Annotated in this window: 104 protein-coding genes (1 of these 104 cut by a window edge); 32 read left to right on the top strand and 72 right to left on the bottom strand. The window is 71.5% G+C overall.

Annotated elements, in window-relative coordinates; translation table 11 throughout:
* From prcA to dop, 4 genes are all read right to left on the bottom strand, one after another.
* Nucleotides 1–745, bottom strand: partial view of a proteasome subunit alpha gene (gene prcA, locus IEY17_RS18075; RefSeq protein ID WP_188989276.1) — the 5' portion only. It extends 11 nt beyond the left edge of the window; 745 of the gene's 756 nt are visible here — the first part of the coding sequence; the start codon lies at nt 743–745; its stop codon lies off the left edge, out of view.
* 60 nt (nt 746–805) lie between these two features.
* Nucleotides 806–1,651, bottom strand: coding sequence for a proteasome subunit beta (gene prcB, locus IEY17_RS18070; protein ID WP_188989274.1), 846 nt, complete (start codon nt 1,649–1,651; stop codon nt 806–808).
* 169 nt (nt 1,652–1,820) lie between these two features.
* Nucleotides 1,821–2,012, bottom strand: coding sequence for a ubiquitin-like protein Pup (locus IEY17_RS18065; protein ID WP_188989272.1), 192 nt, complete (start codon nt 2,010–2,012; stop codon nt 1,821–1,823).
* A gap of 155 nt (nt 2,013–2,167) precedes the next feature.
* Complete coding sequence (dop, locus tag IEY17_RS18060; RefSeq protein ID WP_188989269.1) at nt 2,168–3,667, bottom strand: depupylase/deamidase Dop; 1,500 nt, start codon at nt 3,665–3,667, stop codon at nt 2,168–2,170.
* 128 nt (nt 3,668–3,795) lie between these two features.
* On the opposite strand from dop, the gene IEY17_RS18055 reads away from it, so the two are divergent.
* Entirely contained in the window at nt 3,796–4,308 is a 513-nt protein-coding gene (locus tag IEY17_RS18055; protein WP_229680275.1) for an NUDIX hydrolase, read from the top strand.
* A 14-nt stretch (nt 4,309–4,322) separates the two neighbouring features.
* On the opposite strand, the gene IEY17_RS18050 is transcribed toward IEY17_RS18055, so the two are convergent.
* Nucleotides 4,323–5,273 (bottom strand): aldo/keto reductase, encoded by a 951-nt coding sequence (locus IEY17_RS18050; RefSeq protein WP_188989267.1) that lies wholly within the window; start codon nt 5,271–5,273, stop codon nt 4,323–4,325.
* An 82-nt stretch (nt 5,274–5,355) separates the two neighbouring features.
* Complete coding sequence (gene arc / locus IEY17_RS18045) at nt 5,356–7,146, bottom strand: proteasome ATPase (protein ID WP_188989265.1); 1,791 nt, start codon at nt 7,144–7,146, stop codon at nt 5,356–5,358.
* A gap of 522 nt (nt 7,147–7,668) precedes the next feature.
* Here arc and IEY17_RS18040 point away from each other — a divergent pair.
* The gene (locus tag IEY17_RS18040) at nt 7,669–8,319 is read left to right on the top strand and encodes an Rv0361 family membrane protein (protein WP_188989263.1); all 651 of its coding nucleotides are present in this window, start codon (nt 7,669–7,671) and stop codon (nt 8,317–8,319) included.
* 86 nt (nt 8,320–8,405) lie between these two features.
* Here the strand turns inward: IEY17_RS18040 and IEY17_RS18035 are convergent, their stop codons facing one another.
* Together IEY17_RS18035 and IEY17_RS18030 are read right to left on the bottom strand one after the other, a co-directional pair.
* Nucleotides 8,406–9,239 carry a tRNA (adenine-N1)-methyltransferase gene (locus IEY17_RS18035; protein WP_188989261.1) on the bottom strand — a complete coding sequence of 278 codons (834 nt, stop codon included), beginning with the start codon at nt 9,237–9,239 and terminating at the stop codon, nt 8,406–8,408.
* 50 nt (nt 9,240–9,289) lie between these two features.
* Nucleotides 9,290–10,429, bottom strand: coding sequence for a site-2 protease family protein (locus IEY17_RS18030; RefSeq protein WP_188989259.1), 1,140 nt, complete (start codon nt 10,427–10,429; stop codon nt 9,290–9,292).
* Nucleotides 10,430–10,517: 88 nt separating this feature from the next.
* Between IEY17_RS18030 and IEY17_RS18025 the strand changes: the two genes are divergently transcribed.
* A complete protein-coding gene (locus IEY17_RS18025) occupies nt 10,518–11,408 on the top strand; it encodes a RecB family exonuclease (protein ID WP_188989257.1) in 891 nt (296 codons plus the stop codon).
* 312 nt (nt 11,409–11,720) lie between these two features.
* Here the strand turns inward: IEY17_RS18025 and IEY17_RS18020 are convergent, their stop codons facing one another.
* The 6 genes from IEY17_RS18020 to IEY17_RS17995 form a co-directional block, all read right to left on the bottom strand.
* Nucleotides 11,721–12,566: a VOC family protein gene (locus IEY17_RS18020; RefSeq protein WP_188989255.1), complete on the bottom strand. Its 846-nt coding sequence runs from the start codon at nt 12,564–12,566 to the stop codon at nt 11,721–11,723.
* A gap of 214 nt (nt 12,567–12,780) precedes the next feature.
* Nucleotides 12,781–13,629: an ATP phosphoribosyltransferase gene (gene hisG / locus IEY17_RS18015; protein ID WP_188989253.1), complete on the bottom strand. Its 849-nt coding sequence runs from the start codon at nt 13,627–13,629 to the stop codon at nt 12,781–12,783.
* A gap of 36 nt (nt 13,630–13,665) precedes the next feature.
* On the bottom strand, nt 13,666–13,929 hold the full coding sequence (locus tag IEY17_RS18010; RefSeq protein ID WP_188989251.1) for a phosphoribosyl-ATP diphosphatase: 264 nt from the start codon (nt 13,927–13,929) through the stop codon (nt 13,666–13,668).
* A gap of 100 nt (nt 13,930–14,029) precedes the next feature.
* Entirely contained in the window at nt 14,030–14,719 is a 690-nt protein-coding gene (locus IEY17_RS18005; RefSeq protein WP_188989249.1) for an HAD family hydrolase, read from the bottom strand.
* Nucleotides 14,720–14,858: 139 nt separating this feature from the next.
* Nucleotides 14,859–18,395 (bottom strand): methionine synthase, encoded by a 3,537-nt coding sequence (gene metH, locus IEY17_RS18000; RefSeq protein WP_188989247.1) that lies wholly within the window; start codon nt 18,393–18,395, stop codon nt 14,859–14,861.
* Between the two features lie 109 nt (nt 18,396–18,504).
* Complete coding sequence (locus IEY17_RS17995; protein ID WP_188989245.1) at nt 18,505–20,874, bottom strand: lysylphosphatidylglycerol synthase domain-containing protein; 2,370 nt, start codon at nt 20,872–20,874, stop codon at nt 18,505–18,507.
* 191 nt (nt 20,875–21,065) lie between these two features.
* Here IEY17_RS17995 and IEY17_RS17990 point away from each other — a divergent pair, with 191 nt between their 5' ends.
* Nucleotides 21,066–21,971, top strand: coding sequence for a PAC2 family protein (locus IEY17_RS17990; RefSeq protein WP_308424003.1), 906 nt, complete (start codon nt 21,066–21,068; stop codon nt 21,969–21,971).
* Nucleotides 21,972–22,080: 109 nt separating this feature from the next.
* Here IEY17_RS17990 and IEY17_RS17985 read toward each other — a convergent pair whose 3' ends face one another.
* Together IEY17_RS17985 and mshC are read right to left on the bottom strand one after the other, a co-directional pair.
* On the bottom strand, nt 22,081–23,313 hold the full coding sequence (locus IEY17_RS17985) for a styrene monooxygenase/indole monooxygenase family protein (RefSeq protein WP_188989243.1): 1,233 nt from the start codon (nt 23,311–23,313) through the stop codon (nt 22,081–22,083).
* 270 nt (nt 23,314–23,583) lie between these two features.
* Nucleotides 23,584–24,819 (bottom strand): cysteine--1-D-myo-inosityl 2-amino-2-deoxy-alpha-D-glucopyranoside ligase, encoded by a 1,236-nt coding sequence (gene mshC, locus IEY17_RS17980; RefSeq protein ID WP_188989241.1) that lies wholly within the window; start codon nt 24,817–24,819, stop codon nt 23,584–23,586.
* Nucleotides 24,820–25,298: 479 nt separating this feature from the next.
* On the opposite strand from mshC, the gene IEY17_RS17975 reads away from it, so the two are divergent.
* Genes IEY17_RS17975 through IEY17_RS17965 form a run of 3 tightly spaced genes read left to right on the top strand, consistent with a single transcriptional unit; the run spans nt 25,299 to nt 28,338 of the window.
* Nucleotides 25,299–26,507, top strand: a complete 1,209-nt coding sequence (locus IEY17_RS17975) for a quaternary amine ABC transporter ATP-binding protein (protein ID WP_229680274.1) — start codon at nt 25,299–25,301, stop codon at nt 26,505–26,507.
* On the top strand, nt 26,500–27,396 hold the full coding sequence (locus tag IEY17_RS17970) for an ABC transporter permease (RefSeq protein ID WP_188989239.1): 897 nt from the start codon (nt 26,500–26,502) through the stop codon (nt 27,394–27,396). The genes IEY17_RS17975 and IEY17_RS17970 overlap by 8 nt, the downstream gene beginning before the upstream one ends.
* A gap of 42 nt (nt 27,397–27,438) precedes the next feature.
* Nucleotides 27,439–28,338 (top strand): glycine betaine ABC transporter substrate-binding protein, encoded by a 900-nt coding sequence (locus IEY17_RS17965; RefSeq protein ID WP_188989237.1) that lies wholly within the window; start codon nt 27,439–27,441, stop codon nt 28,336–28,338.
* Nucleotides 28,339–28,439: 101 nt separating this feature from the next.
* Here the strand turns inward: IEY17_RS17965 and IEY17_RS17960 are convergent, their stop codons facing one another.
* Nucleotides 28,440–30,392 carry a vWA domain-containing protein gene (locus IEY17_RS17960; protein ID WP_188989235.1) on the bottom strand — a complete coding sequence of 651 codons (1,953 nt, stop codon included), beginning with the start codon at nt 30,390–30,392 and terminating at the stop codon, nt 28,440–28,442.
* Nucleotides 30,392–31,792, bottom strand: a complete 1,401-nt coding sequence (locus tag IEY17_RS17955; protein ID WP_188989233.1) for an ATP-binding protein — start codon at nt 31,790–31,792, stop codon at nt 30,392–30,394. The genes IEY17_RS17960 and IEY17_RS17955 overlap by 1 nt, the downstream gene beginning before the upstream one ends.
* 86 nt (nt 31,793–31,878) lie before the next feature.
* Here IEY17_RS17955 and IEY17_RS17950 point away from each other — a divergent pair, with 86 nt between their 5' ends.
* The gene (locus IEY17_RS17950) at nt 31,879–33,144 is read left to right on the top strand and encodes a serine hydrolase domain-containing protein (RefSeq protein ID WP_229680273.1); all 1,266 of its coding nucleotides are present in this window, start codon (nt 31,879–31,881) and stop codon (nt 33,142–33,144) included.
* Nucleotides 33,145–33,330: 186 nt separating this feature from the next.
* Here IEY17_RS17950 and IEY17_RS17945 read toward each other — a convergent pair whose 3' ends face one another.
* The 3 genes from IEY17_RS17945 to IEY17_RS17935 form a co-directional block, all read right to left on the bottom strand.
* Nucleotides 33,331–34,251, bottom strand: coding sequence for an MBL fold metallo-hydrolase (locus tag IEY17_RS17945; RefSeq protein ID WP_229680272.1), 921 nt, complete (start codon nt 34,249–34,251; stop codon nt 33,331–33,333).
* A gap of 100 nt (nt 34,252–34,351) precedes the next feature.
* Nucleotides 34,352–35,146: an SCO1664 family protein gene (locus tag IEY17_RS17940; RefSeq protein ID WP_229680271.1), complete on the bottom strand. Its 795-nt coding sequence runs from the start codon at nt 35,144–35,146 to the stop codon at nt 34,352–34,354.
* A gap of 5 nt (nt 35,147–35,151) precedes the next feature.
* Nucleotides 35,152–35,718 (bottom strand): DUF3090 domain-containing protein, encoded by a 567-nt coding sequence (locus tag IEY17_RS17935; protein ID WP_188989229.1) that lies wholly within the window; start codon nt 35,716–35,718, stop codon nt 35,152–35,154.
* Between the two features lie 234 nt (nt 35,719–35,952).
* Between IEY17_RS17935 and IEY17_RS17930 the strand changes: the two genes are divergently transcribed.
* On the top strand, nt 35,953–36,882 hold the full coding sequence (locus tag IEY17_RS17930) for a S66 peptidase family protein (RefSeq protein ID WP_229680270.1): 930 nt from the start codon (nt 35,953–35,955) through the stop codon (nt 36,880–36,882).
* Between the two features lie 64 nt (nt 36,883–36,946).
* On the opposite strand, the gene IEY17_RS17925 is transcribed toward IEY17_RS17930, so the two are convergent.
* The gene (locus IEY17_RS17925; RefSeq protein ID WP_188989225.1) at nt 36,947–37,516 is read right to left on the bottom strand and encodes a CGNR zinc finger domain-containing protein; all 570 of its coding nucleotides are present in this window, start codon (nt 37,514–37,516) and stop codon (nt 36,947–36,949) included.
* Nucleotides 37,517–37,609: 93 nt separating this feature from the next.
* Here IEY17_RS17925 and IEY17_RS17920 point away from each other — a divergent pair, with 93 nt between their 5' ends.
* Nucleotides 37,610–38,461, top strand: a complete 852-nt coding sequence (locus IEY17_RS17920) for an alpha/beta fold hydrolase (RefSeq protein ID WP_229680269.1) — start codon at nt 37,610–37,612, stop codon at nt 38,459–38,461.
* Nucleotides 38,462–38,471: 10 nt separating this feature from the next.
* Nucleotides 38,472–39,101 (top strand): nucleoside/nucleotide kinase family protein, encoded by a 630-nt coding sequence (locus IEY17_RS17915; RefSeq protein WP_188989223.1) that lies wholly within the window; start codon nt 38,472–38,474, stop codon nt 39,099–39,101.
* 16 nt (nt 39,102–39,117) lie between these two features.
* Here the strand turns inward: IEY17_RS17915 and IEY17_RS17910 are convergent, their stop codons facing one another.
* Genes IEY17_RS17910 through IEY17_RS17895 form a run of 4 tightly spaced genes read right to left on the bottom strand, consistent with a single transcriptional unit; the run spans nt 39,118 to nt 44,416 of the window.
* Nucleotides 39,118–40,698 carry a dipeptide ABC transporter ATP-binding protein gene (locus tag IEY17_RS17910; protein WP_188989221.1) on the bottom strand — a complete coding sequence of 527 codons (1,581 nt, stop codon included), beginning with the start codon at nt 40,696–40,698 and terminating at the stop codon, nt 39,118–39,120.
* Nucleotides 40,695–41,591, bottom strand: a complete 897-nt coding sequence (locus tag IEY17_RS17905) for an ABC transporter permease (RefSeq protein ID WP_188989219.1) — start codon at nt 41,589–41,591, stop codon at nt 40,695–40,697. The genes IEY17_RS17910 and IEY17_RS17905 overlap by 4 nt, the downstream gene beginning before the upstream one ends.
* The gene (locus IEY17_RS17900) at nt 41,588–42,619 is read right to left on the bottom strand and encodes an ABC transporter permease (protein ID WP_188989217.1); all 1,032 of its coding nucleotides are present in this window, start codon (nt 42,617–42,619) and stop codon (nt 41,588–41,590) included. The genes IEY17_RS17905 and IEY17_RS17900 overlap by 4 nt, the downstream gene beginning before the upstream one ends.
* Nucleotides 42,620–42,622: 3 nt before the next feature.
* Entirely contained in the window at nt 42,623–44,416 is a 1,794-nt protein-coding gene (locus IEY17_RS17895) for an ABC transporter substrate-binding protein (protein ID WP_188989215.1), read from the bottom strand.
* Between the two features lie 171 nt (nt 44,417–44,587).
* Between IEY17_RS17895 and IEY17_RS17890 the strand changes: the two genes are divergently transcribed.
* Nucleotides 44,588–45,415 (top strand): M55 family metallopeptidase, encoded by an 828-nt coding sequence (locus IEY17_RS17890; protein ID WP_188989213.1) that lies wholly within the window; start codon nt 44,588–44,590, stop codon nt 45,413–45,415.
* 85 nt (nt 45,416–45,500) lie between these two features.
* Here IEY17_RS17890 and IEY17_RS17885 read toward each other — a convergent pair whose 3' ends face one another.
* Both IEY17_RS17885 and IEY17_RS17880 read right to left on the bottom strand, forming a co-directional pair.
* Nucleotides 45,501–46,226, bottom strand: a complete 726-nt coding sequence (locus IEY17_RS17885; protein ID WP_229680268.1) for an Imm1 family immunity protein — start codon at nt 46,224–46,226, stop codon at nt 45,501–45,503.
* A gap of 100 nt (nt 46,227–46,326) precedes the next feature.
* On the bottom strand, nt 46,327–46,953 hold the full coding sequence (locus IEY17_RS17880) for a TetR/AcrR family transcriptional regulator (protein WP_188989211.1): 627 nt from the start codon (nt 46,951–46,953) through the stop codon (nt 46,327–46,329).
* Between the two features lie 140 nt (nt 46,954–47,093).
* On the opposite strand from IEY17_RS17880, the gene IEY17_RS17875 reads away from it, so the two are divergent.
* Complete coding sequence (locus tag IEY17_RS17875; protein ID WP_188989209.1) at nt 47,094–47,828, top strand: SIS domain-containing protein; 735 nt, start codon at nt 47,094–47,096, stop codon at nt 47,826–47,828.
* A gap of 9 nt (nt 47,829–47,837) precedes the next feature.
* Here IEY17_RS17875 and IEY17_RS17870 read toward each other — a convergent pair whose 3' ends face one another.
* From IEY17_RS17870 to IEY17_RS17855, 4 genes are all read right to left on the bottom strand, one after another.
* The gene (locus IEY17_RS17870) at nt 47,838–48,656 is read right to left on the bottom strand and encodes an enoyl-CoA hydratase/isomerase family protein (RefSeq protein WP_188989207.1); all 819 of its coding nucleotides are present in this window, start codon (nt 48,654–48,656) and stop codon (nt 47,838–47,840) included.
* 78 nt (nt 48,657–48,734) lie between these two features.
* The gene (locus IEY17_RS17865; RefSeq protein ID WP_010310662.1) at nt 48,735–48,944 is read right to left on the bottom strand and encodes a helix-turn-helix domain-containing protein; all 210 of its coding nucleotides are present in this window, start codon (nt 48,942–48,944) and stop codon (nt 48,735–48,737) included.
* A 188-nt stretch (nt 48,945–49,132) separates the two neighbouring features.
* Nucleotides 49,133–50,761, bottom strand: coding sequence for an ABC-F family ATP-binding cassette domain-containing protein (locus IEY17_RS17860; RefSeq protein ID WP_188989205.1), 1,629 nt, complete (start codon nt 50,759–50,761; stop codon nt 49,133–49,135).
* Nucleotides 50,762–51,021: 260 nt separating this feature from the next.
* The gene (locus IEY17_RS17855; protein WP_188989203.1) at nt 51,022–52,593 is read right to left on the bottom strand and encodes a deoxyguanosinetriphosphate triphosphohydrolase family protein; all 1,572 of its coding nucleotides are present in this window, start codon (nt 52,591–52,593) and stop codon (nt 51,022–51,024) included.
* Nucleotides 52,594–52,696: 103 nt separating this feature from the next.
* On the opposite strand from IEY17_RS17855, the gene IEY17_RS17850 reads away from it, so the two are divergent.
* Both IEY17_RS17850 and IEY17_RS17845 read left to right on the top strand, forming a co-directional pair.
* Nucleotides 52,697–53,896, top strand: coding sequence for a lycopene cyclase family protein (locus tag IEY17_RS17850; RefSeq protein WP_188989201.1), 1,200 nt, complete (start codon nt 52,697–52,699; stop codon nt 53,894–53,896).
* A gap of 228 nt (nt 53,897–54,124) precedes the next feature.
* Entirely contained in the window at nt 54,125–55,900 is a 1,776-nt protein-coding gene (locus tag IEY17_RS17845; RefSeq protein ID WP_188989199.1) for a GGDEF domain-containing protein, read from the top strand.
* A 115-nt stretch (nt 55,901–56,015) separates the two neighbouring features.
* On the opposite strand, the gene IEY17_RS17840 is transcribed toward IEY17_RS17845, so the two are convergent.
* Complete coding sequence (locus IEY17_RS17840) at nt 56,016–56,306, bottom strand: hypothetical protein (protein WP_188989197.1); 291 nt, start codon at nt 56,304–56,306, stop codon at nt 56,016–56,018.
* 186 nt (nt 56,307–56,492) lie between these two features.
* On the opposite strand from IEY17_RS17840, the gene IEY17_RS17835 reads away from it, so the two are divergent.
* The gene (locus tag IEY17_RS17835) at nt 56,493–57,968 is read left to right on the top strand and encodes a helix-turn-helix transcriptional regulator (protein WP_229680267.1); all 1,476 of its coding nucleotides are present in this window, start codon (nt 56,493–56,495) and stop codon (nt 57,966–57,968) included.
* Nucleotides 57,969–58,098: 130 nt separating this feature from the next.
* On the opposite strand, the gene IEY17_RS17830 is transcribed toward IEY17_RS17835, so the two are convergent.
* The 7 genes from IEY17_RS17830 to IEY17_RS17800 are packed head-to-tail and all read right to left on the bottom strand — an operon-like array spanning nt 58,099 to nt 64,582.
* Nucleotides 58,099–58,506: a metal-sulfur cluster assembly factor gene (locus tag IEY17_RS17830; protein WP_188989195.1), complete on the bottom strand. Its 408-nt coding sequence runs from the start codon at nt 58,504–58,506 to the stop codon at nt 58,099–58,101.
* A gap of 35 nt (nt 58,507–58,541) precedes the next feature.
* Nucleotides 58,542–58,988 carry a Fe-S cluster assembly sulfur transfer protein SufU gene (gene sufU / locus IEY17_RS17825; protein WP_188989193.1) on the bottom strand — a complete coding sequence of 149 codons (447 nt, stop codon included), beginning with the start codon at nt 58,986–58,988 and terminating at the stop codon, nt 58,542–58,544.
* Between the two features lie 21 nt (nt 58,989–59,009).
* Nucleotides 59,010–60,308, bottom strand: a complete 1,299-nt coding sequence (locus tag IEY17_RS17820) for a cysteine desulfurase (RefSeq protein ID WP_188989191.1) — start codon at nt 60,306–60,308, stop codon at nt 59,010–59,012.
* Nucleotides 60,305–61,078: a Fe-S cluster assembly ATPase SufC gene (gene sufC, locus IEY17_RS17815; protein ID WP_188989188.1), complete on the bottom strand. Its 774-nt coding sequence runs from the start codon at nt 61,076–61,078 to the stop codon at nt 60,305–60,307. Before sufC ends, IEY17_RS17820 begins: the two co-directional genes overlap by 4 nt.
* 39 nt (nt 61,079–61,117) lie before the next feature.
* Entirely contained in the window at nt 61,118–62,296 is a 1,179-nt protein-coding gene (gene sufD / locus IEY17_RS17810) for a Fe-S cluster assembly protein SufD (protein WP_188989186.1), read from the bottom strand.
* A 1-nt stretch (nt 62,297) separates the two neighbouring features.
* Nucleotides 62,298–63,761 (bottom strand): Fe-S cluster assembly protein SufB, encoded by a 1,464-nt coding sequence (gene sufB, locus IEY17_RS17805; protein WP_188989183.1) that lies wholly within the window; start codon nt 63,759–63,761, stop codon nt 62,298–62,300.
* The gene (locus tag IEY17_RS17800) at nt 63,758–64,582 is read right to left on the bottom strand and encodes a helix-turn-helix transcriptional regulator (protein ID WP_188989181.1); all 825 of its coding nucleotides are present in this window, start codon (nt 64,580–64,582) and stop codon (nt 63,758–63,760) included. Before IEY17_RS17800 ends, sufB begins: the two co-directional genes overlap by 4 nt.
* 84 nt (nt 64,583–64,666) lie before the next feature.
* Here IEY17_RS17800 and mptB point away from each other — a divergent pair, with 84 nt between their 5' ends.
* The 4 genes from mptB (at nt 64,667) to IEY17_RS17780 (ending at nt 69,166) form a co-directional block, all read left to right on the top strand.
* Nucleotides 64,667–66,220, top strand: a complete 1,554-nt coding sequence (mptB, locus tag IEY17_RS17795; RefSeq protein ID WP_188989179.1) for a polyprenol phosphomannose-dependent alpha 1,6 mannosyltransferase MptB — start codon at nt 64,667–64,669, stop codon at nt 66,218–66,220.
* Nucleotides 66,221–66,231: 11 nt separating this feature from the next.
* Nucleotides 66,232–67,167 carry an ABC transporter ATP-binding protein gene (locus IEY17_RS17790; protein WP_188989177.1) on the top strand — a complete coding sequence of 312 codons (936 nt, stop codon included), beginning with the start codon at nt 66,232–66,234 and terminating at the stop codon, nt 67,165–67,167.
* Nucleotides 67,164–67,973 (top strand): ABC transporter permease, encoded by an 810-nt coding sequence (locus IEY17_RS17785; RefSeq protein ID WP_188989175.1) that lies wholly within the window; start codon nt 67,164–67,166, stop codon nt 67,971–67,973. Before IEY17_RS17790 ends, IEY17_RS17785 begins: the two co-directional genes overlap by 4 nt.
* Before the next feature lie 242 nt (nt 67,974–68,215).
* Nucleotides 68,216–69,166, top strand: a complete 951-nt coding sequence (locus IEY17_RS17780; protein ID WP_188989173.1) for a COX15/CtaA family protein — start codon at nt 68,216–68,218, stop codon at nt 69,164–69,166.
* 28 nt (nt 69,167–69,194) lie between these two features.
* Here IEY17_RS17780 and IEY17_RS17775 read toward each other — a convergent pair whose 3' ends face one another.
* A complete protein-coding gene (locus tag IEY17_RS17775) occupies nt 69,195–69,704 on the bottom strand; it encodes a GbsR/MarR family transcriptional regulator (protein ID WP_229680266.1) in 510 nt (169 codons plus the stop codon).
* A gap of 78 nt (nt 69,705–69,782) precedes the next feature.
* Nucleotides 69,783–70,091, bottom strand: a complete 309-nt coding sequence (locus IEY17_RS17770) for a hypothetical protein (protein ID WP_188989171.1) — start codon at nt 70,089–70,091, stop codon at nt 69,783–69,785.
* A gap of 128 nt (nt 70,092–70,219) precedes the next feature.
* Between IEY17_RS17770 and IEY17_RS17765 the strand changes: the two genes are divergently transcribed.
* A complete protein-coding gene (locus tag IEY17_RS17765; protein WP_188989169.1) occupies nt 70,220–71,188 on the top strand; it encodes a quinone oxidoreductase family protein in 969 nt (322 codons plus the stop codon).
* Between the two features lie 64 nt (nt 71,189–71,252).
* Here IEY17_RS17765 and IEY17_RS17760 read toward each other — a convergent pair whose 3' ends face one another.
* The gene (locus IEY17_RS17760) at nt 71,253–72,185 is read right to left on the bottom strand and encodes a heme o synthase (protein WP_188989167.1); all 933 of its coding nucleotides are present in this window, start codon (nt 72,183–72,185) and stop codon (nt 71,253–71,255) included.
* A gap of 535 nt (nt 72,186–72,720) precedes the next feature.
* Here IEY17_RS17760 and tkt point away from each other — a divergent pair.
* From tkt to pgl, 6 genes are all read left to right on the top strand, one after another.
* Nucleotides 72,721–74,790 (top strand): transketolase, encoded by a 2,070-nt coding sequence (tkt, locus tag IEY17_RS17755; RefSeq protein ID WP_188989165.1) that lies wholly within the window; start codon nt 72,721–72,723, stop codon nt 74,788–74,790.
* A 14-nt stretch (nt 74,791–74,804) separates the two neighbouring features.
* Nucleotides 74,805–75,911, top strand: coding sequence for a transaldolase (tal, locus tag IEY17_RS17750; RefSeq protein WP_188989163.1), 1,107 nt, complete (start codon nt 74,805–74,807; stop codon nt 75,909–75,911).
* A 110-nt stretch (nt 75,912–76,021) separates the two neighbouring features.
* Nucleotides 76,022–77,653, top strand: a complete 1,632-nt coding sequence (locus IEY17_RS17745; protein ID WP_188989161.1) for a glucose-6-phosphate isomerase — start codon at nt 76,022–76,024, stop codon at nt 77,651–77,653.
* Complete coding sequence (gene zwf / locus IEY17_RS17740; RefSeq protein WP_188989158.1) at nt 77,650–79,188, top strand: glucose-6-phosphate dehydrogenase; 1,539 nt, start codon at nt 77,650–77,652, stop codon at nt 79,186–79,188. The genes IEY17_RS17745 and zwf overlap by 4 nt, the downstream gene beginning before the upstream one ends.
* Nucleotides 79,185–80,147: a glucose-6-phosphate dehydrogenase assembly protein OpcA gene (opcA, locus tag IEY17_RS17735; protein ID WP_188989156.1), complete on the top strand. Its 963-nt coding sequence runs from the start codon at nt 79,185–79,187 to the stop codon at nt 80,145–80,147. Before zwf ends, opcA begins: the two co-directional genes overlap by 4 nt.
* Nucleotides 80,144–80,908, top strand: coding sequence for a 6-phosphogluconolactonase (gene pgl / locus IEY17_RS17730; RefSeq protein ID WP_188989154.1), 765 nt, complete (start codon nt 80,144–80,146; stop codon nt 80,906–80,908). Before opcA ends, pgl begins: the two co-directional genes overlap by 4 nt.
* A gap of 76 nt (nt 80,909–80,984) precedes the next feature.
* Here pgl and rraA read toward each other — a convergent pair whose 3' ends face one another.
* The 10 genes from rraA to uvrC all read right to left on the bottom strand — a co-directional run bounded on the left by rraA (nt 80,985) and on the right by uvrC (nt 90,949).
* Entirely contained in the window at nt 80,985–81,458 is a 474-nt protein-coding gene (rraA, locus tag IEY17_RS17725; protein WP_188989152.1) for a ribonuclease E activity regulator RraA, read from the bottom strand.
* A gap of 256 nt (nt 81,459–81,714) precedes the next feature.
* Entirely contained in the window at nt 81,715–82,059 is a 345-nt protein-coding gene (locus IEY17_RS17720; RefSeq protein WP_188989149.1) for an RNA polymerase-binding protein RbpA, read from the bottom strand.
* A gap of 56 nt (nt 82,060–82,115) precedes the next feature.
* Nucleotides 82,116–82,349, bottom strand: coding sequence for a preprotein translocase subunit SecG (gene secG, locus IEY17_RS17715; protein WP_179720452.1), 234 nt, complete (start codon nt 82,347–82,349; stop codon nt 82,116–82,118).
* A 203-nt stretch (nt 82,350–82,552) separates the two neighbouring features.
* Nucleotides 82,553–83,338 carry a triose-phosphate isomerase gene (tpiA, locus tag IEY17_RS17710; RefSeq protein WP_188989147.1) on the bottom strand — a complete coding sequence of 262 codons (786 nt, stop codon included), beginning with the start codon at nt 83,336–83,338 and terminating at the stop codon, nt 82,553–82,555.
* Between the two features lie 2 nt (nt 83,339–83,340).
* Nucleotides 83,341–84,543, bottom strand: a complete 1,203-nt coding sequence (locus IEY17_RS17705) for a phosphoglycerate kinase (protein WP_188989145.1) — start codon at nt 84,541–84,543, stop codon at nt 83,341–83,343.
* 253 nt (nt 84,544–84,796) lie between these two features.
* Complete coding sequence (gap, locus tag IEY17_RS17700; RefSeq protein WP_188989143.1) at nt 84,797–85,807, bottom strand: type I glyceraldehyde-3-phosphate dehydrogenase; 1,011 nt, start codon at nt 85,805–85,807, stop codon at nt 84,797–84,799.
* A 319-nt stretch (nt 85,808–86,126) separates the two neighbouring features.
* A complete protein-coding gene (gene whiA / locus IEY17_RS17695) occupies nt 86,127–87,113 on the bottom strand; it encodes a DNA-binding protein WhiA (RefSeq protein WP_188989141.1) in 987 nt (328 codons plus the stop codon).
* Nucleotides 87,104–88,060: a gluconeogenesis factor YvcK family protein gene (locus tag IEY17_RS17690; protein ID WP_188989385.1), complete on the bottom strand. Its 957-nt coding sequence runs from the start codon at nt 88,058–88,060 to the stop codon at nt 87,104–87,106. Before IEY17_RS17690 ends, whiA begins: the two co-directional genes overlap by 10 nt.
* A gap of 8 nt (nt 88,061–88,068) precedes the next feature.
* Complete coding sequence (gene rapZ / locus IEY17_RS17685) at nt 88,069–88,947, bottom strand: RNase adapter RapZ (protein ID WP_188989139.1); 879 nt, start codon at nt 88,945–88,947, stop codon at nt 88,069–88,071.
* Complete coding sequence (gene uvrC / locus IEY17_RS17680) at nt 88,940–90,949, bottom strand: excinuclease ABC subunit UvrC (RefSeq protein ID WP_188989137.1); 2,010 nt, start codon at nt 90,947–90,949, stop codon at nt 88,940–88,942. The genes rapZ and uvrC overlap by 8 nt, the downstream gene beginning before the upstream one ends.
* 110 nt (nt 90,950–91,059) lie before the next feature.
* Between uvrC and IEY17_RS17675 the strand changes: the two genes are divergently transcribed.
* Nucleotides 91,060–91,998, top strand: a complete 939-nt coding sequence (locus tag IEY17_RS17675) for an MBL fold metallo-hydrolase (RefSeq protein ID WP_188989135.1) — start codon at nt 91,060–91,062, stop codon at nt 91,996–91,998.
* 60 nt (nt 91,999–92,058) lie between these two features.
* On the opposite strand, the gene IEY17_RS17670 is transcribed toward IEY17_RS17675, so the two are convergent.
* From IEY17_RS17670 to def, 15 genes are all read right to left on the bottom strand, one after another.
* Nucleotides 92,059–93,138: a glycoside hydrolase family 172 protein gene (locus IEY17_RS17670; RefSeq protein WP_188989133.1), complete on the bottom strand. Its 1,080-nt coding sequence runs from the start codon at nt 93,136–93,138 to the stop codon at nt 92,059–92,061.
* A 194-nt stretch (nt 93,139–93,332) separates the two neighbouring features.
* On the bottom strand, nt 93,333–94,385 hold the full coding sequence (locus tag IEY17_RS17665; protein ID WP_229680265.1) for a beta/alpha barrel domain-containing protein: 1,053 nt from the start codon (nt 94,383–94,385) through the stop codon (nt 93,333–93,335).
* Between the two features lie 204 nt (nt 94,386–94,589).
* Nucleotides 94,590–95,345 (bottom strand): nucleotidyltransferase domain-containing protein, encoded by a 756-nt coding sequence (locus IEY17_RS17660; protein ID WP_188989381.1) that lies wholly within the window; start codon nt 95,343–95,345, stop codon nt 94,590–94,592.
* 269 nt (nt 95,346–95,614) lie between these two features.
* Nucleotides 95,615–96,067, bottom strand: a complete 453-nt coding sequence (locus IEY17_RS17655) for a PH domain-containing protein (protein WP_188989132.1) — start codon at nt 96,065–96,067, stop codon at nt 95,615–95,617.
* Entirely contained in the window at nt 96,064–96,561 is a 498-nt protein-coding gene (gene ribH, locus IEY17_RS17650; RefSeq protein ID WP_188989130.1) for a 6,7-dimethyl-8-ribityllumazine synthase, read from the bottom strand. The genes IEY17_RS17655 and ribH overlap by 4 nt, the downstream gene beginning before the upstream one ends.
* On the bottom strand, nt 96,558–97,826 hold the full coding sequence (locus IEY17_RS17645) for a bifunctional 3,4-dihydroxy-2-butanone-4-phosphate synthase/GTP cyclohydrolase II (protein WP_229680264.1): 1,269 nt from the start codon (nt 97,824–97,826) through the stop codon (nt 96,558–96,560). Before IEY17_RS17645 ends, ribH begins: the two co-directional genes overlap by 4 nt.
* 41 nt (nt 97,827–97,867) lie before the next feature.
* Nucleotides 97,868–98,515, bottom strand: a complete 648-nt coding sequence (locus tag IEY17_RS17640) for a riboflavin synthase (RefSeq protein ID WP_188989127.1) — start codon at nt 98,513–98,515, stop codon at nt 97,868–97,870.
* A gap of 26 nt (nt 98,516–98,541) precedes the next feature.
* The gene (gene ribD / locus IEY17_RS17635) at nt 98,542–99,567 is read right to left on the bottom strand and encodes a bifunctional diaminohydroxyphosphoribosylaminopyrimidine deaminase/5-amino-6-(5-phosphoribosylamino)uracil reductase RibD (protein WP_188989125.1); all 1,026 of its coding nucleotides are present in this window, start codon (nt 99,565–99,567) and stop codon (nt 98,542–98,544) included.
* Between the two features lie 76 nt (nt 99,568–99,643).
* Nucleotides 99,644–100,324 (bottom strand): ribulose-phosphate 3-epimerase, encoded by a 681-nt coding sequence (gene rpe / locus IEY17_RS17630; protein WP_188989377.1) that lies wholly within the window; start codon nt 100,322–100,324, stop codon nt 99,644–99,646.
* A 133-nt stretch (nt 100,325–100,457) separates the two neighbouring features.
* Nucleotides 100,458–101,858 carry an amino acid permease gene (locus IEY17_RS17625; protein ID WP_188989123.1) on the bottom strand — a complete coding sequence of 467 codons (1,401 nt, stop codon included), beginning with the start codon at nt 101,856–101,858 and terminating at the stop codon, nt 100,458–100,460.
* A 114-nt stretch (nt 101,859–101,972) separates the two neighbouring features.
* Complete coding sequence (locus IEY17_RS17620) at nt 101,973–102,389, bottom strand: OsmC family protein (protein ID WP_188989121.1); 417 nt, start codon at nt 102,387–102,389, stop codon at nt 101,973–101,975.
* A 143-nt stretch (nt 102,390–102,532) separates the two neighbouring features.
* Nucleotides 102,533–102,985 carry a nucleoside deaminase gene (locus IEY17_RS17615; protein ID WP_188989119.1) on the bottom strand — a complete coding sequence of 151 codons (453 nt, stop codon included), beginning with the start codon at nt 102,983–102,985 and terminating at the stop codon, nt 102,533–102,535.
* Nucleotides 102,986–103,027: 42 nt separating this feature from the next.
* The gene (locus tag IEY17_RS17610) at nt 103,028–104,440 is read right to left on the bottom strand and encodes an RsmB/NOP family class I SAM-dependent RNA methyltransferase (protein ID WP_188989117.1); all 1,413 of its coding nucleotides are present in this window, start codon (nt 104,438–104,440) and stop codon (nt 103,028–103,030) included.
* Nucleotides 104,437–105,360: a methionyl-tRNA formyltransferase gene (fmt, locus tag IEY17_RS17605; RefSeq protein ID WP_188989115.1), complete on the bottom strand. Its 924-nt coding sequence runs from the start codon at nt 105,358–105,360 to the stop codon at nt 104,437–104,439. The genes IEY17_RS17610 and fmt overlap by 4 nt, the downstream gene beginning before the upstream one ends.
* A 2-nt stretch (nt 105,361–105,362) precedes the next feature.
* Nucleotides 105,363–105,908: a peptide deformylase gene (gene def / locus IEY17_RS17600; protein ID WP_188989113.1), complete on the bottom strand. Its 546-nt coding sequence runs from the start codon at nt 105,906–105,908 to the stop codon at nt 105,363–105,365.
* A gap of 161 nt (nt 105,909–106,069) precedes the next feature.
* On the opposite strand from def, the gene IEY17_RS17595 reads away from it, so the two are divergent.
* Nucleotides 106,070–106,963, top strand: a complete 894-nt coding sequence (locus IEY17_RS17595) for a DUF4231 domain-containing protein (protein ID WP_188989111.1) — start codon at nt 106,070–106,072, stop codon at nt 106,961–106,963.
* Nucleotides 106,964–107,071: 108 nt separating this feature from the next.
* Here IEY17_RS17595 and ggt read toward each other — a convergent pair whose 3' ends face one another.
* Both ggt and IEY17_RS17585 read right to left on the bottom strand, forming a co-directional pair.
* A complete protein-coding gene (gene ggt, locus IEY17_RS17590; protein ID WP_188989109.1) occupies nt 107,072–108,868 on the bottom strand; it encodes a gamma-glutamyltransferase in 1,797 nt (598 codons plus the stop codon).
* A gap of 121 nt (nt 108,869–108,989) precedes the next feature.
* Nucleotides 108,990–109,538, bottom strand: a complete 549-nt coding sequence (locus IEY17_RS17585) for a GNAT family N-acetyltransferase (protein WP_188989107.1) — start codon at nt 109,536–109,538, stop codon at nt 108,990–108,992.
* 191 nt (nt 109,539–109,729) lie between these two features.
* On the opposite strand from IEY17_RS17585, the gene IEY17_RS17580 reads away from it, so the two are divergent.
* From IEY17_RS17580 to IEY17_RS17570, 3 genes are all read left to right on the top strand, one after another.
* Nucleotides 109,730–111,121, top strand: coding sequence for a DUF6777 domain-containing protein (locus IEY17_RS17580; protein WP_188989106.1), 1,392 nt, complete (start codon nt 109,730–109,732; stop codon nt 111,119–111,121).
* A 207-nt stretch (nt 111,122–111,328) separates the two neighbouring features.
* Nucleotides 111,329–113,359 carry a primosomal protein N' gene (locus IEY17_RS17575; RefSeq protein ID WP_188989104.1) on the top strand — a complete coding sequence of 677 codons (2,031 nt, stop codon included), beginning with the start codon at nt 111,329–111,331 and terminating at the stop codon, nt 113,357–113,359.
* Nucleotides 113,360–113,508: 149 nt separating this feature from the next.
* The gene (locus tag IEY17_RS17570) at nt 113,509–113,964 is read left to right on the top strand and encodes a tRNA (cytidine(34)-2'-O)-methyltransferase (protein WP_188989102.1); all 456 of its coding nucleotides are present in this window, start codon (nt 113,509–113,511) and stop codon (nt 113,962–113,964) included.
* Here IEY17_RS17570 and IEY17_RS17565 read toward each other — a convergent pair.
* Both IEY17_RS17565 and IEY17_RS17560 read right to left on the bottom strand, forming a co-directional pair.
* A complete protein-coding gene (locus tag IEY17_RS17565) occupies nt 113,940–114,650 on the bottom strand; it encodes a YwaF family protein (RefSeq protein ID WP_188989099.1) in 711 nt (236 codons plus the stop codon). The two genes, IEY17_RS17570 and IEY17_RS17565, sit on opposite strands and share 25 nt — an antisense overlap.
* Before the next feature lie 135 nt (nt 114,651–114,785).
* Nucleotides 114,786–115,093 (bottom strand): methionine adenosyltransferase domain-containing protein (locus IEY17_RS17560; RefSeq protein WP_188989098.1); only part of this gene is annotated, 308 nt, incomplete at its 5' end.

Here is a 115,093-nt window from a genome sequence, read left to right as displayed (position 1 = left end):
TTTCGGACCTGTCGTTGGATTTCCCTTCGCCCGCACCGGAGTCCGAAGCCGACTCCGCCTGCGGCAGCAGGGCCTTGAGCGCCGCGCCCTGGATGCGGCGGAACGTCCGGTGCGGGCGGTCGCGGTCGAGCACCGCCACCTCCAGCTGGCCCAGGCCCAGCTCGCGGCTGCTGTCACCACCGGACGACAGCGCCTGCACCGCCACCTTCACCGCGTCGGCCAGCTCCATGCCGTCGCTGAAGGAGTCCTTCAGCGCGCTGGTGATCGCGTCCGCCTGACCGCCCATCACCACGTACTGCGGCTCGTCCACGATGGAACCGTCGTAGGTCAGCCGGTACAGCTGGTCGGTCTCGGCGGTGTACCCGACCTCCGCCACGCAGATCTCCACCTCGAACGGCTTGATCTGCTCGGTGAAGATCGCCCCCAGGTGCTGGGCGTAGGTGTTGGCCAGCGACCGCCCGGTGACGTCGCGCCGGTCGTAGGAATAGCCGCGCACGTCGGCGATGCGCACCCCGGCCACCCGCAGCGCCTCGAACTCGCTGTAGCGGCCCACCGCGGCGAACCCGATGCGGTCGTAGATCTCGGACACCTTGTGCAGTGTCGGCGAGGGGTTCTCGGCCACGAACAGCACGCCACCGGCGTACTTCAGCACCACCACGCTGCGGCCCCGCGCAATGCCCTTGCGGGCCAGCTCGGAACGCTCCCGCATCAACTGCTCGGGAGAGGTGTAGAACGGCATCGTCACGGCTGGGCACTCCTGGTTCGAATCTGCTCGCTCGGGCAGGCGGGGAAGCGGCTCACCGCATCAGCCGCCGGGGTTCTCCATCCGGCTGTTGACCACGTCGCCGGCGATCTCGGCCGCGCGGTCCTCGGGCATCCGCACCGCGCCGTCCGCGGCGGTGATGGTGATGACGGACGGGTAGATGCGCCGCGCCAGGTCCGGGCCGCCGGTGGCGGTGTCGTCGTCGGCCGCGTCGTAGAGCGCCTCGATCGCCACACGCACGGCGGTGTCGCGGTCCGCGTCCGGGTCGAAGCGCTTCTTCAGCGCCGACTTCGCGAACAGCGAACCGGAACCGACGGCGTGGTAGCCGCCGATTTCGTCGTAGCGGCCGCCGACCACGTCGTAGGACACGATGCGGCCCGCCCGGTCCGGGTCGTCGGCCTCGGTGTCGTACCCGGCGAACAGCGGCACGACCGCCAGGCCCTGCATCGCCGCCGGCAGGTTCCCGCGCAGCATGGTGGCCAGCTTGTTGGCCTTGCCGTCCAGCGACAGCGGGACGCCCTCGAGCTTCTCGTAGTGTTCCAGCTCCACCGCGTACAGCCGCACGATCTCCTGCGCGACCCCGGCGGTCCCGGCGATGCCGACCGCGGAGTACGAGTCGGTGACGAACAGCTTCTCCATGTCGCGCTGGGCGATCAGGTTGCCCATGGTGGCGCGGCGGTCACCGGCCAGCAGCACACCGCCGCGGAAGGTGACCGCGACGATCGTCGTGCCGTGCGGGGCCTCCACGGCCCCCTCCGGGACGCTGCGGCCGCCGGGCAGCAGCTCGGGCGCGGTCGCGCGGAGGAAGTCGGTGAATGACGACGACCCCCGGGCGAGGTACGCGGCGGGCAGGGCCTGACCCGGGAACTGGGCCGAGCTCGGTTCCATCAGCGACATCGTCTCCTGATCTCAAGGGGCACGACAGACTGCACTTTAGAGAGTGGGCGCCCGGTCCGCGTCGGCGGTGCCGGTTGGGCATCCGGTGCGCAGGACGACGCCGGGCCGGTTCGGCCGGCCCGGTGCCGGTGGTGTCCGCGCGGGCCGCGCCCGCCCGGGTCTACTGCCCGCCCTTCTGCACGTACGCGCGGACGAAGTCCTCGGCGTTCTCCTCCAGGACGTCGTCGATCTCGTCCAGGATGGCGTCGACGTCCTCGCCGAGCTTTTCGCGACGTTCCTGGCCGGCGGCCTCGGGGCCCTGTTCCTCGTCCTCGCCGCCGCCACCGTGCCGCTGAACCTTTTCCTGGGACATCTTGCCTCCCGGTGGTTGCCCTCTCGGATGTCCCCTGGTCGCGGGGACTTCCTGCTGTGAACACTACCGATCCGACCACCCGTTCGCCCACAGCCAGCCGGGCGTCTTCGCGATCTTTCCGGTGCGCGGGATCCTCACCCGCTGCGACCGCCCGATCACCCCTTCGTCAGCGAGTCGACCAGCTCCTCGGCGCTGGCCGCAGCCTCGAGCAGCTCACCCACGTGGGCGCGCGTGCCGCGCAGCGGTTCCAACGTCGGGATACGCACCAGGGATTCCCGCCCCAGGTCGAAGATCACCGAGTCCCAGGACGCGGCGGCCACCTCCGCCGGGTAGCGCTCCAGGCACCGGCCGCGGAAGTAGGCGCGGGTGTCCTCCGGCGGGGTGGTCACCGCCGCCCGCACCTCCTCCTCGCTGACCAGGCGCTTCATCGAGCCGCGCGCGACCAGCCGGTTGTACAGGCCCTTGTCCAGCCGCACGTCGGAGTACTGCAGGTCGATCATGTGCAGCCGCGGCGACGCCCAGCCCAGGTTGTCGCGGGTCCGGTAGCTCTCCAGCAGCCGCAGCTTGGCGGGCCAGTCCAGCCGGTCGGCGCAGTCCATCGGGTCGTTGCCGAGCAGGTCGAGCACCTCGCCCCAGGTCTGCAGCACCTCGCGGGCGGCGCGCTCGCCGCCGTGCTTGTCGAGGTGCCGGGCGGCGCGCTCGTGGTAGGCGCGCTGCAGGTCCAGCCCGGTGAACCGGCGCCCGTCGGAGAGCTCCACGGTCTGCTTGAGCGTCGGGTCATGGCTGATCAGGTGCACCGCCTGCACCGGATCGGCCAGCTTGAGGTCGTCGAACCGCTGCCCGGACTCGATCATGTCCAGCACCAGTGCCGTGGTGCCGAGCTTGAGGTACGTGGAGGTCTCGGCCAGGTTGGCGTCGCCGATGATGACGTGCAGCCGACGGTACTTGTCGGCGTCGGCGTGCGGTTCGTCGCGGGTGTTGATGATGCCGCGTTTGAGGGTGGTTTCCAGGCCGACCTCGACCTCGATGTAGTCGGAGCGCTGGGCGAGCTGGAAGCCCGCCTTCTCCCCCGCCTGGCCGATCCCGACCCGGCCGGAGCCGCACACCACCTGGCGGGAGGCGAAGAACGGCGTCAGCCCGCCGATCACCGCGGTGAACGGGGTGCTGCGCGCCATCAAGTAGTTCTCGTGGGTGCCGTAGCTGGCGCCCTTGCCGTCAACGTTGTTCTTGTACAGCTGGATCGGCGCGGTGCCGGGCACGCTGGCCGCGCGGATCGCGGCCTCCTCCATGACGCGCTCGCCGGCCTTGTCCCAGATGACGGCGTCACGCGGGTTGGTCACCTCGGGCGCGGAGTACTCGGGGTGCGCGTGGTCGACGTACAGCCGCGCACCGTTGGTGAGGATGACATTGGCCGCCCCGAGGTCGTCGCCGTCCGAACCGTTGGTCTGCTGCGCCGTGGTGCTGAGGTCGAAGCCGCGGGCGTCGCGCAGCGGCGATTCCACCTCGTAGTCCCAGCGCGCGCGCCGCGCCCGCGGGATGTCGGCCGCCGCCGCGTAGGCCAGCACGATGTGCGTGGAGGTCAGCACCGGGTTGGCGCCGGAGTCGCCCGGCACGACGATGCCGTACTCCACCTCGGTTCCCATGATCCGCCGCATACCTGGCAGCGTACGGGGTATCACCGACCAAGCTAAGTGCCGCACGCCACAGGTTCACGATTGTCGGGGTCTTCGGCGGCGGGTGGCGTGACTGCCGTGCCTCGACGGGCGGGTGCGACGATCGGGGCGTGAACGCGAGCGGGGAACTCGTCGCGGTCTACGACGCGGCCGGGCGTGTCGTGGGCAGCGCGACGCGGCAGCGGATGCGCGCCGAGGGGTTGTGGCACGCGGCGGCGTCGGTGCTGGTGCTCTCGCCGGACGGCACCGAGGTCTACGTGCACCGGCGCACCGACTCCAAGGACGTCTACCCGGGCATGCACGACTGCTGGGCCGGCGGTGTGGTGGCCGCCGGGGAGGACCCGGACGCAACCGCGCGCCGCGAACTCGCCGAGGAGTTGGGAGTGCGCGGGGTCCCGGTGCGCTTTGTGTTCCGCACGGTGCACGAACTGGGTAGCGTGCGCTTCCACGGTTTCCTCTACGAGGCCCGCTGGGACGGCCCCATCGTCCACCAGCCGGACGAAGTGGCCGAAGGGTGGTGGATGCCCCTGCCGGAACTCCGCGAACGCCTGCGGGACCCGTCCTGGCCGTTCGTCCCGGACGCCCGCCAGTTCGTCCAGGAGTGGTTCGCCCGGGCGAAGTAGTCCGATCTAGTGACTCAGTGCCAGGGCAGGGTGGCGCGCTCGCCCCAGTACGTCGCCGCGTCCCGCAGCAGGGACCGCAGCGCCTGGTCGTCCCGGTCGGTCAGCTCCACCCGGCAGGCCGCCAGGTTCGACTCCAGCTGCGCTACACTCGCCGGGCCGAGCAGCACCACGTCGGCCCACGGCTGGCGCAGCACGTAGGCGATGGCGACGGCGTCGGGCCCCACCCCGTGCCGGTCGGCAACCTCGGCGAGCTCCCGCGGCGGGTCCACCGCCAGCCGCCCGTTGGCCAGCGTCTCCTTCACCAGAACCCGCCAGCCGCCGGCATGCGCCTCGCTCAGCGCCCGCCCCGCCGACGGCTCCATCGCGTTCCAGGTCGACTGCACCGCCCCGAACAGCTGGCGCCCGCCCACCTCGAGCTCCCAGGCCCGCTCGATGGTGTCGGCCTGCGCCGCGCCGCTGGTGGAGAACCCCAGCCGCACCCCGGCGTCGCGGATACGGGCCAGCTCGTGCTGCAGCGCCAGGTCATCGAACAGCGGGCTGTCCACGGTCAGCGAATGCACCTGGTACAGGTCCACCCGGTCGCCGAGCAGGGTCCGGGTCTCGGCCCACTGGGTGCGAAGCCGCTCCACCGAGTGCTCCTTGACCTCGTGCACCTCGGTTTCGATGCGCCACTCCGCGACGTAGGCGTACCCCCACTTGCTGGAGACCGTGACGTCCTCGTGGCCGCGCTCGCGCAGCCAGTCGGCGAGGAACTGCTCCGCGCTGCCGTAGGAGCGCGCGGCGTCCACCCACCGGATCCCGCTGGCGTACGCGGCGTCGAGCACCGTGCGGGTGCGCTCCCGCATGGCCTGCGCCGTGCGCTGAACGGGCAGCACGTCGACGCGGCCGACGTTGATGTAGGCGGGGCGTCCGAGCGCGGCCAAGCCCAGTCCGAGGCGCTGTACCGGTGTCTGCGCGGGGATCATGCCTGGAAACGTAACCGTTGCCGCGCCCGGGCACAGCTCGGGGCCGCCACCCCGGTGCGGGATGGCGGCCCCGCCGCGGCCGTCACAGGTACTGGCCCGTGTTGGTGGCCGTGTCGATCGCCCGGCCGGACTCCTGGTTCTTCCCGCTGACCAGGGTGCGGATGTAGACGATCCGCTCGCCCTTCTTGCCGGAGATGCGGGCCCAGTCGTCCGGGTTGGTGGTGTTGGGCAGGTCCTCGTTCTCGGCGAACTCGTCGACGATGGCGTCCTGCAGGTGCTGCACCCGCAGGCCCGGCTGGCCGGTCTCCAGCACCGACTTGATCGCCGCCTTCTTTGCCCGGTCGACGATGTTCTGGATCATCGCGCCCGAGTTGAAGTCCTTGAAGTACAGGACCTCCTTGTCCCCGTTGGCGTAGGTGACCTCCAGGAACCGGTTCTCCTCGGTCTCGGCGTACATCCGCTCGACCGTGGCCTGGATCATCGCCTCCACGCACGCGGCCTTGTCGCCGCCGAACTCCTTGAGGTCCTCCTCGTGGATCGGCAGGTCCGGGGTCAGGTACTTGGAGAAGATGTCCTTGGCCGACTCGGCGTCCGGACGCTCGATCTTGATCTTCACGTCCAGCCGGCCCGGCCGCAGGATCGCGGGGTCGATCATGTCCTCGCGGTTGGAGGCACCGATGACGATGACGTTCTCGAGTCCCTCGACGCCGTCGATCTCGCTGAGCAGCTGCGGCACGATGGTGGTCTCCACGTCCGAGGACACGCCGCTGCCGCGGGTCCGGAAGATCGAGTCCATCTCGTCGAAGAACACGATCACCGGCGTGCCCTCGGATGCCTTCTCCCGGGCGCGCTGGAAGATCAACCGGATGTGCCGCTCGGTCTCGCCGACGAACTTGTTCAGCAGCTCGGGGCCCTTGATGTTCAGGAAGTACGACTTGGCCTGACCATCGTCGTCCCCGCGCGCCGCGGCGACCTGCTTGGCCAACGAGTTGGCCACCGCCTTGGCGATGAGCGTCTTGCCGCAGCCCGGAGGGCCGTAGAGCAGGACGCCCTTGGGCGGGCGCAGCTGGTACTCGATGTAGAGGTCGGAGTGCAGGAACGGCAGCTCCACGGCGTCGCGGATCTGCTCGATCTGGCTGGCCAGCCCGCCGATGTCGTGGTACCCGACGTCCGGGACCTCCTCCAGCACGAGGTCCTCGACCTCGGCCTTCGGCACGATGTCGTAGGCGTACCCCGCCTTGCTGTCGACCAGCACCGAGTCGCCGGCCTTGAGCCCGGCGGCGGCCAGCGGTTCGGTCACCCACACCACGCGTTCCTCGTCGGTGTGGCCCAGCACGAGCGCCCGGGGGCTCTCCCCGGGGCCGCTGGACAGCAGCTCCCGGAAGGTGCAGACCTCACCGGTTTGCTCGAACGCACCAGCCTCCACCACGGTCAGGGCCTCGTTGAGGCGCACTGACTGGCCCAGTCTCAGTTCCTCCGTCTCGACGTTGGGCGACACCGCCACCCGCATCTTGCGACCAGACGTGAACACGTCGACCGTGCCGTCCTCGTAGCGGCGCAGGAACACGCCGTAGCCGCTCGGGGGCTGGGCGAGGCGGTCGACTTCCTCGCGCAGGGCCATCAGCTGGCTCCGCGCTTCCTTCAGGGTCTCGGTGAGTTTGGCGTTCCGTTCGGTGAGCTGACTCACTCTCTCGGATGCCTCGGCCAGCCGCTTTTCCAGCAACCGGACCTGTTGGGGAGACTCGTTGAGCCTGCGGCGCAGCAGCGCAACCTCGTCCTCCAGGAGACGGATCTGGCTGCGGAGTTCTGCAGAGCCACCGCTGTACTGCTCGCCGCCCTCCTCAGGCCGGCTGCCGGGACGGTCGTGCTGCATGTCGGCACCCTCCTCCCGTGCTCGTACCACCACGGTACCGGCGATCACCGACGACGGCGGCGTCGTTAATGCCCGCCGGATCGCCCAGCGTGCCACAAAAACCCGCGAATCCCCATGATGTAGTCCAGGTTGGTACCAGCGGGCCGCCGCCCGGGCCGGCGGGGCCGAACACGGTGCGTTGACGATCATGGTCCGTTCGATACGTTCCGCACCGGGCGGCCGGGCCCTCGGCAGCCCTCACCAGCACCGATTTTCCATTGCGCCACAGTGGTGGTGGCCAGGACGCGGCATCCGGGTTAACCGCTCCGGCATCCGGGTGGCGTTGCGGTGGCGGCATCGCGTCCACCCACTGGACTTCTCCCATCATTTGGAACAACTCCGGCTGACGGGCGACCGCGCGGCCCGTGACGATTCGGTCCCGAATGGTCCACTCCGTGCACGTCGCGTCGCGCCCTCTGATCTACTTACGGCCGCCGCGCGAAAGCCGGCACCCGAAAGCCGCACACCTCCGGGGAGGAGTTCATGACCTATCCGCCGCAGCAACCTGGACCGGGCGGGTGGGGCCAGCAACCCACGGGCAACGGTTTCCCCGCAGCGGGACCGTCGGAAACCCCGCAGCAGCAGCCGGCCTGGTACGGCAACCAGCACACCGGCTGGCCGCAGCCGGGCCAGGAGCAGCCGCAGCAGGCGCCCGCACCCCCGCAGTGGGGCAGCGAGTTCGGCCCCGGGTCCTGGCTTCAGGAGCCGAACGGCTTCGCGGAGGTTGAGCCGCCGCAGCCGAAGAAGTCGAAGCTGCCGCTCATCCTGGGCCTGGTCGCGGCCGTCGTCGTGCTCGCCGGTGCCGGGGTGGGGCTGTTCTTCTGGCTGAACAGCGGCCCGGGTGAGGCGCGACCCGTCGCCCAGCAGGTCGTCAACAAGGTCAACGCCGGCGACTTCGCCGGGGTGAGCAGCCTGTTCTGCCAGGCCAACAGGGCCGAGCTGAACGAGGCGCTGGACCAGCTCAAGGAGTGGAAGTTCAACGTCAAGCTCGGCGAGGTCACCGAGCGTGGCGACACGGCCACCGCAAAGTTGTCGGGAACCTACCAGGCCGACGGGAAGACCCACCCCGTGGACCAGACCATGGCGCTCACCGTCGAGAACGGCGAGTGGAAGGTCTGCCAGCTCGACCAGTGAGCCCCCGCTCCAGGTCGAACCTTCGCTGCACGAGCCTTCGCGCACACGGCCCGCCCCGGGAATTCGGGGCGGGCCTGCTCGTGCCTTCAGCCTTTGCTGGGACGGCGTTGCGGGCGGGGCGGGGTTACTCCGTCCGCCAGGCGGCGGGTGGTGAGCAGGAACGCCGTGTGGGCCACCATGCGGTGCTCCGGGCGGACCGCCATACCCACCACGTGCCAGGGGCGCATCAGCGTTTCCCACGCCTGGGGCTCGGTCCAGTTCTGCTGTTCGCGGATCGCCTCGGTGATGCGGGACAGCTGGGTCGTGGTCGCCACGTAGACGACCAGCACGCCGCCCGGGAGCAGCTTCTCGTGGATCTTGTCCAGCACGTCCCAGGGCGCGAGCATGTCCAGCACGACGCGGTCGACAGGCTCGCCGTCGTACTCCCGCACGTCACCCAGGTGCAGGGTCCAGTTGTCGGGCTTGTCGCCGAAGAAGCGCCGGACGTTGCGCTCGGCGTGCTCGGCGTGGTCCTCGCGCACCTCGTACGAGGTCACGCTGCCCTCCGGGCCCACCGCACGCAGCAGGGAGCAGGTCAGCGCGCCGGATCCGGCCCCGGCCTCCAGCACCCGGGCCCCGGGACGGATGTCGCCCCACATCAGGATCTGCGCCGCGTCCTTCGGGTAGATGACCTGCGCGCCACGCGGCATGGACAGCACGTAGTCGGCCAGCAGCGGGCGCAGCGCCAGAAACGACGTGCCGCCGACCGAGGTGACCACCGAGCCCTCGGGCTTGCCGATCAGGTCGTCGTGCGCCAGCGCCCCGCGGTGCGTGTGGTACTCCCCTCCTGGTTCCAGCACGACCGTGTACTTGCGCCCCTTGGGGTCGGTCAACTGGACCCGGTCGCCGGGCCGGAACTCACCGCTGACGGTGCTGCTCAACTGCCTACCTCTTCTTGCCGATCGGTACAGCGCACCATCGTCGCAGGCGGTCACCCGCGGTGGGCGCGCAGGGCGGCGCGCAGGTCCTCGCGGCGCAGCACCCCGCTGGGGCGGCCCTCCTCGTCGAGCACCAGGAACTGCCAGGCCAGCACCGACCGCACCCGCTCCAGGACAGCGTCCGGCGGTTCGCCGTCCAGCAGGATGGTGTCCGGGTCGACCGGTTCCGCGGCCCGCTCCGCGGGCTCGCGCGGGGCGTGCATGGCCAGCCGCTCGGCTGCGGTCTGGTCGAGCAGCCCCACCGCGACGCCGTCGGCCCGCACGAGCACCACGCCCCGCCCGGCCGCGGCCACCAGCGCGTCGCCGACCGGGCTTTCCGCGGGAAGCTGCAGCACCGGGCGCACCAGGTCCGCCAGCGCCAGCCCCTCCGGCCAGCTCCGGCGCTGCTCGGCGGAGTGCTCCGCGCTCGCCCCGGCCACCACGAACCACGCCATCAGCACGGACACGCCCAGCCGCAGCCACTGGTCCTGGGCGTTGGTGATCAGCCCAACCAGCGCCCACCCGATCAGGGCCGCGGCGACGAGCCCGGCGCCGACGACGCCCGCGGTCGTGCCGCTGCCGCGCCTGCCGGTGAGGCGCCAGGTCAGCGCGCGCAGCATCCGGCCGCCGTCCAGCGGCAGGCCCGGCAGCAGGTTGAACACCGCGACCGCGAGATTGGCCACGCAGGTCTGCGCGACCAGCAGCCAGATCGCGCCGCCGGGCACCAGGGCCAGCCAGCCCAGCCCGGTGGCCAGCGCCAGGACCATCGACACCGCGGGCCCGGCCGCGGCGATCACCCCCTCCTGGGCGGGGGTGGGCGGGGTGCGGGAGATCTCGGTCAGGCCGCCGAGCAGGAACAACCGGACACGCCGCACCGGCAATCCCAGCCGCAGCGCCACCAGGCAGTGGCCAAGCTCGTGCAGCAGCACGGACACGGCCAGCAGCACGGTGAACACGGCCGCCAGCACAGCGCACTCCCAGACGCCCGCCCCGGGCAGGATGCGGCCCACCAGCGGGGTGTAGAGCAGCACGATCAGCACCGCACCCAGCCACCACGACGGCGACAGCAGCACCGGCACTCCGGCGACGCGGCACAGCAGCAGGCCACCATCGGAGAGCTTGGGCCGGGCGTGCGGGGATGCGGTCGACGGCATGTGCGCAGGGTAATCCCCCGGTCGTGAGGCAGTTGTGATCCGCACACCCGTGATCCCGTGTCGGGCTGCTCGATTAGGGTTCGGGGCCATGGCGGAACCGGCTCAGGTAGCGGCAGGCGGCGGAGTGCACGACGGCGGGACCAGGCGCCCGGCGCTGTCGCCGTCCCGGGCCAGCGATTTCAAGCAGTGCCCGCTGCTGTACCGGTTCCGGGCGGTCGACCGGCTGCCGGAGACGCCGAGCAGGGCGCAGGTGCGCGGCACGGTGGTGCACTCGGTGCTGGAACGGCTGTTCGGCCTGCCCACCGCGGAGCGCGGGCCGGAGCAGGCGCGGGCCCTGCTGCGCCCGGCCTGGGAGGACCTGCTCGTGCAGCAGCCCGAGCTGGGCGAGCTGTTCGACGGCCCGGACGACCCCGAGCTGGCCGGGTGGCTGGAGTCGGCGAACGCGCTGCTGGACGCGTACTTCGAGCTGGAGGACCCGCGGCGGTTGGAGCCGGAGGCGTGCGAGCTGCGGGTGGAGACCGAGCTGGAATCGGGGGTGCTGCTGCGCGGGTTCATCGACCGCGTCGACGTGGCGCCGACCGGCGAGATCCGGCTGGTGGACTACAAGACCGGGGCCGCGCCGCGGGAGATCGGCGAGGCCAAGGCGCTGTTCCAGATGAAGTTCTACGCCCTGGTGCTGTGGCGCACGCGCGGGCAGGTGCCGCGCCAGCTGCTGCTGATGTACCTGGCGAACAAGCAGTCGCTGGCGTACACGCCGGACGAGACGGAGCTGCGCCGCTTCGAGCGCACGCTGGAGGCGATCTGGCAGGCGATCCTGCGCGCCGGCCGCACGGGTGACTTCCGGCCCAACCCGAGCCGCCTGTGCGACTACTGCGATCACAAACCGCTATGCCCCGCCTTCGGCGGCACGCCGCCGCCCTACCCGGGCTGGCCGGAGCCGGACCCGGGACCCGAGTCGGTCCTGGACCGCACCGACTGATCCCCGACCGCCTCACGCGTGGCGGGCACCTCCGACGTCACAACCGACGCGCGAGGGCCTGAGCCCGGTGCGTGAAGCCAAAACCTATGCGGTGTAAGCGATCCCTTGCGAGGCGAGGGCGTCATGCAGAACGACGAGCACGGCATACATCAACAAACGTGACGAGGTACTGGCGGCCCCCACGGTGACTTCCGGGAACTGACTGGCACTGATCGGCAGGCCGACCGGTGTCGGCATCCGCGTCGATACCCCTCCGCAGTGGACCCCCGGCGCGCGCTTTCTGCGCGGGAGGTCTTGGGTGACCTGCGCCCGTCAGTCCTCGTACGGGTCGTAGTTGGCGGCGGTGCCGAAGTCGCCCGCCTGGCTGGAGTCGATCACCGCGAAGCGGGCGCCGGTGGGGTCCCGGAGGACCGCGACGCGGCCGATGCTGGAGTCATACGGGTCCACGCGAATCCGGCCGCCGAGGCCGATCGCGCGGCGCACCAGCTCGTCGGTGCCGATCTCGGTGTCCACGCCCAGGTACAGCAGCCAGTGCGGGCGGGTGCTCTCCGTGATGAACTCGCGGATCATGCTGACCCGCGCCAGCACCGACTCGTCGCCGAGGTACCAGACCGAGTAGTCCGAGCGGTGCTCGGTGCCGAACTGCTCCGCGGTGTAGCCGAACAGCTCGTGGAAGAAGTGGTCCGCGGTCTGCGCCTTGATCGTGACGAGCTCGGCCCACATCAGCGTGCCCGGCAGGCCGACGTCGAACTGCCAGGACTCCTCCGGTTCCAGCAGGCCGAACTCGGCGTCCGCCGGCCCCACCAGCACCGCCCTGGTGCCCACCCCCGGCACGGTGCTGACCGGCACGGTCACCGCCGCGCCGAGCGCTTCGGCCGCGCGGACGGACGCCGCGCAGTCGGGGGTGGCCAGGTAGAGCCGCCAGGCCGACTGGTCGCCGGAGGCGGCGCGCAGGCTCGCCACCGGGAAGCCCTCGCGCAGGGCGATCACGTGCTCCCCGGAGGCCGGATCGGTGTGGGTCTCGTACTCCCATTCGAACAGGCCCGCGTAGAACTCGCGCGCCCGATCGAGGTTAGTGGTGATCAGCTCGATCCAGCAGGGCATCCCTGCGTAGAGCTCCCACCGCGGCGGGGTCGTCCCCGGTACCACGACGGCCATGCGTCTCACCCCCACCGGCTGCCCAAGATCGCGGCCATCCGCCATTATCCGCAGCGCCTGCGTCGTTGTGGGGGGAATCGGCGCTCACAATCCGATCAAGAATACGGAGTTTTCGGACAATCGTGATCCGGAATCGGCCCGCGCGGTCGAGCGAGGCGGTGACGGACACCCTCGACCCGGTCGGTGCCCGTCAGCACAACCCGAAGCGGTCGCCTTACAGGCGGCAGGCGCGGATGTCGGAGGAGAGAATCGCCTTGGCGCCCGCGGCGGCGAGGCGGTCCATGATCGCCGGGGCCTCCTTGCGGGAGACCATGGCGCGCACCGCCACCCAGCGCTCGTCCGCCAGCGGCGACATCGTCGGCGACTCCAGGCCCGGGGTCATCTTGGTCGCGTCGTCCAGCAGCTCGCGCGGGCAGTTGTAGTCCAGCATCACGTACTGCTGCGCGAACACCACGCCCTGCAGCCGGGCGATCATCTGGTCCTTGGCCTGCTCGGCGTCGGAGCCGCGACGCTCGATCACCACCGCCTCGGACCTGCAGATCGGGTCGCCGAAGGCCACCAGCCCGTGCTGGCGCAGCGTGCGGCCGGAGCCGACCACGTCGGCGATGGCGTCGGCGACGCCGAGCTGGATGGAGATCTCCACCGCGCCGTCGAGGCGGATCACCTCGGCCGACACGCCGTGCCGGGCCAGGTCGTCGGTGACCAGCTTCGGGTAGGAGGTGGCGATCCGCTTACCCTGCAGATCCTCGACCTTCCACTCGTGCGGGCCGGCGGGCGCGGCGTAGCGGAACGTGGAGCCGCCGAAGCCGAGCGCCAGCCGCTCTTCGACGGGGGCGCCGGAGTCCAGCGCCAGGTCTCGCCCGGTCAGGCCCAGGTCGAGTTCACCGGAGCCGACGTAGATCGCGATGTCCTTCGGGCGGAGGAAGAAGAACTCGACGTCGTTGACGGTGTCGAGGACGGTCAGGTCCCGCTGCTCATGCCGCTGCCGGTACCCGGCTTCCGCGAGCATCTCGGATGCGGGACCGGCCAGCGTGCCCTTGTTGGGCACAGCCACACGCAGCATGGGCTCGAACTCCTCGGTTTCAGCAAACGGGGTACTTCACAGGTAGCGGTAGACGTCCTCCAGGGACAAGCCCCGACCCAGCATGATCACCTGGATCCGGTACAGCAGCTGCGAGATCTCCTCGGCCAGCTGCTCGTCCGACTCGTGCTCGGCGGCGATCCACACCTCGCCGGCCTCTTCGAGGACCTTCTTGCCCTGGGCATGCACCCCGGCGTCGAGCGCGGCCACCGTCGACGAGCCCTCCGGTCGGGTGCGGGCTCGTTCCTGCAGTTCGGCGAACAACTCGTCGAAGGTCTTCACAGTGCAGATCCTTGCATCCCGGGTCGTCGGGGTTGACGGCGGACCCGTCGGTTCGGGGCCTCTGTCACGCGGGTGGGCGTCGCCGCGGTCGTGGCGGTCATCACGCGGCCCGGGTGAACAGGGCACCGAGGGTGGCGAAGTCGACGTCGGTCAGCGAGTCGCGCAGCACCCGCCGCGGGCCCGGCTGCAGCGGCACCTCGCACGGGATGGCGATCACCGTGCACCCGGCCGCCTCGGCGGAGGCCACGCCGGTGGGCGAGTCCTCGATGGCGACGCAGGACGCCGGGTCGACGCCGAGCAGCCGCGCGGCCTTCAGGTACGGCTCGGGGTGGGGCTTGTTGCGGCCGCCCACCTCGTCGCCGCAGACGGTGACGTCGAAGTTGTCCCGTCCGAGGGTCTCCAGCGCCATCTCGGTCAGCGACCGGATGGTGGAGGTCACCAGCGCGGCGGGAACGCCCAGGTCGCGGACGGCGCGCAGGGCCTCCGGGGCGCCGGGCCGCCACGGCAGGCCGTTGCGGAACAGCTCCGCCATGCGGTCGGCGACCCACGTCGCGGCCGCGTCGACCTCGGCGTCGGGGTCGGGCACGCCGATGTCGGCCAGCAGCATCATCATGCTGCGGGTCATGTTGGAGCCGACCATGGCCTCCCTGGTGGCGTCGGTGAGCTCGCCCCCACGGTGCCGCGCGTAGTCGGCCAGCGCGATCGTCCACAGCTTCTCGGAGTCGACGAGTGTGCCGTCCATGTCGAACAGCACGGCGGCGGGCGCGTCGGGACCGGCGTCGCGGGTCATCAGGTGGAGGTCTCCGTTCCGGGGATGCGGACCACAGGGCCACCTCCAGTACACCACCGGAGGTCGGACCACTCCCAGCGAAAGTGTCCCATCCCTCGTCCCCGCCTGCACGTCCACACAGGACGGTGCGCCACCGCGGTCAGGTGTTGAAGTACGTGGCCTCGGGGTGGTGGGCGACGAAGGCGTCGGTGGACTGCTCCGGGTGCAGCTGCAGCTCCTCGGAAAGCATGACGCCGATGCGCTCCGGCTGGAGCAGCTCCACCACCTTGGCCCGATCCGCCAGCTCCGGGCAGGCACCGTAGCCCAGCGAGAACCGCGCACCCCGGTAACCCAGCCGGAAGAACTCCTCCACTGTGGACGGATCTTCGGCGGACACCGGAATCCCCGACGGGAAGCGCAGTTCCTGCCGCACGCGGCGGTGCCAGTACTCCGCCAGCGCCTCGGTGAGCTGCACGCCCAACCCGTGGACCTCCAGGTAGTCGCGGTAGGCATTGCGGGCGAACAGCTCGTTGGCGTAGTCGGCGATCGGCTGCCCCATCGTCACCAGCTGCAGCGCCAGCACGTCGACCTGCCCGGACTCCTCGGCGAGTCGCCGCGGCCGGAAGAAGTCCGCCAGGCACAGCCGCCGGTCGCGCGCCTGCCGGGGGAAGGTGAACCGGCAGCGCTCCGGCGCGTCCGGCTCGTCCTTGTCCAGCACCACGAGGTCATCGCCCTCCGACACGCACGGGAAGTAGCCGTAGACCACCGCCGCGTGCCGCAGGACGCCGTCGGTGGTCAGCCGGTCCATCCAGTGCCGCAGCCGCGGCCGTCCCTCCGACTCCACCAGCTCGTCGTAGGAGGGCCCCTGTCTGGCTCCACGCAGCCCCCACTGCCCGAAGAACGTGGCGCGTTCGTCCAGGTATGCGGCGTACTCGGCGACCGGGACGCCGCGCGCGATGCGGGAACCCCAGAACGGCGGGGTCGGCACCGGCACGTCGGTGGCCACGTTCGATCGGCTCACCGGCGCGGGCTCGGCACGGCGCTTTTCGGCGATGCGCAGCGACCGCTCACGGCGGGCCCTGCGCTCGGCCTTCCTGGTCTCCTCGGCCTCGTCCGGGACCACCACGCCGCCCCGCTTGCGGGCCATGATCGAGTCCATCAGCCGCAGTCCCTCGAAGGCGTCCCGCGCGTAACGCACCTCGCCCCGGTAGAGCTCGTCGAGGTCGTTCTCCACGTAGGAGCGGGTCAGCGCCGCGCCGCCGAGCAGCACCGGGTAGCGGTCGGCCACGCCCCTGGAGTTCATCTCCTCCAGGTTCTCCTTCATGACCACCGTGGATTTCACCAGCAGCCCGGACATGCCAATGGCGTCCGCGCCGTGCTGCTCCGCGCTGTCCAGGATCGCGCCGATCGGCTGTTTGATACCCAGGTTGACCACGTTGTAGCCGTTGTTGGACACGATGATGTCGACCAGGTTCTTGCCGATGTCGTGCACGTCGCCCTTGACGGTGGCCAGCACCAGGGTGCCCTTGCCCGCGGCGGACTCCTTCTCCAGGTGCGGCTCCAGGTAGGCCACCGCCGCCTTCATCACCTCGGCGGACTGGAGCACGAACGGCAGCTGCATCTGCCCGGAGCCGAACAGCTCTCCCACGACCTTCATGCCCGCCAGCAGGTTCTCGTTGATGATCTCCAGCGGCGGCTTGTGCTCCATCGCCGCGTCCAGGTCGGCCTCCAGGCCGTTGCGCTCGCCGTCGACGATGCGCCGCTCCAGCCGCTCGAACAGCGGCAGCCGCGCCAGTTCCTCGGCCCGCGACGCCCGCTCGGATGTGGCGGTCTGGCCCTCGAACAGCTCCATCAACCGCTGCAGCGGGTCGTAGCCGGGACGCCGCCGGTCGTGCACCAGGTCGAGCGCGACCTGCCGCGGCTCGTCCGGGATCTTGTGCATCGGCAGGATCTTCGAGGCGTGCACGATCGCGGTGTCCAGCCCGGCTTCCCGGCACTCGTGCAGAAACACCGAGTTGAGCACCTGCCGGGCGGCCGCGTTCAGTCCGAAGGAGACGTTCGAGATGCCCAGCGTGGTGCGGACCCGCGGGTGCGTGCGCCTGAGCTCCCGGATCGCCTCGATGGTCTCGATGGCGTCGCGGCGCACCTCCTCCTGGCCGGTGGAGATCGGGAAGGTCAGGCAGTCGACGATGATGTCGGACTCGGCGATGCCCCAGTTCGTGGTGAGGTCCTCGATCGCCCGGTGCGCGACGCGCAGCTTCCAGTCCCTGGTGCGGGCCTGGCCCTCCTCGTCGATGCACATCACCACGACCGCGGCGCCGTGCTCGCGCACCAGCTCCAGTACCCGTCGGTAGCGGGAGTTCGGGCCGTCGCCGTCCTCGTAGTTGACCGAGTTGACCACGCAGCGCCCGCCGAGCCGCTCCAGCCCGGCGCGCAGCACCGACGGCTCGGTGGAGTCCAGCATCACCGGCAGCGTCGACGCCGTGGCCAGCCGCGACGCCAGCTCGGCCATGTCGGCCACGCCGTCGCGGCCCACGTAGTCCACGCACAGGTCGATCAGGTGTGCCCCGTCGCGGGTCTGGTTCTTGGCGATCTCGACGCACGCGTCGTAGTCCCCGGACAGCATCGCCTCGCGGAACGCCTTGGAGCCGTTGGCGTTCGTGCGCTCGCCGATGACGAGCACCGACGCGTCCTGCTCGAACGGCACCGCCTGGTACAGCGAGCTCACCCCCGGCTCGGGCTGCGGTTCGCGCGCCGGCGGCCGCACGTCACGGACGGCGTCGACGACCTGGCGGATGTGCTCACCGGTGGTGCCGCAGCAGCCGCCGACCAGCCGCGCGCCGAAGTGCGCGACGAACCCGGCGAGCGCCTCGGCCAGATCCTCCGGGGTCAGCGGATACACCGCGCCGTCGGGGCCCAGCACCGGCAGGCCCGCGTTGGGCATCACCGACAGCGGCAGCCGCGACTGCCTCGCCAGCTGCCGCAGGTGCTCGCTCATCTCCGCCGGGCCGGTCGCGCAGTTCATCCCGATCAGGTCGATGCCCAGCGGTTCCAGCGCGGTCAGCGCGGCGGTGATCTCGGTGCCCAGCAGCATCGTGCCGGTGGTCTCCACGGTGACCTGGGTGATGATCGGAACCCGCCGCCCGGCCCGCTGCATCGCCCGCTTGGCGGCCAGCACCGCCGCCTTGGCCTGCAGCAGGTCCTGGGAGGTCTCCACCAGCACCGCGTCGACGCCGCCGTCGAGCATGCCGAGGACCTGCTCCTGGTAGGCGTCCCGGAGGGCCTCGAAGGTGACGTGCCCGAGGGTGGGCAGCCTGGTGCCCGGACCCACCGCTCCCAGCACGAACCGGGGCTGCTCGGCGGTGCTGAACTCGTCGGCGCAGGCGCGGGCCAGCCGGGCGCCGCGCTCGGCGAGGTCGCGGATGCGGTCGGCGATGCCGTACTCGCCGAGGTTGGCGAGGTTCGCGCCGAAGGTGTTGGTCTCGATCGCGTCCGACCCGGCGGCCAGGTAGCCGCGGTGCACGTCCTGCACCACGTCGGGGCGGGTGACGTTGAGGATCTCGTTGCAGCCCTCCAGCCCGGCGAAGTCGTCGAGGGTCAGCGGCACCTGCTGCAGCATGGTGCCCATCGCGCCGTCGGCGACGAGGACCCGGCGCTCAAGCGCCGTCAGCAGAGGTGACCAGGAGGAGTGCGGCATGCGTCCAGCGTACGGGGCATGACCAGCCGAAATCCCAGAATGTGGTCAGCACTGGCGTCCTCAGTGGACGGAACGGGCCGGGCGCCGGTTCGATGTCGGCGCCCCGCCCCTAGATCACGCCGCGGTGCTGGAGGTAGCGGAACATCGCGATGCCGGGCAGCACCGGCAGCCAGTAGGTGAGCAGCCGCGAGGTCAGCACCGCGGTCACCGCGGCCGTCGCCGGGATGCCTATCGCGCCGAGCCCGGCCAGCAGGGCCGCCTCGACCGCGCCGAGACCGCCGGGCGAGGGCACCAGGTGGCCGAGCGTGTTGCCCACGATGAACACGATCGTCACCGCCACCCACGGCACCTGCGGGTGCACCGCCGCGAGCGAGGCCCCCAACCCCACCCCGGACACCACCAGGTAGCCGAACGCACCACCGAACAGCTGAAGCGCGCGGACCGGGTGGCGCAGCGTCTCCAGCAGCTCCCGGCCCACCTCCACCGCGGGCCGCACCAGCCGCCGCCGACCGAACGGCGAGGCGACGACGGCCGCGATGACCACCACCGCGGCGATCAACCCCACCACCACTTGCCAGCCCGTGGGGATCGTCAGGTTACCGAAGGTGCGGGTCAGGCCCACGCCGAAGACTCCGACGACGGCGACCACGAACGCCACGGCACCGGTTCCCGCCTGGTTCAGCAGCGTCACTCCCACCGCCAGCGACCGCCGCAGCCCCAACCGTTCCAGGAACACCACGTTGATCCCGAAGAACCCGGCCCCGCCGGGCGTGGTGCGTCCGGTGAACGCCGCGGCCACCTGCACCGCGAGGGTGCTCCAGAACGGCAGCGGGATGCGGCTGGAGCCCTGCACCGAGATCGACGAGAACACGATCGCCGCAAAACCGGTCGCCGTCGCCACCACCAACCACGTCCAGTCGGCGTGCCGCAACGCCGTCAGCACCTCGCGCATGCTGGCCAGCTCCGGCAGCAGCAGGTAGACGGCAGCGCCCACCAGCAGCAGGCCCACGACGGTCACCGGACGCACCGGGGAGCGGAAACCGGGGATGGGGCACTCCAGCCGGTCGGCCAGCGTCTCACGCAGGTCGACCAGCAGGAATCGCCCGCGCTCGGCCTGCGCGCGGATCCGGCGCGGTAACGCCAGCGGCACAAGGTTGCGCAGCGCGACCTGCAGCTGGTCGCGGGGCAGCGCGCGGATCGCGGAGTCGACGGCGCGGTCGGTGCCGACCACCGTCGCCAGCGACACCAGCGCCTCGGCCAGGTCTCGGGCGCAGCGGCCCGGGTCGGCACCCGCGTGGCCGAACGTGAAGCTCAGCAGCCATGGCCGCCCGTCCGAGTCGACCAGGAAGTTCTTGGCCCGCAGGTCGTGGTGCGCGATGCGGGCGGCCCCCAGCGCGGCCACCTGCTCCCAGATGGCCGCCAGCAGGTCGTCGCCGATCTCGTCGGGCGCCAGTTCCGGCAGCCGGCGTCCGGGGATCTCCCGCACCACCAGCAGCGCGGGCGCGTGCTTGACGTCACAGGCCAGCACCACCTCGGGGGTGCGTACCCCGACCCGCTCGGCCAGCAGCGTCACGTACGCCTCGTGCTCGACCTCGTGGTGCGGGGTGGACAGCCGCGGCTCGTCCTGCACCTCCTGCGCGGCCAGCAGCCGCTTGAGCTTGTACCAGTAGCCGCCGCGCCGGCTCAGCCGCCGCACCACCTTGACCCGCAGCCCACCGTCTGCGGTCTGCACCGCGAACTCGCGCGGCTCCAGCAGCCGGTGCCGCAACGCGACGATCGAGGTCGGCGCCAGCCCCGCCATCTCCAACTCGCCGCGCACCACCTCGTGCGAGATGCGCCGCCCCGGGGCGCCCCAGACGACGTGGCACAGCGCCCCGACACCCCAGCCCAGCAGCGCACCGCCGACCACGCCCAGCGGCAGGAATCCGCCGAGGTGCACCTCGGCCACCCCGACCAGCACGACCAGCGCCCACCCGACATAGCGGGCGGCCCCGCCCAGGTAGGGCGCGACGACCACGACCAGCACGGCGACGACGGCGACCGAGTCGGCGGGGAAGGGCACGCCTTCGACCGGCCCGGCGAACGGCGGCGGCACCGGGCGCACACCGACCAGTTGGTGCAGTATCTGGGCGATGCCCCAGGTCAACGCGCCTGATGTCGCGCACAGCAGGGCGACGCGTATCCAGCCGGCGTACAGCGCCACGGCCGTCACCGCCGCGATGCCCGCCCACGACCCGAGCCAGGTCAGCGCCACCCACAGCGGATCGGAGGCCGCCGGGATGCGTCCCAGCTGCTGGTAGACGGCCAGTTCCACCAGGTTGGGCGGCACCAGCACCAGCAGCACGCTCAGCGCCAGCAGGCCGCCGACGAGGGCGAGGTTGAGCAGGTCGCGGGGGCGGCGGCCGATCGACAGCCGCAACCGGGTCCGCGGGGAGATGCCGATCCCCTCGCTCGTCGTCGTATCCGCGTCGCTGCGCACTCCCCGGCTCGGCTTCCCTCGACCGTCCCTGACCCGGTGCGGGCCTTTCCCCGGCACCGGGAATTAAACCCGCCCGGCGCGGCGCGGGCACCCGCTGAGCACGGCGGACCGAACTGTCCACAGCAGACCCCGCCCGGGCCGGGGCCCGGATGTGCCGCACCCGCGTCGACGTGGCGTCGTAGGCTTGCGTAGTGACCGATCGCGACGCACACACCACCGGACAACCGCGCGCCGAACTGCCCGAACTGACCGACCCGATCGTAATCCAAGCCTTCGAGGGCTGGAACGATGCAGGCGACGCCGCCAGCTCCGCGATCGAGCACCTGCAGCTCATCTGGGACGCGACGCCGCTGAGCGAGATCGACCCCGACCCCTACTACGACTTCCAGGTCACCCGACCGACGGTCAAGCTGGTCGACGGCATCACCCGCAAGGTCACCTGGCCGACGACCCGGCTGACGGTGTGCCGCCCGCCGGGCTGCCCGCACGACGTGGTCCTGGTGCACGGCATCGAGCCGAACATGCGGTGGCGGTCGTTCTGCGCCGAACTCGTCGGGCAGATCGAGCGGCTCGGGGCCCGCACCGTGGTCACGCTCGGGGCCCTGCTGGCGGACGCGCCGCACACCCGGCCGGTGCCGGTGAGCGGAGCGGCCTACGACACCGCCTCGGCGGCCCGCTACGGCCTGGAGCGCTCGCGCTACGAGGGACCGACCGGGATCGTCGGCGTCTTCCAGGACGCCTGTGTGCAGGCCGGCATCCCGGCCATCTCCTTCTGGGCGGCGGTGCCGCACTACGTGTCCCAGCCGCCGTCGCCGAAGGCGACCCTGGCGCTGCTGCACCGGGTGGAGGAGGCGCTGGACGTCGAGGTACCGCTGGGCAACCTGCCCGAGCAGGCCGAGGAGTGGGAGCAGACGGTCAGCGAGATGGCCGAGGAGGACGAGGATGTCCGCAACTACGTCCGCGCGCTGGAGGAGCGCGGGGACGCCGAGGTCAAGCTGACCGAGACCAGCGGTGACGCCATCGCCGCGGAGTTCGAGCGCTACCTGCGTCGCCGCGGGCCGGGCGGCAAGGGTCCGCTGGGTCCCGGCAAGGGCTGAGGCGTAGCGGCTGGCGGCTCATGGACTGGACCCTGCTCCCGCAGAGCGGTCCAGTCCATTTTTTGCGTCCCTGCGGATCGGAGCCACCATGCCACGCCCATGCGGCGTCTCACCCCACCCCGACCGTCCCCAGGTACTCGGCGGCCCCCTGCGGGTCGAGGAACCACGTGCCGAAGTCCGCCGGATCGTCGAACCCGTTGGCGAAGCGGTCGCGGATGGCCGGGACCTCGGTCGCCGCGGCGAGAAGCGCCGACACGTGCGGCGGTGCGGGCCGCACGAACGCGTTGGTCCACACCGACACGTGCCGCGCGTAGTCCCAGAAGCCGTCGAACGTTTGCTGCATCCACTCCGGGTCGAACGGCTCCTCGCCGCGCCGCACGATGCTGTCCAGGTAGGACTCCGCGCACTTGCTGGCGCTGTTGGCCCCCTGCCCGGTGACCGGATCGTTGGTGACCACCACGTCGCCCATGCCCAGCACCGGTGTCCCGGAGGGCAGCTGCGCGACCGGCTTGCGGACCACCGGGGTCACCGCCCCGGACAGGGTGGCCAGATCGTCGGTGAGCTCGGCGTCGGTGAAGCGCTCGTACTCCCACGGCACGTACCGGCGCATCAGCTCCCGCATCCGGTGCCAGTGCTCCCTGGGCCCGGGCCGGTCGGCCCAGCAGTCCAGCGGACCGCCGGGCACGCCTTCGAAGAACGGGATGTCGCAGGGGCCGTCGACGGTGTAGCCGGGGATCACGAACAGTTCGCCCACGCCCGGGATGGCGGTGAAACGCACCACGGTGTCGCCGTCCGGTTCCGACGGTTGGGCACCACGCACGTACGACACCGCGAGCACGCGTTGCGGTTCGGTGAACTCGCAGCGCCGGTCGTCGCGTTCGAAGATCGTCCCGAGCTCACCGGCACCGGTCGCGACCACGACCAGGTCATAACCGCGGCTGGCGGCATCCAGCTCGGCCACGCCGATGCGGCGGTAGTCGACCTCGCCACCGCGTTCGGTGAACAGCTCCAGCCAGCGCGCCATCTTCACCCGCTGGTCCACCGACTGGGCGGGCGCCCGGAGCTCTCCCAACCAGGTCAGCTCCTGCTTGCCGCCGGGACCGGCGAGCCCGAACCGCAGACCGCGGATGTCCGGGGCCTCGCCGTCCCACAGGTTCAGGCCGTGGCGGCGCTCGTGCCGCCGGGCCGTGCCGAACAGGCACTGGGTGGACATGATCCGACCGTTGCGGACGTCCTCCGGCTTGCGCGCCGAGATCATCGTCACGTCGTACCCGCGCTCCTGGAGGCCGAACGCCAACTGCAGTCCGGACTGCCCCGCGCCGACGATCAGGACCTTCCGCATTCCCCGACCACCTTTCGATCCGGTCCCCGACCCAGGACGCGACCGATCGGCGCCGCATTGCGCTGCGCTTACGACCGATCTCTCCCGGTAGTCGGGGCGAATCAAACCAAACCAAACGCGATCGCGGAAGACCACCGATCCGACCGGACAGCGTTCACGAGGGCAACTTTTCCCAGGTTTTCCCGCGTGTTTTCCCGGAATTTCCCCAGGTGATCGAGTGACGTGGGAGGAGTGATCGGGATGGCCCGGACCATCCCGATCTGGTTCGGTTCAGAGTTCGACGCCCAGCAGCGCATCCACCGCGGTGCGGATCAACGTCGGGGCCGCCGGGTCGTCACCGCCTCCGGCGAGCGCCGCGTCGGCCCATTCGTCCACCGCCCGCAGCGCCTGCTGCGTGTCGAGATCGTCCGACAGCCGTTCGCGAAGCCGCTGCACGGTCGGCTCCGCCGCCGGGCCCGCGTCCCGCGCGACGGCCTCCCGCCAGCGGGCGAGCCGAGCCGCGCCGCCGGTCAGCAGGTCGGCCGTCCACGACCGGTCGGTGCGGTAGTGGCCGTCCAGCAGCGCCAGCCGGATCGCCATCGGGTCCACCCGGTCGCCCCGCAGCCGGGAGACGAACACCAGGTTGCCTCGGGACTTGGACATCTTCTCGCCGTCCAATCCGATCATCCCGGCGTGCACGTAGTGCTTGGCGAACGGGTGCTCGCCGGTCAGCGACTCGGCGTGCGCCGCGCTGAACTCGTGGTGCGGGAAGATCAAATCCGATCCACCGCCCTGCACGTCGAAGCCCAGGCCCAGCCGGTTCAGCGCGATCACGGAGCACTCCAGGTGCCAGCCCGGCCGGCCCGCACCCAGCTCGGAGTCCCAGGACGGTTCGCCGTCGCGGGCGGCCCGCCACAGCAGGGCGTCGAGCGGGTGCTCCTTGCCCTCCCGGTCCGGGTCGCCGCCGCGTTGGGCGAACAACGCGCGCATGGTCGCCTCGTCGTAGTGCGACTCGTAGCCGAAGCGCCCGGTGGCCTGGTGCCGGAAGTAGATGTCGGGGTGCTCGTCGTCGACGCGGTAGGCCGCGCCGGAGGACAGCAGCTTGCCGACCGCCTCGACGATCTCCGGGATCGCCTCGACGGCGCCGACGAAGTCCGTGGGCGGCACGACCCGCAGTGCCTCCATGTCCTCGCGGAACAGCGCGGTCTCCCGCATCGCGAGCACGATCCAGTCCTCGTTGTCCCGGTTGGCGCGCTCGAGCAGCGGGTCGTCGATGTCGGTGACGTTCTGCACGTAGTGCACCTGGTGACCGTTGTCCAGCCAGACCCGGTGGATCAGGTCGAACGCCAGGTACGTCGCGGCGTGGCCGAGGTGGGTGGCGTCGTACGGCGTGATGCCGCAGACGTACATCCGCGCGACGGCCCCGGGTTCGGTGGGTCTGATCTCACCGGCGGCGGTGTCGAAGAGGTGCAGGGGGCGCGGTTGGCCCGGCACCTGGGGCACGGGAACCGATGACCAGGGTTGCATGCGTCCGACCTTAATCGTCCGGGACCGGTGGACGCCCCCACCGGCACCATCGCCCGTATCACATCGTGGGAACAGCTGGGAAAGAGATCTTGTCGAATCCCTTCGGAAAACGGTCACGAATTCACTCCACCGCCGGGAGCCAAACACCGGAGAGAAGGTCAACAAAACCGCCCACAACCGGCGTTTCAGATCATGCCGTACGACCGTATCGCCACATCTGACACGAAGTGGGATCATCTTGCAAAAAGATTCGGTAACCGCACGTCACGGGCCCATAATCAGCGTGCGGGAAACACCCGGCGTAACCGGATCTTCCACCGGAAATCCGGACACCAGGATGGCGCCGAGCACGATTACCGCAACAGAAAGGACTCGATCACGAATCGCCGGGCAGGAGAGATTCGATCCACTGAAACCGACAATTCACGCAGCCGCCGAGCGATCACATCCGAGCTCGGCTGAGCAGGTGGAGGCGAACGGTGACATCGGTACGCGTGGAGCACCTCTACAAGATCTTCGGCCCACAGCCGACCGAGCAGGTTCGCCGCCTGCAAGCGGGTGCCAGCCAGAAGGAGATCCGGGCGGCGGGGGCCACCGCCGCGGTGGTGGATGCGACATTCGAGGTGGCCGAGGGCGAGACCTTCGTGGTGATGGGCCTGTCCGGGTCCGGCAAGTCCACGCTCATCCGGATGCTCAACGGGCTGCTCACGCCCACCTCCGGGCACGTCTACGTGGACGGTGACGACATCACCGGGATGTCCCGCAAGCAGCTGCGCACCATGCGCCAGCGCACGATGAGCATGGTCTTCCAGCACTTCGCGCTGTTCCCACACCGCACGGTTCTGGAGAATGCCGGTTACGGGCTGGAGGTCCGCGGCAGCGACCGGTCCGAGATCGTCGAGAAGGCCCGCGAAGCGCTGAGCATGGTCGGCCTCGCGGGCTGGGAGGAGCGCTACCCCCAGCAGCTCTCCGGCGGGATGCGCCAGCGCGTGGGCCTGGCCCGCGCCCTGGCCGCGCACACCGACGTGCTGCTGATGGACGAGGCGTTCAGCGCCCTGGACCCGCTGATCAAGCGGGAGATGCAGGACCAGTTGGTGCGCCTGCAGGCCAAGCTGGGCAAGACGATCATCTTCATCACCCACGACCTCAACGAGGCGATGCGGCTGGGCGACCGGATCGCCATGATGCGGGCGGGCCGGATCGTGCAGATCGGCACCGCCGAGCAGATCCTCAACGAACCCGCCGACGACTACGTCGCCGAGTTCGTCCAGGACGTCGACCGCAGCCGGGTGCTCACCGCGGCGTCCCTGGCCGAACCCCGGCCAACCGTCTCCGCGCAGAGTCGCCCGGACGAGGCGTTGACGCAGCTGCGCCGCCTGGACACCGACCTGCTGCTGGTCACCGACGGCGACCAGCTCCTGCTGGGCGAGCTCAGCGCCGCTGCCGCCGAAAAGGCGTACCGCGACGGCAGTGCCGACATCCGTTCGGTGTTGACGCCGGTCGCCGACGCCGTGGACGGCAGCACGCCGATGAAGGACCTCTTCGTCCGGATGAGCTCTCGGACGGCACCGGTGCCGGTGATCGACCAGCAACGACGGCTGCTCGGCGTGGTCACGCCGACGGCCGTGTTCCAGGCGCTGAGCCGGGAGGCCGCAGCACCCACCACCGAGGAGGCGTCCGATGTCTGATGCCCACCACGTCGCGACCCAGCTCGAACTGCCGCGCATCCCGATCGGCGACTGGTTCGCGGCCGCAGTCAGCTGGCTGAACAACAACGTCGGACCGCTGTTCGACTTCATCGACACGGTGCTGCGCTCGGCGGTCGACGGGCTGACCTACGCGCTGACCTTCCTGCCCGACCTGGTCATGGTGCTGGTGTTCACCGCGCTGGCGCTGTGGCTGCGCAGCTGGAGGTTCGCCGTGTTCACCCTGATCGGCTTCGGGCTGATCGCGAGCATGCAGGAGTTCACCGCCGCGATGCAGACCCTCTCGCTCGTGCTGGTGGCCAGCATCATCGCGATCGCCATCGGCATCCCGGTGGGCGTCCTGGCGGCGCGCCACGCGCGGGTGAGCCAGGTGGTGCGGCCGGTGCTGGACCTGATGCAGACCATGCCCGCGTTCGTCTACCTCATCCCGGTCATCTTCTTCTTCAACATCGGGGAGGTGCCGGGCGTGGTCGCCACGGTGATCTTCGCGCTGCCGCCGGGGGTTCGGCTGACCGAGCTGGGTATCCGGCAGGTGGACCGGGAGGTGGTCGAGGCGGGCGAGGCGTTCGGCGCGCCGGCCCGCAGCATCCTCACCGGCATCCAGCTGCCGCTGGCCATGCCGTCGATCATGGCCGGGATCAACCAGGTGATCATGCTGTCGCTGTCGATGGTGGTCATCGCGGGCATGGTCGGTGCCGAGGGGCTGGGCACCAACATCTACCAGGCGGTCACCCGGGTCCAACTCGGCCTGGGCTTCGAGGCCGGGTTGTCGGTCGTGATCCTCGCGGTCTACCTGGACCGCATCACCGCGGTGTTGTCCGACCGCTCGCCGGTGGCGCGGGCGGAACGCAAGGCGGCCCGGGTCCGCTGAGTCCGGCCGCGGTCCGTTCGTCGCAGAAAGGCAGGGCAAGCAATGTTGACCAGCACAAGACCACGAACACTCGTCGCACTCCTCGCCGCGTTGGCCGCCCTGGTGCTGGTGGTCGCGGGGTGCGGAGGCCGCGAGCCCCAGACCGGACAGCAGGCCAAGGCGATCAACATCGGCTACATCGCCTGGGACGAGGACATCGCCGTCACCTACCTCTACAAGGAGCTGCTGGAGCAGCGGGGCTACCGGGTCAACGCGACGGAACTCGAGGTCGGCCCGATCTACGCCGGACTCGCGCAGGGCAACCCGGACCTGTTCCTGGACACCTGGCTGCCGCAGACCCACAGCGACTACTGGAAGCAGTACGGGCCCCAGCTGGAGGACCTCGGCGTCTGGTACGACAAGGGCACCCTGAACATCGCCGTGCCCAAATATCTGACCGACATCAACTCGATCGACGACCTCAAGGGCCGGGCGGGCCTGTTCAACGGTGTGATCACCGGCATCGACCCGGGTGCCGGGCTGAGCCGCACCACCAAGGACGGCGCGATCCCGGCCTACGGCCTCACCGGTGAGTACACCCTGCAGACCTCGTCGACCACAGCGATGCTCGCGTCGCTGGAGAAGGCGATCAACGAGCAGAAGCCGATCGTGGTGACGCTGTGGCACCCGCACTGGGCCTACGCGCGGTACCCCATCAAGGACCTGCAGGACCCGAAGGGCGCGATGGGTCAGGCCGAGCAGCTGCACGCCGTCGGACGCCAGGGGTTCACCCGGGACTTCCCCGAGGTCGCCGAGATGATCAGGAATTTCCGGCTGACCGACGAGCAGCTTTCCTCGCTGGAGAACGAGATCAACAGCGCGCAGAAGGGCCAGGAGCAGGCCGCGGCGCGCAGGTGGGCCGACGCGCACCCGGAGGTGATCAACTCCTTCGCGGGTGGGTGACCGCACCCGGCGGTGGCCGGCAGGCGTCCGCCCACCGGCCGCCACAACTCGCACCGAGGGCGATCCCGACGCGCTGATGTCCGCCGGACTCGCAGGCCCGGTCAGCGGCGGCGTTTGGTGCGGAGGTAGTCGCCCACCACCGCCGCGCCCAGGCCGTCCGGAGTGGGGGCCAGGACCCGGCCGCCGCCGCGGCGGGCCACCAGGTCCACGAACGCCGCCAGGCGCGGGTCGTCGCCCAGCATGAACACGCTCAGGGTGGTGCCCAGGCGGTTCAGGGCGTCCACTTCGGACAGTGTGACCCGCAGGGTGTGGGGGCTCGGCGGGTACTGGAACACCGCCTCGCCGTCCGGTTCCAGGTGCGCCGTCGGCTCGCCGTCGGTCACCACCAGCACGACCGGTTTGGCGTCCGGGTGACGCCGCAGGTGGCGGCCCGCCAGCAGCAGCGCGTGGTGCAGGTTCGTACCCTGCTCCCACACCCCCTCCAGCGCCGCCAGCTCACTGGCGTCCACTGTGGATGCATACCGGCCGAAGGTGACCAGTTGCAGGGCGTCCGAGCGGAACCGGGTGGCCACCAGGTGGTGCAGTGCGAGCGCGGTGCGCTTCATCGGCACCCACCGCCCGTCCTGCACCATCGACCACGACGTGTCCACGCACAGCGCCACCGCCGCCCGGGACCGCTGCTCGGTCTCGGCCACCTCCAGGTCCGAGATGTCCAGCAGCGGCGCGTCCGGCCCCTCCGCGGCGCGCCGCAGCACCGCGTTGCGGACCGTACGGGAGGCGTCCCACGGCTCCGCGTCGCCGTACTCCCACGGCCGGGTGGTTCCGGTCAGCTCCCCCGCCGCGCCCGCGCGGTCGGTGTCGCGTTCACCGCGCCTGGTACGCAGCTGCGAGATCACCGACCGCAACGCGGTCTCGCCGAGCCGCCGCATCGCCCGCGGGCTCAACCGCAGGCTGCCGTCCGGTGCCCGCTGCAGCAGGCCCTGCTGCCGCAGCTGCCGCTCGATCTCCGCCAGCCGCTGGGCGTCGACGACCGCCTGCGGACCCAGCTGCCGCTCCAGCGCCTCCAGGTCGATGTCGGCCAGGCTCGCGCCGGGATACCCCTGGCTCAGCTGTTCGGCCAGCCGGTCCATCTCGCCGAGTTCGGCCATCGCCGCCGTCGCGTCGGCCAGCCCCATCGGCTGGTCGCCGCGGAACCGCGCCCGCCCGGCCCAGTCCTCGCCGGGCCGCAGGGCCCGCAACTGCTGGTCGAGCCGTCGCAGCGCCTGCCCGATGCGCGGGTCCCCGAACGCCTGCTGCGACAGCGCCAGCAGTTCGTCGCGCTGCTGCTCGCTCATCGAGTTCAGCAGCCGCTGCGCCGCGGCCGAGCGGGCTGCCAGCGCGTCGATCAGCTCGTCGACGTCGCGCGGGTTCTCCGGGAAGAACTCCCCGTGCTGCCGCATGAACTGCTCGAACTTCTGCTGGACGTCGGCGTCGCCGCGGGCGTGCGCGGCCAGCAGCGCCGAGAGGTCGTCGAGCATCTGCCGGATCCGCTCGACGTCCTCGGGCGTGACCTGCTGCATGGCCTGCTTGATGCCCTGGAAGCGCTGCTGCAGGAACTCGGTGCCCAGCAGCTGCTGGATCTCCTCGAACGTCTCCCGGGCGTCCGAGGAGCGCCAGTCGTAGGAGGACAGCTCCGAGACCTGCCCGGCCACGTCCGGCGGCAGCGCATCCAGCTGCAGTTCACGGAAGCGCGCGTCCTCACTGGTGTCGGCGGCCAGCGCGAGCCGCTCCTGCCGCAGCGCGCGGTCCAGCAGCCTCCGCACCTCGGAGAGCGTGCCGTCGAGCCGGTGGCGGCGTTGCAGCTCGCTGCGCCGCTGCCACAACCGCCGGGTCAGCTCGTCGAGCCCGGCGGTGTCGCGGGTCCCGGTGCGCAGCAGCTCCTCCAGCGCCGAGCGCGGCGACGCGCCCTCCATCACGTCTCGGCCGATCTGGTCCAGCGCGGCGCGCAGATCCACCGGCGGCGCCAACGGATCGGCGCCGCCGTGCCACGCGTTGTACCGGAACCGGCGGCTCATCAGCTGTACACCGACCTGTCGTCCTCGGCGTCCTTGCCAATCTTCTTGGCCAGGTAGAGCGATTCCAGCGCGAGTTCCACGGCGCTGGCGATCCGGCCCGGCGGGTCGCCCGGGCGCACCCCGAGCCGTTCGGCGACCTGGTGCAGCACCGGCAGCTCCGGTAGCGCGGTCAGCACGTCCCGGCCGGAGATCCGCTCACCAGTGGCCACCGGGTGGCCATCGGCGACGGCCTGCGCCAGCGGCTGCAGGTCGAGCCCGGCGAACAGGCCGCGCGCGGTGTCGGCGACCGAGCGGCGCAGCAGGTAGCCGAGCAGCTCGTCCTCGCGGCCCTCCTCACCCGCCTCGAACTCGATCTTGCCGCGCAGCACCGCGGGCACCGCCGCCAGGTCGACCGGCCGCGCCACCGCCGGGGACTCCCCGGTGAGCGCCGCCCGGTGCAGCGCCGCCGCCGACACCGTCTCGGCCGCGGCGATGGCGAAGCGCGCCGAAACCCCGGAGCGCTGGTCCACCGCCGGCGACTCGCGCAGGTGGCCGACGAACCGGGCCAGCACCTCCAGCAGGTGGTCGCCGACCTCGGCGGGCAGATCCGCCTCCTGGCGCACCAGCGACACCTCGTCGTCGATGTCCAGCGGGTAGTGGGTGCGGATCTCCGCGCCGAAGCGGTCCTTCAGCGGCGTGATGATCCGGCCGCGGTTGGTGTAGTCCTCGGGGTTGGCGGTGGCCACCAGCAGCACGTCAAGCGGCAGCCGCAGGCTGTAGCCGCGGATCTGGATGTCGCGCTCCTCCATCACGTTCAGCAGCGCGACCTGGATCCGCTCGGCCAGGTCGGGCAGCTCGTTGATGGTGACGATGCCCCGGTGCGCGCGTGGCACCAGTCCGAAGTGGATGGTTTCGGGGTCGCCCAGCGAGCGGCCCTCGGCCACCTTGACCGGGTCCACGTCGCCGACCAGGTCGCCGACCGAGGTGTCCGGGGTGGCGAGTTTTTCCACGTAGCGCTCGCTGCGGTGCCGCCAGGCCACCGGCAGGTCGTCGCCGAGCTCGGCGGCGCGTCGCCGCGATGCCGGGGTGATGGGCTGCAGCGGGTGCTCGCCCAGCTCGGAGCCCTCGATGACCGGCGTCCACTCGTCCAGCAGTTCGGTGAGGCCACGCAGCAGCCGCGTCTTGCCCTGTCCGCGCTCGCCGAGCAACACCACGTCGTGCCCGGCGATCAGGGCGCGTTCCAGCTGCGGCAGCACGGTCTGGTCGAAGCCGACGATGCCGGGCCACAGCGTCCGGCCGGAGCGCAGCGCGGTCAGCAGGTTGGCGCGCACCTCGGCCTTCACGCTGCGCGGGTGGTGGCCGCTGGTCCGCAGCTCCCCCGCCGTGCGGGGCAGCCCTGGGGGTGGAGTCGGGTTCGTCACCCCTTCGACGCTACCGCCCAGGACCGACGAGCGCTGCCATAGCGGAAAGGTTTTCGGATGTCGGGCGGGGAGAGTAGAAACATCCCGTGGCACGAACTTCCCAGGAGGACCAGGTGGGCCTGCAGATCGAGGTGGATCCCGGCGAGGTCGGTTTCGACGCGGCGCGGCTGCAGCGCATCGACCGGCACTTCGCGCGGTACGTGGAGTCCGGGAAGCTGCCCGGGTGGCTGGTGCTGGTGACCCGCCACGGCAGGATCGCCCACCTGGGCATGCACGGCTTCGCCGACATCGACAGCGGCACGCCCGTGCGGCCCGACACGCTGTTCCGGATCTACTCGATGACCAAACCGGTCACCTCGGTGGCGATCATGATGCTGCACGAGGAGGGCGCGCTCGAACTCACCGACCCGGTCAGCGACGTCATCCCGTCCTTCGCTGACCTGCGGGTCTACTGCGGCGGCACCGCGCGAGCGCCGCAGACCCGCCCGGCCACCGAGCCGATGCGGATCTGGCACCTGCTCACCCACACCTCCGGGCTCACCTACGCCTTCCACTACCTGAACCCGGTCGACGAGCTGTACCGGCGTGCGGGTTTCGAGAACGGCATGCCCGAGGACCTGGACCTGGCTGGCTGCTGCGACGAGTGGGCGTCGATGCCGCTGCTGTTCGACCCCGGCACGGCCTGGAACTACTCGGTGTCCACCGACGTGCTGGGGCGGGTCGTGGAGGTGGTGTCCGGGCAGACGCTGGACGAGTTCTTCCGTACCCGCATCTTCGAGCCGCTGGGCATGACCGACACCGGGTTCGCCGTCGACCGGGCCGACGCCGACCGGCTGGCCACCCTGTATGTGGCCGACCCGCAGGGCCGGGCCCAGCGGCACCCGCGCCACGAGGAGGCGCACGCGGCGGCGTTCGAGCTGCCCAAGGCGCTCTCCGGCGGTGGCGGGCTGATCTCGTCGGCGCACGACTACCACCGGTTCACGCAGATGCTGCTGCGCGGTGGCGAACTGGACGGGGCGCGGCTGCTCGGTAGCCGGACCGTGCGGTACATGACCCGCAACCACCTGCCCGGTGGCGCCGACCTGGAGTCGATGGCGCTGGGCGCGTTCTCCGAGGCGGCGTACGCGGGCAAGGGGTTCGGGCTGGGCTTCTCGGTGCTGGAGGACCCGACCGCGGCGAAGGTGATCGGGTCGGCGGGCGAGTTCGCGTGGGGCGGTCTGGCCAGCACGGCGTTCTGGGTGGACCCGGCCGAGGACCTCACCGTGGTGTTCCTCACCCAGCTGATGCCATCAAGCACCCACCCAATCCGCAGCCAACTCCACCAACTCGTCTACCAGGCCCTGGTCGACTAACCCCCCACCCCGCCCCAGGCATGTCTCCAACTCAAGGCAAATCGGGGCCGCTGGCGGGGGCGGGCACCGCGGGGGCGGGTAGGCCGAGATCTCCCGATTGTCCTTTGAGTCCAGTGTGTCTGTCCATGAAGTCCGGTGTGGTGGGAGGCCGGCGCGGCCCGGTGTGCTGGGAGGTCGCGGCGGTGTTCAGGAGCGCAGCGCGCGGGATTCGCCGACCGCCAGGTCCCAGAGATCCCGCGGGTCGCGGCCCGACTCCCGCCACGCCTTGCGGACCCGGGTCAGCGGCTCGGTGACCGGTTCGCGGGTCAGCACGAACGTCCCCCAGTGCATCGTCGCCGCGGCCCGCGCCCCCAGGTCCGCCACCGCCTGGACGGCCTCCTCCGGATTCATGTGCACCGGCTTCATGAACCAGCGCGGGTCATACGCCCCGATCGGCACCATCGCCACGTCGATACCCGGGTAGCGGCGGCCGATCTCGGCGAAGTGCGGCCCGTACCCGGTGTCGCCGGCGTGGTACAGCCGATGCTCCGGGCCGCTGATCACCCAGCTGCCCCACAGGCTGCGGCAGGTGTCCCGCGGGCCCCGGCGGCTCCAGTGCTGGGCGGGTGCGAAGTCGAACACCAGCCCGGCCACCTCCACCGAGTCCCACCAGTCCAGTTCGAACACCTCGGTGAACCCGCGGCGCCGGAACCAGCGGCCGAGACCGGCGGGCACCAGCACCGGCGTCGACCGCGGCAGCCGCTGCACGGTGGGTGCGTCCAGGTGGTCGTAGTGGTTGTGGGTGATCAGCACGGCGTCGATGGGCGGCAACTCGCTGAAGGCCACGCCCGGCGGAGTCAGCCGGCGCGGCACGCCCGGGATGCGGGCCGACCACACGGGGTCGGTGAGCACCGTGGCGCCGCCGGTGCGCACCACGTACGTCGCGTGCCCGACCCAGGTCAGGGCCGTGTCCTGCGCGGTGACCGCGGGCAGCCCGGAGCGCAGCACCGGGATGCGGTCGGCGTCCTCCGCGCGTCCTCGGAACCCGCCGGTCCACATCAGCCGCATCACGTCGCGAAAGCTGGGCAGCGGCGCCACCAAACGGTCGGCGTAGGAGGGTTGGATCACCGGCTGTCGGTACTCGGTTCGCACTCCCACAGAGTGCCCTGCCCGGGCGACCGCGCGCACCCACCGACGGGCCGGGGGTCGCGTCACGCCGGAACCCCGCTCAGAACGCCGGCCACGGGATGGCGGGCCACTCCCCGGAGGGCGCCGGGAAGATCCCGGTCTCCAGCAGGCGTTCGATGCGGACGTTGACCGCCTGGATCTCCTTGGGTGTGATGTGCTCGGCGAGCTCGGCCGCCAGGTCGCCCTCCAGCAGGGCCCGCAGCTCGCTGAGCCGGTCCACCGCCTCATCCGGCAACGGGTCCCCGATCCAGCCCCACAGCACGGTGCGCAGCTTGTCGTCGGTGTTGAGGCTGACCCCGTGGTCGACGCCGAGGACCCGGCCGTCCGGGGCGTGCAGGATGTGCCCGCCCTTGCGGTCGGCGTTGTTGATCACCACGTCGAGCACCGCCAGCCGCTGCAGCTGCGGGTGGTCGGCGTGCGCCAGCACGACCGGGTCGCCGTGGTGGTCCTGGGCGCGCAGCACCGCCAGCCAGCCGTCGGGCACCTCGTCCGGGACCACGATGTCGACCAGCTGCGAGTCCTCCTCGGTGTCCACCCACAGCTGGACCATGCCCGGCCCGAACGGTCCGTCGCGCAGCAGCGTCGGCGGGATCAGCCCCCAGCCGATGGCCTCGGACAGCAGGTACGACGCGACCTCGCGACCGGCCAGCGTGCCGTCCGGAAAGTCCCACAGCGGCCGCTCGCCCCGCACCGGCTTGTAGACGCACTGCCCCTGCACGCCGTCGGCCTCGATGGCGCAGAACAGCGTCGCGTTGGATGCCTCCACCAGGCGTCCCTGCACGTCCAACCGTCCGTGCCGCAGCAGCTCGTGAGCTGCTGGATCACCGGCGCGCACCCCGGTCAGACCTCTTCGGCACGGCGGTAGCCGTTCTGGCGCGGGCAGATGTGCCCGGTGGGATCCAGCGGTTCGGCGCACAGCGGGCATGGCTTGCGACCGGCATTGATCACACGCTCGGCGCGCTCGGCGAACGCCCGCGCGTGCGCGGGGGTGAGGAAGACCCGCAGCGCGTCGGGCCCCTCCTCGGTGTCGTCGAGCACCACCGACTCGTCGACCTCCTCGTCGGTGATCGCGAGGAGCTCGACGACGACCGCCTCGCTCTCGGCGTCCCAGCCCAGCCCCATGGTGCCGACCCGGAACTCCTCCTCGACCGGGACCTCCAGCGGGTCGGTGTCGAGCAGGTCCTCGGGGGTGCTGGCGGGCAGGTCCGTGTTGAACCGCCGCTGCACCTCCTCCAGCAGCGCGCCGATGCGTTCGGCCAGCACCGACACCTGTTGCTTCTCCAGCTGCACGCTCACCGTGCGGACATCTTCCGACGCCTGCAGGTAGAAGGTGCGCTCACCAGGTTCCCCGACCGTTCCGGCGACGAACCGGTCGGGTTGACGGAAGACGTGGATGACACGAGCCATGACCCCTCCGACACTAGGCCACCGGGCGCGAGCTGTGCGCGGCTGGCCCCAGTTTCGTTCATCACCGCGGCGAACCGACGCAGCCCCCGGCGAGGCACATCGCGCTGTACTCGACAGATAACCGTCCGGCCACCGGATTCCCAGTTGTTCGCCGTTGGCGAACTCCAGCGCGCCGGGCCGCGACGGGCTAATCTCACCGGCGGTGGTCAAGGTCGCGGGATGGAGTCCTCGCCGATGAGCATGCGCGAACTACGTCGCCCGCACCGGTTGCGCAGCGGCGACACGGTGGCGCTGGTCGCGCCCGCCGGTCCGGTGCCCGAGGAGCTGCTCGACGCCGGCGTGCAGCACCTGCGCTCGTGGGGCCTGCAGGTGCAGATCGGCAAGCACGTCCGCGACCGCCATCCGCTGGGCTACCTGGCGGGCTCCGACGCCGACCGCGCCGCGGACCTGCAGCGGGCATGGTGCGACCCGGAGGTCTCCGCGGTGTTCTGCGTGCGCGGCGGCTACGGCAGCATGCGGATCCTCGACCACCTGGACTGGACCGAGATGGCCGCCGCCGGGCCGAAGATCTTCACTGGTTCCAGCGACATCACCGCGCTGCACGACGCCTTCGCCACCCAGCTCGGGCTCGTCACGGTGTTCGGACCGATGGTGGCCACCAAGGCGTTCGTCGAGGACGCTCCGGCGCGGGAACACCTGCGCCGCACCCTGTTCCAGCCGGAGTCGGTCACGATACTGACCCGCTCCACGGCGGGGGCCCTGGTGCGCGGGCGGGCGCGGGGCACCACCTACGGGGGCAACCTGAGCATCGTCGCCGGGTCGCTGGGCGCGCCGGACGCCCCGACCCCGCCGGAGCGCGGGATCGCGCTGCTGGAGGACGTCACCGAGGAGCCCTACCGGCTGGACCGGTTCGTCACGCAGCTGCTGCGCGCGGGCTGGTTCGACCACGCCGCCGGGATCGCGCTGGGTTCGTGGACCGACTGCGGGCCACTGGAGGAGGTGCGAGAGGTGATGTCGGACCTGCTGGGCGGCCTGGGTGTGCCAATCATCTGGGAACTCGGCTTCGGGCACTGCCCGGCCCAGCGCACCATCCCGCTGGGGGTGGCCGCCGAACTCGACACGGACGCGCAGCGCCTGTCGATCCTCCAACCCGCCCTCCTCTGATCCGGGCGACGGTGACCGTGCCCTCGGGGTGCGCGGTTTCGCGCGGGCGGGACGACGCGGCGGGTCAGGAGGACGCCTTGCGGCGGGCGTAGTACTGGCGGGCCTTGGCCCGGTTGCCGCAGCGCGACATCGAGCACCACTGCCGGTTGCGCGCCGGCGAGGTGTCGAGGAAACGCACCCCGCAGCGGTGCCAGGCGCAGACGGCCACGCGCGGAAACGGTTCGGTGGCGAGCAGGTCGATCGCGTCGGCGGCGACGGCGGCCAGCGCCGCGCGGACCGGGTCCGGCGGCGAGGGCTGCCACGCCACGACCGATCCGTCCGGCTGGACGCGCAGTTGCGCGGCGGCGTGGTGCGACGAGCGGGCGGCGTCGTTGATCCGCGCGACGTCGGCGTCGTCGATGACCCGCCCCTGCACGCGGGCCTGCACCGCGCGGTCGATCGCTTCCCGCAGTTTTCGGGCCAGCGCGACGTGTTCGGGCGCGGCCACCCCTTCCGCGAGCAGCCCCGCCGCACGCAGCCATTCCACCAGCGCGTCCGCGTCGACCAGGAGTTCCCGGCCGTCGCGCCACCGGTCGCGCAGCGTGTTGACCAGATCGAGGCTGGGACGGCCACCGTCCCAGATCCACTCGCCCATCCTTGCCTTCTCCACAGCGTCGATCTAGCATCCCATTCTAACCCCCTTAGACAGTTAGAGGTCTTCTGAGACAGGGACAAGCGGAGTCGCCGGATGTCGTCCGAAGAGGTCGCCGTCGTCAACGGGCTGCGCATGCACTACCTGCGCTCTGGTTCCGGTCCGGGACTGGTCCTGCTGCACGGCTGGCCGCAGACCAGCCACTGCTGGCGCAAGGTGATGCCCGAGCTGGCCCGCACGCACACCGTGATCGCCCCGGACCTACGCGGCTACGGCCGCACCGACAAGCCCCGGGACGGCTACGACAAGCGGACGATGGCCGCGGACGTCGCGGCGCTCGTGGAGTCGCTGGGCTTCGAGTCGGTGAGCGTGGTCGGCCACGATCGCGGCGCCCGGGTCGCGCACCGCTGGGGCCTGGACCGCCCGGCGCAGATCGACCGGCTGGCGCTGCTGGACATCGTGCCGACCCGCGAGATGTGGCGGCGGATGGATGTCGGGATCGCCGCCGGCTACTGGCACTGGCTGTTCCACCTGCAACCGGACCTGCCGGAACGCCTCGCGGGCGCGGACGTCGCGGGCTACCTCGGCTACTTCTTCGAGCGCTGGACGGTCAACCGGCACGGCCTGGAGCCCGAGGCAATCGACGAGTACGTGCGGGCGTTCTCCGCGCCGGGCGCGCTGCGCGCCGGTTTCGACGACTACCGGGCGGCCTTCCCGCACGACAGCGAGCACGACGACGCCGATGCCGCGGCGGGCCGCAAGCTCACCATGCCGGTGCTGCTGCTGTGGGGATCGGCGGGGCTGCCCGCACGGCTGCCGATGCTGGAGATCTGGCGGGAGTACGCCGAGGACGTCACGGCTGCGGAGATCGCCGAGTGCGGTCACTTTGTGGCCGAGGAACGCCCGGAGGCCACGGTGCGGCACCTGCGGGAGTTCCTCGCTGCGTAGGGTGGGCGCCATGCGCGTCCGACCGATCACCCCCAACCTGCTGGTGACGGAAGTGGTCGAACGCATCGACGCACTGCCGGGCCGGTGGCTGCGGATCGCCGTCGACGGCGCGCCCGCGGCCGACACCGGCGATTTCGCCGACAGCCTGGTCGAACCGCTGCGGCTGCGCGGGCGCGCGGTGGCGCGGGTGCGCATGGCGGACTACCTGCGCCCGGCGTCGCTGCGGCTGGAGCACGGCCATGCCGACCCGGACTCGTTCTACACCAGCTGGTTTGACCGCAACGGCCTCACCCGGGAAGTGCTGAAACCGCTGTCGGACAAGGGAAGCGGCCAGCTGCTCCCGGCCCTGTGGGACGCCGCGGCGGACCGCTCGCCGCGGCTTGCCCGCGTCCGGTTGCCGGAACGCGGCGTGGCCGTGGTGGACGGCCCGCTGCTGCTGGGCGCCGGACTGGACTTCGACTTCACCATCCACCTCTGGCTGCCTCCGGCGGCCCTGCGCCGCCGAACCCCGGAACCCGACCGCTGGACCCTCCCGGCCTACGAGCGCTACGACCAGGAGGTCTCCCCGCACACCCTGGCCGACTACGTGGTCCGCGCCGACCGCCCGGGCCACCCCGCGGTCATCGACAGCTTCGACTGAGCACGGGCTGCTCTGGCTACGCGACGCGGCGGGTGGTCGTGGGGACCGCGGCCAGCAGGGTCCGGGTGTAGTCGTGCCGCGGGTCCAGCAGGACCTGCGCCACGTCACCCACCTCCACGATCTCGCCCTGGTACATCACCGCCACCCGGTCCGCGATGTTCCACGCCAGCCCCAGGTCGTGCGTGATCACCAGGGTCGACAGGCCGCGTTCCACCCGCAGCCGCAGCAGCAGCGACAGGATCTCGCCGCGCACCGTGGCGTCCAGCGACGCGACCGGTTCGTCCGCGACCAGCACCCGCGGCTCCAGCACCAGGGCGCCCGCGATCACCACGCGCTGCCGCTGCCCACCCGAGAGTTCCTGTGGGAGGCGAGAGAAGAACTTCTCCGCCGGGCGCAGCTCGGCGGCCTCCAACGCCGCCGCCACCCGGCCCCGCTCGTCGTCGGTGATGCCGTGGATCCGCAGGCCCTCGGCCACCGCCTCGTAGACCGTGTGCCGCGGGTTGAGCGCACCGGTCGGGTCCTGCAGCACCAGCTGCACCTGCTTGCGGTACTCTCGCAGCCCCGCGCCGCTGGTGGGCAGCGGCACCCCGTCGAAGCGCACCGAACCGCCCGTCGGCCGCTGCAGGCCCAGCAGGGTGCGCGCCAGGGTCGTCTTGCCGGAACCGGACTGGCCGACCAGCGCGACGATCTCGTTCTCCGCCACCTCCAGGTCCACCCCGCGCACCGCGTGCACGGTCTGCCCGGAGCGGCTGGTGAAGTCCACCCGGATGTCCTCCGCCGACAGCAGCCCCCGCCCGCCCGTGGTGCCCTCGGTGAGCCGGCAGGCCGGGTCGCCCACCGTCGGAAACGCGTTCGCCAGCGCCTGGCTGTGCGGGTGCTGCGGCGTGGACATGACCTGCTCGGCGGGCCCGTGCTCGACGAGCTGCCCCTGGTACATCACGGCCAGCCGCGCGCAGGTGGCCGACAGCACCGACAGGTCGTGGCTGATCATCATCAGCGCGATGCCGCGCTCGGCCACCAGCCTCCCCATCAGCTCCAGAACCTGGGCCTGCACCACCACGTCCAGCGCCGTGGTCGGCTCGTCGGCGATCACCAGCCGCGGCTCGCAGGCCAGCGCCATGGCGATCATCACCCGCTGCTTCTGCCCGCCGGAGAGCTCGTGTGGGTAGGCGTTCGCGCGTTCCGCGGGCAGCTCCACCTGCGCCAGCAGCTCGGCCACCCGGGCCCGCAGGTCCCCGGTGCCGCCGTGCAGCTTGATCGGCTCGGCGATCTGCTCGCCGATGGTGCGCACCGGGTTCAGCGCGTGCATCGCGCCCTGGAACACCACCGAGGCGCTGGCCCAGCGCACCGCGCGCAGCTGCCCGAAGGTCATCTCGCGCACGTCCCGCCCGTCGAGCAGGATCTCGCCGCCGATGCGCGCCGACCTCGGCAGCAGCCGCAGCACCGACATCGCCAGGCTGGTCTTGCCGCAGCCGGATTCCCCCGCCAGGCCGAGGGTTTCGCCTTCGCCGAGGCTCAGGCTCACCCCGCGCACGGCGGATTCCTCCGCGCCCCGGTAGGTCACCGACACGTCGCGCAGTTGCAGAATCGGACTCACCGCCGCCCCCGCAGCCTCGGGTTGAACACCGCTTCCAGTGCCCGGCCGCACAGCGTGAAGCTGAGCACCACCACCACGATTCCGACGCCCGGCGGCAGCAGGTACCACCACGCGCCGCCGGTGACCGCGCCGGTGTCCATCGCAGACTTCAGCATCGAGCCCCATGACACCCGGCCCGGGTCGCCCAGGCCCAGAAACGACAGCGTCGACTCGGCGATGATCGCGCTGGCCACCGACAGTGTCGTGTTGGCGAACACCAGCGGCAGCACGGCCGGCAGCACGTGGTGGCTGATGATGTGCCTGTGCCCGGCACCCAGCGCCCGCGCCCGCTCGATGTACGGGCGGGCCTGCACGGTCAACGTCTGGGCGCGCACCATCCGCGCCGTCGCGGGCCAGGACGTCACGCCGATGGCCAGCACGATCGTCCACAGCCCGCGGGCCAGCACCGTGGACAGCGCGATGGCCAGCACCAGCGACGGCAGCACCAGGAAGAAGTCGGTAACGCGCAACAGGATCCGCGAGGTCCATCCGCCGAAGTGCGCCGCCAGCACCCCGACCACGGTGCCGATCAGCACCGACAGCACCGCCGCGGACAGGCCCACGACCAGCGACACCCGCGCGCCCCACCAGGTCAGCAGCAGCACCGACCGCCCCGACTCGTCGGTGCCGAGCCAGTACTCGCCGCTGGGTGCCTGCAACGGTTCGCCGGTGGCGCGGGTGACGTCGAGTCCGGCGGGATCGGTCAGCACCGGGGCCATGAGCGCCAGCAGCGCGGTGAGCACCAGCAGCGCCAGACCCACCAGCCCGGCCCGGTCGGCGCGGAACACGCGCCACGCCTCACCGGCCCGCGCCCGGCGGCGGGCCCAGCGGATCTGGGCGGCGGTGGCGGTCATGACTCCCGCACCCTCGGGTCGAGGACCCGGTACAGCAGGTCGGCCAGCACGTTCATCACCACCACGCTCCCTGCCAGCACCACGAAGATGCCCTGCAGCAGCGGCAGGTCCGGCACCCGCAGTGCCTCGAAGGTCAGCAACCCCAGTCCCGGCCAGGAGAACACCGTCTCCACGGTGATCGCCCCGGCCACCACCAGGCCCAGCCGCAGGAAGATCAGCGTCACGGTGGGCAGCAGCGCGTTGGGCACCGCGTGCCGCCGCCGCACCAGGTCCTCGCGCAGCCCCTTGGCCCGGGCCGTGGTCAGGTAGTCCTCGCCCATCTCCTCCAGCAGCGACGAGCGCATCACCATCAGGTATTCCGCGTAGATCACCGCGACCATCGTCAGCGCCGGCAGCACCAGGTGGTGGGCGACGTCGAGCACCTGCGGCAGCAGCTCCGGCGGGGTGTCCGGCGAGGAGATCCCGCCGACCGGGAACAGGCCCGGGATCGGCCCCACACCCACGCCGAAGGCCATCAGCACGATCAGGCCGAGCCAGAACGTCGGCACCGACCACAGCGTCAGCGCGACCGAGGTGGACGTCCTGTCGAACGCGCCGCCGTGCTGCCACGCCGCCCGCGAACCCATCCACAACCCGAGCACCACGGCGATCGCCGTCGCGGTGCCCACCAGCAGCACCGTCGGGCCGATGCGCGCCACGATCAGCTCGCCCACCGGGCGGCTGTAGGTGTAGGACACGCCGAGGTCACCGCGCAGCAGGTTGCCCACAAAGTCCAGGAACTGCTGCCACAGCGGGTCGTTGAGGCCGAACCGCTCGCGCAGCACCTGGATCTGCTGCTCGCTGACCGGTGCGCCCCGCGTCATGGTGCGCACCGGGTCGCCCGGCATCACGCGGAACAGGAAGAAGCCGAGCACCGCCACCAGGAACAGGCTCACCAGCCCGCCGCCGACCTTCTCCGCGACGTAGCGCAGCGCCCGGCCGGGGCGCCGACGGGTCGTCGGTTCGACGGTGGCCAGCAGATCGGACATGCTTCACTCCCTGGTGTCGGCGGTTGCCCGCCGCCGGACGACCACCAGCGCCACCACGACGCCGACCAGCACCACGGCCCCGCCGAGCACCCACGCGACAGCGGTGTAGTCGGTGCTCGCCGCGCCCTTGAGCGCCACCTCGGTCGGCTCGGCGCCGTAGTAGCCCCAGTAGCCCTGCTGCGCCACGATCACGCCGTCGTGCCTGGGCTGCAACGTGAATCCGCTGAACCGGTCGCTGCGGTACGCCTCCAGCGAGTTCTGGTAGTACAGGATCAGCCCGGCCGCCTGCTCGTAGAACCGGGCCTGGGCCTGCTTGACCAGATCGGCCCGCCTGGCGGGGTCGAACTCGGCGAGCTGCCGGTGGTACAGGTCGTCGTACTGCTGGTCGCACAGGAACGTGTCGTTGGTGCCGCCCCCGGCCGGGTTCGGGCGCGCCGCGCAGGTCTGCAGCCGCAGCACGTAGTCCGGGTCGGGGTTGGCCGACCAGCCGCTGATGACCATGTCGAAGTCACCGGCCGTGGTGCGGTCGTTGAGCTGGTTGTCCGACACCGGCTGCAGTTCGACGGTGATGCCCAGGTCCGCCAGCCAACGCTTGACGAACTCGCCGACCTGCGCGTCGGCGGGCTCGTCGCCGTGCAGCACGAAGTCGAAGTTCAGCGGCTCACCCTGCGGGGTGCGGCGGATGCCGTCCGGACCGCGGTGGTAGCCGGCCTCGTCGAGCATGCGGTTGGCCGCGGCCGGGTCGAAGGTGCGTGGCTGCGGCGGCGTCCAGTGGAAGTCGGCGAAGATCGGCGGCAGGTAGCCCCCGCCGACCTGGCCGTAGCCGCCGAGCACCCGGTCGACCAGCACCTGCCGGTCGATGGCGTGGTCGATGGCCTGCCGGACCCGCACGTCACGCAGCGCCGGGTGCCCGGTGCCGATCGGCGCGTTCTCGCTGTTGGTCGCGCCGGGGTTGAGGATCAGCTCGTAGAAACGCCGTCCCTGGCCCCTGACCTGGGTGATGTCGTCCTGCCCGGCCAGCGCGTCGAACTGCGCCGGGGTGAGCTTCTGGACGACGTCGACCTCGCCCTTGCGCAGCGCCTGCACCGCGGCGTCGCTGTTTTTAAACTGGATGAACTGCAGCTGGGCGATCTTCGGGGCGCCGCGCCAGAAGTTCGGGTTGGCGGTGAGGGTGATGTCCTGCTCGGCGCGGTAGCCGGTGAGGGTGAACGGCCCGCTGCCGACCACCGGCATCTGGTCGTTGGCGAAGGAGGCGACGTCGGCGACCTTGGACCACACGTGCTCGGGCACGATCGGCGCGTCGATGGCCAGCATCGTGGCCTGCGGCGTCCTGGTGCGGATCACCAGGGTGGTGTCGTCCGGCGCGGTGACGGTGTCGAAGTTCTCCACGAAGTTGCCGTTGGCGGTGGCCGCGGCCGGGTCGGTCATCATCCGGTTAAAGGTGTAGGCGGCGTCGCGGGCGGTCACCGGCTGCCCGTCGGACCACTGCACGCCGCGCCGGATGTGGAAGGTCCAGGTGAGCTTGTCCGGGGAGGACTCCCAGCTCTCGGCCAGCTCCGGCATCACCGAGAAGTCGTCGGGGCTGTAGGTGGTCAGGGTCGGGTAGATGACCCGGAAGATGTCCGTGGCGGCGAGGCTGTAGCCCAGGAAGGGGTTCAGCGAGTCGATCTGCTGCTGCAGGCCGACCCGCAGCGTCGCGCCCTGCGGGCGCGCACCGTCCTCCTGCGCCGACGCGGGCATCGGCGCGAGCAACACCACCAGCAACACAGCCCAGAGCACGGCGAGTCGTCTGCCCACTTGTGACCCCCTCCATCGCGACGAGTGAGAAGAAGGAACCACCTTCAGGCGCTGTTCGTCAATGCTTAACCGCGAGTTGTCGCCGAGCCGCGTCACGCAGCGGAACCGAACCGTGACCCGACCGGCGCGGCACCCCTCGAAAGCCTTCCGCCGCGGCCTAGATTGGCCGTCGTGCGGATCCTGATCTCAGCGGACATGGAAGGCGTCACGGGCGTCACCTGGACCGACGACGTGGTGCCGGGCACCGAGCAGTGGCAGCGGTTCCGGAAGCTGTTCACCGGCGACGTCAACGCCTGCGTCGACGGCCTGTGCTCGGCCGGCGCCACCGAGGTGCTGGTCAACGAGGCGCACTCCGCGCAGCGCAACCTGCTGCTGGAGGAGCTCGACGAGCGGGCCGTCATGCTGACCGGGCGGCACAAGCCGCTGTCGATGATGCAGGGCGTCGATTCCGGTGTGGACGGTGTGGTGTTCCTCGGCTACCACGCGGGCGCGGGCCAGGAGGGCGTCCTGTCGCACACGTACCTGGAGAACTCCATCACCGGGGTGTGGCTGGACGGCGCGCCCGCCGGGGAGGGCGCACTGAACGCGGCGCTGGCGGCCGAGCACGGCGTGCCGGTCCTACTGGTCACCGGCGACGACCGGGCGTGCGCCGAGGCGACCGACTACGCGCCGCAGGCACAGACGGTGGCGGTCAAGGAGTGCGTGAGCCGCTACGCGGCGATCTGCCGACCACCCGCCCGCACCGCGGCGGAGATCCGCACAGCGGCGGCCGAGGGCATGCGCCGGGCCGGGCGGTTCACGGGCCGCGCCGAGCCGCACCGCATCGAGGTGGAGTTCGACGCCGCGCACCTGGCCGCGGCCGCGGCGGTGGTCCCGACGGTGGAGCAGGTTGACGTGCGCCGGGTCGGTTTCGACGCCCCGGACATGACGGCGGCGATGCAGGCGTTCAAGGTCGTCACGGCGATCGCCGCGGGCGCGATTCAGGGCATCTACGGCTGAGCGGTCAGGCGGGTGGAGGGCGCTTCGCCAGGTCACGTGGCGACACGTGACCTGCCGCTCCTCACCCGATGAGGTGATTCGTGGGTCAGAGATCGCCCCAGCGGGCGGGTTGCCACCGCACCGCCTCCGGTCGTTGACCGGTGCGGGTGAACTCATCCAGCGCCGCCCGCAGGTCCCGGAACGGCAGCACCGCGTTGCGCGGGAAGCGCAGCGTGCTGCCCGCGTCGAAGCGCAGCGCCGGGGCCTCCGGCAGCGGTTGCGGGTTCAGCGTGTGCCAGGACTGCATCTCGCCGTCCTCGGACTCCTCGGTGAAGTTCAGCACGCCGACCTCGGCCTCGGTGTCGGTGACGATCCGCATCTGCACGTACGGTCCGGGGGCTTCCGGGTCCACGTGCGGGCGGTCCCACACGTACAGGTGGCAGGCGCCGGGCTGCTGGGGGCGTAGGACCCGGTCCACCAGCGCGGCCTTGTCGTCCTCGGTCTGCGCGTAGTGCCGCTCACCGTCAACGACCGCGGTCGTCACGGTGATGCCGAGTTCGGTGTTGCGCGCGCCGATCGCCTCGGCGCGCAGCCCCTCCAGGCTGACGCGCGCCTCCTTCAGCGCCTTGATCGCGGCGCCCTGGTGGTACACCAGGTCCGCCCAGTACGGGTGGCCGAGGACCCGGTTCAGGTCGTCGTAGACGGCGTGCGTGGTTTCGAGGAGCTTGTCCAGCGCGTCCAGCGGGACGTCGGCGAGGCGGGCGAACACGACCGCGGGCGGTTCGAGCGGGCCGGATTCGACTGGCTCCGGATTCGACATGCGTTCCTGCATCCACTTCGATCGTGGGCGACCCCCAGGACGCCCAGCCCAGATCCCGTCCCCCCAGAGGCTACCGTGCGTCATCTCACGGTCTCGCAGCGCCACCACGGGCTCAGCCGGCCCAGCCGCGAAGCACCCCCACCGCCGCTTCGTCGCGGACCGAGCCCAGGGACAATAACGCCCGCGCGAGCCCGTCCGCGTCGTCGAATCCGAGCTCCTCCACCAGATCGTCGGGCAGGCTCAGCATCGACAGCGCCACGCCGAGCATGCCGGCGTCGAGCAGTCCCGCGCCGCGGCGGCTCATCCGGCGCCCCACCGCCGCGTGCAGCTCCACCGCGGTGTCCACGTTGGCCTGGGTGATGTCGCCGAGCGCGTCGCGCACGCCGGGGTTGCGCACCGCTTCGAGGTGCAGCTCGAACAGGGCCAGGAACCGGGAACGCGCGCTGGTGCCCATCCGCCGCAGCATCGCCGCGTACAGCGCGGTGATGTCCTCACCGCTGAGGCCGACCGGGATCTGGCTGCGCAGCTCGCGCAGCGCGGCGGTGTGCTCGGCTGCGATGTAGCGCGCGACAGCAAGGAAGAGCGCGCTGCGCGTCGGGTAGTAGTTCTTGGTGGTGCCCTCCGGGACCTCGGCCTCGCGGTCGATCGCGCGGTGGGTCAGCCCACGGCCGCCCTCGCGCGCCAGCACCTCGATGGCGGCTTCGGCGAGCAGTTCCCGTCTGTTGCCTCGCTGCGGCATGCATCCCCTGGCGGTTCGATCTCCGTTGCTGATCACCAGAGTACCTGCATGACACCGATGTTGGCCTCCCGTTCTTGACCACGTTACGAGCAATTGGTATAGACCTTGCGTCGTTGGTCACCTCGCCACACGGAGCCGCCATGTCGGGCCACGGGTCGGCGCACGCCGAACACATGCTGGAACACCTGCGGAAAATCGGCGTGCACAACGCCGACGCGCTGCGCACCGCAGCCGACCGGCTCCTACAGACCATCCGGGGCGACAACCTGGTGTTCACCGCAGGCGCGGGTCACTCGCTGGCCGGGGTGATGGAGTCCTTCTACCGGGCTGGCGGGCTGGCCGCGGTCCGGCCGCTGTACCACCCCGACCTGCTGCCGCTGCACGGCGCGGTCGCCAGCACCCGCACCGAGCGCCGCAGCGGCCTGGCCCAGCAGGTGCTGTCCGAAGCCGGGTTCCGCGGCGGCGCGGACGCCCTGGTGGTGTTCTCCAACTCAGGCGTCAACCCGTACCCGGTGGAGCTCGCCCGGACCGCCCGCGCGGCGGGATCGGTGGTCGTGGCCGTTACCTCACCCACGGCCAGCGCCGAGGCCCCGAAGCGGGCCGGGACGACGCTGGCCGAGGAGGCCGCGGTCGTGCTGGACACGCTGGTCCGCGGCGGCGACGCCAGCTACCCGACCGCAGCCCCGGTGACAGCGCCGCTGTCCTCGCTGGCCAACGCCTTCCTGTGGAACCTGCTGCTGGTGCAGCTGCACGACCTGGCGGCAGCGGTCGGCGTCGAGCTGCCGGTCTGGCACAGCGCCAACACCATCGGTGGCGACGAGGCCAACGCAGCCAACCTGCAGCGCTACGCGAAACGCGTCCCAGGGCTGCGGTGACCAGCGCTTTCATTCATCGCGGTCCGCCCGGAACCGCTCGGCCAGTTCCGCGATGCAGCGCAGCTGCGCGGCCCGTTCCGCCGCGAGCTGCTGTTCCGGGTCGACCGCCTCGTCCGCCTGCGACAGCAGCGCGAGGGTTTCGCGAACCGCGTTGACCGGCGGCTGGGCTACGGCCTCGGCCAGCTCGTCCGCCGCGTCGTCGAGGTGGTCGGGTTCGACGACGACGTTGGCCAGTCCCAGCCGCAGCGCCTCGTCGGCCCACACCTCCCGCCCGGTCAGGCACAGCTCCACCGCCCGGGCGTACCCGACCGTCCGGACCAGCGGCAACGTGCCACCGAGGTCGGGCACCAGGCCCAGCCCGGTCTCGGCCATCCGCAACCGGGCGTCGGTGGACAGCACCCGCAGGTCGCAGGCCAGCGCCAGCTGGAACCCGGCGCCGATGGCGTGCCCCCGCACGGCCGCGATGGTGACCCGGTCCGGGTCACGCAGCCAGCTGAAGCCCTGCTGGAACCCGGCGATCTCGGCGTCGGCCTGTTCGGTGGGGCGCTGGGCCAGCGCGGCCAGCCCCGGGGCGCCGTCGACGTCGGAGAGCCCGAACAGCCTGCGGTCCAGCCCGGCCGAGAACGACCGGCCGGCACCGCGCACCACAACGACCCGGACGTCGGCGCCGAGGGCGCGGCCGATCTCCCGCAACGCCTGCCAGGTGTGCGGGGTCTGGGCGTTGAGTCTGTCCGGGCGGTTGAGGGTGATCGTGGCCCGCCGACCGCGGATCGTGAGTCCCACACCGCCACGATCCAGCAGGTCGGCGTCCACTATCGACTCCGCCAAGCGGACCTCCCATGCGGATCTGGGCAGATCGCTGGAGTGATGTTGTGTCGACTCGTCAGCGACCGATGGTCGCCGTGCTCACTTCTTCTTCGAGCGGGTGGCGCCCCCGCGGCCCCGCAGCTGCACACCCGACTCGCTCAGGACACGGTGCACAAACCCGTAGGACCGTCCGGTCGCCTCGGCCAGAGCGCGGATGCTCGCCCCCTTCTCATACTTCTTTCTCAGATCACTGGCAAGCTTGTCCCGCGCGCTTCCAGTGATGCGCGCACCTTTCTTCAGCTCAGCCACGGTGTCCCCGCCTTCCCTCTGAGCAGGTCGGGCCTCGCGACCCCTGTCAGCGCAATGATCGAACAGGAAGGGCGGGAACGCCAGGCGATCATGGAAAAAAGATCGGCCATCGGTTGAGCTGAGCACCCGGCGACCACCGGAATGCACTAGCCCATTCGTAGTAGTGGTGACTACGTGCCGGAGGCAGGCTACGCCAGCTGGACCAGCTCCAGGTAGTCATCCGACCAGTGGTCCTCGGTGCCGTCCGGGAGCAGGATGACCCGTTCCGGCTGCAACGCCTGCACCGCGCCCGGATCGTGGGTGACCAGCACGACCGCCCCGGTGAAGTTGCGCAACGCGTCGAGCACCTGCTCGCGGCTGGCCGGGTCGAGGTTGTTGGTCGGCTCGTCCAGCAGCAGCACGTTCGCCGCGCTGGAGACCAGCCCGGCCAGCGCCAGTCGGGTCTTCTCGCCGCCGGAGAGCGTGCCCGCGGGTTGCTGCAGCTGCTCGCCCTGGAACAGGAACGCGCCGAGCAGCGTGCGCAGCTGCTGTTCGGGGGCGTCCGGCGCGGCGCGGCGGATGTTCTCCCACACCGTCGCGTCGTGGTCGAGCGTCTCGTGCTCCTGTGCGTAGTAGCCGATGCGCAGTCCGTGACCGGGGATCACCGCGCCCGAGTCCGGTTTCTCCATGCCGCACAGCAGCCGCAGCAGCGTGGTCTTGCCCGCGCCGTTGAGCCCGAGCACGACCACCCGGGAACCGCGGTCGACCGCGAGGTCCACGCCGCTGAAGATCTCCAGCGAGCCGTAGGACTTCGACAGCCCCTCGGCGGTCAGCGGGGTGCGCCCGCACGGCGCCGGGTCCGGGAAGCGGATCTTGGCGACCTTCTCCTGGGCCTGCTCGGCCTCCGCCTCGGCCAGCAGCTTCTGCGCGCGGCGGGCCATGTTCTGCGCGGCGACCGCCTTGGTGGCCTTGGCCCGCAGTTTGTCGGCCTGCGCCATCAGCGCCGACGCCTTCTTCTCGGCGTTGGCGCGCTCCCGGCGGCGGCGCTTCTCGTCGGCCGCCCGCGCGTCCAGGTAGCGCTGCCAGTCCATGTTGTACACGTCGACCTCGCCGCGGATGGCGTCGAGGAACCACACCTTGTTGACCACCGCCGCCAGCAGGTCGACGTCGTGGCTGATGACCACCAGGCCACCGTCGTGGGCCTTGAGGAAGTCGCGCAGCCAGGTGATCGAGTCGGCGTCAAGGTGGTTGGTCGGCTCGTCGAGCAGCAGCGTGGTCGCCGAACGCCCGCCGGGACCGGCTTCGGAGGCGGCGAACAGGATCCGGGCCAGCTCCACGCGCCGACGCTGACCGCCGGAGAGGGTGCGCAGCGGCTGGTTGAGCACCCGGTCGGCCAGGCCGAGGTTGCTGGTGATCCGCCCGGCCTCACTCTCGGCGGAGTAGCCGCCGCGCGCGGCGAACCGCTCCTCCAGGCGACCGTAGCGGGCGATCGCCCTGTCCCGCTCACGCTCGTCGACCAGCTCGGCCATCGCGGTCTGGGCCTTCTCCATGTCGCGCATGAGCTGGTCGAGGCCGCGGGCCGACAACACGCGGTCCTTGGCCGTGACCGACAGGTCGCCCTCGCGCGGGTCCTGCGGCAGGTAGCCCAGCTCACCGCGGCGCACCACGTCGCCGCTGTAGGGCTGGCCCTCGCCGGCGAGCACGCGCAGCGTGGTGGTCTTGCCCGCGCCGTTGCGGCCCACCAGGCCGATCCGGTCGCCGGGTTGGACGCGCAGCGTCGCGTCGGACAGCAGAATGCGGGAACCGGCGCGCAGCTCCAGGCCGGTGGCAGAGATCAAGGGGAACTCCGGGGAAGTAGTGGTCAGGCATTCCATGAGAACGCCCACCAGCGAAAACGCCGGGTGGGCGTGCTGTGTCGCGGCGGTCGCGCTAGAAGACGACCGGCCGGAGGAGCGACGGGGTGGCGCGGGGCACCCGAACCACGAAACGCTTGGTGACCACGATCCGAGTGTATCGGGCCGTGTCCACCGCATTATTCGCGGACCGCATCCCGGTCACACCTGGACGTGCCGTCCGGCCCACCGCCGCGAGCGGTGGCTCACAGCACGAACGTGTCGTTCCAGAGCTGTGTGGTGCGCCCGGACAGCGCCTCCAGCAGCGCGGCGGCCTGGCCGTCGGTGAGCGAGGCAACGAAGTCGATGACCGCCCGGCCGCGCGCCATCCGCTCCACGTGCTCGCCGTCGGGTTCCGCCGGCCCGCCGGGCGCCCGCAGCAGCTCCGGATCGTCGCGGCGCAGCAGCGCGAACTCGGCGCGGGCCTGGTCGAAGAGGTCCCGCAGCCGGTGCGGCAGCCGCGCCGCCTCGCTGCGGTCGATCAGCCAGTTGTCCAGCGCCTCGACGAGCTTGCTCAGCAGCCGGTCCTGGCCGCGCTGGTGCAGCGCGAGGTCGGGTCGTTGCAGCACGAACCGGCGGTGCACGAACTTGAGCACCTGCACCTCGTGCCACTGCTCGACGGCCAGCGCCACGTGCCCGGACCGTGTCGTCGGGCGCTCCTCGACCCGCACGCCCTCCACCAGGCGGCGGGTCCACTCTCCGGAGAACGCCGCCACGGCCTGTTCCGCGTGCTGGGAGCGGTCGAAGGGCACCTCCAGCAGCTTGGTGACGAGGTTAGCCACCACCTTCTTGACCGCGCTGACGAACGCCTCGTCGTCGGCGATCCAGCCGTCCTTGGCGTGCAGGCGGCGGCGCAGGCGCTCCAGCGAGCTGCCGGGCCGAAGCCCCGCACCGGCCAGTTCGCCGTCGGAGAACCCGGCGAACTCCACGGCGTGGCCCAGCCACTCGGTCAGCTCGTGCGAGACGCTGGTGTGCTGGAGGACACCGACGCGGTGGAAGTCCTCCAGGTCGTGGATCGCATAGGCGATGTCGTCGGCGGTGTCCATGATCGATGCCTCGACGGTCTGCTGCCAGTCCTCCAGCCGGCCCCGGAAGGCCGCGCGGGCCTGAAGCATGTCGTCGAGCTCGGTGGTGTAGCAGGAGAACTTCGCCGATCCGGTGCCCGGCGCTTCCGGCGGTTCGGATGCCCCACGCGGCGGCACCGGCAGGTCCCGCGGGTGCGGTTGCGGCCGCGCCAGCCGGGTCCACGGGTACTTCAACAGGGCCGCCCGCACCGCGGCCGTCAGGTCCAGGCCATCGCCGTCGGTGCCGCGCACGTCGATGCGGGTGACCACGCGGTAGGTCTGGGCGTTGCCCTCGAAGCCGTCGGGCAGCGCGAACCGCTGCCGTGCCAGCCGGTCCAGCACGCCCTCACCGAGGTGGCCGAACGGCGGGTGCCCGAGGTCGTGGCCGAGCCCGGCCGCCTCCACCACGTCGAGGTCGCAGCCGCCGAGCCGGTCCAGCCGGGCCAGGTCGTCGGGGTCGGCCAGCAGCCGTTCGGCGATTGCCCGCGCCACCTGGGCGACCTTGAGGCTGTGGGTGAGCCGGTTGTGCAGCAGCAGGCCGGAACCGCTGGGGCTGACCACCTGGGTCACCCCGCCCAGCCGGGCGAAGAACGCCGAGCTGGACACGCGGTCGCGGTCGGCCCGGAACGGGCTGGCGGCGAGGTCGGCGGGAGCTTTCCGGTAGGCGGAACGGTCACTGCGTCGACTGGTCCGGGTCGGCTGCGCGTCCTGCATGGCCACACGGTAGACGCCGCGCCGATCGCGGTGCGCGGCACCACGACGTCGACCGCGCTCACCTCGTCGGCGGGCGGGGCGGGCGCCGTGATCTGATGCTCGGGTGGTGGATGTCGTAGTCGTGGGCGGCGGACCGGCCGGGCGGGCGGCGGCAGCGGCGTGCAGCGACACCGGGCTGCGGGTGACCCTAATCGATCCCGCGCCGCGGCGGGTCTGGCCGCAGACCTACGGGACCTGGCGGGACGAGCTACCGGCGTCGGTGCCACCGTCGGCCCTGGCCTCGGTGGTGGACCGCATGGTGCTGCACGGCACCGCCCCGCACCGCTGGGACCGGGCCTACGCGGTGCTGGACAACACCGCGCTGTGGAAACACCTGTGGCGCGCGGACGTCGTCGAGGTGACCGGCCGCGCGACGGCCGCCGAGCACGGGCCCACCGGTTCGACGGTGGTGCTCAAGGACGGTCGGCGGATCGCGGCGGCGGTGGTGGTGGACGCGACCGGGGCGGCCCGGGTGCTCTCCGGTGGCCGCCCGGCGCACACCCCGGCGCAGCAGACCGCGGTCGGGTGGGTGCTGCCCGCCGAGGCGGCCGAACCGTTCTGCGAGCCCGGCGCCGGGGTGTTCATGGACTGGCGCCCGGCACCGCAGACCCGGGGCGGCTGGCCGACCTTCCTGTACGCCGCGCGGCTCGGCACCGACCGGGTCCTGCTCGAGGAGACGTCGCTGGCCCGCCGCCCGGCGCTGCCGCTGGCGCTGCTGCGCCGCAGGCTCGCCGGCCGCCTGGCCGAGGCGGGGGTGGCGCACGAGCGCGTCGAGGAGGAGCGGGTGCGCTTCCCCGTGGACGACCCGCTGCCCCGGCCGGGCCGGGTGGTCCCGTTCGGCGCGGCGGCGGGTTTCGTGCATCCGGCGTCGGGGTTCAGTGTCGCGACCTCGCTGCGCCGCGCCCCGTGGCTGGCCGCAGCGATCAGCGCCGGGCTGCCCTCCGGTCCGGCGGTCGCGGCGCGCGCGGCGTGGTCGATGCTGTGGCCGCCCCGCGCGGTCGCCGCGCACGTGCTGCGGCAGCGGGCGTTGCAGGCTCTGCTGTCGCTGCCGCCGGAGCTGGTGCCGGAGTTCTTCGAGCTGTTCTTCCGGCTGCCCGAGCCGCACCGCAGACAGTTCTTGGCCGCTGACGGCGACCCGGCCAGGACGGCCACGGCGATGTCGGCGCTGTTCCGGCAGGCGCCCTGGCGGATCCGGCGCCGCCTGGTGCTCGGCGGGCTGTCGGTGGGGCACCCGCCGGCCCGCCACGGCCTGGGCGGTGGCTGACACCCGCCCGGTGCGCATGGGGCCAACGGGAACGGTGTGACGAAAATGCTGCCGAACGCAACGAGACCACTGCGTTTCGTTGTGCAACTGGCCACAGGTTGGCCAATCAGCCGATGTTTGTCCCTGGTCCGGCGCGCTAGGTTGGTCTGCGGGGAGAGGCGGTCCTCCGCGGAGGAGGAGTGACTGAGATGTCGGTGAACAGGTCGTGAACACGGTCGATGGAGCGGCATGATTCCGGGCAACATCGACTCCGTGCTTGCGCTGGTCGACGGGGTGCGCTTCGCGTTCCAGCCGTTGATCAATATCCGGACCGGGGCCATCGTCGCGGTTGAGGTACTGGCCCGGCCGGTGGGAGGGCACGTCCAGGACCTGTTCCGGGAGGCTGCTCGGCAGCGGCGGCTGACCGAGCTGGACGTGGCACTCGCAGTCGCCGCGCTGACCGCGGTGTCCGAGCACGAGTCCCTGCTGCCGCTGCACCTCAACGTGTTCGGCGGCACCGTGACCCACGACCTGGCCCGGTTCGAGCTGGTTCGGGACAAGCTGCAGCAGATCGGTCGCCGACCGCAGGAGGTGACCCTGGAGATCGGTCCGCCGTTCGCCCGGCTGAAGCCCGAGCAGCTGCTGGCCGGGATCGACAAGCTGCGCGGCGACGGGTTCCAGATCGCGCTGGACGGTGTCGGCGAGGGCGACGTGCCGCTGACGTTGATCGCCGACATCGGCCCGGCCGTGGTGAAGCTGGACCGGGCCGTGGTGGACGGGCTGCCGGAGAGCTCGGCGCGGGTGGCCGTGGTGGAGTCGGTGCGTCACCTGTGCGAGGCGACCGAGAGTCAGCTGGTCGCCGAGGGCGTGGAGAACGAGCGCCAGCTCACCGCGCTGCGCCGCAACGGGGTCCGGCTGGTGCAGGGCAATCTGCTGGCGCCGGCCGCGCGCCGCCCGCCGACGGCCCGCACCGTGCCGGGGGTGGCCGCGGAGGTGACCGATCCGCATGGGGCGTCGATCAGCGCCATGGCGACCGGGCCGCGGGTGACCGAGTTCCTCTCGCCCGCGACGATGCTGTCGATCGACGTCACCGCGGACCAGGTCCGCGGGGTGCTCGCCGACCACCCCGAGATCAACGGCGTGGTGCTGGTCGACGAGCACAACCGTCCGCAGTGGACGATCGAGCGGAACCGCTTCCTGCTGGCGGTGACCGGTCCCTACGGGCATGCGCTGCACGCCAAGCGCCCCGCCTCGCGGCTGGCCGACGAGCCGCGCGTGCTGACCACCGCGACCACCGCGATGGAGGCACTGAGCATGGTCACGCGCTCCGACCAGTACCGGATGTACGACGACGCCATCGTGGTGGACGAGTCGGGGCGCTGCCTGGGCGTGGTCCGCGCGGGCGACCTGATCCGCGGCATGGCGGATCTGAAGGTCGAGGAGGCCGCGGCGCTGAACCCGCTGACCCGGCTGCCGGGCAGCGACGCGATCGCCCGCGACGTGACGCGGCGGATCGCCGCCGGGGAGATGTTCTCGGTGAGCTGGTTGGACATTGACGGGTTCAAGTTGGTCAACGACACCGCCGGGTTCTCCGCCGGGGACGATTTGATCCGTGCGATCGGCCGCAGCCTCACCGACGCGGCCACCGCGCTGAGCTCGGTGCAGGTCGGCCACGTCGGCGGCGACGACTTCCTGCTGGTGGCCGACCTCGACGACCTGGTGCCGCTGGCCGAGATGGTGCTGGACCCGCCCCGCTCGGCGGGCGACGTGCCGGTCAGCCTGTCGCTGGCGACGCTGGTGTGCACGCAGCGCACGGTCGCCGGCTACGACGAGGTGTCCCGCAAGCTCGCGCCGCTGAAGAAGCACGCCAAGTCGCTGAACGGATCCAGCTGGGTCATGTCGCGCCCCGGTTCGCACCGCGTCGAGGTGCTGCGCGGCACGCCGGCCACCCCTCCCCCGCCCTCGGGTTTTCCCACCCACGCCCCAGAAACGTTTCCCACCCACGGACCCGAAACGCGGAACTGACCACGCGTTTCACGGACGCCCCACACGACCGGAACCCTGCTGGCGTCGCCAACGCCGCCGGCGCCAGACCGCACCCACACCCAGTTGATGCGGAAGTCCTTCACCAGGCCGCCGGTCAGGGCCGCTCGGACGGGTAGACGAGACGGACTTCCGCGGTACGCGCGAAGATCTCGGCGGCGCGGTCGGCAGATTGGAAGGTGCCGCGATCCCGGCCGTCGGTGCTGACCAGCTGCGCGCGGTCGGGGAAAGCCAGGCCCCAGGCGAACACCCGCCCCTCGGTGACTTCCCAGTCGGTCTCGTCGCGATCGAGCTCGCACAACGCGAAAAGCCTCGGTGCACGGTCAATTTCGTCTCGCAGCAAGGCGTACTCGTCAGGCTCCGGCGCCCAGATATTGGATTCGCTCATCCCGTCTCCTCGAAGCAGTGGAATCGACATTGGGTCGATCGTTCACTCAACTGGGACATTCGCGATCAAGTTCATCAGTAAGCGAGGGCGAAAGCGACCACGCCAAGTACCCACAGTTGGACCAGATCGGGGACATCGGCGGGACATTCCTGACCTCGGGGTCGTGTGAGGCCCTACCGTTGGTCCGTGCCACAGGACGACACCCGCATACCGAACACCGTGTTGATCGCGCTGCGTGAGCGCGCCGGCCTGTCCCAGCAGGACCTGGCCGACGAGCTGACCAATCTCGCCGCGACTCGCTACGGCAAGCATCCGCAGATCACCCGCAAGACGATTGGTCGATGGGAACGCGGCGAAGTCGTGTGGCCACAACCCTTCTACCGCCGGCTTCTTGCGCAACTGTTCCACTGCGCAGCGGATGAACTCGGCTTCCGCAGGCCACGTCTGGTCCGGTCCGAGGACGAGCCGACCATGCCCATGGTCTCGCCACCCACGTTCACCGAGGCGTCTACGGCTGCCGAGCCGCACGTCGAACATGACCAGGACCAGTGGCGCCACATCCGTTCGGCGCTGGACAGGCATCGCCGCGACCTCGCGGTGCTTGCCGAATCCTGGTATCCCGATCACCGGATCGCGGGACTGGAGAACACCGGGGTCATCAGCTCACCCGCCTGGCTGCCCGCCGAACCTGTCCCCCTGGACGAGATCACGCTGGCGTTGGATCCGGCGATCGATGAGCCGTTGATCACCGGAGAGGAACCCGAAAGCGCAGCCGTCCGCCCCCTGGCCAACATCGACACCCGGTTCCGCTGTTACCACGACGCCATTCGCGACCTCGCCGCACCACGCCTGTTCGAGAACAGGCTGTGTTTCCGGCTGGCCGAGCTCGATTGGACCCGGCCCCACATGCGCTTCGGGCTGATGAGCTTCTTCGACGCGATGGACATCAACGAGGCGCTGGCCCATGAATTCGCCGCTCATCATCTGGCCATCGACGACGGCAATGAGAAGGTGGTGCCTCGCGCGTCCCGCCGGCGGCTGGCGTTCCGCAAACTCGTCGCGGATCCGTTCGATCTCCGCCGCCGCCCACTCATGGGCGCGATCGGCACCCTCACCATCCGGGGCGGCGAGTGCCCCAGTGTCGTTCTCCACCATCGCGACTCCGCCCGCGTGGCGGGCGGTGGCGGAATGGTGCACCTGATTCCTGCGGGGATCTTCCAGCCCTCGTCGGTCATACCGGCAGCCATCACGGCGGATTTCTCCATCTGGCGGAACATCCAGCGCGAGTACGCCGAAGAACTCCTGGACCACGGAGAATTCGACGGATCCGGCAAGCCGATCCGATACCACGAGCTGGAACCGTTCACCGCATTGGACAACGCGGTTCGCAATGGCCACATTCGCGTGTTCAGCCTGGGTGTCGTCCTCGACGCGCTCACCCTGGCCGGAGACATCCTCACCGTCGCCATCATTGCGCCGGACACCTACGACGCGGTGTTCACCAAGGCCGTTGAGGCCAACGCAGAAGGTTCGGTGCCAGCACGGACGTTCCCGTTCGAGGAAAACACCCTGACGTGGCTCCGGGACTCCAAGAGGCTGTCTCCCGGAGCAGCAGCAGCCCTCCACCTGGCCTGGACCCACCGTAAGCTTCTGCTCAACTGAGAAGCGCCAAGGTTGGGAACCCCCGGGCGTGCGCCTGGGGTGAGAGTTCCACTGCTCCCCGGTGATCGGACTCAGTCCAACCACCGGGGACCACTTCAGTGTGCGGGTACCCCTCTTCGGAGGTTCTCGGTCAGACCGTGAAGCCGAGGGCTCGGAGTTGTTCTCGGCCCTCTTCGGTGATCCTCTCCGGGCCCCACGGGGGCATCCAGACCCAGTTGATGCGGAAGTCCTTCACCAGGCCGCCGCCCGGACCGCCAGTCAGGGCCGCTCGGGCCTGGTCCTCGATGACGTCCGTCAGCGGGCAGGCCGCCGAGGTCAACGTCATGTCCACCGTCGCCGTGTTGTCCTCGGCCACGCGGATGTCGTAGACCAGGCCAAGGTCGACGACGTTGATGCCCAGTTCCGGGTCGACCACGTCGCGCAGGGCCTCCTCGACGTCCTCCCGCGACGCCACGTCAGCCCGCGGCGCGGCCTGCTCGGGCAGCGCTTCGGCGCTGCGGGTCACGTCCGTTTCCTGCACCTGGGCCTCGTCACCCATGACGCCTCCAGTGAGTTCGAAACTTGCGGTCCGGGTCAGGAGACGACGCGCGACACCGCGTCCTTGAAAGCCATCCAACCCAGCAGCGCGCACTTCACGCGCATCGGGTACTTCGCCACGCCCGCGAACGCGACGCCGTCCTCCAGCACGTCCTCGTCCGGCTCGACCTTGCCGCGGCCGTGCATCAGCTCGCTGAACACCGCCTCGGTGTTCAACGCCTCCTTCACCGGCCGACCGACCACCAGGTCGGTGAGCACCGACACGGACGCCTGGCTGATCGAACAGCCCTGGCCCGCGTACGACACGTCGTCGACGACGGCGTCCGCGTCCGTGCCGGACAACCGCACCCGGAGGGTCACCTCGTCGCCGCAGGTCGGGTTGACCTGGAACGACTCGGCATCGTACGGCTCCCGCAGGCCGTGCCGGTGCGGGTTGCGGTAGTGGTCCAGGATGATCTCCTGGTACATCTGCTCCAGCTGCATCGATTTCCCCGGCAGTCCCGGTCAAGCCACCCCGAAGAAGCGCTGCGCCTCGCGCACCGCGTCCACCAACGCCTTGACCTCGTCGAGTTCGTTGTACAAGTAGAACGACGCGCGGATGCTCGCGGGAATTCCCATCCGGCGATGCAGCGGCCACGCGCAGTGGTGCCCCACGCGGACCTCGACGCCCCGGTCGTCCAGGACCTGACCGGCGTCGTGCGGGTGCACGCCGTCGATCACGAACGACACCGCGCCGCCGCGGTTCTCGACGGTGGTGGGACCGATGATGCGCACCCCGTCGATCGCCGACAGCTCGCGCAGCGCCAGCTCGGTGAGCTGCCGCTCGTGCTCGGCCACCCGGTCCATGCCGATCGCGGACAGGTAGTCCACCGCGGCACCCAGCCCCACGGCCTGCGAGGTCATCGGCACGCCCGCCTCGAACCGCTGCGGCGGCGGGGCGAACGTGGAGCGCTCCATGTGCACCAGCTCGATCATGGAACCACCGGTGATGAACGGCGGCATCGCCGACAGCAGCTCGCGGCGCCCGTAGAGCACGCCGACCCCGGAGGGGCCGAGCATCTTGTGCCCGGAGAACACCGCGAAGTCCACGTCCAGCGCGCTGAAGTCCACCGGGGCGTGCGGCACCGACTGGCAGGCGTCGAGCACCACCAGCGCACCCACCTGGTGCGCCCGCTCGACGATCTGCTCCGCCGGGTTCACCGTGCCCAGCACGTTCGACTGGTGGGTGAACGCCACCACCTTGGCCCGCTCGGTGATCACCCCGGCCACGTCCGACAGGTCCAGGCGGCTCTCGTCGGTGACGCCGAACCAGCGCAGCGTGGCCCCGGTGCGCTCACACAGCTGCTGCCACGGCACGAGGTTCGCGTGGTGCTCCATCTCGGTCACCACGACCTCGTCGCCGGGTCCGAGGCGGAAGCGCTCGGCCTCCGCCCCGGACGTGGCGGCGTTGCTCATCGCGTAGGCGACCAGATTGACGCCCTCGGTGGCGTTCTTGGTGAACACCACCTCGTCGGCGGCAACCCCCACGAAGCGCGCGATGCGGTCCCGCGCGCCCTCGTAGGCGTCCGTTGCCTCCTCGGCCAGCTGGTGCGCGCCGCGGTGCACGGCGGCGTTGGAGGTCTCCAGGAAGGAGCGCTCCGCGTCGAGCACCTGACGCGGACGTTGCGAGGTCGCGCCCGAATCCAGGTACACCAGGCGTCGCCCGTCGCGGATGGTGCGTCCCAGGATCGGGAAGTCCGCGCGGATCGCCGCCACGTCCAACGGCGTGCTCGCACCCGCGGTGCGAGGAGGCTGAACGGTCATGACTGGGCTGTCGCCTCCTTCTTGCCGGTGAAGCGCACGTAGCCGTTGGCCTCCAGCTCGTCGGCGAGCTCGGCGCCACCGGACTCGACGACCCGGCCGTCGGCGAAGACGTGCACGTAGTCGGGGGTGATGTGCTTGAGGATCCGGGTGTAGTGCGTGATCAGCAGAACACCCTTGCCGCCCTTGCCGTGGAACTTGTTGACGCCCTCGGAAACCACCCGCAGCGCGTCGACGTCCAGGCCCGAGTCGGTCTCGTCGAGGATCGCGAACTTCGGGTCCAGCAGGTCCAGCTGCAGGATCTCGTGGCGCTTCTTCTCACCGCCGGAGAAGCCCTCGTTGACGCTGCGCTCGGCGAAGGACGGGTCGATGTCGAGGTCGGCCATGGCCTGCTTGACCTCCTTGACCCACTTGCGGATCTGCGGCGCCTCGCCGCGGACCGCGGTCGCCGCGGTGCGCAGGAAGTTCGACATCGACACGCCGGGCACCTCGACCGGGTACTGCATGGCCAGGAACAGACCCGCGCGGGCCCGCTCGTCCACGCTCATCTCCAGCACGTCCTCGCCGTCGAGCAGCACCGAGCCCGAGTCGATCTGGTACTTCGGGTGACCGGCGATGGCGTAGGCCAGCGTCGACTTGCCGGAGCCGTTCGGGCCCATGATCGCGTGGATCTCGCCCGAGGGGATGGTCAGGTTGACGCCGTTGAGGATCGGCTTGGCGCCGTCCTCGGTGAGCACGGAGCCGTGCAGGTCCTTGATCTCCAGGGTGGCCATTTCTTCTTCGTTCTCCTGGTGTGTGCGAAAAGCTTGGGGTCAGGCGCCGACGACGGCGAGCTCGGCCTCGATCGCGGCCTCCAGCCGCTCCCGGACCTCGGGGACGGTGATCTTCTGCAGCAGCTCGCCGAAGAACCCGCGCACCACCAGGCGGCGTGCCTGGTCCTCCGGGATGCCCCGGGCCTGCAGGTAGAACAGCTGCTCGTCGTCGAACCGGCCGGTGGCGCTGGCGTGCCCGGCGCCCTCGATCTCGCCGGTCTCGATCTCCAGGTTCGGCACCGAGTCGGCCCGCGCGCCCTCGGTCAACACCAGGTTGCGGTTGAGCTCATAGGTGTCGGTGCCCTCGGCGGCAGCGCGGATCAGCACGTCACCGATCCACACCGTGTGCGCCGAGTCGCCCTGCAGCGCGCCCTTGTAGAGCACGTTGCTGCGGCAGTTGGGCACCGCGTGGTCCACCAGCATCCGGTGTTCGAGGTGCTGCCCGGCGTCGGCGAAGTACAGGCCGAGCAGTTCCGCGTCACCGCCCCTGTCGCCGTAGGACACGGTGGTGTTGACCCGCACCAGGTCGCCGCCGAGGGTGACGGCGAAGTGGCGGAACACCGCGTCGCGGCCGAGCTTGGCGTGCTCGGAGCTGACCTGCGTGGCGTCGTCGGCCCAGTCGCGCACCGAGACGACCCGCAGCTGCGCGCCGTCGCCCACGACGAACTCGACGTTGTCGCCGATCGTGCCGGAGCCGCGGAAGTCGAGGACCACGACGGCCTCGGCGAACTGCTCCGCGCGCACCTGCAGGTGGCCGAAGGCGACCTCACCGGCACCGGGGCCGTGCACCGTGATGGTGATCGGGCCCTCCGGCTTGGTCTCCTTGGGCACGGTGACGATCGTGGCCTCGGTGAACGAGCTCCACGCCTGCGCGGCGACGCGGTCGGCGGGCACGCCGCCGTCGCCGATCCGCGCGTCCTCCCGGCCCACGGTCTCCACCGAGGCGGCCCCGGTGACCTCCACCTTGAGGGTGCCGGTCGCGGTGGCGGTGCCGTCGTGCAGGCCCTTGAGCCGCTTCATCGGCGTGAACCGCCAGTCCTCCTCGCGGCCACCCGGCACCTCGAACGCCTCGACGTCGTAGGAGGTGAAGCGCTCGCCGCGGGAGGACTGCGGCACGACCGCCCCGCCGTGGGAGTGCTCGGCGAGGCCGTGCTGGGCGTCGGTCTTGGTGGTGCTCATCTCAGCCGACGGCCCCTTCCATCTGCAGCTCGATCAGTCGGTTCAGTTCCAGCGCGTATTCCATGGGTAGCTCGCGGGCGATGGGCTCGACGAACCCGCGCACGATCATCGCCATCGCCTCGTCCTCGGTCAGCCCCCGCTGCATCAGGTAGAACAGCTGGTCGTCGCTGACTTTGGAGACGGTGGCCTCGTGGCCCATCTGCACGTCGTCGACCCGGACGTCGACGTACGGGTAGGTGTCGGAGCGGCTGATGGTGTCCACCAGCAGCGCGTCGCACTTGACGTTCGACGACGAGTGGTGCGCGCGCTTGGCGACCTTGACCAGCCCCCGGTAGGAGGTGCGGCCACCACCGCGGGCGATCGACTTGGAGACGATCGTCGAGGAGGTGTGCGGCGCCAGGTGCTCCATCTTCGCGCCGGCGTCCTGGTGCTGGCCTTCGCCGGCGAACGCCACCGAGAGCACCTCGCCCTTGGCGTGCTCGCCCATCAGGAACACCGACGGGTACTTCATGGTCACCTTGGAGCCGAGGTTGCCGTCCACCCACTCCATGGTGGCGCCCTCCTCGGCCTTGGCCCGCTTGGTGACCAGGTTGTAGACGTTGGTCGACCAGTTCTGGATGGTCGTGTAGCGGCAGCGGGCGCCCTTCTTGACGATGATCTCCACGACCGCCGAGTGCAGCGAGTCGCTGGAGTAGATCGGCGCCGTGCAGCCCTCGACGTAGTGCACGTAGGCACCCTCGTCGACGATGATCAGGGTCCGCTCGAACTGGCCCATGTTCTCGGTGTTGATCCGGAAGTAGGCCTGCAGCGGGATGTCGACGTGCACGCCCGGCGGCACGTAGATGAAGGAACCGCCCGACCACACCGCGGTGTTGAGCGCGGAGAACTTGTTGTCCCCGGCCGGGATGACCGAGCCGAAGTACTCCTTGAACAGCTCCGGGTGCTCCTTGAGCCCGGTGTCGGTGTCCAGGAAGATGACGCCCTGCGACTCCAGGTCCTCACGGATCTTGTGGTAGACGACCTCGGACTCGTACTGGGCCGCCACGCCCGCGACCAGCCGCTGCTTCTCCGCCTCGGGGATGCCCAGCTTGTCGTAGGTGTTCTTGATGTCCTCGGGCAGGTCATCCCAGGTCTGGGCCTGCTTCTCGGTGGAGCGGACGAAGTACTTGATGTTGTCGAAGTCGATGCCGGACAGGTCGGCGCCCCAGTGCGGCATCGGCTTGCGCTCGAACAGCCGGAGCGCCTTCAGCCGCGCCTCGAGCATCCACTCGGGCTCGTTCTTCTTCGCCGAGATGTCGCGGACGACTTCCTCGTCGAGGCCACGGCGGGCACTGGCGCCGGCGATATCCGGGTCAGCCCAGCCGTATTCGTAGTTGCCCAGCGTCGCCAGGGTCTCTTCCTGGGACAACTGGCCGGAGGCGTTGGGCGCCGTGGTGGGTGTGCGCTGCTCCGCAGCGGCAGTCATACGGACTCCCCTCCATCAGGAATCGGGGCGGTGTGCTGCCGGCCCTTCGGGAGCGGACCGGCAGGGGTCGGGGCGGTCCCCGGGCGGTCACCGCCCGGACCCGCGAACCGCGCGGTCGGTACGTGCGTGGTGCAGGCCGCATCGCCGTTGGCGATGGTGGCCAGCCGTTGCACGTGGGTGCCGAGAACCTCGGCGAACGCCGCGGTCTCGGCCTCGCACAGCTGCGGGAAGTCCGCAGCCACGTGCGCCACCGGGCAGTGGTGCTGGCAGAGCTGCTCACCGCTGCCGACGCTCCGCGTCGACGCAGCGTAGCCCTCGCGGGTGAGCGCGTCGGCGAGAGCCTCCGTGCGCTCCGCCGGCGTGCGTGCCGCCGCCAGCGTCTCGCGGTGGTTGGCCACCAAGGCGGCCATCCGCCGTTCGGCGAACTCGCGGACGGCCTGCTCGCCGTCGTGCTCGGCGATGAAGCGCAGCGCTGCCACCGCCAGGTCGTCGTAGGCGTGCCCGAACCGCGCCCGGCCCACCTCGGTGAGCAGGAACTGCTTGGCCGGGCGTCCCCGTCCGCGACGACCCCGCGGGGAGGACTCACGGGTGTATGCCTCGCCCTCGGCCACCAGCACGTCGAGGTGCCGGCGCACCGCGGCGGGGCTCAACCCGAGTTCCTCGGCCACCGCCGCGGCGGTGATCGGTCCCCGTTCCAGCAGCAACCGCGCGACCGAGTGCCGGGTGCGCCGTTCGCCATGCGCACCGGGCTGGGCGACCTGCCCCGGCCCGGTCGCACCGCTGCCCTCAGAGGCAGGCGACGACGTCCCGACGTTTTTCACAACACGAATGTTACCTATTTCGACGCGGGACACCAGAGCGCGGGGCGCCGCGTGAGCTGACTCACCCGATTACCCTTCGTCGTCGTGGCGGCAGGCAAAGCGACCAACATCCCGACCGCGGCTCCCGGGGCACCTCCCCTGGACCGCACCGAACGGCGCCAGCTCGACGTGGTGCGCCGGTTCGGCACCACCGGATCGCTCATGCTGGCCGTCGGCTCCATCGGCGCCGGTGCCGCCCCGGTGGACAACCCGCTGTCCGGCGCGCGGCTGATCGGCCTGCCCACCCGCATCCCCACCGTGGCCATGGCCTGCTGCTGGCTGGGCATACTCATGATCGTCATCGCCTGGCTGTGGCTCGGGACGCTGTGCTGGCCCGGCCGGCCCCGGATGGTCTCGGTGACGCAGCTGGCCCGCACCCTGGCCATGTGGGCGCTGCCGCTGGCCCTGGCACCGCCGCTGTTCAGCACCGACATGTACAGCTACCTGGCGCAGAGCGAGGTGGCCGCGCGCGGCTTCAACCCCTACGTGCTGGGCCCCGCCGCCGCGCTGGGCGTCGACCACCCGTTCACCGCCAACGTGCCCAACATCTGGCGTGACACGCCGTCGCCGTACGGGCCGCTGTTTCTGATGTTCGGCCAGCTCGTCTCCCGCGTGGTCGGTGACAACGTGGTGTTCGGGGTGCTGGTGTGGCGGGTCGTGATGCTGTGCGGCCTGGCCCTGGCGATCTGGGCGATCCCCCGGCTGGCCGACCGCTGCGGCGTGCACCCGGCCGCCGCGCTGTGGCTCGGCGCGGCCAACCCGATCGTGCTGTTCCACGTGGTCAGCGGCATGCACAACGAGGCGCTGATGGTCGGCATCATGCTCGCCGCCATCGAACTGGGCCTGCGCTACCAGACCGTGCCCGGCACCATCGCCACCGGCGTGCTGCTCACCGTCGCCGGGGCGATCAAACCGCCCGGCTGGATCGCGCTCGGCTTCTTCGGTATCTACCTCGTGCTGCGCCGCGGCGGGCGGTTCCGCGACCTGCTGCGGGTGGCCGCCCTGCTGTCCGCGGTGTTCGTGGCCACCATGGCGGTGATCACGATCGCCAGCGGCTGGGGGCTGGGCTGGATCGACACCTTCGACGTGCCCAACCGGGTCAAGACGTTCATGGCCCCGCTGACCGCGTTCGGCATGACCGGCGGCGGGCTGAGCACCCTGCTGGGTCTGGGCAACCACACCGACGCGATGCTGGTGATCACCAAGATCATCGGGTACCTGGTCGTCGCCGTGGTGTGCCTGCGGATGCTGTGGTTGTCCTTCCGCGGCCGCATCGAACCGCTGGCCGCGCTGGGCGTCACGCTCCTCACCCTGGCGCTGGCGGTGCCGGTGCTGTGGCCCTGGTACCTGCTGTGGTCGGTGATGCCGCTGGCGCTGTCCACCAACAACACCCGGTTCCGCGTCACCGCGACGCTGATCTGCGCCGCCGTCTCGCTGCTGGTGCCGCCCACCGGGGCCGGTTTTCCGCTGCGCGCCTACCAGATCCCGCTGGCCGTGATCGCCGCCGTGATCGCCTTCGCGGTCACCCTGTGGCTGGTGCGCGGCAAGGTCCCGCGGCTGCTGCCGCCCCGCAGCGGTGTTCGGCCCGTCACGCAATAGGCTTGGAGTTCGTGAGCAACGCCGACAGTCCGGCCGTCGAGCTGCGAGGGCTGCAGAAGCGCTTCGGCGACACCGTCGCCGTCGCCGGACTCGACCTGTGCATGCCGCGCGGCAGCGTCCTGGCGCTGCTCGGCCCCAACGGCGCGGGCAAGACCACCACCGTCGAGATCTGCCAGGGCTTCCAGCGCCCCGACGGCGGCGAGGTCCGCGTGCTCGGCCTGGATCCGCGGACGCAGTCCGAGGCGCTGCGCCCGCGCATCGGCGTCATGCCGCAGGGCGGCGGCGCCTACCCGGGTGTGCGGGCCGACGAGATGCTGCACCTGGTCGCCGCCTGCGCCGCCGAGCCGCTGGACCCGGCGTGGCTGCTGGACGTGCTCGGCCTGACCGCTGTCCGCCGCACCCCCTACAAGCGGCTCTCCGGCGGTCAGCAGCAGCGGCTGTCGCTGGCCTGCGCCCTGGTCGGCCGTCCCGAGCTGGTGTTCCTCGACGAACCCACCGCCGGGATGGACCCGCAGGCGCGGCGGCTGGTCTGGGACCTGGTCGGCGCCCTACGCCGGGACGGCGTGAGCGTGCTGCTGACCACGCATCTGATGGACGAGGCGGAGGCGCTTGCCGACCGCGTGGTGATCATCGACCGCGGCCGCGCGGTCGCCGACGGCACCGCCGAGGAGCTCACCGAGCCCGAGGACGGCAGGCAGGAGCTGCGGTTCCGCTCCCAGCCCGGGCTGGACCTGCAGCTCCTGCTGTCCGCGCTGCCGGAGAACTGCCAGGCCACCGAGCCGCGCCCCGGTGACTACGTGGTGCGCGGCCACGTGGATCCGCAGGTGGTGTCGACGGTGACGGCGTGGTGCGCCCAGCACGGGGTGCTCGCGCAGGAGCTGCGGGTCAGCCGCCGCAGCCTGGAGGACGTGTTCCTGGAACTGACCGGACGGGAGCTGCGATCATGAACGCCGAGACCAACGCTCCCGCCCAGCTCGACGCCCAGTTCCCGCCCGGCACGTTCGCCCCGGCCCCCGGCCGCGGCCGTCCGCTGCGGATGCTGGCCGCGCAGACCCGGACCGAGGCGCTGCTGATCATCCGGCACGGCGAGCAGGCCCTGCTGACGCTGATCATCCCGCTGGCGCTGCTGATCGGTCTGAGCATCCTGCACATCGGCACCCTGCCGGAGCCGCGGGTGAACTCGGTGGTGCCGCGCATCCTCGCGCTGGCGGTGATGTCGACGGCGTTCACCGGCCAGGCCATCGCGCTGGGCTTCGACCGCCGCTACGGCGTGCTCAAGCGGCTGTCCGCGACGGCGCTGCCGCGCTGGACGCTGGTGTCCGGCCGGGTCCTGGCGACCCTGCTGGTCGTGGCGCTGCAGGCGGTGGTGCTGGGTGTCGCCGCGGCGCTGCTGGGCTGGCGGCCGGTGGTGTCCGGGCTGCTGCCCGCGATGGTGCTGCTGGCGCTGGGCACCCTCGTCTTCGGCGCGGCCGGGATGCTCGTCGGCGGGGCGCTGCGGGCCGAGATCGTGCTCGCCCTGGCCAACGCGATCTGGTTCGTGCTGCTGCTGGCCGGTGGCCTGGCGCTGCCGCCGAGCGACCTGCCCGGACCGGTGGGGTTGATCGCCGGGTTCCTGCCCTCCGGTGCGCTCGCCGAAGCCCTCGATGCGGTCCTGGTCCAGGGCGCGCTGCCGGGCTGGCAGCCCGTCGCCGTGCTGCTGGTCTGGGGTGCGGTGTGTGGCGCGGTGGCCATCCGCACCACCCGCCTGACCTGACCGCCTTCCTCAGGTGGAGACATCCTGCACGATCAGGCACGCTCCCGGGGCCTCTCAGATCTGGGCAAACCTGGGGGAACCCGGTCGCGATCCCGGCCTTCCGGGCGATCCGGCCGCGAGGCGGCAGCCTCATCCGGCTGCGGGGCGGCGGGCACGGCCGGGATCCGCTGGGTGGTGTGACGTGGCTCCGGTTGTCAAGCCCTGCCGATGGCGCTTTCCCCGACCGGCTTACCATCGGCTTCGTGCCGATTCCTTCCTGGATCTCCCGCCCCACTCCGCGCGTGGTTCGCACCCTGGCACTCGCCGTGGTGGTGACGCAGGCGCTGATCTCGGTGACCGGTGCGACCGTGCGCGTGACCGGCTCCGGGCTGGGCTGCCCGACCTGGCCGCAGTGCTTCCCGGGCAGCATGGTGCCCATCGAGCACCCCGAGGTCGCGGCGTTCCACCAGGCCATCGAGTTCGGCAATCGCCTGCTGACCTTCGTGATCGGGTTCTTCGCGCTGGCCTGCTTCCTGACCGCCCGGCGCTGCCCCCCGTACCGGCCCCGGCTGGTGCGGTTGGCCCTGGTGATGCCGCTGGGCGTGGTCGCGCAGGCGATCATCGGCGGCATGACCGTGCTGGTCAACCTCGCCTGGTGGAGCGTGTCGGTGCACTTCATGGCGTCGGCCGTGCTGATCTGGCTGGCCACCGTGCTGTACAAGGCGGCCGGTGAGGGCGACCGCGAACCGGTCGGCGTGGTGCCGCGCCCGATGCGCACGCTGCTGGTCGGCCTCGTCGTGGTGACCGCGGCGGTGCTGGTGGTGGGCACCCTGGTCACCGCCGCCGGGCCGCACGCGGGCGACCCGGACACGCCTCGGCTGGGCTTTTCGGTGGAGACCCTGGTCGAGGTCCACGGCCTGCTGGTGATGGCCTACGTCCTGCTGCTGGCGGTGTTCGGCGTGTGGCTGCGCAGCTCCCGCCCGACGAAGGCGCTGCTGAAGACCTACGGCGCGGCGTGCGCGATGGTCCTGGTACAGGGCGCGATCGGGTCCATCCAGTACCACCTGGGCGTGCCGGAGGCGATGGTCGTGCTGCACGTGGCCGCCGCGACGCTGGTGATCATCATCACCGCGCTGCTGTGGGGCGAGTCCCGCTACCGGGGCCCGCTGCCGGAACCGACGCCCACCCCGGCCGAGGAACCCGCGGCCGCCTGACCAAGCCGACGCGGCGATCCGCACGACCTCAGAAGCGGAGGCGGGGGCGGCCTTCCCGTTCCCAGCGGCGCCACAGCTCCGGCATCTCCCCGGACAGCCACTGGTAGAACTCGTGCACCGTGCGCAGCCGGCGGGCCCGTTCGCCCTGGCCGCTGAACATCCGTAGGCCGTGGGCGGTGAGCTCTTCCAACTGCGTCACCCGCTGCAACCGCTGGCGCACCAGCTCCGGCCAGCGGTCTTCCTCCACCCGGTACAACGCCGCCTCGCGGCCCTGCCGGGTGGTCCGCGAGATCACCCCGAGCCGCATCAGCAGCCGCACGTTGGTGCTGATCGAACCGGTGCTGGCGGCCAGCGCGTGCGAGAGCTCCGCGGCGGTGCGCTCCGGCGGGTCGCAGATCAGCAGGAACGCCAGTATCCGCCCGGCGATCAGCGGCATGCCCTCGGTGGCCTCGAAGTGCGCCGCCATCTGCTCGATCCACTCCGACATCGCGGGGCGGTCGGTGCGCTGCACGTAGCTGTCCACCACGACGACTCCCACTGATCGACTTCAGCCTTCGCTGAAAACATAGACCACGGCGAACGCGTCGACCAGTGGGGGAACTCCCACGTGCCGGGGTCAGCGGGCGCGGGGACCGGCCATCTTCCGGCGGTGCGCGGCGCCGATCTTCATCGCCGCGACCGTGTCACCGTCCCACTCGTGGGCCGTCAGCCCCGCGACCGCCTCGACCAGGGCCGCGCCCGCGGTCACATCGGGCACCACGACGTCACCGAAGAGGCCGTCCTCCCCGATCAGCACGACCCGGGCGCCCGCGCGCCCCAGGTTCTCCACCACGGCGCGGGCGGAACCGCCGTGCGCGCCCACGAAAGCCTTCGCCGCCGCGACCGCCTTCGGCGAAGGCGCGGTCGTCTGCTCGGTAGCCGTCATGGCGGGAATCCTAGACACGGCGCCCGGGAACACGACAGCCACGCGGACCGCCGGGCCGCGCCCGGGGGAAGATCGGACCGGCGCGGCGGGTTGCAGCCGACGACCACTCGAACAGCGAAGGAGTCAGCATGCGCGCGATCCGGGTATCGACCAACGGCGGACCAGAGGTCCTCGAGCTCGGGGAGGTCGAGGTTCCCGAACCGCAGCCCGGGCAGTTGCTGGTGCGGGTCACCGCGGCCGGGGTGAATTTCATCGACACCTACCAGCGCAGCGGTATCTACCCAATGCCGCTGCCGTTCACGCCGGGCTCGGAGGGCGCGGGCGAGGTCGTCGCGATCGGTGCGGACGTCACCGGCTTCGCCGTCGGCGACCGGGTCGCCTGGGTGATGGCCCCCGGCAGCTACGCCGAGCAGGCCGTGATCCCGGCCGACAAGGCGGTCAAGGTCCCGGAGGGCGTGGCCGACCGCACCGCCGCCGCGGCGCTGCTGCAGGGCCTGACCGCGCACTACCTGGTCACCTCGACGTATCCGGTGCGCACCGGCGAGACCGCGCTGGTGCACGCGGCCGCCGGCGGCATGGGGCTGCTGCTGACGCAGCTGGTCAAGTCCCGCGGCGGGAACGTCATCGGCACCGTGTCCACCGCGGAGAAGGAGGAGCTGGCCCGGGCGGCGGGCGCGGACGAGGTCATCCGCTACACCGAGGCCGACGTGGCCGCGGAGGTCCGCGACCTCACCGACGGACGCGGGGTGGACGTCGTCTACGACGGGGTCGGGAAGACGACGTTCGACGCGAGCCTGGCCAGCCTCCGCCCGCGCGGCATGCTCGCCCTGTTCGGCGCGGCCAGCGGTCCGGTGCCGCCGGTGGACCCGCAGCGGCTGAACTCGGCGGGCTCGGTGTTCCTGACCCGCCCCAGCCTGGCGCACCACATCCTGACCCGCGAGGAGCTGGACTGGCGGACCGAGGAGCTGTTCGGCTGGATCACGCGGGGCGAGCTGGACATCCGTGTCGGCGGCACCTACCCGCTGGCGGATGCCCGCCGGGCGCACGAGGACCTGGAGGGTCGCCGCACCACCGGAAAACTCCTGCTGCTCCCGTGACGCGCGCGTCCCGTCGCCCCCGCTCCGGCGCTCCCGTCCCGGGCGCGCCGGAGCCGCGGACGTCTCAGAAGGGCCAGCCGAGGACGGGCAGGCTCAGGGCGGAGTCCACCGCCAGGGCCACGCACAGCACCATCAGGTACGTGTTCGACAGGTGGAACAGCTTCATCGGCCTGGTCTTCTCGCCGCGCTTGGTCGCGCTGTGCAGCCGGTGCGCCAGGGACAGGAACCACACGCCCGTCAGCACCGCGAACGCGGCGTAGAGCCAGCCCGCGGCCGGGGCCAGCAGCAGCGTCCACGCCACCATCAGGTAGGTGAAGAGCAGGATCTGCCGCGACACGCACGCCGGCTGCGCCACCACCGGCAGCATCGGGACGCCGGCGCGTTCGTAGTCGTCCTTGTACTTCATCGCCAGCGTCCAGGTGTGCGGCGGCGTCCAGAAGAAGACGATCCCGAACATCACCAACGCCGGCCAGTCGACCCGGTCGGTCACCCCGGCCCAGCCGATCACCACCGGCATGCAGCCAGCGGCACCGCCCCAGACGATGTTCTGCGCGGTGCGCCGCTTGAGCACCAGGGTGTAGACGAAGACATAGAACAGGATCGTGGCCACCGCGAGCACCGCGGCCAGCAGGTTCGTCGTCGCCCACAGCCAGCCGAACGACCCCGCGCCCAGCACGATGCCGAAGACCAGCGCGTGCCGGGTGGAGACGGTGTGCCGCACCAGCGGGCGGGCCCGCGTGCGCTTCATCACCTGATCAATATCGGCGTCCACCACGCAGTTGAGGGCGTTCGCGCTGCCCGCGGCCATGGTGCCGCCGATCAACGTGGCGATCACCAGCCACGGCGACGGGATGCCGCGTTCGGCCAGCAGCATCGCCGGGATGGTGGTCACCAACAGCAGCTCGATGACCCGCGGTTTGATCAGCCCGACGTAGGCTTTCAGCAGCTCAGCGGGCCGCCGAGCGGGTGTCTGGGGGGCGTCGACGACGGTGGTCACGACGCTGCGCTCACCGACGGCATGGCACTCCTTGCGCGCTCTCGGACTAACTGGACCAACCCGAAACGAGCCCCGCGGCGCGTGGATTCGGACCGTTGTCGAATAGTAGGCGCGCTACTGCACCGGCCGTCGCGCGGGTGCGCCTCGCGACCTCCACCGGAGCCCAGTGTCCCTGGTCACAGCCCTTGTGCGGCTATTCTCTCGGTGTTCCCGCGCGACCGGGAACACAGTCGCCCTCCAGCGCGAAACCGCAGGGCACGGGCACGTGTCGGCCGACTCTCCGGCATCACCCGGATGACGCAACCGCGGTCTCTCAGGCGCAGCGTGGGCGTCGAAGCCCGCTCACCGCCGAGCGGGAGCACAGCAATCCGGACGGGTCGGCACGTGGCTGATCGGACACGACTAGGCTGCCCGTCGGACGAGGGATAACCGCGGTTCGAATCGGTCCAGCGACCGCATTCACCGCTGCACAGCGAGAACCGCCGAAGGAAAACTTGGAGCTGCGTCCGTGTCCGTCACCGACGACCTTGCCCGCTTGACCACCAAGCGACTGCCCGAAGACTGGACCGAGCTGGACCAGCGCGCCGTGGACACCGCCCGCGTGCTGGCCGCCGACGCGGTGGAGCACTGCGGCAGCGGCCACCCGGGCACCGCGATGAGCCTGGCCCCGGCCGCCTACGCGCTGTTCCAGCGCGTCATGCGGCACGACCCCAGCGACCCGAAGTGGATCGGCCGCGACCGTTTCGTGCTGTCGGCCGGTCACTCGAGCCTGACGCTGTACGTGCAGCTGTTCCTCTCCGGCTACGGTCTGGAGCTGGACGACCTCAAGGCGCTGCGCAAGTGGGGGTCGAAGACCCCGGGCCACCCGGAGTACGGGCACACCGACGGGGTGGAGACCACCACCGGTCCGCTGGGCCAGGGCCTGGCCACCGCGGTCGGCATGGCGATGGCCGCACGCCGCGAGCGCGGGCTGTTCGACCCGGACGCCGCGCCCGGCGAGAGCCCGTTCGACCACCACATCTACGTGATCGCCTCCGACGGTGACATCGAGGAGGGCGTGACCTCCGAGGCGTCGTCGCTGGCCGGCACGCAGCAGCTGGGCAACCTCACGGTGATCTACGACTCCAACGAGATCTCCATCGAGGACGACACCCGCATCGCGCTGTCCGAGGACACCGCCAAGCGCTACGAGTCCTACGGCTGGCAGGTGCTCACCGTGCACGGCGGCGAGGACGTGCAGGGCCTGCTGGAGGCCATCGAGACGGCCAAGGCGGAGACCGAGCGCCCGACCCTGATCGTGCTGCGCACGGTGATCGGCTACCCGGCGCCGACCAAGATGAACACCGGCAAGGCGCACGGTGCCGCGCTGGGTGCCGACGAGGTCGCCGGGGTCAAGAGGGCCCTGGGCTTCGACCCGGAGCAGTCGTTCCAGGTCGACGACGAGGTGCTGGCGCACGCCCGCAAGGTCGCCGAGCGGGGCAGGGCCGCGCACGCCGAGTGGCAGGTGGCCTTCGACAAGTGGGCGGCGGCCAACCCGGAGCGCAAGGCGCTGCTGGACCGGCTGAGCAAGCGCGAGCTGCCCGCCGGGTGGCACGAGAAGCTGCCGACCTGGGAGGCCGACGGTAAAAGCATCGCCACCCGCAAGGCATCCGGTGAGGTGCTCAACGCGCTGGCCGACGTGCTGCCCGAGCTGTGGGGCGGCTCCGCCGACCTGGCCGAGAGCAACAACACCACGATGAAGGGCGTCGACTCGTTCGGCCCGGCGTCGATCTCCACCCGCACCTGGACGGCCAACCCGTACGGCCGCACGCTGCACTTCGGCATCCGCGAGCACGCCATGGGCGCGATCCTCAACGGCATCGCGCTGCACGGCGGCACCCGGCCCTACGGCGGCACCTTCCTGGTGTTCAGCGACTACATGCGCCCGGCGGTCCGGCTGTCGGCGCTGATGAAGGTCCCGGCGATCTACGTGTGGACGCACGACTCGATCGGCCTGGGCGAGGACGGCCCGACGCACCAGCCGGTCGAGCACCTGGCCTCGCTGCGCGCGATCCCGGGCTTCTCGCTGGTCCGCCCGGCCGACGCCAACGAGACCGCGGCAGCGTGGAGGGCGATCCTGGAGGACGCGAGCGGCCCGGCCGGTCTGGCGCTGACCCGCCAGGGCGTGCCGACGCTGGAGGGCGTGGACGCCGAGGGTGTCGCCAGGGGCGGCTACGTGCTGGCCGAGGCCGAGGGCGGCGAGCCGAAGGTGGTGATCATCGCCACTGGTTCCGAGGTGCAGTTGGCGGTCGAGGCCAGGAAGATCCTGCAGGCCGAGGGCGTTGCCACTCGTGTGGTCTCGATGCCGTGCGTGGAGTGGTTCGACGCGCAGGACGAGGCGTACCGCGAGCAGGTGCTGCCCAGCGCCGTGAAGGCCCGCGTCTCGGTTGAGGCGGGCATCGCCATGCCGTGGTACCGGTTCGTCAAGGACGCCGGTGAGTCGGTGTCCCTCGAGCACTTCGGCGCATCGGCCGACTACAAGACCCTGTACAACGAGTTCGGCATCACCGTCGACGCCGTGGTCGCGGCGGCCCGGCGCAGCCTGAGCAACGCCGAGCAGGCGTGAGCGGAGGAATACCTGTGACCACCAACCTGAACCTCAGGGCGCTCAGCGAGGCCGGGGTGTCGATCTGGCTGGACGATCTGTCCCGCCAGCGGATCTCCTCGGGCAACCTGGCCCAGCTGATCAGCGAGCAGGCGGTCGTCGGCGTCACCAGCAACCCGACGATCTTCGCCAACGCGCTGTCCAACGCCGCCGACTACGACGAGAAGGTTCGCGAGCTGGCGGCCCGCGGTGCCGGTGTGGACCAGGTGGTCCGCGAGCTGACCACCGCCGACGTGCGGGACGCCGCGGACATCTTCCGCAACGTCTACGAGTCCACCGGCGGCGTCGACGGCCGGGTCTCCCTGGAGGTCGATCCGCGGCTGGCGCACGACACCGAGCGGACCGTGGCCGAGGCCCTGGACCTGTGGAAGACCGTGGACCGGCCGAACCTGATGGTCAAGATCCCGGCCACCGTGGAGGGCCTGCCGGCGATCACCCGCGTGCTGGCCGAGGGCGTGAGCGTCAACGTCACGCTGATCTTCTCGGTGCAGCGCTACCGTGACGTGATGGACGCCTTCCTGGCCGGTCTGGAGCAGGCCAGGGCCAACGGGCACGACATCAGCCGGATCTCGTCGGTGGCGTCGTTCTTCGTGTCCCGCGTGGACACTGAGATCGACAAGCGGCTGGACGGCATCGCCGGTGGTGAGAAGCTGCGCGGCAAGGCCGCGATCGCCAACGCCCGCCTCGCCTACGCCGCCTACCAGGAGGTGTTCTCCACCGAGCGCTGGAAGGCGCTGGAGGCGGCCGGGGCGAAGCCGCAGCGCCCGCTGTGGGCCTCCACCGGCGTGAAGGACCCGTCGTACTCGGACACCCGTTACGTCGACGAGCTGGTCGCGCCGAACACGGTGAACACCATGCCGGAAGCGACCCTGCAGGCCACCGCCGACCACGCCAACATCCGCGGTGACCTGGTCAGCGGCACCGCTGCCGCCTCGCAGCAGGTCCTCGACGAGCTCGTCGCGGTTGGCATCGACCTCGACGACGTGTTCGCGGTGCTCGAGCGCGAAGGTGTCGAGAAGTTCGAGAAGTCGTGGTCGCAGCTGTTGCAGACCGTCGGCGAACAGCTGGCGCAGGCCAGGTAACGCTTCGGCAGCCAGCCGGTGAATCCTGGCCGGTGCGCGTCTGCCGCACCGGCCAGGATCGGCGACACTGCAACCGAATTTCATACTCCATCGAGCGCTGAAGGAAGTTCATGGCAACCGATACTTCTGTCGACATTTCCGATGCGGCGCTGGCGGCCGAGGCCCGACCGCTGGTCGAGCAGTTGACCGCCGACGCGGTTGCCAGCAAGCTCGCCGCCCAGGACGCCACCCTGTGGGGTCCGGACGCCGAGTCCGAAGCATCCATCCGGCTGTCCTGGACCACGCTGCACGAGAGCTCCCGCCCGCTGCTGGCCGAGATCGACGCGCTGCGCGCCGAACTGCGGGCCGAGGGCCTGGACCGGGTCGTGCTGGCCGGGATGGGTGGTTCGTCGCTGGCGCCGGAGGTGATCACCGCGACGGCCGGCGTGCCGCTGGTCGTGCTGGACACCACCGATCCCGGACAGGTCGCCGACGCGCTGAGCGGTGATCTACGGCGGACCGTGCTGGTCGTGTCCTCGAAGTCGGGCACCACCGTCGAGACCGACAGCCACCGTCGCATCTTCGAGAAAGCCTTTTCCGAAAACGGAATCGATCCTGTGACCCGCATCATCGTGGTCACCGACCCGGGCTCACCGATGGAGACCGCGGCGCGCGAGGCCGGCTACCGCAAGGTCTTCACCGCCGACCCGCACGTCGGCGGCCGCTACTCGGCGCTGACCGCCTTCGGGCTGGTCCCGGCGGGGCTGGCCGGGGCCGACGTGGCCGCGCTGCTGGACGACGCCGCCGCCGCGTTCCCGAAGCTGAGCGCCGACGACGCCGACAACCCGGCGGTGCAGCTGGCCGCGGCGCTGGGGGCGGCGCACGCCCGCGGCGCCGAGAAGGTCGTGTTCGCCGACACCGGCTCCGGCATCACCGGCTTCGGCGACTGGGCGGAGCAGCTGATCGCCGAGTCGACCGGCAAGAACGGCACCGGTCTGCTGCCGGTCGTGGTGGAGAGCACCGACGCCGCCGGGTTCGCCGACACCGGTGCGGACGCCACCACGGTGGCCGTGGGCCCGGCCGTGCGCGGCGCGCAGATCAGCACCACCGGCCCGCTGGGCGGCCTGTTCCTGCTGTGGGAGTTCGCCACCGCGCTGGCCGGTCGCCTACTGGGCATCAACCCGTTCGACCAGCCGGACGTGGAGGCCGCGAAGAAGGCCGCGCGGGCGCTGCTGGACGGCCCGGCGGGTGGCCCGGCCGCGACGCCCGCGGTCGTCGACGGCGCCATCGAGGTGCACCCGTCCGGCGACTGGCTGTCGGCCGGCGTCGGCAACGTCACCGAGGCGTTGCGCGCGTTGCTGGCCACCGCGCCGAAGGGCGGCTACCTGGCGATCCAGGCGTACCTGGACCGGCTCGACGACGCCTCCGCGTCGGTGCTGCGCCAGGAGCTGGCGCGCCGCACCGGGCTGCAGACCACCTTCGGCTGGGGCCCGCGGTTTTTGCACTCCACCGGCCAGTACCACAAGGGCGGCCACCAGAACGGCGTGTTCCTGCAGATCACCGGTGGTGTTGAGCAGGACCTGGAGGTGCCGGGGCGGCCGTACACGCTGGCCGGACTGCAACGGGCCCAGGCGCTGGGCGACGGTCAGGTCCTGGCCGACCGCAACCGGCCGGTGCTGCGCCTGCACCTCACCGACCGCGCGGTCGGGCTTGTGGAACTGGTGAAGGCCGTGCAGGGTCTTGCGCAGGGAGGCGACGAGTGACCCCGCCCAACGAGCAGTGGCACAACCCGCTGCGCGATCCCCGGGACAAGCGGCTGCCCCGGATCGCCGGTCCGTGTGGGCTGACGATCTTCGGGGTCACCGGTGACCTGTCCCGCAAGAAGCTGATGCCCGCGATCTACGACCTGGCCAACCGGGGTCTGCTGCCGCCGGGTTTCGCGCTGACCGGCTTCGCCCGGCGCGACTGGGCCGACCAGGACTTCGGGCAGGTCGTCTACGACGCGGTCCGGGAGCACGCGCGCACGCCGTTCCGCCAGACCGTGTGGGACCGGCTCGCCGAGGGCATCCGGTTCGTCCCCGGGTCGTTCGACGACGACGCCGCGTTCGACCGGCTCGCCGAGACCGTCAAGCAGCTCGACGCCGAACGCGGCACGGGCGGCAACCACGCGTTCTACCTGTCGGTGCCGCCGTCGGCGTTCCCGACGGTGCTCAAGCAGCTGTCCCGGTCGGGCCTGACCGACCAGGACGAGGACAGCTGGCGGCGCGTGGTGATCGAGAAGCCGTTCGGCCACGACCTGCAGAGCGCGCAGGAGCTCAACCGGATCGTCAACGAGGTGTTCCCCGAGGAGTCGGTGTTCCGCATCGACCACTACCTCGGCAAGGAAACGGTGCAGAACATCCTGGCGCTGCGCTTCGCCAACCAGCTGTTCGAGCCGATCTGGAACGCCCACTACGTGGACCACGTGCAGATCACCATGGCCGAGGACATCGGCCTGGGCGGTCGCGCCGGCTACTACGACGGCATCGGCGCGGCCCGCGACGTGATCCAGAACCACCTGCTGCAGCTGATGGCGCTGACCGCGATGGAGGAGCCGGTCTCGTTCTCCCCGCAGGACCTGCGGGCGGAGAAGATCAAGGTGCTGTCGGCGACCAAGCCGGTCGGGCCGTTCGACCAGACCACGGCGCGCGGCCAGTACACCGGCGGCTGGCAGGGCGGTTCGCTGGTGCCGGGCCTGCACGAGGAGGGCGGCTTCGCGTCCGACTCGATCACCGAGACCTACGCGGCGATCACCCTGGAGGTGGAAAGCCGCCGGTGGGCCGGGGTGCCGTTCTACCTGCGCACCGGCAAGCGGCTGGGCCGCCGGGTCACCGAGATCGCGGTGGTGTTCAAGCGCGCCCCACACCTGCCGTTCGACAGCACGATGACCGAGGAGCTGGGGCAGAACGCCCTGGTGATCCGGGTGCAGCCGGACGAGGGCGTGACGATGCGTTTCGGCGCGAAGGTCCCGGGCACCTCGATGGAGGTGCGTGACGTGACCATGGACTTCGGGTACGGGCACGCGTTCACCGAGTCCTCGCCGGAGGCGTACGAGCGGCTGATCCTGGACGTGCTGCTGGGCGAGCCGTCGTTGTTCCCGGTCAACGAAGAAGTCGAACTGTCCTGGAAGATCCTCGACCCGGTGCTGGCGGAGTGGGCCGCGCACGGCAAGCCCGAGCCCTACAAGGCGGGGACCTGGGGTCCACCGTCGGCGGACGCGATGCTGGCCCGCACCGGACGCGCCTGGAGGCGACCGTGATCATCGATCTGCCGTCCACCACCACTTCGCAGGTCAACAAGAAGCTGGTCGAGCTGCGCGAAACCGGCGGTGCCGTGGCGCTGGGCCGGGTGCTGACGCTGGTGATCGTCACCGGCGACGGCACCGAGGTGGAAAAGGCCATCCAGGCCGCCAACGACGCCAGCCGCGAGCACCCGTGCCGGGTGATCGTGGTGGCCAGCGGAGCGCGGCAGGCCGCGCCGCGGCTGGACGCCCAGATCCGCATCGGCGGAGACGCGGGCGCGTCGGAGGTCATCGTGCTGCGGCTGTACGGGCCGCTGGCCGACGAGGGCGCGGGCGCGGTGGTGCCGCTGCTGCTGCCGGACGCGCCGGTGGTGGCCTGGTGGCCCACCGACGCCCCGGACATTCCGGCCCGGGACCCGATCGGCGCGCTGTCGCACCGTCGCATCACCGACTCGGCGGCCGAGGCGGACCCGATCGCGTCGCTGCAGCAGCGCGCCCGGTCCTACGTGGACGGTGACACCGACCTGGCGTGGACCCGGTTGACGTCGTGGCGCGCGGTGCTGGCGGCGGCGCTGGACCTGCCGCCGCACGAGCCGGTCACCGCGGCGACGGTCACCGGGGCCGCGGACTCGCCGTCGACGGACCTGCTGGCCGCGTGGCTGGCGAGCTACCTGGACATCCCGGTGCGCCGGGTGGACCACCCGCGTGGTCCGGGCATCGTCTCGGCGGTGCTGGAGCGGCCGTCGGGGAACGTGGAGATCGTCCGCCCGGACGGCAAGGTCGGCTCGCTGACCCAGCCGGGCCAGCCGGTGCGCCGGGTGTCGTTACAGCGCCGCGAGGTGCGCGACTGCCTGGCCGAGGAGCTGCGCCGCCTGGACGCGGACGAGATCTACGAGACCACCCTGGGTGGCCTGGACAAGATCGTGCGCGGCGAACAGCAGGCCGAGCAGCCGGTGGACGCCGGGGTGTCGTCATGACGTGCCCGGAGGTGGTGGTGCACGCCACCGGTGAGCTGCTGGCGGCCGCGGCGGCGGCCCGGTTGATCACCAGGCTGGTCGACGCGCAGGCCGCGTACGGGGTGGCGTCGGTGGTGCTCACCGGTGGCCGCACCGGCATCGCCGTGCTGGAGCAGGTCCGCGACTCGCCGGCCCGCGACGCGGTGGACTGGGCGAACGTGGAGGTGTTCTGGGGCGACGAGCGGTTCCTGCCGAACGGGCACCCGGACCGCAACGAGACCCAGGCCCGCCGGGCGCTGCTCGACCACGTCGGCATCTCGCCGGAGCGGGTGCACGCGATGGCGCCGTCGGGCGGCAGGTTCGACGACGACGCCGACGCGGCGGCGGCACACTACGCGGAGGTCCTGGCGGCGACGGCGGAGCACAGCACCGACATCGCGGTGCCGCACTTCGACGTCCTGCTCCTCGGCGTGGGTGAGGAGGGCCACACGGCCTCGCTGTTCCCGGACACGCCGTACGTGCAGGAGACCGAGCGCACGGTGGTGGGGGTGCACGACTGCCCGAAGCCCCCGCCGACCCGCGTCTCCCTGACGCTCCCGGCGATCCAGGCCGCGGACGAGGTCTGGCTGATGACGACGGGCGCGGCCAAGGCCAAGCCGGTGGCGGCGGCCCTGGGCGGCGCGAAGCCGGTGGACATCCCGGCGGCGGGGGCCCGCGGCCGCCACCGCACCCTGTGGCTGCTGGACGCCGAGGCGGCGTCCGCCCTTCCCACGGGAAGCTGACCCGCGCGAGGGGCGCTCGCCGCCGAGCTGGGCGGGGAGCGCCCCTCTCACGTACCTGGAGCGCCCGGCCGGGGAACTACAGCTCGGTGACCACCACGACGCCGTCGTGGTCGGCGACCACGTACTCGCCCGGGACGAACCGGACGCCGCCCAGTTCGACGACCTCGTCCACGGTGCCCTCCCCGGTCTTGGTGCTCTTGCGCGGGTTGGTGCCGAGGGCCTTGACGCCGAAGTCCATTCCGGCCAGCACCGCCGAGTCGCGGACCGCGCCGTTGACGATCACGCCGCTCCAGCCGTTGGAGCGGCCGATCTCGGCGATCACGTCGCCGATCAGCGCGGTGTGCAGCGAGCCGCCGCCGTCGATCACCAGCACGCGGCCCTCCCCCGGCTCGGAGAGCACCTTCTTGAGCAGCGCGTTGTCCTGAAAGCACGTAACGGTGCGAATCTGCCCAGCGAACGCGGTGCGCCCACCCAGGTTCCGGAACTGCACGTCGCAGCTGCGCACCTCGGAACCTTCGCGGTCCGCGAGATCAGCGGTGGTCAGAGTCATGAGTCCCTCCGGGTCGCCGATACGTGGACGGTGAGCGTACCGACCAGCAGCACCCACCCGCACACCACCGCGATCAACACCACACGTGGCGCAGGCCGCGTGCCACCACCGCACAACCGCAGGCGCGAGGCACAACGCGCCAGGCGCTCGAGGACCCGCGCCGACGTGGTGAACAGGCTGCCTTGGATGTCGGCGATCCCGTAGCGAGCAGACGTCTGCCGTTCCGCTACGGGACCACCTGCGAAAACATCTCCCGTCAGCGGCCCTTGCGCTCCTTGAGCTTGTTCAGCGCTTCCTCCAGGATGGCCATCCCGTCAGCGTCGCTGCGCCGCTCCTTGACGTACGCGAGGTGACTCTTGTACGGCTCGTTGCGCCGCGCTGCGGGTGGGTTGTCCTTGTCCAGCCCCGCGGGCAGACCGCACCGGGGGCAGTCCCATTCCTCCGGCACCTCGGCATCCAGCGCGAACGACGGCCGGATGTGGTGGCCGTTCGCGCACCAGTAGTCGATCCGCTTGCGCGGCGCGGCTTCCCCCCGCTCCGACTCGCCGATCGTGGGGCCCGAGCCCACGCGCGTGCCGCGAATGGCGTTACCACCAGTCATCCATCCTCACCCACCATTGCGACCCCGGGTTGATCGACCGGCAGGTTGCCGACCGATCAACCGATCTTGATCAACAGGCCGACGCCGACGATGGAGATGACCCACAGTGCCATGACGAACAACGTCATGCGGTCGAGGTTCTTCTCCGCCACGCTGGAGCCGGCCAGGTTGGACTGCACACCGCCGCCGAACAGCGAGGAGAGTCCGCCACCCTTGGCCCGGTGCAGCAGCACCAGCAGCACCAGCAGCACACTCGTCACGATCAACATGATCTGCAGGAAAAGAGTCATCACGTCCTCGTTCGCACAGCGGTTCGCCACCAAGCGTACCGGGGCGCCAACAGTGAGTTGACCACCATCCACCCCCATTGCCGCCCGAACGCTCCCACACCCGGCAGCCGGGAGCACGTCGGGGGTGGGGTGAAGGCCGGTGCGGGGCGCCCGTCAGCCCGTCGCTCGACGAAGGGCGCCCCGCACACTTCACCCGATCGGGATCACGGGAGTGGCCCGCCCGCCGCCATCGCGGAGAGCTTGGCGAACTCGTCGCCGTTGAGGCTCGCGCCGCCGACCAGCGCCCCGTCCACGTCCGGCTGGGCGATCAGGTCGCCGATGTTGCTCGACTTCACCGAGCCGCCGTAGAGCACCCGCACCTCGTCGGCGATCTCCTTGCCGTACTTGTCGGCCAACGCCGCCCGCAGCGCCGCGCAGACCTCCTGCGCGTCCGAGGCGGTGGCCACCTTGCCGGTACCGATGGCCCACACCGGCTCGTAGGCCACCACGACCTGCCGCACCTGCTCGGCCTTGAGGCCCTTGAGCCCGTTGATCAGCTGCGCGGTGCAGTGCTCGACGTGGTTGCCCGCCTCGCGCACGTCCAGCTGCTCGCCGACGCACAGGATCGGCGACATGCCGTGCTTGAGCGTGGCCCGCACCTTCTTGTTGACGAGCTCGTCGGTCTCGCCGTGGTACTCGCGCCGCTCCGAGTGGCCGACCACCACGTAGGTGCAGCCGAGCTTGGCCAGCATCGGCCCGGACACGTCACCGGTGTAGGCGCCCGAGTCGTGCTCGGAGATGTCCTGCGCGCCGTACCTGAGCAGCAGCTTGTCGCCGTCGACGAGCGTCTGCACACTGCGGATGTCGGTGTACGGCGGCAGCACGGCCACCTCCACCTTGCTGAAGTACTTCTCCGGCAACGCGAAGGCGACCTTCTGCACCAGGGCGATGGCCTCGAGGTGGTTGAGGTTCATCTTCCAGTTGCCGGCGATCAGGGGCTGCCTGGCCATGTTCAGCGCTCACCTTCCAGGACGGCCACTCCGGGCAGGTCCTTGCCTTCCAGGTACTCCAGTGACGCGCCGCCGCCGGTCGAGATGTGCGAGAAACCGTCCTCCGGCAGACCCAGGGTGCGCACCGCGGCAGCCGAGTCACCACCGCCGACCACGCTGAACGCGTCGGAGTCCACGATGGCCTGCGCGATACCGCGGGTGCCGTCGGCGAATGCCAGGAACTCGAACACCCCGGCCGGGCCGTTCCAGAACACCGTGCCCGCCCCGGCGAGGACCCCGGCGAACAGCTCGACGCTGCGCGGCCCGATGTCCAGCCCCATCCAGTCGGCCGGGATCGCGTCGGCGGCCACGACCCGCTTGTCGGCGTCGGCGGCGAACCGGTCGGCCACCACCACGTCCACCGGCAGCACCAGCTTGTCGCCGTGCTCGTCCAGCAGCTGCTTCGTGGCGGCGATCTGGTCCTCCTGCAGCAGCGACCTGCCCACGCCGTGGCCCTGCGCGGCCAGGAACGTGTAGGCCATGCCGCCGCCGATGAGCAGCTTGTCGACCTTGGGCAGCAGCGCCTTGATGACGCCCAGCTTGTCGGAGACCTTGGAGCCGCCGAGCACCACCGCGTACGGGCGCTTCGGGTCGCCGGTCAGGGTGCGCAGCACCTCGACCTCGGCCAGCACCAGGCCACCGGCGTAGGCGGGCAGCCGCTTGGCGACGTCGTAGACCGACGCCTGCTTGCGGTGCACCACACCGAAGCCGTCGGAGACGAACGCCGCCTGCGGACCGACCAACGCGGCCAGCTCGTCGGCCAGTGCGCCGCGCTCGGCGTCGTCCTTGCTGGTCTCGCGGCCGTCGAAGCGGACGTTCTCCAGCAGCGCCACCGAGCCGTCGGCGAGTCCGGCGATTACGGACTTCGCGGAGTCGCCGACCAGGTCACCGGCCAGCGGGACGTCGGTGCCGAGCAGCTCGCCGAGGCGGCGGGCCACCGGCGCCAGCGAGAACTTCGGGTCGGGCTCGCCCTTGGGGCGACCGAGGTGCGCGGTGAGCACCACCTGGGCGCCGGCCTCGGTGAGCCTGCGGATGGTCGGCAGGGAGGCGCGCACCCGGCCGTCGTCGGTGATCTTCTCGCCGTCCAGCGGGACGTTGAGGTCGGCACGCACCAGGACGCGCCGACCCCGAACGCCCTCGGACAGCAGGTCGTCGAGGTTCTTCACGCTCTGCTCCTACGCAGTGATGAGAGGGCCCGCACGAGCCGGAGTCTGTCGCACCAGCTCGTGCGGGCCTTCCGGGACTGGTCCTTGCCAGCGGCGAAGCCGCTTGGCCCACCTGCGCAACCGGCACCGCCGCGGGATCTCAGAAGCCCTCTCGCGAGGACAGCCCGGACGCCGCGTCCGGTCGAGTCCGCCGATCCCGAACACTCCTGCGGTCCCGCTACCCGCACCGCTGCGCGAAACGAGCCCGGAACGCTCAGGCGAGCTTCTTGGCGACCAGGCTGACGAGGTCGGCGAGCCGGTTGGAGTAGCCCCACTCGTTGTCGTACCAGCCGACGATCTTGACCTGGTTGCCGATGACCTTGGTCAGCGGCGCGTCGAAGATCGTCGAGTGCGGGTCGGTGACGATGTCGCTGGAGACGATCGGGTCCTCGCTGTACTTGAGGATGCCCTTGAGCCGGCCCTCGGCGGCAGCGGTCCGGAACGCCTCGTTGACGGCGTCAACCGAGACGTCCTTCTCGACGGTGGCGGTCAGGTCGGTCACCGAGCCGGTCGGCACCGGAACACGCATCGCGTAGCCGTCGAGCTTGCCGTTGAGCTCCGGCAGCACCAGGCCGATGGCCTTGGCCGCACCGGTGCTGGTGGGGACCACGTTGACCGCGGCGGCCCGGGCGCGGCGCAGGTCCTTGTGCGGGCCGTCCTGCAGGTTCTGGTCCTGGGTGTAGGCGTGGACCGTGGTCATCAGGCCCTGCTCGATGCCGAAGGTGTCGTTGAGCACCTTGACCATAGGAGCCAGGCAGTTGGTGGTGCAGGAGGCGTTGGAGATGATGGTCTGCGAGCCGTCGTACTTGTCGTCGTTGACGCCGAGCACCACGGTCAGGTCCTCGCCCTTGGCCGGTGCGGAGATGATGACCTTCTTCGCGCCGCCCTCGTCGACGTGCTTGCGGGCGTCCGCGGCGTTGGTGAAGAAACCGGTGGACTCCACGACGACGTCGACGCCCAGGTCACCCCACGGCAGCTTACCCGGGTCGCGCTCGGCGAGGATCTTGATGAGCTTGCCGCCCACCTCGATGCCGTCCCCGGTGACCTTCACCTCCTGGTCGAGGGGGCCGAGGATGCTGTCGTACTTGAGCAGGTGGGCCATGGTCGCGACATCGCCCAGGTCGTTGGCGGCCACGATCTCGATGTCGTGATCACTGGCGGTGGCAGCCCGCCAGAAGTTCCGCCCGATCCGACCGAAGCCGTTGATACCTACGCGAACGGTCACGCCGATCTCTCCTCATGACTGACCCGACCGGCGACGCGGCGGGTGAGGTTGATGGACTCACCCTCACCCTATCTGCCTCCGAGCCCAGCGCACGCGTCCGGGCGCGAGGTGCTCACTCTCTGGAAGCGCACCCGCCGCCAAGCCCGCCCCGAACCCCTCCAGCGCCTCCGGCCACAGCGGCATCTTTGCTGGTCAGCACCACTGGAGACGGGTCGGGGACAGCGCAACGGTCCGTGATCGACATCTCTGCACCGGTTCGGCGCGGTGTCTTTCCCGCGAGGTTCCGCCGAGCGGCCCCCTGCGCGCACAGGAGTCCGCGTCAGGCTTCGGCTTCGAGCATTTCCGCGGTGACCGCGGATTCGGTGTCCGGCACCCCGAGTTCGCGGGCGCGCTTGTCGGCCATCGCCAGCAGGCGGCGGATCCGGCCGGCCACCGCGTCCTTGGTCATCGGCGGGTCGGCGAGCTGGCCGAGCTCCTCCAGCGACGCCTGCCGGTGCGCCAACCGCAGCTTGCCCGCCATCATCAGGTGCTCCGGCGCGGACGCGCCCAGCAGCTCGAGCGCGCGCTCCACGCGGGCCGCAGCGGCGACCGCCGCGCGGGCCGAGCGGCGCAGGTTGGCGTCGTCGAAGTTGGCCAGCCGGTTGGCGGTGGCCCGCACCTCACGGCGCATCCGCCGCTCCTCCCAGGCCAGCACGCTGGAGTGCGCGCCGAGCCGGGTCAGCAGGGCGCCGATGGCGTCGCCGTCGCGCACCACCACGCGGTCCGCGCCGCGCACCTCACGGGACTTGGCCGCCACCCCGATCCGCCGGGCCGCACCGACCAGCGCCAGCGCCGCCTCCGGGCCCGGGCAGGTGACCTCCATCGACGAGGACCGGCCCGGCTCGGTCAGCGAACCGTGCGCCAGGAACGCGCCGCGCCAGGCGGCCTCCGCGTCGCACGCCCCGCCGGAGACGACGTGCGCGGGCAGACCGCGCACCGGGCGGCCGCGCGGGTCCAGCAGCCCGGTCTGCCGGGCGAGCCCCTCGCCGTCCTTGACCACCCGCACCACGTAGCGGGTGCCCTTGCGCAGTCCGCCGGAGGTGATCACGTGGACGTCGGAGTGGTGCCCGAACAGCTCGTGGATCTCCTTGCGGAGCCGGCGCGCCGTGGAGCCGCTGTCCAGTTCTGCCTCGATCACCACCCGGCCCGCAACGATGTGCAGTCCGCCGGCGAAGCGCAGCAACGAGGACACCTCGGCCCGTCGACAGCACGTCTTCGTCACTGGCAACCGGCTCAACTCGTCCTTGACCGCCGCGGTCATCGCCACCGGTCCGTCCTCCTCTCCAGTGCGGCCCGCAGGCTCGCCGCGAGCGCGTGCGGGTCGTGCCGTCCCGGTAAGGCGGGCGCGGCGATCTTGTCCAGCACAGTCTGCGCACCCAGCGCGGCGGCCGCAGCGCGAAGCCGGTCCGGGGTGGGCACCGAGTCCGCGTCGGCCAGCACCGCGTCGACCCGCAGCCGAGGCGCGTGCTGCGAGAGTACGTCGAGGTGCTGCTCGGGGGAGAAGCCCGCTGTCTCGCCTGGTTGCGGCACGAGGTTGAGCACCACGAAGCGCCGCGCGGAGGTGGTGACCATGGCCTCGTGTAGCTCCGGGACCAGCAGGTGTGGCAGCACGCTGGTGAACCACGAGCCCGGTCCGAGCAGCACCAGATCGGCGTCCAGCACGGCCTGCACGGCCTCCGGACAGGCGGTCGGTTCGGCGTTGCCGTTCGCCGACAGGCGCACCTGTTTCACTCGTCCGGGCGTACTGGCGATGGCCACCTGTCCCCTGATCGTGCGTACCGCGTCCGGGTCGGAGTCCAGTCCGACGACGTCGGCGGCCATGTCCAGCGGCTCGGTCGACATCGGCAGCACCCGCCCGCGCACGCCGAGCAGGCGGCACGCCTGGTCCAGCACCGCCACCGGATCGCCCAGCACGTCGAGCAGCCCGGCCAGCACCAGGTTGCCGACCGCGTGCCCGGCAAGCGCGCCGGTGCCGCCGAAGCGGTGTTCGAACACCGTCGCCCACAGGCTGCCGTCGGCGTCGGTGCCGGCCAGCGCGGCGAGAGCCTTGCGCAAATCGCCCGGGGGCAGCATGCCCAGCTCGCGGCGCAGGCGACCGGACGACCCGCCGTCGTCGGCGACGGTCACCACGGCGGTCACGTCCGCGGTGATCCGGCGCAGCGCCGACAGGGTCGCCTGCAGCCCGTGCCCGCCGCCGAGCGCGACCGCGCGCAGCTCGCCGCTCACTCGCGCCCCAGGTCCCGGTGGACCGTCTTGACCATCATCCCGTCGTCCTCGGCCAGTCGGCGGGCCAGTTCCTCGGCCAGCGCGACGCTGCGGTGCTTGCCGCCGGTGCAGCCCAGGGCCAGCGTCAGGTACCGCTTGCCCTCCCGGTGGTAGCCCGCCCCGACCAGCCGCAGCAGCTGCTGGTAGCTCTGCAGGAACTCCTCGGCGCCCTCCTGACCGAGCACGTAGTTGCGGACCTCGTCATCGAGTCCGTTGAACTCGCGTAGCTCCGGGATCCAGAACGGGTTGGGCAAAAACCGGCAGTCCATCACCAGATCGGCGTCCATCGGGAGCCCGTACTTGTAGCCGAACGACAGCACGGTGACGCGGGTGCGGGTGCTGGCCTCGGTGCCGAAGGCGTCCTCGATCTTGGCCCGCAGCTGGTGCACCGACAAACCCGTGGTGTCCAGGATCAGGTCGGCCTCGGAGCGCAGCCTGGACAGCAGCGAGCGCTCCGCGGCGATTCCGTCGGCCAACCGGCCCTCGCCCTGCAGTGGGTGGCCGCGCCGCACCTGCTCGAAGCGGCGGATCAGCACCTCGTCGGTGGCCTCCAGGAACAACACCTTCGGCTTGTAGCCGCGGGCGTCGAGGTCCTTGATGACCGCGCCCAGGTCCTCGGTGAACGCCCGGCTGCGCACGTCCATCACCACCGCGACGCGGGTCACCGCTCCGCTGGACCTGGCCCCCAGCTCCACCATCGTGGCGATCAGCTCCGGCGGCAGGTTGTCCACCACGAACCAGCCCAGGTCCTCCAGGCACTTGGCCGCGGTGCTGCGCCCCGCCCCGGACAGGCCGCTGACGACGGCGACCTCGATGCCCGAGTGCTCCTCAGTCACTGCTCTCCCCTTCAGTGTTGTCGGCGCCGGGCCCGGCCCGGCGGTCCGGCTCCGGGCCGCGCCCGGTTCCCCCTTCCGCCGCAAGCGCCTGGTGCACGGTCTCGGCGGTGCGGCGGCCGATCCCGGGTACCGCGGCGATCTCGTCCACCCCGGCCTGGCGCAGTCGGCGCACCGAGCCGAAGTGCTTGAGCAACGCCGCCCGGCGGGTTGCGCCCAGTCCCGGAATCGCGTCCAATGTGGAGCTTGTCATGCGCTTGGCGCGCTTCTTACGGTGGTAGCTGATCGCGAAGCGGTGCGCCTCGTCGCGGACCCGTTGCAGCAGGTAGAGCGCCTCGCTGGTGCGGGGCAGGATCACCGGGTCGGGGTCAGCGGGCAGCCACACCTCCTCCAGCCGCTTGGCCAGTCCGATCACCGCGACGTCGGTGACGCCGAGTTCGGTGAGCGCGTCGGCCGCCGCATTGGCCTGCGGGGCGCCGCCGTCGATGACCAGCAGGTTCGGCGGGTAGGCGAACTTGCGGGGGCGGCCGGTGTCGGGGTCGATGGCCGAGCCGACCCGGTCGGCCGCCTCGGACCCGCCGGTCTCGGCGAGGTAGCGGGCGAACCGGCGGCGCACCACCTCGTCGATGGACCCGACGTCGCCGCCCGCGGCGCCCTTGCGGACCTCGAAGCGGCGGTACTCGGACTTGCGCGGCACGCCGTCCTCGAAGACCACCAGCGACGCCACCACGTCGCTGCCCTGCACGTGGCTGACGTCGATGCACTCGATCCGCAGCGGTGCGCTGTCCAGCGCCAGCGCCTCCTGCAGCTCCTGCAGCGCGGCCGAGCGGGCGGTCAGGTCGCCGGCGCGGCGCAGCTTGTACTGCTGGAATGCCTCCTTGGCGTTGCGCTCGACGGTTTCCATCAGCGCGCGCTTGTCGCCGCGCTGCGGCACCCGCAGGCGCACCCGGCTGCCGCGCAGTTCGCTGAGCCAGCCGGCGATCGTCTCGGCATCGTCGGGCAGCTGCGGCACCAGCACCTCGCGGGGCACCGGGCTGCCGCCGGCGTCGGCCTGGTCAGCCAGCGCGGCCTGCTCGCCGTAGAACTGGGTGAGGAACTGCGCGGTGAGTTCCGCGGTGCCGGTCTCCTCGACCTTGTCGATAACCCAGCCGCGCTGGCCGCGTACCCGGCCGCCGCGGATGTGGAAGACCTGCACGGCAGCGGCCAGCTCGTCCTCGGCGAAGGCCACCACGTCGGCGTCGGTGCCGTCGCCGAGCACCACCGCCTGCTTCTCCATGGCCCGGCGCAGCGCCTCCAGGTCGTCGCGCAGCCGGGCGGCGCGCTCGAACTCCAGCTCGGCCGCGGCGGCCTGCATCTCCTTGTCGAGCTTGCGCATCAGCTGGTCGGTGTGCCCAGCCAGGAAGTCGCAGAAGTCCTCGACGATGGTGCGGTGCTCCGCGGCGCTGACCCGTCCGACACACGGCGCCGAGCACTTGCCGATGTAGCCGAGCAGGCAGGGGCGGCCGATCTGGGAGTGCCGCCTGAACACCCCGGCGGAGCAGGTGCGCGCCGGGAACACCCGCAGCAGCAGGTCGAGCGTCTCGCGGATCGCCCAGGCGTGCGCGTACGGCCCGAAGTAGCGCACGCCGCGGCGGCGCGGGCCGCGGTAGACGTGCAGCCGCGGGTACTCCTCGTGCAGCGTGACGGCCAGCACCGGGTACGACTTGTCGTCGCGGTAGCGCACGTTGAACTTCGGGTCGTACTCCTTGATCCAGGAGTACTCCAGCTGCAGCGCCTCGACCTCGGTGCCGACGACGGTCCACTCCACGCCGGTGGCGGTGGTGACCATCTGCCGGGTGCGCGGGTGCAGCCCGGCGAGGTCGGCGAAGTAGGACGACAGCCTGCTGCGCAGGCTCTTCGCCTTGCCGACGTAGATCACGCGGCCACCGGCGTCGTGGAACCGGTACACGCCCGGGGCGTCCGGGATCGTGCCGGGTGCGGGTCGGTAGGTGGACGGATCGGCCACGCTTCCACCCTACGTGCGGGGTCCGACCGCATCGATCTCACCCGGACCCGCGCCAGCGGGCACACTGGCCTTCGAAGAAGATCGATTCTGCTGTCCCGGGAGGTTCCGTCATGACCGCCGAGCACACGAGCCCTGAACACGCGACCCTCTCCGAGGTGGGCCCGCGGGTGCACGCCTGGGTACAACCGGACGGCTCCTGGTGGATCAACAACGCCGGGGCGGTGTTCGGCGACGACGGCGTGCTGCTGGTCGACACGTGCGCCACCGCGCAGCGCACCGAGCGTTTCCTCGCGGCGGTGCGACAGGCCGGGGGCGGGGCGCCGATCCGGTTCGCGGTGAACACGCACCTGCATGGCGACCACACGTACGGCAACGCCCTGCTGCCGGAGTCGACCGTCCTGGTCGGGCATGCCGCGACGCGCGAGGGCATCCTGGCGGACACGCTGCTGACCGACCTGCCGCCGGTGTGGCAGCCGTCGCCGCAGTGGGGCATCACCGAGCACCGGGCGCCGGACGTGGTGCTGCACGACTCACTGACCCTGCACTGCGGGGGCGTGACCGTCGAGCTGCGGCACCCGGGCTACGCCGCGCACACGACGGGCGACGTGGTGGCATGGGTGCCGGAGTCGGCGGTGCTGTTCACCGGCGACCTGATCTTCCACGGCGTGACGCCCCTGCTGGTCATGGGTTCGGTGGAGGGTGCGCTGCGGTCGCTGGACTGGTTGGCGGGTTTCGCGGCGGAAACGGTGGTGCCGGGGCACGGACCGGTCCTGCCCGGTGCGGCGCTGCCGCGGGTGCTGGAGGACCACGCCCGCTACTACCGGTTCGTGCTGGACACGGCCCGTCGGGGGCGCCTCGACGGGCTGTCGCCGCTGGAGGCCGCGCGGCGCTGCGACCTGGGCGAGTTCGCGGCCTGGCCGGACCAGGAACGGATCGTGCTGAACCTGCACCGCGCGTACGCGGACGCCGACGAGGTGGAGCTGGATCTCCCGGCGGCGCTCGCGGACGCGATCGCCTACCACGGCGGCCCCCTCCGCACCGCGGTCTGACCGCGCTGTTTCGAGGTGCGGGGCACCCGTCTGCTCGGCGGAGGGTGCCCGCAGTACTCGTCAGAGGGGGCGCGGGAGGCGCTGGTCGACCGGGGCCAGGTCGAACGGCAGTGCCGGGAGGGTCTGGTACCAGTACGCCACCGACGACACGTCGTCGGAGCGTTTGTTCGCATGCCCGTGCTCGATGGTCACCCGGATCGAGCGCTCGAAGACCACCGGGTCCTCGATGTGGAAGCGGTAGTAGGACACCTGGCCGCTCCAGTTCGGCCCGCCTGGCATGGTCAGCCCGTGGTACGGCGCCTGGTACGCCTGGGTCGGGCACCACGCGGTGTTGAAGTAGTCCTCGGTGCCGGTGCCGTGCAGCCGCGGCGGCCACGGCTCGCCGTCGATGAAGAACATGTCGTCGCCCTCGCCGTACCAGTTCCAGTCGCTGGTGTGGCGCATGTTGTGCACGTTGAGCACGGTGCCGACGTAGTGCCCGCGGCCCTCGGCTTCCAGCAGCACGTAGTTGCCGGCGCCGTCGGTGTTGGTGCCGCCGAAGAGAAACTCCTCGTTGGTCTGGTCGCCCTGCTCGACGCCGTCGGTGGGGTTCTGCCGCCGCCACTGGGCGTGGAAGTAGGCCAGCTCCGGGTCGGGCTCGGCGTAGGTCTCGTAGTCGATGTAGTAGTAGAACGTCACGGGTTTGACGCTCATCTCACTGATCAGCTCGACCCGGGCGCGGCCGGCGAACGGCATGGCGAACCAGCAGTTGAAGCCCTTACCGTCCTGCGGGCTCATCTGCAGCGGCGCGGACACGAAGTTGGCGCTGCGGCCGTGCCCCATCCCGAAGAAGTCCCCCAGCGGCACCAGCACGGCCGGGTGCGGCGAGTCGTCCCAGGTGATGCGCAGCACCAGCCGTCGCAGGTAGTCGCCCTCCAGCTCGGCGGGCCGCCCGACGTGGTCCAGGGCGACGGTGCACCAGATGTGGGTGATGACGCCCGGCCCGGCGATGTCCGCGAGTTCCCGGGTCTGACCCGGTTCGATGCGCACGTTGTCGGTGTTGCCACCGGTGCGGTCCCAACTGGACACCCGACCACGCCGCGTCCGCCGCAACCGCGGCAGATCCCGCAGACTGCTGCCGAAGGCTCCGTAACCGGACAAAGTCGCCTCCCCAGTGGTAGCGATGTGCTCCTGATCACTGTCTACCACGCCGCCGGGGATGCGCGGCCCGCTTACCGGGCGAATTCCGCCGCCGCACAAGGAGATCCGCACTCCCCGAGCTGCCGGGAGCGAAGGCGCCGTCCGGGCTTGCAGGAGTCAGCGGACCAGGTCGGTGACCACCAGGTCGGGCTCGGTCAGCGCGCCGGGGGCTCGTAGCTCTCGATGCGACGTAGGAGCCGGCGGATGCGCGCGCCGTGGAACGGCGAGAGGGCGTAGCCCGGGTAGCTGGTGAACCACGCGGCGCTGCCGAGGCTGACCGCGTCCGCGCCGGCCCAGAAGTACTCGCGGCAGTCGTCGAAGGTGCGGATGCCGCCGGTGGCGATGATCGGCAACGTCACCCCGGCGTCCCGCAGCTCCTTGACCACCCGCAGGCCGATCGGCTTGATCGCGCGGCCGGACAGCCCGCCGAAGCCGTTCTTGAGCAGCGGCTGCCCGGTGTTCGGGTCCAGCCGCAGGCCCTTGACGGTGTTGATGGCGGTGAGCGCGGAAACCCCGTGGCGGGCCGCCAGCCGGGCGTGCCCGAGGTAGTCGTAGTCCGGCGACAGCTTGAGGATCACCGGGTGGTTGCTGCGCGGCACCGCCTCGGCCAGCACCGACTCGATGATCTGGTTGAAGTCGAAGTTGACGTTGTGGCAGGAGACGTTGAACTCGACGGCGGCGATCTCCCCGGCGGGCACCGCGGCGTTGACCTTGTCGACCAGCGTGACGAACTCCTCGGCGGAGAAGCCGCCGACGGAGATGATGGTGTTCTGCTCGCGGGTGCGCGGGTAGTAGTCGCGCAGGTAGGCGTCAATGCCGACGTTGCACCAGCCGAAGGCGTTCAGCCAGCCGCCGTCCACCTGCCGCAGCGCCTGCCCGTAGCGCCTGAGCAGCGCGGGCAGCTCGTGCAGCGGCCACACGTCGCGGGTGGTGAAGTGGCCTTCGCGCGGCTCGACGGTGACCGTGCGGGTGGTGACCGCGCCGAAGCGGGACAACGGCACGAACTGCGAGATCGGGCTCATGCCGTAGGGCACCAGCTTGGCGTTGGCGACGCCGTAGCCGAGCAGGCTGGACGAGGTCACCAGGCGGTTGCGCAGCCTGATGTCGCCGAGCCGCACGCCGAGCTCGGTCGGGACGTCCCGCACCAACCGAAGGTTGCGCTGCTGGGCCACGCTCACGATCTCCTCCAACCCGACGCCTCCAGGCACCATCGCCATTGTCCCCCACCCGCCGCATCCCGGACGCCGCACACCCCGGTGCTGTCCGGGTCGGCCTGCACCGCGAGCTCGACGAGGTGGCCGACCAGGCGGAACTCCGCCCGCCCCCGCGCGTTGCGCGAGAACCGCACCGCCCGCTGTCGGCCAGTTGCCGTTCCGGCACGGGTGCGTGGTGCGCCGGGTTCCGGCCGCCGGCTAGCGGGCTTCGGAAATCGCCGCGTCGCACAGGGCGTGCGCCTCGTCCACCGCCGCCACCAGCGACGCCGCCGTCAGTTCCGCGATGATGCGGTCCACATCCCGCAGGCCCGCCCGGGTGAGCAGGCGCTTCTCGTTCGTCACCCACTCACCGCGGGCCGCGAGGACCGCGTGCGCCGCCTGGCAGGCGGCGGTCGCGATCGCACCCGCCGTCTCGGTGAGCCGGCCGTGCGGCGCGTGGTTGATCCGCGCGTACGTCAGCTCCGCGGATGCGCGCTCCCACCACACCGGCGGAGCCGCCTTGCGCAGGGCCTCCGGGTACTCCGGGCGCGGCAGGTCACCGTGCAGCACCTGGTTGATCGCCAGCTCGGCGACCACCAGGTAGCTGGGGATGCCGGCGAGATGGAACATCAGCGGCTGCCACTCGAACCGACCCGCGCGGGCCTCGGCGATCTGGTGCTCCACCTCGTCGAGGTCGCGGTAGTGAACGTCCACGTGGCGGCCGTCGATCTGCAGCCACGCACCACCGTTGAACACCCCGCCACCCCAGCCACCGAGCTCGGAGACCTCCCCGGCCCAGCCCACGTCGCGCAGGTCCTGCGGGTCGAACCGGCCCCGGTAGTAGAGGGCGAAGTCCCAGTCGCTGTCCGGGCGGTGCACGCCCTGGGCGCGCGAGCCGCCGAGGCTGACCGCCCGCACCCCCGGCAGGGCCGCCAACCGGTCCGCGACGTGCGCCTGGAACTGAGCGTCTTCCAGCACGATGATCTCCTCAGGCACCGTTGCAGCACGGCGCGATCTACGCGTGGCTGACGTTGCGCGGCATCAAACACCTCATTGGGTGTCCAGGTTCCGGCAAACCTGGAAAATCCCCCACCGAGTGGGGCGCCCAAGTTCAGGCGAACTTGGGCGGGTCCCGCTGAGCCGCCGACGCGGGGCTACGAGCATCGCCCCGATACCGCGGCTGACCGGCCGCAGCGTAGCGCCGGGACGCGCTGGAGTTCCACTCGCGGTTCTGCTGACCGCGGTCATTCCGCCGATTGGGTCTGCTGGACGTGGCGGCGCAGTTCGCGCAGGCGGCGCATCGCGACCACCGCCTGCTCGCCGTCCGCCGCCTGGATCGCCATGATCGGCACGTACTCGTCCTCCGGCAGTTCCAGGCGGGCCCACGGGGCGCCGTCCGGGAACGAGAACGCCTGCACCAGCGGCCACGAGAACCGCTGCGTGCCGATGATGTTGCGGACCTCGACCCCGTCGGCGTCCGCGCGCAGCCGCGGTCGGGTCAGCAGCATCACGCCGCACGCCAGCAGCACGCCGAGCAGCGCCATCGCCACCTGGTCGGACACCCGGAACACCACCCCGGTCGGCGTGTCCCGCAGCAGCGTGCCGACCAGGCCGAACACCACCACCAGCGCGACCGCGACCGGGATCGCCACCCGGCGCACCTTCCGCGGCCGCACCACCACCGGTTCGGTGCTCACAGGAACCCCCGCTCACCGTTCCAGCCCCGCAGCTCGCGCAGCACCAGCGCGGTCTCCAGCGCGGCGGCGGTCGCTTCGAAGCCCTTGTCCTCCACGGAGTCCGCGAACCCGGCCCTGGCCTCGGCCTGCTCGACGGTGTCGCAGGTCAGCACGCCGTTGCCGACCGCTGTGGACTCGTCCAGCGCCACCCGGGTCAGCCCCTGGGTCACCGAGTCGCAGACGTAGTCAAAGTGCGGGGTGCCGCCGCGGATCACCACGCCCAGCGCCACCACCGCGTCGTGCTGGTGCGCCAACTGCTGGCACACCACCGGCAGCTCGACCGAACCCGGCACGCGCACCACGGTCGGCTCGGCGATGCCCGCCTCCTTGGCCGCCGCCAGCGCGCGGGAGAGCATCTGCTCCACCAGCCGCTCGTGCCAGCGGATCGCGGCGATGCCCAACCGCAGGTCCCCCGCCTTGGGCACGCTGATCCGCGGCCGCCCCTCGCCACTCATGCCGTCACTCCCGCCTCACCGTTGATCGAGGAGTCCTCACCGTCGTCGAGATTGTCCAGCACGTGGCCCATCCGGTCGCGCTTGGTGCGCAGGTAGCGGATGTTCTCCGGGTTCGGCCGGATCGGCAGTGGCACCCGGTCAACGATGCGCAGCCCGTAGCCCTCCAGCCCGACCCGCTTGGACGGGTTGTTGGTGAGCAGCCGCATCGACTTCACGCCGAGGTCGCACAGGATCTGCGCCCCCTGGCCGTAGTCGCGGCTGTCCACCGGCATGCCCAGCGCGACGTTGGCGTCCACAGTGTCCGCGCCGTCGTCCTGCAGCTGGTACGCCTGCAGCTTGTGCATCAGCCCGATGCCGCGGCCCTCGTGTCCGCGCATGTAGAGCACCACGCCGCGACCGGCCTCGGCGATCTTGGCCATCGCCGCGTCCAGCTGCGGCCCGCAGTCGCAGCGCAGCGAACCGAGCACGTCGCCGGTGAGGCATTCGGAGTGCACCCGGACCAGGATGTCCTCGCCGTCGCCGATCTCGCCGTAGACCAGGGCCAGATGCTCGATGCCGTCGAGGGTGCTGTCGTAGCCGATGGTGCGGAAGGTGCCGTGCGCGGTGGGGATGCGGGCCTCGGCGACCCGCACCACCTGCTTCTCGAAGCGGCGCCGGTAGGCGATCAGGTCGGCGATGGTGATCAGTGCCAGGTCGTGCTCCTCGGCGAAGACCTCCAGCTCGTCGCGGCGGGCCATGTCGCCCTCGCACTTCTGGCTGACGATCTCGCAGAGCGCGCCCGCGGGCCGCAGCCCCGCGAGCCGGGCCAGGTCGACCGCGGCCTCGGTGTGGCCGGGGCGGCGCAGCACCCCGCCGTCGCGGGCGCGCAGCGGCACCACGTGGCCGGGCCGGGTGAGGTCCTTGGCGGTCGAGTCGGCGTCGGCGAGCACGCGCAGCGTCCTGGCGCGGTCGGCGGCCGAGATGCCGGTGGTCACGCCGTCGGCCGCGTCCACCGTGACCGTGTAGGCGGTGCCCTTGCGGTCCTGGTTCCAGTAGTACATGGGAGGCAGGTCGAGCCGGTCGCAGTCCTCGCCGGGGAGCGCCACGCAGATGTAGCCCGAGGTGTAGCGGACCATGAACGCCACCAGCTCCGGCGTCGCCCGCTCCGCGGCGAAGATCAGGTCGCCTTCGTTCTCGCGGTCCTCGTCGTCCACCACCACCACCGGGCGGCCGGCCGCGATGTCGGCCAGTGCGCGCTCGATGCTGTCGAACCTGTTCGTGCTCACCGTGTCCGTAACCTTGTCGTCGGGGTTCACCTCGTCCGGGTTCACCGCGCCTCCCTGACGCCGCCATTGTCCCCCGAACGGGGCTGGACACCATGGGCCTGGTCGGCCAGCTGGGCCGCGGCCAGGCGTTCGAGGTGCTTGGCCAGCACGTCCACCTCGATGTTCACTTCGTCACCCGGTTCGCGCAGGCCCAGCGTGGTGAGCTGCTTGGTGGTGGGGATCAGGGCCACGCTGAAGTGGTCGTCACCGGCCTCGACGACGGTCAGCGACACCCCGTCGACGGTGATCGACCCCTTCTCGACCAGATAGCGGGACAGCCGCCGGGGCAGGTCGAAGCGGGTCAGCCCGTCGGCGTCCGTGCCGCGCACGACGGCGGTGCCGTCGACGTGCCCCTGCACGATGTGGCCGCCGAGCCGCTCGCCGAGCGCCATCGCGCGCTCCAGGTTGACCCGGTCGCCCGGCGCGATGCCCTTCATCGAGGAGCGCCGCAGCGTCTCGGCGACCACGTCCACCGAGAACCGGCCCTCGCCGACCTCCACCGCGGTCAGGCACACGCCGTTGACCGCGATCGAGTCGCCGTGCTTCGCGTCCTCGGTCACCACGGGACCGACGATGGTCAGCCGGCTGCCGTCGGCCAACGGCTCGACCGCCTCGATGGTGCCGAGTTCCTCGACGATCCCGGTGAACACTGCTGCCTCCTCGCTGTTCGACCGGATCAGGCGGGTGGGCGGTCCTGCGGAACCGCGCTCACCCGGATGTCCGGGCCACTCATCGTCGTCTCTTCGACCCGCAACCGCCATGCCTGCGAGATGCTTCCCACTCCGGCGTCGCCGAGCGCCGCCGGGCCGGAGCCGAGCAGCATCGGCGCGAGGTAGGCCAGCACCCGGTCCACGCACCTGGCGGCCAGGAACGCCCCCGCCAGCCGGGGGCCGCCTTCCAGCAGCACGTCCACCACCCCGCGTTCGGCGAGCGCGGTGAGCACCGCGGCGGGGTCGCCACCAGGCAGCCGGACGGTTTCGGCGGCGTCGTCGAAGACCCGCGCCGTCGGCGGCAGGTCGCTGTCCCCGACCACGACGCGGAGCGGTTGGCGGGCCAGCAGCGCGCCGTCCGGGGCGCGGGCCGTCAGGTGGGGGTCGTCGGCGCGGACCGTGCCGGTGCCCACGACGATCGCGTCCACCTGCCCGCGGATGCGGTGCACCTCGGCGCGTGACTCGGGCGAGCTGATCCACTTGCTGGTGCCGTCGGCGGCGGCCGAGCGGCCGTCCAGCGTGGCCGCGTACTTCCACGTCACGTGCGGGCGTCCGGTGCGGGCGAAGTGCAGCCATGCGCGCAGCGGCCCGCGGGCCACCTCGTCGGCCAGCAGACCACTGTGGACGTCGACGCCCGCCGCGCGGAGCACCTCGGCACCACCGGCGGCCTGCGGGTTGGGGTCGGACACCGCGTGCACCACCCGGGCCACGCCGACGGCGCGCAGGGCGTCCGTGCACGGCGGCGTGCGGCCGGTGTGCGCGCAGGGCTCCAGCGTCACCACGGCGGTGCCGCCCCGGGCGCGGTCTCCCGCCGCGCGGAGCGCGACGACCTCCGCGTGCGGACCACCGGGCGGCTCGGTTGCCCCGACACCGACGACCTCGCCGCCGGCATCCAGGATCACGCAGCCGACGGGCGGATTCGGGCTCGTCGTGCCGCGCACCTGCTCGCTCGCCGCGATCGCCGCGCGCATCGCCTCGGCTTCAGCGACCATCGTGCGTCCTTTCCCCGCGCGGCGGTGTCAGTGGCAACCGACGGGTCGATTCCGCTGGAACCGCCCGGGAATCCGGTCACCGTCGGACGTGCGCGAAAGCCGGGGCGGCCTTCGCCCGCAGCGCCTCCACGGCCCGGGCCGGGTCGTCGGCGTTGTACACCGCCGAGCCCGCCACGAAGCAGTCCACGCCCGCCTCGGCCGCCTGCTCGATGGTGTCGGCGTTGATGCCGCCGTCGATCTCCACCACCAGCTTCAGGTGGCCGGTGTCGATCAGTTGGCGGGCCCTGCGGACCTTGTCCAGCACGTCCGCGATGAACTTCTGGCCGCCGAAGCCCGGCTCCACCGACATCACCAGCAGCGTGTCGTAGTGCCTGAGCACGTCGACGTAGGGCTCCAGCGGGGTGCCCGGCTTGATCGACAGCCCGGCCTTGGCACCCGCGGCGCGCAGGTCCTTGGCGATGGCGATCGGGTCCTTGGCGGCTTCCACGTGCACCGTGACGTTGTAGGCGCCGGCTTCGGCGTAGCCGATGGCCCAGCGGTCCGGGTCCTCGATCATCAGGTGGCAGTCGATCGGGATGTCGGTGGCCTTCAGCAGCGACTGCACCACCGGCAGACCCAGGGTCAGGTTGGGCACGAAGTGCGCGTCCATCACGTCCACGTGCAGCCAGTCGGCCCGCTTGCCGGGCTCGCCGTCGACGGCGGCGATCTCGTCGGCGAGACGGGCGAAGTCGGCGGAGAGGATGGACGGCGCGATCATCGGCTGGTTCGACACATGCGGGAGTGTAAATCCCTGGTGCCGCTGGTCGCGGAGCGCCCTCACCCCCACCCTGCAACGCCCTTCCGGGTGAAGCGGAGGGGCACCTCGTCACCTGGTTGGCGGGCGAAGAGGCTCACCTCGTGCTACCGGAGCGCTGGGCGCGGCGGCGGATGACGTAGTACCCCGCGCACAGCACCAGCAGGAACGGCAGGCCCGCCTTCCACGCCGTGCTGAACGGTCCCAGAAACGGCGTCGTCAGCAGCACGGCCGCGAAGAACAACGCGGCCAGCACCGTGGTCACCGGGGCGCCGGGCAGCCGCACCGGCGACGGCGGCAGCCCCTCCGCGGCGCGGCGACGGCGGAACACCAGCTGGCTGGCGAAGATCAGCAGGTACACCACCAGCGCACCGAACAGCGCCATGCCCAGCAGCATCGGGAACGCGGTGTCCTCCGCGAACACCGCCAGCGACGCGGCCAGCGCCAGTCCCGCCGCGGACAGCACCAGCGCCCGGCGCGGCACCCCGTTGCGGCTCACCGCCGCGAACCACTTCGGCGCGTAGCCGTCGAGGGCCAGCGAGTGCGTCATTCGCGCGGTCAGGTACAGGTTCGTGTTCATCGCCGACAGCGCGGCCGTGAGCACCACGAAGTTCATGATCCCGGCCGCGGCGGGGATGCCCACCATGCTGAACAGCCGCACGAACGGGCTCTGCGTGATGTCGTCGGAGGACGACACCTGGTCCCACGGCAGGATCGAGACCACCACGAGCATGCCGAGCACGTAGAACAGCGCCAGCCGCAGCACCGTGCTGCGCGCCGCCCGCGGCACGTCCCGCGCCGGGTTGCTGGACTCCGCCGCGGTCATCGACACCGCCTCGGTGCCCAGGTACGAGAAGGTCACCACGGCCAGCGCCAGCCACACCGCGCCGACGCCGTTGGGCAGGAACCCGCCGTGCTCGGTCAGCGCGGCCACGCCCACCGGCTGCGTGCCGGGCAGGCCGAACACCATGTAGACCACGCCGAGCACCACGAACACCACGATCGTGATGACCTTGATCATGGCGAACCAGTACTCGAACTCGCCGAAGAAGCGCACCGCGGCGAGGTTCACCGCCAGCATCAGCACCGCGAACGCCACCACCGGTGCCCACAGCGGCAGCTGCGGATACCAGAACTGCACGTACAGCCCGGCCGCGATGACCTCGCCGCCGATGTTGACCACCTGCGCGGCCCAGTACATCCAGCGCGACAGGAACCCGGCCAGGCCGCCCAGGTACCGATGGATCACCGCCCCGAAACCGCCGGCCTCGGGGTGCACGACGATCATCTCGGCCAGCGCGTAGGCCAGCGCCAGCACGGCGAACGCGGCCACCGCGTAGGCGATGATCACGGCCGGGCCGGCGATCGAGATCGCCAACCCCGAGCCGAGGAACAACCCGGTCCCGATGGCCCCGCCGACGGCGATCATGCCCACCTGGCGGCCGGAGAGGTCCCTGCGCAGCCCGGTCTGCTGTAGCGGTGCGGTCTCCTGTGCCACTGTGCTGTGCCTCCCCTGTTCGTCGCGCACCACCAGCCGGTGCGCGACGAGCACCCTACGACGTGATCGCACGCGGGCTGGCGCCGGTTGTGCGGGTGTCGGTGGGTGCGCCCGTCAGCGGGGCAGGGCGAGGTCGATCGGAGTGCCCTCCTCCACCGAGCGGCTCACCGTGCAGTACTTCTCGATCGCGCGCCGCACCGCGTCGACGAGCCTGCCGCGCTCGCCCTCGTCCTCGATGACGCTGAGGTCGACGTCGAAGGTGATCTGGACCGAGGAGAACTTGTTCGGGTCCTCCGGGGCCTTGCGGCGGTCGGCGTGCACGGTGAACCCCGCGTCCTCGCCGATCCGGCGGACGAGCAGGTTCTCGCCGGTCAGCGCCGCGCAGCCGGCGATGGCCGCGAGGAGCAGCTCACCGGGGGTGAACGCGCCCGGGGCGCCGTCGCGGCCGATGGTCACCTGCGCGCCGCGCGGGTTGGTCGCGGTGAAGGTGTGCTGACCTGTCCGGGTCGTCTCGACCGGGGTGGATGACATGGGTACCGCCTGACGTTGATCGCTGTTGCCGGTCCAGCCTCGGCGTGCAACCGCGGCTTGGTCAACCACTCCGCCGGTCGCGTCGGAGTGTTCGGCATCCGGCCACCGGCCGGGGCGGTCTGGCGGTTCGAGCACGTCGGTGGTCAGTCCTGGCCGATGTCCTCGTACCACAGCTGCGGGTTCGCCTCGATGAACTCGGCCATCATGCGCGCGCAGCCCGGGTCGTCGAGGAGGACGACCTCCACCCCGTTCTCGGCGAGCCAGTCGTGGCCGCCGTGGAAGTTGCGGGCCTCGCCGATGACCACGCGGCCGATGCCGAACTGGCGCACCAGCCCGCTGCAGTACCAGCACGGCGACAGCGTGGTCACCATCGTGGTCCCGGCGTAGGAGCGCTGCCGTCCGGCGTTGCGGAAGGCCGCCGTCTCGCCGTGCACGGACGGATCGTCGTCCTGCACGCGCCGGTTGTGGCCGCGCCCGAGCACCTGGCCGTCGGCGCCGATCAGCGCCGCGCCGATGGGGATGCCGCCCTCGGCTCGTCCGGCCTCGGCCTCGGCCACCGCGATCTCCAGCCACCGCCGGTAGTCCACTTCGGACAACGCCGCTCCTCTCCTGACGCTTCCGGGCGCCCCGCACCTCGGTCAGACGCGCAGCAGAGCGCAGAACATGGCGTCGGTGCCGTGGCGGTGCGGCCACAGCTGGACGCCCGGGCCGTCGCCCACATCCGGCACCCCCGGGAAGTGGGGGCGGGCGTCGAGCTGGGTCACCCCGGTGCGGCGCACCACGTCCGACACCACGCCTTCGGTCTCTGGCAGGTGCGGTGAGCACACGACGTAGGCCACCACGCCGCCCGGCCGGGTCAGCCTGATCGCCGACATCAGCAGCTCGCGCTGCAACTTCGTCAGGTCTCCCACATCGGAGGGCTGCCGCCGCCAACGCGCCTCCGGGCGACGGCGCAACGCCCCGAGCCCCGTGCACGGCGCGTCCACCAGCACCCGGTCGAAGCCGGGCTCCAGTCCAGGATCACGGCCGTCGGCCACGTGCACCGACACCGACAGGCCCTCGGTGGCCCGGCGCACGAGTTCGGCGCGGTGCGGCGCCTGCTCGACCGCGTCGAGCGTGCCGCCGTCGAGGGTGACCAGCGCGCCGAGCAGCGCCGCCTTGCCGCCGGGTCCGGCGCACAGGTCCAGCCAGCGCAGGTCCGAGCCCTCGACCTCGGGGCGGGTCAGGGCCAGCGCCGCCAGCTGGCTGCCCTCGTCCTGCACCGCGGCGAACCCCTCGCGCACCGGTTCCAGCTCGCCGGGGTCACCGGCTCCGGCCTCCAGTCGCACCCCATACGGCGAGTACGGCGCCGGGTCGCCGCCGGTGATCGCGGCCAGCTCGTCGGCGCTGATCTCCCCCGGCCGCGCGGTCAGGTGCACCGCCGGGCGGGCGTCGTCGGCGGCCAGCGCCGCCTCCAGTTCGTTGAGGCCGAGCACGTCGGCGAACGCCTGCGCGATCCAGCGCGGGTGCGCGTGGCGCATCGCCAGATGCCCGACCGGGTCCTCGTCGCGGGCGGGGGCGATCCGCTCGATCCAGCCCTGCTCGTCGAGCTCGGTGACGCTGCGGAGCACGGCGTTGGCGAAACCGGCCAGCTTCGAACCGGATTCGTACCGCACGATGTCCACAGTGGAGGCCACGGCGGCGTGCGCCGGGATGCGGGTGCGCAGCAGCTGGTAGACGCCGAGGCGCAGCGCGTCCAGCAGCTTCGGGTCCAGGTCGGCCAGCGGGCGGTTGCTGCACTCGTCGATGACGGCGTCCAGCAGGCCCTGCGCCCGGCAGGTGCCGTAGGTCAGCTCGGTGGCCAGCGCCGCGTCGCGCCCGGTGATGCGGCGCTGCTTGAGCAGCGGCGGCAGCGCGAGGTTGGCGTAGGCGTCGCGTTCCCGCACCGCGCGCAGGGTTTCCACCGCGGCGAGCCGGACGGGGTCCACCTCCACCGGGCGGGACGGGCCGGACTTACGCTGCGGCGGCCGGGCCTTCGACGGTCGGGACGGCCGGCGGCGGCGATTGTTCACGTGAGCTTTTCTCCTCGCTCCAGGCGAATTCCGCGAGCCCAGTCGGTGGCTGCCATCCGCTTCTTGCCCGCTGCCTGCACCTCGCCCAGCGCCACCGCCGTGGTGCCGGTGCCGACCAGCACGCGCCTGCGCTCCACGCGGATCTCCCCCGGCGGCAGCTCGTCGTCCACGACGGTCACCGGGCCGAGCTTGAACCGCTCGCCGCGCAGCAGCGCCCAGGCACCCGGGTCCGGGGTCACCGACCGGATCAGCCGGTCGACCGCGGTCGCGGGCGCGGTGAAGTCGACCTTGGCGTCCTCGACGGTCACCTTCGGCGCGTGGCTGACGCCCTCGGCGGGCTGTTCCTCGGCGCGCAGCGTGCCGTCCTCGATGCCGTCGAGGGTGGCCACCAGCAGGTCCGCGCCGGACACCGCCAACCGGCCCAGCAGGTCCCCGGCGGTGTCGGTGGGGTGCACCGGCTCGGTGACCACGCCGAACACCGGTCCGGCGTCCAGCTCACGCACGATGCGGAAGGTGGTGGCCCCGGTGACCTCGTCGCCGTGCCGGATCGCGGCCTGCACCGGTGCGGCACCGCGCCACGCGGGCAGCACCGAGAAGTGCAGGTTGACCCAGCCGTGCTTCGGGATGGCCAGCGCCTTGTCGGGCAGCAGCGCCCCGTAGGCGACCACCGGGCAGCAGTCGGGCTCCAGCTCGGTCAGCCGCGTCAGGAACTCCGGGTCCGAGGCGCGGGCGGGCGTGAGCACCTCGATGCCGTGCTCGTCGGCCAGCGCGCCCACCGGGGAGCGCAGCAGCTTGCGGCCCCGCCCGGCCGGTGCGTCCGGCCGGGTGACCACCGCGGCGACCTCGTGCCGGTCGGACTCGATCAGCGCCCGCAGGGAGGGCACCGCCGGCGCGGGGGTTCCGGCGAAGACCACGCGCATCGTCAGCGCCCCCCGAACAACGGGTGCGGGTTCTGCTTGATGACGGGCACCTCACCGTCGAACCACGGCGCGCTGCGGATCTCGCGCAGCGCCTGCTTGCGGGTCTGCTCGTCCAGGCGGTCGACGAACAGCACGCCGTCGAGGTGGTCGGTCTCGTGCTGGATACAGCGGGCCAGCAGGTCGGTGCCCTCGACCTCGACCGGGTCGCCGTGCATGTTCCAGCCGCGCGCCACCACGTGCCGGTTGCGCAGGCAGTCCCAGGTCATGCCCGGGATCGACAGACAGCCCTCCGGGCCGAACTGCTCCTCGTCGCCGACCGCCGTCCAGGTCGGGTTCACCAGATGCCCGGCGAAGCCGTCACAGTGGTAGGTGAACACCCGCAGGCTTACCCCCAGCTGGGGTGCGGCCAGCCCGGCCCCGCCCTGGGCCTCCATCGTGTCCCACAGGTCCTGGACGAGGGTGCGCAGCTCCTTGTCGAAGTCCACGACCTCGTCGGCCCTGGTGCGCAGCACGGGGTCGCCGAAGAGTCTGATCGGCTGGACGGTCACATGAGCTCCCTGGGTGTCAGCGGCGCGATTGGCGACCCGACGAGTCTAGTCGTCGCCCCGGGCCACCCGCCGATCCCGCCAGTTCCGCCGAAACGGCAGCTTCGGGAGACTGATCACGCCACGATTCTCTGGACACCCCCGAGCTCGAGCACGGAGCGGACATGGCGACGACAGACCAGCTGCCGAACCTCGACCACGGCGACTACCCCGGCCTGTTCCAGGCCGCCGACGCGGCCTCGCTGCACCAGCAGCGCAGCTACCTGCGGGGCGTTCGGTTCCGCCTGGTGCTGACCGTGGCGGCCGCGGTGCTGGCGGCCTTCACGCTGCGCATCGGCGGTGCGGGCATCGACGTGTTCGCGCTGGGCACGGCGTTGGCGTTCGTGGGCGCGATGGTGATCCAGCTGGCGCTGGTGGGCTCCCGGCCCGACCAGGTCTGGTACGAGGGGCGGGCGCTCGCGGAGTCGGTCAAGACGCTGACCTGGCGCTACGCGGTGGCCGCGCAGCCGTTCCCGGCCGGTGACGAGCAGGCCGACGTGGAGTTCGTCAAGCGCATCCAGGCGATGCACCGCGACCTGCCCAACGTGCACCTGGGCCCGACCACCGCACCGCCGATCTCGGAGCGGATGCGCGAGCTGCGCGCCGCGCCGCTGGCGGTGCGCAAGGAGGCGTACCTGACCGGCCGCGTGCTCGACCAGCAGGACTGGTACGCCACCAAGGCCGTCTACCACCAGCAGCGGGCCCGGATCTACCGGACCACGATGCTGGTCATGGAGGTGGTGGGCGTGGCGGGGGCGCTCGCCAAGGCCACCGGGGTGGTGGACTTCGACCTGGCGGGCATCGTGGCCGCGATGGTGTCGGCGGTCGCGGCGTGGACCGCCACCCGCCAGCGCGCCGCGACCGCGACCGCCTACGTGGTGGCCTCCCACGAGCTGGGCGTGATCCGCGACCTGATCGACCGGGACCTCGACGAGCAGCAGTGGTCGGCGGCGGTGGTGGACGCGGAGTCGGCGATCAGCCGCGAGCACACCATGTGGCACGCCAACCGCGCCCACTGAGGCCAGGGCCGCGGTCGGCTGCTCCGGTTCCTCCGGCCGTCGTCCGGAGCGCCAGCCGGAAGGGCACCTCCGGCCGGAAGGTCGGAGGTGCCCCGTAGCGGTCCCGGGTCAGCGGAGGGAAGCGACGACGGCCGCACTACCGCCGCCGCGGCGTTCCCGCTCCGCCGCCGCGATCCAGCGGCCGTCCGCCAGACGCTCCACTCCGGTGGCCGCGCCGATCTCCGTCACCGTCTTGAACTGGTGGCCGATGGCGCGCAGCTTCTCCGCCTCCGGCTGCGCCACAAAGCCCGGCTCCGCCTCGGTCTGGGCCGCGTTGCGCTGCGACGCCCGCGGTTCGGCGATGGCGTCCACCAGCGGCATACCGCGGTCCAGGCGGCCGGTGAGCACCTGCAGGACGGTGGTGATGATGGTGGCGCCGCCGGGGCTGCCGACCGCCAGCAGCGGCTTGCCGTCCTGCAGCACGATCGTCGGGCTCATCGAGCTGCGCGGGCGCTTGCCCGGGGCCGGCAGGTTCGGGTCGGGCTGGCCGGGCGTGACCGGGGTGAAGTTGAAGTCGGTCAGCTCGTTGTTGAGCAGGAAACCGCGACCGGGCACCACGATGCCGCTGCCGCCGGTCTGCTCGATGGTCAGGGTGTAGGACACCACGTTGCCCCAGCGGTCGGCCACGGTCAGATGCGTGGTGTTCGGGCCCTCGTACGGCTCGGCGCCCTGCTCCGTGCGCGGTTGGCAGCCCTGCGGATCGTTCGGGTCACCGGGTGCCACCGGCGCCGGCAGCACCGCGTCGTCGGCGATCAGGCATTCCCGGGAGTCGGCGAACTCCTGGCTGGTCAGGCCTGCGGTGGGCACGTCGGAGAAGGCCGGGTCGCCGACCCAGCGGTTGCGGTCGGCGAAGGCGATCTTGCTGGCCTCCAGGTAGCGGTGCAGGTACGCGGTCTTGTCCAGGTGGGACAGGTCGCTGCGCTCCAGGATGTTCAGCGCCTCGCCGACCGTGGTACCGCCGGAGCTGGCCGGCGCCATGCCGTAGACGTCGAGCCCGCGGTAGGTGAGGTGCGTCGGCTCCCGCTCCTCGGTGCGGTAGGCGCGCAGGTCGTCGGCGGTCATCCCGCCCGGGCGCACGGTGCGCTGCACGGCCGGGTCGACCGGCGGGTTGGTGACGGTGCGGACGATGTCCGCGCCGATCTCACCGTCGTAGAGCGCGTCGATGCCGCGCGTGCCCAGGACGTGGTAGGTGTCGGCGAGGTCGGGGTTGCGCAGCACGCTGCCGACCTCCGGCAGCTCGCCACCGGGCATGAACAGCGTGCGGGTGGCCGGGAAGGCGTTGAAGCGGTCCCGGTTCTCCTCGGTCTGCCGGCGGAACGTCTCGTCGACGACGAACCCGCGGCGCGCAAGCTGCTCGGCCGGGCGCAGGACCTCGGCGAGATCCTTCGTGCCCCACCGCCGCAGAGCCTCCTGCCAGGTCATCGGGGTGCCGGGCACGCCGACGCCGAGACCGCTGGTGACCGCCTCGTCGAACGGGATCGGTTTGCCGTTCTCCAGGAACATGTCCTCGCGTGCGCTGGCGGGTGCGGTCTCGCGCCCGTCGATGGTCTCGACCTTCCCGGTCCGGGCGTCGTAGTGCACGAAGAAGCCACCGCCGCCGATCCCGGCCGAGTACGGCTCCGTCACGCCCAGCGCCGCCGCGACCGCGACCGCGGCGTCAGCCGCGGTACCGCCGCGCCGGAGCACGTCGATGCCGATCTGGGTCGCGTAGGGATCGACGCTGGAGACGGCGCCACCGTAGCCGACCGCTTCGGCCTGCTTGGGCGGTTCCACCGGGGGTGCCGCGGACGCGGTGTGCGCCATCGGCGCGACCAGGCCGCAGGACGTGATCACGCCCAGCGCGAGTCGAACAAGCCTTGTGGGCATTGCCACCTCCACAGATCAACAACGCCGCTCACCCTACCGGCCCACCATCCCCGCGGCCGCGCTCCCGCGCAGTGCGCGTTCCCTCGGGGGCAGCGCGCGCCGAGCCGTTCGGCCCGTGGCCCTACCGGTACCGAGCCGACCACTGCTCGCGGGTCACCTCGTACTCGACGTCGCCGTGCTCCGAGCCGTCGATCGGGCCTTCCGGCCAGTCGGTGAAGAACGTGCGCACGTAGCGCAGGCCGGTCTTCTCCAGCACCCGCCGCGACGCCCGGTTGACGGTCATGGTCTGGGCCCAGACGCGGCGCAGGCCCGAGGCGCCGAACGCCTCGCGGACCAGCGCGGTGGCGCCCTCGGTCGCGAACCCCCGACCCCATGCCGCCCGGTGCAGGCGGTAGCCCAGCTCCGCGTCGTCCCCGGTCGGGTGCAGCATGAAGATCCCCAGGAACCGGCCGCGGTCGCGCTCCACCGCGGCCCAGGTACCGGGTCCGCCGAAGCACTCCTGGTACGCCAGAAACCGCGGCATGATCTCGGCGACGACCTCGTCGCGGGACACCGCGGCGCCACCGTTGATGTAGCGCATGACCGCGGGGTCGTTGCAGAGCGCGAAGACCTCGTCGACGTCGCCCGGAACCAACTCCCGCAACACCAACCGCTCCGTCTCCAGCAGCATTGCCCCTCCTCGAGTCGCACCGATCAAACCAGCGGCTGCTGGGCAGCGCCACCGGATTTCCCGGGGTGCGCTCCCCTTTCGGTTCGGGGGTTCGTCCGGGGGCCGGCACCCTCGTTCCCGGCCCGCGTCGTTGGGACCTTGGGGTAGTCGGCCCGATACCGGTCACCGACCTCGCAACGAAAGGACACGACATGCGCAACGACGGACGACCCACCGCCACCCGCCACCGGGGCATCGCCGGTCTGGTGGCCCTCGGGCTGCTCGGCGGCATCGGTTGGGCGAGCCTGGGGACGGGCCAGGGCGCCGCTGCGCTGCTGGCGTCGACCGACCAGCAGAACAACCAGTCGGTCTGCGACGCGGACGGCCTGCTCACCGAACTGCGGAGCAACGACACCATGGCCGCCGGATGGGCGCGGGTGCTGCACATCCGCACCGCGAACCTCCCCGACTTCGTGGCGAGCCTGCGACCGCAGGTGTTGCCGTCGGACACCCCGGTGACCGAGCACGTCTTCGACGACGGCCGCTTCCTGCCCCGACCGGCGGTGCTGCCGGAGGGCACCGAGGTCCTCGCCGACACCGGCGGCGACCCGGCGGTCAACTGCACCACGGGCAACCCGCTGACCGAGTCCCGCTCCGGCCCGAGCACCCCGGGCACCACCCGCTCGGGCACGCCATACGGCGTCGCGCCCGGTTCCGCCGCGAACCCGGGTGCGGGCACCGCACCTGCCCCGGGCGCCGGGCCAGGTGCGACTCCCCAGCCCAAGCCGGTGGACCCGCGGATCGAGGCGGCCCGCAAGAAGGCCCAGGATGCCTTCGAGAAGGTCGAGCAGGCCCGCAAGGCCGCCACCGAGGCCCGCGCCAAGGCCAACGACCTCAAGGGCAAGGCGGACGCGGCTGGTCAGGAACACGACCGCCTGACCGGCATCCTCACCGCGAAGCAGAACGAGCTGACCGCCGCCCAGACCAAGTTCCTCGAGGCGAACAAGGCCGCCACCCAGGCGGAGCAGGAGGCCGCCGCCGACCCGAACAACCCCGACAAGAAGCTCCGGGCGCTGCAGCTGCGCAACTTCGCCAACGAGACCAAGGAGCAGGTCGGCGCCAAGGTCACCGAGGTCCTCAAGGCCAACGCGGACCAGAAGCAGGCCGGGCAGGCCAAGCAGGAGCTGGAGAACCGGCACCGGATGGCCGACTCGGCGGCCCGCAGCGCGGAGGGCACCGTCGTCGTCGCCGAGCAGGAGTTCGGCAAGGCGAAGACGGAGTTCGAGGACGTGGCTGGAGTCCCGTTCAAGCCCGCGCCCGTGCCCGCGCCGAAGGACCAGCCCGAGAAGGACGCGGGCAAGGAGCTGGCCAGGCTCCGGGTTGACGACGAGTCGGCCGAGCAGCGGGAACCGCTGACCAGGACCGCCCCGGACGCCGATTCGGAGGCCGTCGAGGAGCCGGGGCAGCAGTCCCAGTCCCCCGGCAAGTCCCAGTCCCCCGGCAAGTCCCAGTCCCCCGGCAAGTCCCAGTCCCCCGGCGGCGGCGGGCAGCGGACGAACCCGTCGACCGGCACCACCATGCAGGACTCCGCCGGCACGCAGTGACGGCCGCGCCGCAGGAGCCCGGATCCGCTGGATCCGGGCTTCCGGTGTGTCCGGATCGAGCCGGTGCGGGCCGGTTCCGTGACTCGACGCCGTACCGACTTCCTGGTTACCGCCGCGCTGGGGGTGTGGGGCCGGGCGGACGCCCGGCCTTGCTGGTGGGGACGTGGTGTGGGCGGTCGGGTCGTGTCGCTCTGGTAGAGAAGAGGCATGGCAGGTGCGGGGCCCCGGCGGCCGAAGGGGGCGAAGTCGGCGGAACGGACCGCGGCGGCGAGTCGTCCGGTGGCCCGCGTGCTGGTCGACGTCCCGCTGCCGGTGCACCTGGACCGGCCGTTCGACTACCAGGTGCCCGACCGGTTGGACGCTGATGCCGTGCCGGGCTGCCGGGTGCGGGTGCGGTTCCGCGGCAAGCTGGTCGACGGCTACCTGCTGGAGCGCACCGAGACCTCGGAGTTCCCAGGCACCCTGTCGTGGCTGGAACGCGTGCCGTCCCCGGAGCCGGTGCTCACCCCGGACCTGCTGGAGATGTGCCGGGCGGTGGCCACCCGCTACGGCGGCATGCTCGCCGACGTGGTGCGGCTGGCCATCCCGCCGCGGCACGCCGGGGCGGAGAAGTCGGCGCCGCGCGAACCGGGCCCACCACCGCCCCGCCCGGCTGCGCAGGCGTGGGCCCGCTACCAGCACGGGACGTCCTTCCTGGAGGCCGTGCACGCGGGGCGCCCGGCCCGCGCGGTGTGGCAGGCGCTGCCCGGCGAGGACTGGCCCGCCCGGCTCGCGGAAGCCGCCACCACCGCCGCGGCGGCCGGCCGCGGTGCCCTCGTCGTGGTCCCCGACCACCGGGATCTGCAACGGCTGCACCACGCCTGCACCGAACTGCTCGGCGAGGCGGGCGTGGTGGCGCTGGCCGCCGAACTGGCCCCCGCGGAGCGCTACCACCGGTGGCTGGCCGTGTTGCGCGGCGCGGTGCGCGTGGTGATCGGAACGCGCGCGGCGATGTTCGCGCCGGTCCGCGACCTGGGCTTCGCCGCGGTGTGGGACGACGGCGACGAGCTGCACAGCTACCCCCAGGTACCCTACCCGCACACCCGCGACGTGCTGACCCAGCGCGCGCACGCCGCCGGGGCGTCGCTGATCGTCGGCGCGTTCGCCCGCACCGCCGAGGCGGCGCTGCTCGCCGAGTCCGGGTGGGCGCACGAACTCGCCGCGCACCGGTCGGACGTGCGGGCCGCCGCGCCGCGGGTGACCGCGATCGGCGAGGACGACACCCAGCTGGCGCGCGACCCGGCGGCCCGTGCGGCACGCCTGCCGTCGGTGGCGTTCGAGGCCGCGCGGGCCGCGCTCGGCGCCGGCGCACCGGTGCTGGTGCAGGTGCCGAGGCGGGGCTATGTGCCCGCGCTGGCGTGCGGCGACTGCCGTGAGCGGGCGCGGTGCCGCCGCTGCGCGGGACCGCTGGCGCTGCCGGGCGGCAGCGAGGGAGGGGTGCCCAAACCGGCGGCGTGCCGCTGGTGCGGCGCGGCGGAGGCCGCGTTCAGGTGCCCGTCGTGCGGATCGCGGCGGCTGCGCGCGGTCGCGGTGGGGGCCGGGCGCACCGCCGAGGAGCTGGGGCGGGCGTTCAGCAACGTGCCCGTGCGCACCTCGGGAGCCGGTGAGGTGCTCGCGTCCGTCCCGGCGAAACCGGCGTTGATCGTGTCCACTCCGGGGGCCGAACCGGTGGCCGAGGGCGGCTACGGGGCGGCGCTGCTGCTCGACGGCCGCACCCTGCTGGGCCGCCCGGAGCTGCGCGCGGCCGAGACCGCACTGCGGCTGTGGTTCGCGGCTGCCGCGCTGGTGCGTCCGGCCCGCGACGGCGGCCGGGTGGTGGTCATGGCCGACTCGTCGCTGCAACCGGTGCAGGCGCTGGTGCGCTGGGATCCCGCCTGGTTCGCGTCCCTGGAACTGGCCGAACGCGACCAGCTCGGCTTCCCGCCCGCCCGCCGGGTGGCGGCGGTGGACGGGACTCCGGAGGCGATCGAGTCGCTGCTGGACTCGGCGGACCTGCCGACCACCGCGGAGGTCCTCGGCCCGGTGCCGCTGGGCGAGGTGGACGCGGACGGCAACGCCGAGCGGGAACGCCTGATCGTCCGGGTCGACCGCGCCGAGGGGCGGGCCCTGGCCAGTTCCCTGCACGCCGCCCAGGCCGTCCGGGCGGCCCGCAAGGCGGCCGAACTCCAGGTCCGCCTCGACCCCCCGGACATGCTGTAGGAGGCGAACGCAGCCCTCCCAGATTCGGGCAAACCTGGAAGTCGGTACGGCCGAGGGCGGCGGGCCAGCGTCCGTTGCGGGCCTCTCGACCGGCGTCGATCGAGCGCACCCGGCACGCCGGGCGGAACCGTGGTGTGAAACGATTTCAAGTGTTTCACGTCGTCTTCTACCACCCCGAAATCCCCGGCAACGCCGGGAACGCGATCCGGATGGCGGCCGGTTCCGGCTGCGCGCTGCACCTGATCGAACCGCTCGGGTTCTCCGTGGACGACGCGAAACTCCGCCGCGCCGGACTCGACTACCACGACCGCGCCGCCCTGCACGTGCACCCCGACCTCGACTCGGCGTGGCGCACGCTGCGACCGCAGCGCATCATCGCGTTCACCACGAAGACCGACCGCTCCTACGAGACCGTCGACTACCAGCCGGGCGACGTGCTGCTGTTCGGCCCCGAGTCCACCGGACTACCCGACGACGTGCTCGACACAGCCACGCTCCAGGTGCGGATCCCGATGCTGCCCGGCATCCGCTCGATGAATCTGGCCAATTCGGCGGCCGTGGCGGTCTACGAGGCGTGGCGTCAGCAGGGCTTCGCCATGCCCTGAGCCCGCACCCGCGTCCACGGCCACGTCAGCAGCGCCCACGCGGCCAGCCCGAGCGCCACCTCCGCGAACAGGTACCACGGCCAGCCCCCCAGCAGGTCCAGCAGCGACGGGTTCTCCGGCTTGCCGCTGACGAACCCGTAGTTGGTGCCCGCCCACGCGTTGAACGCCAGCATCGCGACGACCCACGTGCACGTCACGGCGGCGGCGAACCAGTATTCACGCCAGGTGGGCCGCAGACCGGCGCCCCACGTCAGGTACGCGGCCGCCCAGACGACCACCAGGTGCTGCCCCCAGAACTCGACAAAGTCCACGTGCGGAAAGTCCGGGGCGTCCAGCGCAGGCGTGATCATCGCCTGCGGCGTCAGCGTCAGGCCCCAGTAGAAGGTGAGCGCGTAGGCCAGCGGATGCCGCGTCCACAGCGCGACCGCGGCCGCCATCCACGCCAGGTCGCACAGGTGCAGCGGCAGCGACTCGGCGATGTCCCACTGCGCGGGCAACTGCCGGTACACCAGCAGCGGCACGTTGAACGCCAGCACCACCCCGGCGAAACCGCGTCGGAACCCCGGCTCCACGTCGCGGTGCCGGTGCCCGAACACAGCCACCACCACCGACCCGCCCACGAGCAGGACGATGAGCACCCAGTGCGACGGGCCGTAGGGAACGAAGTGATCCGCCGGCGGACCCACGCCCACCAGCGTAAGCCGCCACGGGACCCCCGACGACCAACCGACCGACGGTGTCAGCAGCTGCGCTCGCCTCGGAGACACCGATGCGACGAGGCACCCACGAAACGCGTCGCGGGTGCCTCCTGCGGTGGTCGGTCAGGCGTTGGCGGCGGCCTTCAGGGCTTCGGCGCGGTCGGTGCGCTCCCACGGCAGGTCGACATCGGTGCGGCCGAAGTGACCGTAGGCCGCGGTCTGCGCGTAGATCGGGCGCAGCAGGTCCAGGTCGCGAATGATCGCCGCCGGGCGCAGGTCGAACACCTCGTTGATGGCCGCCTGAATCTTGAGCGGGTCGACGTTCTCGGTGCCGAAGGTCTCCACGAACAGCCCGACCGGGGCGGCCTTGCCGATCGCGTAGGCCACCTGCACCTCGAGACGACTGGCCAGACCGGCGGCCACCGCGTTCT

It is taken from the genome of Saccharopolyspora thermophila (assembly GCF_014646075.1).
GTDB lineage: Bacteria > Actinomycetota > Actinomycetes > Mycobacteriales > Pseudonocardiaceae > Saccharopolyspora > Saccharopolyspora thermophila.
Note: the sequence above shows the minus strand (reverse complement) of the source record. Positions and strands in the feature narration are given on the sequence as shown.

Excerpts from the sequence above, each read along its gene's own strand:
- prcB (WP_188989274.1), bottom strand. The coding sequence starts at position 1,651 with ATGGAACCGAGCTCGGCCCAGTTCCCGGGTCAGGCCCTGCCCGCCGCG.
- IEY17_RS18065 (WP_188989272.1), bottom strand. The coding sequence starts at position 2,012 with ATGTCCCAGGAAAAGGTTCAGCGGCACGGTGGCGGCGGCGAGGACGAG.
- dop (WP_188989269.1), bottom strand. The coding sequence starts at position 3,667 with ATGCGGCGGATCATGGGAACCGAGGTGGAGTACGGCATCGTCGTGCCG.
- IEY17_RS18050 (WP_188989267.1), bottom strand. The coding sequence starts at position 5,273 with ATGATCCCCGCGCAGACACCGGTACAGCGCCTCGGACTGGGCTTGGCC.
- arc (WP_188989265.1), bottom strand. The coding sequence starts at position 7,146 with ATGCAGCACGACCGTCCCGGCAGCCGGCCTGAGGAGGGCGGCGAGCAG.
- IEY17_RS18040 (WP_188989263.1), top strand. The coding sequence starts at position 7,669 with ATGACCTATCCGCCGCAGCAACCTGGACCGGGCGGGTGGGGCCAGCAA.
- IEY17_RS18030 (WP_188989259.1), bottom strand. The coding sequence starts at position 10,429 with ATGCCGTCGACCGCATCCCCGCACGCCCGGCCCAAGCTCTCCGATGGT.
- IEY17_RS18025 (WP_188989257.1), top strand. The coding sequence starts at position 10,518 with ATGGCGGAACCGGCTCAGGTAGCGGCAGGCGGCGGAGTGCACGACGGC.
- IEY17_RS18020 (WP_188989255.1), bottom strand. The coding sequence starts at position 12,566 with ATGGCCGTCGTGGTACCGGGGACGACCCCGCCGCGGTGGGAGCTCTAC.
- hisG (WP_188989253.1), bottom strand. The coding sequence starts at position 13,629 with ATGCTGCGTGTGGCTGTGCCCAACAAGGGCACGCTGGCCGGTCCCGCA.
- IEY17_RS18005 (WP_188989249.1), bottom strand. The coding sequence starts at position 14,719 with ATGACCCGCGACGCCGGTCCCGACGCGCCCGCCGCCGTGCTGTTCGAC.
- metH (WP_188989247.1), bottom strand. The coding sequence starts at position 18,395 with ATGCCGCACTCCTCCTGGTCACCTCTGCTGACGGCGCTTGAGCGCCGG.
- IEY17_RS17985 (WP_188989243.1), bottom strand. The coding sequence starts at position 23,313 with ATGCGGAAGGTCCTGATCGTCGGCGCGGGGCAGTCCGGACTGCAGTTG.
- mshC (WP_188989241.1), bottom strand. The coding sequence starts at position 24,819 with ATGCAACCCTGGTCATCGGTTCCCGTGCCCCAGGTGCCGGGCCAACCG.
- IEY17_RS17970 (WP_188989239.1), top strand. The coding sequence starts at position 26,500 with ATGTCTGATGCCCACCACGTCGCGACCCAGCTCGAACTGCCGCGCATC.
- IEY17_RS17965 (WP_188989237.1), top strand. The coding sequence starts at position 27,439 with ATGTTGACCAGCACAAGACCACGAACACTCGTCGCACTCCTCGCCGCG.
- IEY17_RS17960 (WP_188989235.1), bottom strand. The coding sequence starts at position 30,392 with ATGAGCCGCCGGTTCCGGTACAACGCGTGGCACGGCGGCGCCGATCCG.
- IEY17_RS17935 (WP_188989229.1), bottom strand. The coding sequence starts at position 35,718 with ATGGCTCGTGTCATCCACGTCTTCCGTCAACCCGACCGGTTCGTCGCC.
- IEY17_RS17930 (WP_229680270.1), top strand. The coding sequence starts at position 35,953 with ATGAGCATGCGCGAACTACGTCGCCCGCACCGGTTGCGCAGCGGCGAC.
- IEY17_RS17925 (WP_188989225.1), bottom strand. The coding sequence starts at position 37,516 with ATGGGCGAGTGGATCTGGGACGGTGGCCGTCCCAGCCTCGATCTGGTC.
- IEY17_RS17920 (WP_229680269.1), top strand. The coding sequence starts at position 37,610 with ATGTCGTCCGAAGAGGTCGCCGTCGTCAACGGGCTGCGCATGCACTAC.
- IEY17_RS17915 (WP_188989223.1), top strand. The coding sequence starts at position 38,472 with ATGCGCGTCCGACCGATCACCCCCAACCTGCTGGTGACGGAAGTGGTC.
- IEY17_RS17905 (WP_188989219.1), bottom strand. The coding sequence starts at position 41,591 with ATGACCGCCACCGCCGCCCAGATCCGCTGGGCCCGCCGCCGGGCGCGG.
- IEY17_RS17900 (WP_188989217.1), bottom strand. The coding sequence starts at position 42,619 with ATGTCCGATCTGCTGGCCACCGTCGAACCGACGACCCGTCGGCGCCCC.
- IEY17_RS17885 (WP_229680268.1), bottom strand. The coding sequence starts at position 46,226 with ATGCAGGAACGCATGTCGAATCCGGAGCCAGTCGAATCCGGCCCGCTC.
- IEY17_RS17880 (WP_188989211.1), bottom strand. The coding sequence starts at position 46,953 with ATGCCGCAGCGAGGCAACAGACGGGAACTGCTCGCCGAAGCCGCCATC.
- IEY17_RS17875 (WP_188989209.1), top strand. The coding sequence starts at position 47,094 with ATGTCGGGCCACGGGTCGGCGCACGCCGAACACATGCTGGAACACCTG.
- IEY17_RS17855 (WP_188989203.1), bottom strand. The coding sequence starts at position 52,593 with ATGCAGGACGCGCAGCCGACCCGGACCAGTCGACGCAGTGACCGTTCC.
- IEY17_RS17845 (WP_188989199.1), top strand. The coding sequence starts at position 54,125 with ATGATTCCGGGCAACATCGACTCCGTGCTTGCGCTGGTCGACGGGGTG.
- IEY17_RS17840 (WP_188989197.1), bottom strand. The coding sequence starts at position 56,306 with ATGAGCGAATCCAATATCTGGGCGCCGGAGCCTGACGAGTACGCCTTG.
- IEY17_RS17830 (WP_188989195.1), bottom strand. The coding sequence starts at position 58,506 with ATGGGTGACGAGGCCCAGGTGCAGGAAACGGACGTGACCCGCAGCGCC.
- sufU (WP_188989193.1), bottom strand. The coding sequence starts at position 58,988 with ATGCAGCTGGAGCAGATGTACCAGGAGATCATCCTGGACCACTACCGC.
- IEY17_RS17820 (WP_188989191.1), bottom strand. The coding sequence starts at position 60,308 with ATGACCGTTCAGCCTCCTCGCACCGCGGGTGCGAGCACGCCGTTGGAC.
- sufC (WP_188989188.1), bottom strand. The coding sequence starts at position 61,078 with ATGGCCACCCTGGAGATCAAGGACCTGCACGGCTCCGTGCTCACCGAG.
- sufD (WP_188989186.1), bottom strand. The coding sequence starts at position 62,296 with ATGAGCACCACCAAGACCGACGCCCAGCACGGCCTCGCCGAGCACTCC.
- sufB (WP_188989183.1), bottom strand. The coding sequence starts at position 63,761 with ATGACTGCCGCTGCGGAGCAGCGCACACCCACCACGGCGCCCAACGCC.
- IEY17_RS17785 (WP_188989175.1), top strand. The coding sequence starts at position 67,164 with ATGAACGCCGAGACCAACGCTCCCGCCCAGCTCGACGCCCAGTTCCCG.
- IEY17_RS17770 (WP_188989171.1), bottom strand. The coding sequence starts at position 70,091 with ATGACGGCTACCGAGCAGACGACCGCGCCTTCGCCGAAGGCGGTCGCG.
- IEY17_RS17765 (WP_188989169.1), top strand. The coding sequence starts at position 70,220 with ATGCGCGCGATCCGGGTATCGACCAACGGCGGACCAGAGGTCCTCGAG.
- IEY17_RS17745 (WP_188989161.1), top strand. The coding sequence starts at position 76,022 with ATGGCAACCGATACTTCTGTCGACATTTCCGATGCGGCGCTGGCGGCC.
- pgl (WP_188989154.1), top strand. The coding sequence starts at position 80,144 with ATGACGTGCCCGGAGGTGGTGGTGCACGCCACCGGTGAGCTGCTGGCG.
- rraA (WP_188989152.1), bottom strand. The coding sequence starts at position 81,458 with ATGACTCTGACCACCGCTGATCTCGCGGACCGCGAAGGTTCCGAGGTG.
- IEY17_RS17720 (WP_188989149.1), bottom strand. The coding sequence starts at position 82,059 with ATGACTGGTGGTAACGCCATTCGCGGCACGCGCGTGGGCTCGGGCCCC.
- secG (WP_179720452.1), bottom strand. The coding sequence starts at position 82,349 with ATGACTCTTTTCCTGCAGATCATGTTGATCGTGACGAGTGTGCTGCTG.
- tpiA (WP_188989147.1), bottom strand. The coding sequence starts at position 83,338 with ATGGCCAGGCAGCCCCTGATCGCCGGCAACTGGAAGATGAACCTCAAC.
- IEY17_RS17675 (WP_188989135.1), top strand. The coding sequence starts at position 91,060 with ATGACCGCCGAGCACACGAGCCCTGAACACGCGACCCTCTCCGAGGTG.
- ribH (WP_188989130.1), bottom strand. The coding sequence starts at position 96,561 with ATGAGTGGCGAGGGGCGGCCGCGGATCAGCGTGCCCAAGGCGGGGGAC.
- ribD (WP_188989125.1), bottom strand. The coding sequence starts at position 99,567 with ATGGTCGCTGAAGCCGAGGCGATGCGCGCGGCGATCGCGGCGAGCGAG.
- rpe (WP_188989377.1), bottom strand. The coding sequence starts at position 100,324 with ATGATCGCGCCGTCCATCCTCTCCGCCGACTTCGCCCGTCTCGCCGAC.
- IEY17_RS17620 (WP_188989121.1), bottom strand. The coding sequence starts at position 102,389 with ATGTCATCCACCCCGGTCGAGACGACCCGGACAGGTCAGCACACCTTC.
- fmt (WP_188989115.1), bottom strand. The coding sequence starts at position 105,360 with ATGCGCGTGGTCTTCGCCGGAACCCCCGCGCCGGCGGTGCCCTCCCTG.
- IEY17_RS17595 (WP_188989111.1), top strand. The coding sequence starts at position 106,070 with ATGGCGACGACAGACCAGCTGCCGAACCTCGACCACGGCGACTACCCC.
- ggt (WP_188989109.1), bottom strand. The coding sequence starts at position 108,868 with ATGCCCACAAGGCTTGTTCGACTCGCGCTGGGCGTGATCACGTCCTGC.
- IEY17_RS17585 (WP_188989107.1), bottom strand. The coding sequence starts at position 109,538 with ATGCTGCTGGAGACGGAGCGGTTGGTGTTGCGGGAGTTGGTTCCGGGC.
- IEY17_RS17580 (WP_188989106.1), top strand. The coding sequence starts at position 109,730 with ATGCGCAACGACGGACGACCCACCGCCACCCGCCACCGGGGCATCGCC.
- IEY17_RS17575 (WP_188989104.1), top strand. The coding sequence starts at position 111,329 with ATGGCAGGTGCGGGGCCCCGGCGGCCGAAGGGGGCGAAGTCGGCGGAA.